The following is a 112,104-nucleotide window of genomic DNA, read 5'->3' on the forward strand; positions in this document are numbered from 1 at the left end:
CCATCCAGACCTCGACAGAATTTGCAGGAAACTACCCATAATCTGCCAGGTTCCTGCAAATGCATCAACAACTTTCCGCTTCAAACCCTTGCTGCAAAAGGCTCTCCGGATTGTTCAGGTTCGACTAGGTATTACATTAGCAGCTTATGACGTTATAAGGATCGCCGCCTCATCTGTCATGCACTACAATAGACTGGTAAAAAACGAGGATCGTATAAATGATGCCACCACCGGAAGTTTCGGCTGAGCTGGAGGAATTCTTGCGGGAGAAAATCGGAATTCCGCCAAAAATAGCAATAAAGCCATCCAGTTCTTTAGAAGACGATTTTGGCGTCACGGGCGACGATGCGAGCAAGCTCATTAACACGTTCGCAATAACATTTAACGTTCAACCCGGCGATTTCGAATTTCTTAGATATTTTAATATGGAAGGATTCAGCGTTTGGCCATTTTCGATTCTTACCCGGTATCTTCTAAAACTCAGAGGCGTGAAAGACTACAAAAATAAGGAGCCAATTACAGTCGGAATGCTGCAGCGTGCGATTGAGCTAGGCGTGTGGGACAGCCAACGCGTATCCGAAGCGCGAAGCGCGTCGCCCGGGGAGTGACCGCCAATGTGAGTCATTGCGGCCTGCGGTCGATAAGGTCTCACCTCGTGCCATGCAGTAAGAATGCCGTACAAAACTCGCCCGAAGGCAGTGCCTTGCCCTAGGGTTTGCACGGCTCGACGCACCCCGGGTTCGCGATTCTCACAACAGTACACACGGGGACATCTTGATTAGGAAATGATCATTTCCTATAATCGCGCCATGACCACACGCCACCATCCTGCCAGACAGCCTCGAGCTCCAGGTCGTCCTCGCGAATTCGATATGGACATCGCACTGGACGGCGCAATCCAGATTTTTCGCGAACGCGGCTATCAAGGGACGTCTCTTGGCGACCTCGGTGTCGCGATGGGCCTCACGGCCGGCAGTATCTACAAGGCGTTCACCGATAAGCGAGCGGTGTTCCTTGCCGCACTGGAGCGCTACATCCATCTACGGAATGGCCAGTTGCAAAGCCTGCTCGACGCGGAGCAAACCGGCCGCGACAAGGTACGGGCCGTTCTGCGGTTTTATGCCGAGTCTGCAATTGGCGACGAGGGCAAGCGGGGCTGTCTCGTAGTCGGAAGCGCAATCGATCTGCTCGCTTTTGATGATGAGGTCGCCGGTCATGTCGCCGCTTCTTTGCAGCGAACGGAGCGTCTGTTGTGCCGTCTGATCCGGCTGGGCCAGACAGACGGTTCGATCGCGTCCGCCGTGGATGCGGACGCTACCGGCCGCGCCCTGCTGAGTTTGACGCAAGGTTTGAGGGTCGTCGGCAAAGTTGGGCGGCCCCGGGCGCACATAGTGGCGGCTGCGGAGCAGGCCATGCGTCTGCTGGACTAAGCACAGCAAGATATAGCATCGCACCAGTTACCAGTGTTCCTCGCCAAATTAGGAAATGACTATTTCCTAACTTAAACCGCCGATGAGAAACAGCCGTTCAACGATGTAATCACTCAACCCAAAGGAGTCTCGTTCGTGAAAGCACTTCACTCGCCCATGCTATCTGGGCGTTCCGAAATCGTAAGCACGCTGCCAGCATCAAGGCCCGTTCCGGGGTTGGAAGGATTCGAGCACAAGTTCGCGACCGTAGACGGCTTGAGACTTCACTACGTCACCGGTGGAAACCCACAGGGCGATGTGGTCGTGTTGCTCGCGGGCTTTCCGCAGAGCTGGTTCGCGTGGCGCAACGTGATGGCGCTGCTTGCAAAGACCTATCGAATCGTCGCACCGGATCTTCCCGGACAAGGTGATTCGGATCGTCCGATGGACGGCTACGACACACAGACCCTTGCGAGCCATGTCCACGGTTTGCTCCGGCAACTCGGAGTGACCCAGTACTTTCTCGCCGGACACGACATTGGAGCGTGGGTGGCTTTTCCGTACGCCGTGATGTTCGCCGACGAGGTCCGTCGCCTCGCGCTGCTGGATGCGGGGATCCCCGGCGTGACGTTGCCCGATGCGTTGCCGACCGCACCCGAGCGTGCATGGCGTACCTGGCATTTTGCGTTTCACGTCCTACCTGACCTGCCGGAACTGCTGCTGGCCGGCAAGGAACGCGAATACCTCGACTGGTTTTTGCGGCGAAAGACGGCCAATCCCGATACTTTCACTGAAGCCGATATCGATGAATATCTGCGCATTCTGAAGAAAGACGGCGGCTTACGCGCCGGCCTTGCGTATTACCGCGCCGCGCACGTGTCCGCCCGACAGAACGCGGAATTGAAGCAGCGAGGCATGCTCGATTTGCCACTGCTGACGCTCGGCTCCGATCAAGGGTCCATCGCCGATATGGCGACCCCTCTGCGAGCGTTTTTCACCGACGTCCAAGGCCGCACCATTAGTCACTGCGGGCACTTCATTCCAGAAGAACAACCGCGCGCGGTCGCCGACGAACTCACGGCATTCTTTGGCAGCGCATAGGGATAACGGGGCAGGTGGACGCGGGCCGCCGGGCACGGCTCAGGCGATGCGGGCGTGCTGTACGACGATCCACGCGGACCACGCAAGCAACGCAACACCGAGCGGCTTGCCGATGGACCTGCCCCAGCGGAAGTTCTTCTCGGCCGACATGATCCCGCCCAGCGCCAGCATCCAGCCGACGCTGCCGGTGCCGACCGCGAACATCAGCAACATCAGCGCCCAACAGCAGCCGACGCAGAACGCGCCGTGACTGATGCCGAGCACGAAGCTCTCGCGGCGCGCGCTTTTGCCCCGCCAATGCCCGGTGATGAACATCAGCGGCGAGCGGCATTTGTCGAGACATCGATGTTTGAGGCTGCTGAACTGATAGAGGCCCGCGAGCGCGACGATCGCGGCGCCGATCAGCCAGCTGTTGGCAAGCAAGCTCGGAATTTGCTCGGCGACCAGATGGAGCGCCGCGTCGAAGCCGTGCGCGACTACGCCGAACAGCGCCCACGTCGTCGCATAACCGACGATCAGAAGCGCTATCAGCGTGCGCCGGTTTTCGCGCGCGACGGTCATCCGCCGGAAGGTGTCGAACAGCGGGAAGGCGCTCGGCAGCATCATCGCCGCGATCATCAGCAGCCATGCGGCGCTGTGCAGCAGCGCCGCGATGGTGACGCTAGCACCGGGCACGTCGCGGCATATCGGGCCGACGAGCGGCAGGTCGGCCCAGCTCGCGTGACGCAGGTAGCGCGCATAGGGCCCCGCGTCCCACACCCATAACGCGATCCACGCGCTGCTCGTCAATGCGACGAAGAGCGGCGCGAACAGCCGCGAGCGTGCTTGCATCTTCACGACGCGAAGTTGAACGATCCCTGAATGGCGTTATGTCCGCTCAAGGCCAGGTCGAGATCGAGCTTTTCGTGCCGCAGGCGGAAAGAGTTCGCCTTGCCGACGAAAGCAGGGGAGCCCGGTATCGTCGAAAAGATGCTTTCGACCAGCTTGGTCGGCTCGCCGGTCGGGCCGCGATAGGGCTCCAACTCGGCATCGATTGCTTCGCCGACTTTCATCCGGCCCTTGCCGTCGACGACCGTGTATTCGATCGGCACGCGTTCCACGCACACGACTTCGCCGATCAACTGCACGAGATCCGCGAGGGGGCCGCCGCGCTCGCCACGGTGCACGCTCACCAGAGCGTCGAATTGCGCGTCGCTCGCGCGCTCGTCGACGAACATTGCGACGCGCCAGCCACCTTTGAGCACATTGCCGGGAATGAATGCCGCGAACGCGATAGTCAGGCCCGACACATCGACGCCGTCGATCGTGCCTCGCTCGTAGTGGTATGCAAGCGCGCTGCGGCAAACGCCGTTGTCGGGATCTTCTCCGATCCAGCACGGACACAGCACCTTGCATTCGCACACTTCGAGGATGCTGCCCATCAGTTGATAGCTCATTTGCACCTCCGCTGCCGGTTGAATCCGGCCGGGAAGAACATCGCCGGACATCCTCTGTTGTAGGCGTTAAGCGCGCAGTAATCAAAGCATTCGAGCGACGGCGAATGATTGAAACGGCTTACACAGTCGGTGCTTTTGCGGTAGCGGGCAGGCGCGCGCACAGCACCAGAAGCGCATCGCGCATCGCCGGTTTCGCCACGGCAACTCTTATATAAGACATAAGACATTTGACCGTGAGGGGTATTGCAATTAAAATCGCGATCGAAGCAGTGCCCGGCACAGCTTGGAGTGCCTAAAAAGCCTTTCCCTGAAACGCAAATACCAGCAGGTCCCCCATGCTTGAAAACTTTCGTGCTCACGTGGCCGCACGCGCCGCGCTCGGCATTCCTCCCCTGCCGCTGACGGCTCAGCAGACCGCCGAGCTGGTCGAACTCCTGACCAACCCGCCCGCTGGCGAAGAGCAGACGCTGCTCGACCTGATCACCAATCGCGTGCCCGCCGGCGTGGACGAGGCCGCCCGCGTGAAGGCAGGCTTCCTCGCCGCCGTGGCCAAAGGCGAGACCGCCTGCGCGCTGATCCCGCGCGAGCGCGCCACCGAACTGCTCGGCACGATGCTGGGCGGCTACAACATCCAGCCGCTGATCGAACTGCTGTCCGACGCCGAAGTGGGCACCGTGGCCGCCGACGCGCTGAAGAAGACCCTGCTGATGTTCGACCAGTTCCACGACGTCAAGGAACTGGCCGACAAGGGCAACGCCAACGCGAAGGCCGTGATGCAAAGCTGGGCCGACGCCGAATGGTTCACGAGCCGTCCCGAAGTGCCGCAAAGCCTGACCATCACCGTGTTCAAGGTGACGGGCGAAACCAATACCGACGACCTGTCCCCGGCCCCGGACGCGACCACCCGCCCGGACATCCCGCTGCACGCGCTGGCGATGCTGAAGAACGCGCGCCCCGGCATCACGCCGGAAGAAGACGGCAAGCGCGGCCCGGTCAAGTTCATCGAGTCGCTGAAGGAAAAGGGCCACCTGGTCGCGTACGTGGGCGACGTGGTCGGCACCGGCTCCTCGCGCAAGTCGGCCACCAACTCGGTGCTGTGGTTCACGGGCGAAGACATCCCCTTCATCCCGAACAAGCGCTTCGGTGGCGTGTGCCTCGGCGGCAAGATCGCCCCGATCTTCTACAACACGATGGAAGACGCCGGCGCGCTGCCGATCGAACTCGACGTGTCGAAGATGGAAATGGGCGACGTGGTCGAACTGCGCCCGTACGAAGGCCGTGCGCTGAAGAACGGTGAAGTGATCGCCGAATTCCAGGTCAAGTCCGACGTGCTGTTCGACGAAGTGCGCGCCGGCGGCCGCATTCCGCTGATCGTCGGCCGCGGCCTGACCGCCAAGGCGCGTGAAGCGCTGGGTCTCGCTCCGTCGACGCTGTTCCGCCTGCCGCAGCAGCCGGCCAACAGCGGCAAGGGCTTCTCGCTGGCGCAGAAGATGGTCGGCCGTGCTTGCGGTCTGCCGGAAGGCCAAGGCGTCCGCCCGGGCACGTACTGCGAACCGAAGATGACCTCGGTCGGCTCGCAGGACACCACGGGCCCGATGACCCGCGACGAACTGAAGGACCTGGCGTGCCTCGGCTTCTCGGCCGATCTCGTGATGCAGTCGTTCTGCCACACCGCCGCTTATCCGAAGCCGGTGGACGTGAAGACCCACCAGACGCTGCCGAACTTCATCAGCAACCGTGGCGGCATCGCGCTGCGCCCGGGCGACGGCGTGATCCACTCGTGGCTGAATCGCATGCTGCTGCCCGACACCGTCGGCACCGGCGGCGACTCGCACACACGCTTCCCGATCGGTATCAGCTTCCCGGCAGGTTCGGGTCTGGTCGCCTTCGCGGCCGCCACCGGCACGATGCCGCTGGACATGCCTGAATCGGTGCTGGTCCGCTTCAAGGGCAAGATGCAGCCGGGCGTGACGCTGCGTGATCTCGTCAACGCGATTCCGCTGTACGCGATCAAGCAAGGCACGCTGACGGTTGCCAAGCAAGGCAAGAAGAACATCTTCTCCGGCCGCATTCTCGAAATCGAAGGCCTGCCCGATCTTAAGGTCGAGCAAGCGTTCGAACTGTCGGATGCTTCCGCCGAGCGTTCGGCCGCCGGTTGCACGGTGCACCTGAACAAGGAACCGATCATCGAATACCTGAACAGCAACGTCACGCTGCTGAAGTGGATGATCGCCCAGGGCTACCAGGACCCGCGCAGCCTGCAGCGCCGCATCAAGGCGATGGAGCAGTGGCTGGCCGACCCTCAACTGCTGTCGCCGGATGCCGACGCCGAGTACGCAGCCGTCATCGAGATCGATCTCGCCGACATCCACGAGCCGATCGTGGCTTGCCCGAACGATCCGGACGACGTGAAGACGCTGTCGGACGTGGCGGGTGCCAAGATCGACGAAGTGTTCATCGGCTCGTGCATGACCAACATCGGTCACTTCCGCGCCGCGTCGAAGCTGCTCGAAGGCAAGCGCGACATTCCGGTCAAGCTGTGGGTGGCTCCGCCGACCAAGATGGATCAGAAGCAGCTGACCGAGGAAGGCCACTACGGCGTGTTCGGCACGGCAGGTGCGCGTACCGAAATGCCGGGCTGCTCGCTGTGCATGGGTAACCAGGCCCAGGTGCGCGAAGGTGCGACGGTCATGTCGACCTCGACCCGCAACTTCCCGAACCGCCTCGGCAAGAATACGAACGTGTACCTCGGCTCGGCGGAACTGGCGGCGATCTGCTCGCGTCTGGGCAAGATCCCGACCAGGGAAGAGTACATGGCCGACATGGGCGTGCTCAATGCCAACGGCGACAAGATCTATCAATACATGAACTTCGACCAGATCGAGGACTTCAAGGAAGTCGCAGACGGCGTGACGATGTAAGTGTGCTGTCGGGCTACGGCGTGTTGTTCGCGTCGTAGCGCCACGAAATGGCGCCGCGGGCTGAATGCCCGCGGCGCCATTTTTTTGTGCGTCGCTATGGGAATCAATAGAACTCGCGCATGGGTTGAGACTCTCTCAAAATTCTCCAAACCATCTCCTCGCAGATTTTCCTTCGGTCTGCTTGACATAGCCTTTCGTGGTGTTTACGATTCGTCCGTTTTCAACGATTGGGGCTAATGCCTTGGAACCCTGTAGTAGTCGATCTTCGAGCAGTTTGACCGCCTGACCGGCAGGACGTCCGCCCCATCAAGCCGCCGTCCCGCCATCAGGCGGGACGGTGCGCGTCGCAGTATTCGTCGCAGTACCCCCCTCGCACCTTCAAATAGCTACGCACAAACCGGCGCGATTGCGCTCGTTCGTGCTTCCCGCGTTGTGCACTTCGATTCGCGCAGCGTTGTCCGTTCACGTCCGTACGGTCCTTGTAATCAGTACGGGACTTGATTGAATAAACGCGCTCGTGCATCTGGCACGAGGAAGGAGCCCCTATGCCCGACGGTGACTCTTGTCCCTTACCGCCATCCAGTTTTTCTTCCGCCTGAGCGGAGGCTGCACCGTTTCCCGTCACTCGAGCATTGAGCATTGACGTCATGGTTCAGGCCTTCGGGCAGGCAAACCAGAACGACGCTCCGGGCCATAGCCCGGACGGAGAAACATCATGCACTTCGCTCTTCTTGTATCGAACCTGCCTCATATTCAAGAGGCACGCCCGTACTATGACTCGCTGCTCACTCTGCGTACCGGCGAGCATCAAAACATCACATTGATCGGAAAGTGTTGGGCCGCAGTCCGCGCCCGGTTCCGCTGACTTTCTGCATTAAATATCAACTTCTTGAGGCCGCGACAGGGGTCGGCTAGCGCTCGCCCCTGCCCGGGATAATCCATGCAAAAACAACCCTCGCATCATCACGAATCTCGTCTCAGACAGAAGGGATTTCTAACTGCATCCTCGTCCCGGGATCGCAACAGGATTTCCGCGCAGATTGCCAGCGAAGCCGGAAACAGCATCGAAGCCACCTTGCTGCATACGCAAAGCTCCGTTGACGGCCTGGTCGACGCCGACGCCGAACAGCGCCTGCGCAGCACGGGTCCGAACGAGGTCGCGCACGACAAGCCGCCACACGCGCTGATCCAGGTGCTGCATGCTTTCTACAACCCGTTTGTGATCGTGCTGCTCGTGCTCGCCGGCATCAGCTATTGCACAGACGTCTACCTTGCCGCGGCAGGAGATCGCGACTGGACCGGCGTGAGCATCCTGCTCACGATGGTCACGGTGAGCAGCCTGCTGCGCTTCTTCCAGGAATACCGGTCGAACAAGGCAGCGGAACGGCTCAAGTCGATGGTGCGGACCACGGCTACCGTCGTGCGCCGTGCGTCGAAGGCCGGGAAGTCGGTGAAGCGCGAGATTCCGATGTCCAATCTCGTGGTCGGCGATATCGTTACGCTGCAAGCGGGCGACATGATTCCCGCCGATATTCGCCTCATCAAGTCGCGCGATCTGTTCATCAGCCAGGCCGCGCTTACGGGCGAAGCACTGCCGGTCGAGAAGTACGACACGCTCGGCGCCGTGATGCAGAAGTCGGCCGATGTCGCCGATGCGGGCCCGGCCGATCCGCTCGAACTGGCGAACGTCTGTTTCATGGGCACCAATGTGGTCAGCGGCACGGCAACGGCAGTTGTCGTCGCGACCGGTGCCGATACTTACTTCGGCGCACTCGCGAAGAACGTGACTAGCCGGAAGCGGATCGAAACGAGCTTCGATCGCGGCGTGAACAGCGTTTCGTGGCTACTGATCCGCTTCATGCTCGTCATGGTGCCCGTCGTATTCCTGATCAACGGGCTGCTCAAAGGTGACTGGCTTTCCGCTCTGACGTTCGCGCTTGCCGTCGCGGTTGGCCTTACGCCGGAAATGCTGCCGATGATCGTTTCGGCGAATCTTGCGAAAGGCGCTGTGGCTATGGCACGACGCAAGGTGGTGGTGAAGCGCCTGAACTCTGTCCAGAACTTCGGCGCGATGGACGTGTTGTGCACGGACAAGACCGGCACTCTCACGCAGGACCGGATCATCCTCGAACATCATCTGGACATCGAGGGCCGCCGCGACGACCATATCCTCGAGTTGGCATGGCTAAACAGCTTCCATCAGAGCGGGCAGAAGAATCTGATTGACATTGCGATCGTGAGCCATGCGGAGGCGGCCGGCGTGCCACCCACGCAGGCCCACTTCGCGAAGGTCGACGAACTGCCGTTCGACTTCGTGCGCCGACGTCTGTCCGTGGTCGTCGAGCGCGCCGACGGCAGCCAACTGATGGTATCCAAAGGCGCAGTGGAGGAGATGCTTGCGGCCTGCACGCAGGTGCAGCAGGGCGATGTCGTTTGCGAGCTCGACGAGGTCGCGCGCACTGCGATGATTGCCAGATCGCAGGAATACAACGCGGAAGGCTACCGCGTACTGGTCGTCGCCACGCGCGAAATCTCGCGAGCCGAAGCGAAACCGCAGTACCGGAACGCCGACGAAGAGCGCCTCGTGGTTCGCGGTTTCCTGACCTTTTTCGATCCACCGAAGGACTCGGCCGCACAAGCGATCCGCGCGCTGAACGAACATGGCGTGACGATCAAGGTGCTCACGGGCGACAACCCGATCGTGACGGCGAAGGTCTGCCGGGACGTCGGCCTTGATCCGGGCATCCCGGTGCTGGGGCGCGACGTCGAGCAGATGAACGACGACGAACTCTGTGCGGCGGTCGAGTGCACGACAGTCTTCGCGAAGCTCACGCCGTTGCAGAAGGCCCGCGTGGTCAAGTCTTTGCAGACCAACGACCATACGGTGGGCTTCCTCGGCGACGGCATCAACGACGCGCCCGCGCTACGCGACGCGGACGTGGGCATTTCGGTCGACACGGGCACCGACATCGCCAAGGAAACCGCCGACATCATCCTGCTCGAAAAGAGCCTGATGGTGCTCGAAGAAGGGGTCATCAAGGGCCGGGAAACGTTCGGCAATATCCTCAAGTACCTGAACATGACTGCCAGCTCGAACTTCGGCAATGTGTTCTCGTTGCTGGTGGCGAGTGCGTTCCTGCCATGGGAGCCGATGCTCGCGATGCAGTTGCTGGTCCAGAACCTGATCTACGACCTGTCGCAAATGTTCCTGCCTTGGGACAGGATGGACCCTGAATTCCTCAGGAAGCCCCGCAAGTGGGATGCCGGCAACATCAAACGTTTCATGATCTGGCTCGGGCCGACGTCGTCCGTATTCGACATCACGACCTTTTGGCTGATGTGGACGGTGTTCGGCGCCGGCGCCGCTTATCACGCCGATGGCGGCGGCCAGATCATCATGAATTCCGGCTGGTTCATCGAAGGTCTCGTGTCGCAGACGCTGGTCGTGCACATGCTGCGCACGCATCGGATTCCGTTCCTGCAGAGCATGGCAGCACTGCCGGTCACGCTGTCGACGACCATTGCGATTCTCGTTGGCTGCTGGCTGCCGTTCTCGCCATTCGCATCGGCGCTTGGCTTCCAGGCGCTGGATCACCGCTACTGGGGATGGCTCGTCGCGACCATCGCCAGCTACATGCTGCTTACCCAACTCGTCAAGACCGTCTATATCCGGCGCTATGGCCGGTGGTACTGACACGGCGATTCCGCTGACGTCCGGGCGCGTCAGCGGTTGACGCAGGGCGCGGCGGCACCCGCCTGCCGGCCCGTTCCATTCATAACTTTCTGGAAGATGGTTGCATGTCGACAACAACAAAAGCAGTCCTGGACGGTTTCACAGCTGGCGCAATGGCGCTTGCGGCTTTGACAACCAACGCACAAGCCCAGAGCAGCGTGACGATGTACGGTGAACTCGACACTGGCCTCGCATGGCTGAACAACGTGGGCGGTCATGCGCAGTACAAGGCAACGAGCGGTCTGATCGACGGCAGCTTCTGGGCACTCCAGGGCAGCGAAGATCTCGGCGGCGGCAACAAGGCCATTTTTATGCTCGAACGCGGCTTCTCGATCACAACAGGGGAGATATTCGATGATCACCCGTCCTACGTCGGGCTGAGCGGCGACGCGTGGGGGACGGTAACGCTCGGCCATCAGTACGATTCGGTCCACGACTTCTTCGCTCCGGTAACACTGACGGGCGGAGCGGGCGGCACCGCGTTCGCTCATCCGTTCGACAACGACAACGCCAACAACTCGTACTTAGCACGCAACTCGGTGAAGTACACGAGCCCGTCATTCGGCGGTTTGACCGTTGGCGGTATCTACGCACTATCGAATGCTGCCGGTCAGTTCGCAAACAACCGCGCGTATAGCCTGGGCATCAGCTACCAGAATGGTCCGTTCAACGCCGGGGCAGCGTGGCTGCATGCGAGCGGGCGTGGTGCCACCAGCACTGGTGCGTACGATGCGGTCATTGTGCCAGGCGGTGCTCGCCGCACGTTTGACGCGTTCGCGCAGACGCAGAATACATATGGTGCGGGGGCGAACTACGCGATCGGCGACCTTACGCTCGGAGCAGCGTGGTCGCGCTCCACATTCAGCGGTCTGGTCGATGCGGACACCGGCAACCCTGCTCCTTCGGCGCAGTTCAACAACTACGAGGTCAACGCACAATATCAGCTCATGCCGACGCTGTCGCTTGCCGGCATGTACAACTATACGAACGGTTCGAACCAGCACTGGCACCAGGCCGGCTTGCAGGCGGCTTACCTGCTATCGAGGCGTACCGATGCATACGTCGAGACGGTCTACCAGCGGGCCTCGACGGACGCGCCGGCAGTGATCAACAGCGCGGAGCCGTCATCCGGCCGTAACCAGCTGCTCATTGGCGCGGGAATCCGGCATCGGTTCTGATTGAACTGTCCACCCAGGATCGATACCCGGCCGAGGTCCGTCAACAGGGAGAACTGCGTGAATCAAACAGGCGAGACGAATCGGAGTGGCAATGTCATGCGACATGCGTTCATGATGCATGAGATACCGCGCTTGCATACGGTGCTTCACCTGATCCACGACATCGCAGACGGACCGGGCCGGCCTGATGCCCTGGCGGAGATCGCCCGGTTGGCGCGCTGCGCGCTGGTCGTTTCAGTGCCGCCTGATCCCCGGATTGTCGAACGCGACGATGCATGCAGGAGTACGCTCAATCCGTGATGATCGAACGGCAAGGGACAGCGGTTCCACATCGCTGCGCCGCAAGCGAATCCCGAGTCGACAACGCGCGTCGAGCGCCCGACCATGTTTCACGAAACACGGTCGAACGGGCTGCAATCCAGTCGTTTGTTCCCACCGCAGCGCGGCTGCTGGCGCCGACGCGCGAGTATTTGATGCACGTTGTCCATCAGCATGCGGCCTGCGCGTCATTGTGATGGCGGCCGATGCAATTCATCCGCCTCAACCCCATGACGGAGGCTCAAATGGAATACCTGTTGATGATCTACTCGGAAGAAAACAGCTGGAACAAGATGACCGACAGCGAGCGGCAGCAAGGCGTTGCCGCCTATCACGCGTACACCGAATCGTTGAAGAAATCGGGCGCTCTGGTGGGCGCCAACCGGCTGCAGCACTCGAACACGGCCACCACGGTGCGGCTCGTCGACGGCAAGCCGCAGGTGCTCGATGGCCCGTTTTCCGATTCGAAGGAGCAACTCGCCGGCTACTACCTGATCGACGTGCCTAACCTCGACGCGGCGATGACGTGGGCGTCGCGCTGCCCCGGCGCGGCGCACGGCGTGATGGAGGTGCGCCCGGTCTGGACCGCTCCGTACGAAGCGCCGTCTGCATGAGCTCGTCCCGCGACGCCCGAGGCGATGACGGCGTCGCGCGGTCGATCGCCGAGGCGGTCGCTCGCCGCAGCTACGGCAAGCTCGTCGCGCTGCTGGCAATGCGCACGCGCGACGTCGCCGCGGCCGAGGACGCGCTCGCCGACGCATTCGCGGCGGCGCTCGCGGACTGGCCGGCGCACGGCTGTCCCGCGAGTCCTGAAGGGTGGCTGATGACGGTTGCGCGCCGCCGGGCGATCGACGGCGCGCGTCATCGCCAGGTCGGCGACGACGTGGCGAACCAGCTGCTGATTCTCGCCGACGAAATCGACGAGTGCTCGACAGACGCGTTGCCCGACCGGCGGCTGGCGCTGCTGTTCGCGTGCACGCACCCTGCGCTCGAGGCCCCGATTCGCACGCCGCTGATGCTGCAAGTGGTGTTGGGGCTGGAAGCGAAGACGATTGCGTCGGCGTTCCTGATGTCGCCCGCCGCGATGAGCAAGCGCCTCGTGCGGGCGAAGACCAAGATCCGCGAAGCGGGCATTCCGTTCAGCGTGCCCGAGCGCGAGGAGCTGCCCGGCCGGCTCGACGCGGTGCTCGAAGCGGTCTATGCGGCGTACGCGGAAGGGTGGACGGATCCGATCGGCGGCGATACCGAGCGGCGCGAGCTCGCCGACGAGGCGCTGTATCTCGCGCAACTGCTCGTCGAGCTGCTTCCGGAAGAACCTGAGACGCTGGGCCTGCTCGCGCTGATGCTGTTTGCACAGGCCCGGCGTGATGCGCGACGCGATGCGGCTGGCGACTACGTGCCGCTGTCGGCACAAGACCCTGCAACCTGGAACGCGTCGATGATCGAAACGGCGAACGCACTGCTGCGGCGCGCGAACGCGTTCAACGCAATCGGCCGCTTTCAGCTCGAGGCCGCGCTGCAATCGGCGCATGTGGATCGCTGCCGGACGGGGCGCCCGAACTGGGACGAGATCGTGCAGCTCTACGATGGGCTGCTTTCGATTGCGGCGTCGCCGGTAGTCGCAGTGAACCGCGCCCTCGCGGTGGCGGAGCGTGACGGCCCGCAGGCGGCGCTCGATGCGCTGGCGCCGTATGCGGACGATCCGAGGCTCACCGACTACCAGCCCTACTGGGCTGCACGCGCCAATCTGCTCGCGCGTGCCGGCGCGACGGCACAAGCCCTCAGTGCGTACGATCTGGCGATCGGTCTCGAGCGTGACCCGGCCGTGCGCCGGTTCCTGCAGCGCAAGCGGATGGAGCTTGCATCAGCGGGGAGTTAGCGGAGCGCGGTGCGCCGGCAACGACCCGCCGCGCCCGCGCCTGAACCTCATCGCTCCGGCTGCAACAGCCCCCAGTTGACCAGAATCGCCTGAATGCTGCGCGCGTAGCTGTCGCGCTCGCGCGGCGATTCCGAGTGATACGCGCCGATCGCGCGCCATGTGTTGCCGTAGCGCACCATCTTCTGCTTGAGCAGCCAGGCGGCCACGAAGATATTCACGCATGGGTCGGTGAGCGCGCGGTGCGGAATGCCCTGGCTCGCCAGTTCCGGAAAGTGGATCGAATTGATCTGCAATTGGCCCACGTCGATCGACCCGTTGGCATTGCGGTTGATGGCGGTCGCGTCGCCTTTCGATTCGCGCCATGCCACGGCGCGCAGCACGTGCGGATTGACGCCCTGGTAGGCGCCAGCCTTGTCGAAGCAATCATCGGCGCTCGCGGCGGCGTGCGCGGACGAACTGCCGAGGACCACCAGCGCCGCCCAGGCGCAGATGGCCCACGATCGCAAAGGGCGGAAGGCGTTGGGCTTGGGCTGGTCCATGGGTCGGGGCTCCGGGTCCTGCTTTACTGCGCCAGCGCGGAATCGAGCTGCCGCTCGACGTCCTTCAGATAGGCGCGTGATTCATCGGAGACGACGAGGCGCGGCGTCGGCATCGCGCAGTGGCAATCGCGCTTTTGCGTCTTCTTCTTGTTGCGCGAGCTCGAGCGCGGCGCGGGGAGGTCGTCATCGTCGCCGGTGGAGGGCGGCAGCATCGCGAGCGTGGGCAGCGGCGGGTAGACCTTGTCCGCGGAGGCCAGGGTGGCAGGCGGGGCGGCGGTTGCGGGCGCGCTGGCGGCGGGCTGGCCTGCCCACGCGGCCGAACTCAAGCATAGCGATGCCGCGGCGAAAGCGATCAGGCGCATCGTGTCAGCTCCCATCACGTAGCGGCTGGATCGACACGCTGTACGTCTGGTTCGCGCCGGTCGTCAGGTTTTCGAGCGCGGGTTTGAGCCCCTGCTGTGGCACGCCCCGCCAGATCGCCTCGTTGATGTACTTGAAGTCCTGGCCCAGCGCCGTCACGCGGATCACCGTGGGCCGCTTCTGCGCGGCGGCGAGCGCGCCTGCCTTGGCGAGCACCGTAGCCAGTTGCGGATCGCGCGCGCCGAGTGCATCGGCGGGAATGTCGAACTTCATGATGACGTTCGACACCGCAGGTTTCTCGGCTTGAGCCGTAGTGGGCTGTTGCACTTGTGCGCAGCCTGTCATGAACATTACGGCAAGTAAGAGCACAACGCGCGTCACATCGGGTCTCCAAAGTTTCGAGGCGATGTACGCGTTTTCGGCTTCGGAAGCTGAGACTTGATACCTCAAAGCAAACGTTTGCGAAAAAGGAGGAGTTCACTCTCCCGGTGCTGCTTCGTGGAAGGTCGCTGCGCGCACCGCCGTCTTCCAGCAAAGAACTTCTTGCCTCGGCGGGGACGCCAAAGCAAACCCGACCCGGCAAACCGACTCACGCATAACGCGCGAGAAACATATCCGCCGCTGCCTCCGCGATCCGCTTCTGCTCGCCGGCATCGAGCGGCACTTGACCCATCGCCACTTGCGGCCAGAAGGCAAAGGCCTTCACGAGCCCCTGCAACTGCAGTGCGGCGAAGACGGGGTCGCCGGTCTTGATGCGGCCGTCCGCGGCAGCCGCCCGGACCCACGCGGTCAGATCCTCCTCGCGCTCCCCCATGCGTGCGACCATATCGCGCGCGCGCTCCGGCGAATGGATGCCAGCCGCGATCGCCACCCGTGCCAGCGACAAGAAAGACTCGTCGTTAAGCAGGCTCAGCTTGCGCTCCAGCAGATCGAGCAACTGCGCGCGCAACGGTCGATCGGCGCGGTAGCAGGGCGCATCGCCATCGTGGCTCGCGTCCCACAGTTGCTGGAGAATCGCCGCGAAAAGCGCTTCCTTGCCCGGGAAATGGTTATAGACCGTGCGCTTCGAGACGCTCGCGCGGGCGGCGATGCGGTCCATGCTGGTTGCGTCGTATCCGGCCGCGAGGAATTCCTCGATCGCGGCGGTGACGATCGCGACGCGCTTTCGGTCAGTCAGACGTTGGGGGCGGGCAGGCGATTCCATCCCCTAATTTTACACTGGTCAGTTTACTTTTCTTGAAAATAAACTACACTGCCGGGTGTACATTTTCTTCGGAAGGTCACCTTCATGACGTCGCTTCCCGCCTATGTCCGCCAAATGCTCGGCGTGAACGCCGCGCAACGCAGCCGCGCGAAGTTCGGCCTGTCGCCGCAGCATGACGGCGAGCGCTTTCGCAACGTCAAGCCGCGTCCGGCGCAAAGCCTGCGCAAAACGCTCGGGCTCGCGTGGACGGTGCTGTTCAACAAGCCGCGCGGCACCGTGCCGGCCGACGCGTTGCCCGTCGAAACGCTGACACGCGCGCAACTCGATGCGGCGCCCGATCGCAGCCTGTACCGGCTCGGTCACTCGACGATGCTGCTGAAGTTGCGCGGCAAGTTCTGGCTTACCGATCCCGTCTTCGCCGAGCGGGCGTCGCCGTTCCGCAATCTCGGTCCGAAGCGCTTTCATGCGCCGCCGATCTCGCTCGACGATTTGCCGCCGCTGCATGGCGTGATCCTGTCGCACGATCACTACGACCATCTGGACCGCGAGACCGTCCTGATCCTGGCGCAGCGTACCGAGGTGTTCCTGACGCCGCTCGGGGTCGGCGACCGGCTCATCGAATGGGGTATCGACGCGGCGAAGGTCCGGCAGTTCGACTGGTGGCAGGGCACGGTGATCGAGGGCATCGAGTTCACCGCGACGCCGGCGCAGCACTTCTCGGGGCGCAGCCTGTTCGATGGCAACCGCACGTTGTGGGCGTCCTGGGTGATCGTCGATAACGATCTGCGCGTATTCTTCAGCGGCGACACCGGCTACTTCGATGGTTTCAGCGCGATCGGCGAGCGCCTCGGACCATTCGACGTCACGTTGATCGAGACCGGCGCGTACGACGCGATGTGGCCATACGTCCATATGCAGCCCGAAGAAACCGTGCAGGCGCATATCGACCTGCGCGGCCGCTGGCTCGTGCCGATTCATAACGGCACCTTCGACCTCGCGATGCATCGCTGGCAGGAGCCATTCGAGAGGGTGACGGGGCTGGCGCTCGCGCGCGGCGTCGCGCTGTCGACACCGCGCATGGGCGAGCGGCTCGATCTGACTGCGGTGCATCGCGGTGAACGCTGGTGGCGCGGGGTTGCGGAAACCGTCGCTGCGCCGAAGGCTGCGTGGCGGATGTGTGCGTCGTGCCGAGCCGGCGCGGAGGAGCCTTCCTGACGTCTTCCGGGTCAATTCTTCAGGTCGGCGAGAATGTGCTCCGCGAGAAAATCGCACACAGGTCGCTTCGAAGCCGCGCTTCGCGCCAGCACGACTTCGAGCGTGCCGATTTCCGGCAGGCCATTCGCGGCCCCCAGCAGCGAGAAGTGAGCCGGTACCGCGCACTTGGCCAAAGGGGTCACCGCGAGTCCGGCCTCGGCCATCGTCAGCAGACCCAGCAGACTCGGACTCTCATACGACGTTCGATACGTGATGCGCGCACGCTCGAGGCTCCGGATTGCCTTCTCTCGCGCGACGCTGCCGGGCAAAAACACGGCGATGGGCAAGGGCCTTTCGCGCCAGATCTCGGTCGCGCCAGGGGCGGCGGCCCACACCATCGGTTCGTGACGCAGGAACTCGCCGTGCAATCCTTTCACGCGCGTCGCGCAGACGAGATCGACCGTGCCGTCCTTCAACATCGGCTCGAGCGCGACGCTTGGCAGCCCCACCACCTGAATCTCCACCTTCGGATAGGTCGCCGAGAATTTCTTGAGGATCGGCGGGAACAGTGACGTCGCATAGTCGTCCGGCACGCCGATCACCACGCGCCCGGTCACGTCGGGCCGAACCACCGCTGCCCACGCTTCATCGCGCAGCGCGATCATCCGTCGTGCGTAGGTCAACAGCATTTCGCCGTCCTGCGTCGGCACCACGCTGCGAGGCTTGCGCACGAACAGCGCCTTGCCGAGCGCCGTCTCGAGCGTCTTGATCTGCATGCTCACCGCCGATTGCGAGCGATGCACGACCTGCGCCGCGCGACTGATCGTGCCGGCGTCCGCCACCGCGATGATCATCGACAGCACGTCCAGATCGAGCGCTTTCATTTCCGTTGCCATGATGGTTCGTATCAGAAAAGTAGATCGATTCCATCAATATTATGCGATTTTCTTTTGCCAGCACACCATCGATAGTGTCGCCAAAGGAGCCCTTTGATGAATGCACGTACCAGCCCATCGATCCTGGCCTCAGCCTATGGCGCGTCCGCGCCGTCGTTCGTGACCACCGCATCGAGTGTTGCCATACCGTATGTCGAGTCCGGGAGCGGCGAGCCGATGGTGTTCGTGCACGGCTCGCTTTGCGACTATCGCTACTGGGACGCCCAGATGGCTTCGCTGTCTGGCCGGTTTCGCTGCTTCGCGCCGAGCTTGAGCCATTACTGGCCCGAGATCGATGCGTTTGGACACGGCGACTTCAGCTGGGAGGCGCACGTCGAGGAAATGGCCGGATTCATCACGGCGCTCGACCTGGCTCCGGTTCATCTGGTCGGTCACTCGCGGGGTGGGTGCGTGGCATTCCATCTCGCGCGTGCCTATCCGCGCCTCGTGAAAACGCTGACGCTAGCCGATCCCGGCGGCCCGCTGCAAACCGAACCGCGGGGTCAGCCCGCGTTCATGCCGCCGGCGACCAACGTGTTGCGCGCCCGGGTCGCGGAACTGATCGAGCGGGGCGAGTACGACGCCGGCTTGTCGATGTTCGTCGACTCCGTGAGCATGCCGGGCTACTGGAACAAAAGCCCGGAGAGCTTTCGTCGCATGGCGCTCGACAACGCGCTCACGCTGCCGAAGCAGTTGCTCGATCCGCTTCCGGCCTATACGCCGGAAGCCGCGCGCGATATCAAGTGCCGTACGTTGTTGATCGACGGCCAAAGAAGTCCCCGCATGTTCCGCAATACGGTCGACAAGCTCGAACAGTGGATCGAGTTTGCCGAACGCGAAACGATCGACGGTGCGTCGCATGGGATGAATGTCGCGAGACCGGATGCGTTCAATCGGGCGGTCACGACCTTCGTCGCGTAGCCCGGCCACGCATCGCGCGCCGCTCAGTGTTGAGACACGGCCAGCAAGGTATCGATCTTGTGATCCTGGGCCAGCAGCTCGGCCGCCGTGCTCGAATGAATCACCGAGCCGCGCTCCAGCACCACGGCGTTGTGCGTAATGCTCAGCGCCTTGCGCGCATTCTGCTCGACCAGAATCACCGACAGGCCTTCGTCGCGGATGATCTCCGACAGGATGCGCATCAAGTCCTGCACGATGATCGGCGCGAGGCCTTCGAGCGGTTCGTCGAGCAGCAGCACCCTGGGATTGAGCATCAGCGCGCGGCCGATGGCGAGCATCTGCTGCTCGCCGCCGGAAAGCTGATTGCCCATATTGGCGCGGCGCTCCTCCAGGCGCGGAAACATCTTGTAGATGCGCGCCAGGTCCCAGGGACCGGACACGGCGATCGCGCTCAGGTTCTCTTCGACCGTCAACGACTTGAAGATATTGCGTTCCTGCGGCACCCAGCCGATGCCGGCCAGCGCGCGCTGGTGCGGCTTGAATCCGGTGACGTCCTTGCCATCGAGCCAGATCCGCCCGCTAAAGCGACGCGTGTGACCGACGATGCTGTTGATCAGCGTGGTTTTACCCGTGCCGTTGCGGCCAAGCAGCGCGAGAGCCTGGCCGTGATCCAAGGCCAGATCGATACCCGTCAGGATTTTGGCTTCGCCGTAGCCCGCTACGACTCCTTCCAGCTTCAGCAATTCAGACATATTCACCTCCAACCAGCTCCTCGCCCAGATACACGGCCTTCACGCGAGGATCGCGGGCGATGTCCGCGCATGCGCCCTCGGTAAGCAGACCGCCGCTCACCAGCACAGAGATGCGGTTGGCAAAGCTGAACACGAGGTCCATGTCGTGCTCGATCAGCAGAATGGTCACGTCGTCGGGCAATGCGGCGACCGTATTGAGAATCTCGCGGCGTTCGCCGTCGGGAACGCCGGCCACGGGCTCGTCCAGCAGCAGCACGCGCGGCTTTGCCGCCAGCGCCAGCGCGATTTCGAGCAGGCGCTGCTTGCCGTAGGGCAGCACGCGCGTTTCGCGACTCATCACGTCGAGCAACTTGCACTGTTCGAGCAGCGAAGCGACCTCGTCCATGATTTCGCCACGCTGACCGAGCGCACGCCAGAAGCGTGCGCCCAGGCCGTCGCGCTCGGAGATCGCGACGGACAGCGATTCGGCCGGCGTCATGTGCCTGAAAAGCTGGTTGATCTGGAACGTGCGGACGAGCCCGGCGCGAGCCCGCTTGTGCACGGACAGCGACGTGATGTCGTGACCTTCGAGCTCGATACGGCCCGAACTCGGCGACAGCACGCCCGTCAGCTGATTGATCAGTGTCGTCTTGCCGGCGCCGTTGGGGCCGATCAGCGCCTGGCGGGCGCCTTTCTCGACCGCGATCGACACGTCATTGGTGGCGACGAGGCCGCCGAAGCGCTTGATCAGATTGAATGTTTGCAGTGCGATCGTCATGCTTTGCTCCCGCTGCGACGGAACCACGTCCACGGACGCACGAGCCGCTCGTGACCGACGATCACGATGATCACCAGCAGCAAGCCGATCCAGAACTGCCAGTATTGCGGCGTGATGTCCGCCAGCCGGTCCTGCATGAACCTGAATACGACCGCGCCGATGATGCCGCCATACAGATAACCGGCGCCGCCGATCATCAGCATCAGCAGCACGTCGGCCGAGCGGTGGAAGTCGAGCACGTCGAGCGACGCGAAGCCGGTGGTCTGCGCGAGCAGGGCGCCGGCCACGCCCGCGTAGGCCGCGCTCAGCGTGTAGACGGCAGTTCGGCGCAGGTTGACCGGCACGCCCATGGCCGCCGCGCGAAGCGGATTCTGGCGGATCACCTGCAGCGACATGCCGAACGGCGACTTGACCACCGCGCGCGCGATCACGAACAGCACGAACAGCGTGACGATCGAATAGGTGTAGGCCACCTTGCCGAACAGATCGAACTCGATGTGACCAAAGAGCGGCACCATCGGCACGCCGGTCATGCCGTCGGCCCCGCCGGTGAGCCAGCCGAGCTTGTTGGCCAGTTCGTGCAGGATGGAGGCCACACCTAGCGTCACCATCAGGCGCGTGAGGTCCGAACCGCGCATCACCAGCACGCTGGTGGCGAGGCCCGCCAGCGCCGCCACTCCGCACGAAAGCAGCATGCCCAGCAGCGGATCGACATTGAAGTACTTGGCCAGCAACGCAGCCGAATAAGCACCGAGACCGAAAAAGGCCGCATGGCCCAGCGACACGATGCCGGTATAGCCGAGGATCAGGTCCAGCGATACCGCGAACAACGCGAGAATCGCCATCTCGTTGAGCAGCAGGAAGTTATTGAGCGGCGTCACGCAGATGCCCAGCGCCACGATCCAGAAGATGATTTCCGCCGGGCGCCAGCGCGACCACTGCCTGCCCATGCTGCGGACTTCGGGCACGATCGTCGATGCACCCATTTCGCTAGAAGTTGCCGACTTCATTTGCCCCCCGCCCTGACGAATAGACCCTGTGGTCGCCACATCAGGGTGATGATCATGACGCCGTAGATGATGAATGCCCCCAGATCGGGGATGTAGTACTTGCCCGCCACGTCCGCGATGCCGAGCAGCAGCGAAGCCAGCAGCGGACCGGTCAGCGAGGTCGTGCCGCCCACCGCGACCACGACCAGGAAATAGATCATGAACTTGAGCGGAAAGATCGGATCGAGGCCGAGCATGTTTGCGCCGAGCGCGCCGCCGAGGCCGGCGAGGCCCGAGCCGAACGCGAAGGTGGTCAGAAACACGAAGTTGATGTTGATGCCGAGGCCGCTCGCCGCGCGCGGATCATCCACCGATGCGCGCAGGCGGCTGCCAAAGCGGGTTTTGGTCAGGATCAGCTGGAGCGCGACGACGAGTACCACGCAGACCAGGATCACGAACAACCGGTAGTAACCGATGCCGATGCCGGCGAACACCGTGCGGCCCTGCAGCCATTGCGGCAGGTTCAGGAACTGCTGGGTCGAGCCCATGAAGTAGTCGACCGTCGCGATGGCCATGAAGGTCAGGCCGATCGTAAACAGCACCTGATTGAGTTCGGACTGCCCGTACACGCGCTTATACAGCGTGCGTTCGAGAATGCCGCCAAGCACCGCGGACGCGACGAACGCAATCGGCAATGCGCACAGGAAAGGGATGCCCAGACGCGACATCGCGAGCACGGTGGCGTAGCCGCCCACCATGGCGAAGGCGCCGTGAGCGAGATTGACGAAGTTCATCAATCCCAGCGTGATGGCCAGACCGCTCGCCAGCACGAACAGAAGCATGCCGTAGGCAATACCGTCGAAGAGAATGGTTAGCATGAATTTTTACCGCCGAAACGCCGCGCCCCTGGCAGTGCGAGGGGCGCGGCGGGCAAATCGAATGATCCGGATACGGCGTGCCTCGCTTTCGCGAGCTTATTTGATCTTGGCCGGATCCTTGACGGCGTCGATCTTGTCGAACGACACGTTGAACAGCTGGCCATTCACGCGTTCCGTCCGGGTGATGTACACGTTCTGGACCATTTCACGCGTCTGCGGATCGAGTTCCACCGGGCCGCGGGGGCTGTTCCATTTCTGGCCCTTCATGGCTGCCAGCAGCTTGTCGCCGTTGGTGTCGCCCTTGGTGGCTTGGAGCGCCGCGTAGATCAGGTGCATGCCGTCATAGGCGCCGACGCTGTGGAAGTTCGGGCGCATGCCGGGGTTGGCTTTTTCGAAGGCGGCCACGTAGGCGCGGTTCTCGGGATTGTCGAGAGCGGCCGAGTAGTGCATCGATGTCACCGCGCCCAGCGCCACGTCACCCATGGCGTTCAGGATGTCGTCATCCACCACGTCGCCAGTACCGATCAGTTTGATGCCCTGCTTGCTCAGGCCGCGCTCGGCGAACTGCTTCATGAACGCGGCGCCGGCACCCGATGGCACGAAGATGAACAGCGCGTCAGGCTTCAGGTCGGCGACCTTCTGCAGGAACGGCGAAAAGTCCGGATTGGCGACCGGCACGCGCAGTTGCTCGACGACGCTGCCGCCTTCCGATTCGAAGACCTTCTTGAACGAGTTCTGCGCGTCGATGCCGGGACCGTAGTCGGCGACCAGCGTGACCACCTTCTTGATGCCGTTCTTCGGCGCCCAACGCGCGATGCCCAACGTGTTCTGCGGCAGCGTGAAGCCCGCGCGCACGATGTAAGGCGATTGCTCGGTGATCATCGCGGTGGCCGCGTTCATCACGATCATCGGCACCTTCGCCTGGGTCGCGAGCGGCGCGGCGGCGAGCGCCAGCGGCGTGAGCCCGAAGCCGGCCAGCACCGACACGTGATCTTTGACGATCAGTTCCTGCGCGAGGCGCTTGGTGGTATCCGGGACGTTGGTGTCGTCCTTCAGGATGACCTGGATTTTCTTGCCCGCGACCGTGTCGCCATGCTGGGCCATATACAGCTTGACCGCCGCGTCGACCTGACGACCCGTGGACGCGAACGGTCCGCTCATCGGAACGATGAGCCCGACCTTGACCACATCGTCCGCATGGGCGACCACGCTCGAACCTGCCAGCACGAGTGCGGCGGCGGCCTTAAGCAAAGTGCGCTTTTTGTTTTGCATTCGATTTCCTTGCTAACGAACCACGTAAACAACGTTGAAAATCGGACCCCTTGTTCATTGCTGGGCGAGCGCTGTGAGCGGGGTCCGGCGTAACGGTTTGCACACCCGAAGCCGAGGGATTGAATGATCGGTTGGGAGTAGCGCGGTCATGAAATCCGGCGGTGAGCCTGCCAGTGGCTAACGACCGTACTGTGTCTTGTCGTGGGGCGTGGGCACGGGATGGAAGTGGCAGTCATTGGATCGGCGCGCGTGCCGCTGGACCGGCGCTCGGGCGGGTCGGGCGGATAGTGCGTTGACGTCGATCAGCTTGCATCCGAACATCTTTTGTCCCCTCTACGGAGGCCTCCCGATTGTGGCCCGCTCGGCTGCGAACCCGTCCGGCCACGCCGGCGGTGCAGTATCTGTTCGCTTCTGCGTGCGCTTTTCGACTCGCCGATGTGGCGGTCGCCCCCGCGCCGCGGAAGACGTTATGCTCCGGCAGGCTGCTTGAAGTTGTTGGCCTGCCGTGCGCACCCAGCACGATAAGCACGCGCGCCAAGGGTTGAAAGAGCGGGTTAACCACATACGCATGGTTCCGCATGAATCGCGCATTGCCGGGTCCGTGCGCGGGCGGCGGCGATCTGCGTCGCGCGGAACCTCGCCCCGGTAGGGCTCGACGAAGGTCGCGGGTGAGGCATCCAGGTTTGGTTTGGCGTGGTCTCGCGTCGCGTGTGATAAACAGATTCGATACCCCCGGAAGGAAATCGCAACCCTTGAATGCGTGCCGCCGCAAGTATTCGTAAAGCTGTCAACGTCCGAACAGGTTTTCCCTGATTTGCCGGAGATGGTTCGTCAATAGCTCGCAAGCCATCTCGGCATCGCGATCGCGAAGCGCATCCACGATCGCGCGATGCTGCGCCTCATATTGACTGCGCCGCTCGGGCGTCAGCGACAGGCGCTTCAGACGTCCCCACTCGCCCTGTTCGCGCACCTCGTTGGTCAATTCGAGCACGCGCAGAAAGAAGGTGTTGTGCGTAGCGACCGCCAACGCGCGATGCAGCTCGCCGTCCCAGTGCTCGAACTCCTCGATGGTTTGCGCCGCCTCGGATCGCTCGATGCAGTCGCTCATCTGCGCGAAGTCGGCCGCCGTCGCATATCGGACGATGAGCCCGGGCATCAGCGGCTCGATCAAAAGCCGCGCTTCCATCAGTTCGGCTGGGCTCGTCTGCACGGCGTGCGGCTTCGCCTCGGGTAGCGGCGGCGCAGGCACGCTTGCGCCAGGCAGCACGAACGTGCCGCTGCCGACCGTCTGCCGGATCAGCCCACGCTCTTTCAAATCGGCGAGGACTCGCCGGACGGCGCCACGTGAAGCGCCGAACTCCTCGCTAAGTTCGCGTTCGGGCGGCAGGCGCACGCCTTCGGCGAAGCGTCCGCTGCGAATCGCTTCCTCCAGATAGCTGGCGAGCTCTCGTGCCCCCTTCGCCCTGACTGTCAGCCTTGTGTCGACGTCACTCATACCCCAGTCCTGCTGCGCATCAAACAAGAACCAATTGGTTCTGATTTTTGGTTAACCCTGGTTCTTTTCGTCCGGTTTTGGTCCTACAGTGGTTCCAGACTGACCCACCAGACCTAGATTAAAGGCCCATCATGAAATTAGCAACTTTGCGCCACGACGGGGCGACGGCGGTCGCCCTGGTCGACACCGACGCCGGCGTTTATTGGCCGGTATCCCAGCTCTGCGACGGCTTTGCCGGCGACATGGTCCAATTGGTACAACAATTCTCCGACCTGCGCGAGTCGCTGTGCCCGCGCGGCGAAGGGCGCCCGCTCGCGTCGGCGACGCTCCTCGCGCCGATCGACCAGCCGCGCCGCAACCTGTTCTGCGTCGGCAAGAACTATCACGACCACGCCGAAGAGTTCAGCAAGTCCGGTTTCGACAAGAGCGCGCAGGCAGGCGAGCACATACCCGAAGCACCGGTCGTTTTCACGAAGCCCGCATCGACGATCATCGCGACTGGCGAGCGCATTCCGCGCCATGCCGACGTGACGCAACAGATGGACTACGAAGTCGAGATCGGTGTCGTCATCGGCAAGGCAGGTCGCGCGATCTCGAAGGCGAAGGCGCTCGATTACGTGTTCGGCTACACGATCATCAACGACGTCACCGCGCGCGATCTGCAAAAGCTGCATCGTCAGTGGTTCATCGGCAAGTCGCTCGACGGCTTCTGCCCGATGGGCCCGTATCTCGTGACGGCCGACGAATTCGACGCGTCGAACATCGACGTGCGTTGCTGGGTCAACGGCGAGTTGCGTCAGGAATCGAACTCGAAGCTCTTGATCTTCGATATCCCGACGATCATCGCGACGCTGTCGGCCGGCATGGAACTGCAGCCCGGCGACGTCATTGCGACGGGCACGCCGGCCGGTGTCGGCATCGGCTTCAATCCCCCGAAATTTCTGCAAAGCGGCGATGTCGTGCGCATGGAGATTCCGCGCATCGGCGTCCTTGAGAACGAGGTGGCGTAAACATGGCAACAACTCAAGTGCAAGGCATCTTCATCGAGATCGAAGGCGACGGCGCGCCGGTCGTGTGCATCCACGGTCTCGGCGGTTCCTCGAACAACTGGACGCCGGTGCTGCCGGCGTTCGAAGGCAGGAAGGTCATCCGCATCGATCTGCCTGGCAGCGCGCGTTCGCCGTTGCCCGCGCAGAAGCTGTCGATCGATTCCTACGTGAACACGATCGCCTCCGTGCTGCGCGAACTGCAGGTGAGCGACGCGGACATCGTCGCGCATTCGATGGGCACCATCGTCGCGCAGCATCTGGCCGTCAGGCATCCCGAGCTGGTTAAAAGCCTCGCGCTGTTCGGGCCGCTCATTGCTCCGCCCGACGCCGCGCGCGACGGCATGCGCCAGCGCGCGCGCATCGCGCGCGACCAGGGCGTGCCGGGCCTGCAGGAAATCGCCGATGCGATCGTCAAAGGCGCCACCAGCGACGAAACCAGGTCGCAGCGGCCCGTGACGCTCGCGCTCGTGCGCGAAAGCGTGATGCGCCAATCGCCCGAAGGTTACGCGCAAAGCTGCGAGGCATTGGCTGGCGCGCAGGCGGCGGAGATCGAACGCATCCAGGTGCCGACGCTGCTGGTGACAGGCGACCAGGACGGCGTTGGCAAACCCGATGCGGTGAAGGCGATGGGCGAGCGTATTGCGGGGGCGAAAGTCGTCGTGCTGAGCGGCTGTGGTCACTGGACCACGTTCGAAAAACCCGTCGAAACGACGGTGGAGTTGAAGCGCTTCTATCAAGTGGCTCGGTGACGCATTGAACAGGTGGGCGCCGCGTCGATCAGAATAGCCGCGCAGAACGGCGATCGACGGGCCCCCGATCGGGAAACAGGCACAGTCAGGCAGTAACCAACCGGCGGCGGACGCCCATGCGCGTTCGGCCCCACGTGGAGGAGACAGACATGAGTTCGATCTTGTTTACCAACGTATCGGTTTTCGATGGTAGCGGTGCTCAGCCCTTCAGAGGCCAGGTGCTGGTGGACGGGCAGCGCATCGTCCGCGTCGCTCGCGACGAAGAGCCGATCAACGCGCCCCAGGCACAGCGTATCGACGGCCGTGGCGCATTCCTGATGCCGGGCATGACCGAAGCGCACACGCATTTCTCGTGGAACGACCAGCCGTCGCTGTCAGCGATCCAGTTCATGCCGCCCGAGGAGCACATGCTGTGGTGCGTGCGCGTCGCGAAGCGTTATCTGGAAATGGGCTGGACTTCGGCACTGGGCGCGGCCGCCGCCAAGCCGCGGCTCGATGTCGTGCTGCGCAACGCGGTCAACGCCGGCGAATTTCCGGGACCGCGCTATCTGGCGGGCAGCCAGGAGATCACCGTTCTCGGCGGCCTCGCGGACAACACGCTGCCGCACATGCCGTTCAAGGAACTGAACTTCGGCGCGGTCGTGAGCGGGCCGGAAGAAATGCGCGCGACCACGCGCATGTTCGTCAAGTACGGTGTCGATCATCTGAAGATCAATCTGTCGGGCGAGTACATCGCGGGCATTTCGGCGGAATCGTCGCCGTTTTCCGAGGAAGAGATCGCGATGCTCGCTGCCGAGGCGAAGCGCGCCGGCAAGCGCGTGGCCGCGCATGCGCGCTCGAGCGAATCGGTCAAGCAATGCGTGCGGCACGGGCTCGAACTGATCTTCCATGCGAGCTTCGCCGACGAGGAAGCCCTCGACATGCTCGAAGCAAACAAGGAAAAGCACTTCGTCGCGCCGGGCATCGGCTGGCTGATCAGCACGCTGTATCACGCGGAGAAGTGGGGCATCAGCGAGGAACTGGCGACGAAGATGGGCTACAAGCGCGAGCTCGAAACCGCCGCGGTGACGCTGCAGAAGATGCACAAGCGCGGCATCCGCATTCTGCCGGGCGGCGACTACGGCTTTGCGTGGATGCCGCACGGCACGAACGCGCGCGACCTTCAATACTTCGTCGACTACATCGGCATGACGCCGATGGAGGTGCTGATCTCGGCCACGCGCTACGGCGGCGAGCTGATGATGATGCCCGACGAGCTCGGCCAGATTCGCGAGGGCTATCTTGCCGACATCATTCTGGTGGACGGTGATCCGCTCGCGGACCTCACCGTGCTGCAGGACCCGAGCAGGATCACGCTGGTGATGAAGGATGGCGACATCTTCAAGAGCGCGCACGACGCGCTGCCGCCGCGCGGCGAACTTCATGTAGGCGCGGCGTTGCCGGCCGATCCCGGTGTCGGGACGGCGGCATCCGCGCCTGTGCACTGAAACTGCATCGCCCACCAGAAGTTGCGCGGAGCCGGCCGCACGCCGCGGCTGGCGCCTTCGCGCGCACACCAAACATCAGGAGACGACGACATGAAACCGCGCACTTTGCTTGCCACCGTGGCGACTAGCCTCGCGTGCGCATCGGCGTTCGCCGCCGCGCCCGATATCGGCCTGTCGAACGGCTATTTCGGCACCGAATGGCGCAACCAGATGATCGACGGCGCCAATCAGCAGTTCCAGACCTACAAAACCAGGGGCCTGGCCGACAAGCTGATCGTGCAGCAATCCGGTGCCAACACTGGTCAGCAGATTCAGGACATGCGCAACATGATTCGCCAGAAGGTGGGCGCGATCATGGTCGACGCGAACTCGGCCACCGCGCTCAACGGCGTGATCTCGGAGGCGCAGCGCAGCAAGATCCCGGTGGTGTCGTTCGACCAGGCGGTATCCAATCGCTACGCGACGAACGTGACCGTCGATCACTACAAGTGGGGTCAACGCTACGCCGAATGGATCGCGGAGCAACTGCACGGCAAGGGCAATGTCGTGGTGCTCGACGGCATCCCCGGACATCCGGCGGCGGAGGCGCGCAAGAAGGCCGCGCTCGAGACGTTCGCGAAGTATCCGGGCATCAAGGTCGTCTGGTCCGGCTATGGCGAATGGGACGAGGCCAAGGCGCAAGCAGTGATGGCGACGGTGATCGCGGCGCAACCGCAGATCGACGCGGTGTTCACCGAAGACGCGATGGCGCTCGGCGTTCTGCGCGCATTCGAGAACGCGAACCGGCGCGTGCCGATCATGACCGGCGAAGCGCAAAAGGGCTTTCTGACGGAATGGAAGAAGCAGCGCGACGCCGGCAATCCGATGAAGGTGTTCGTGCAGGTGAATCCGCCCGACATCAGTCGCACGGCGCTCGGCATCGCGGTGCGCCTCGCGCATGGACGCACGCTCAAACCGCTGCCCGACAACACCTACTACTTCCCGATCACGAAGACCGTGACGGCCGAGAATCTCGACGCTACGCTCGCTTCAATGAGCGACAAGCCCGACAGCTACTTTCTCGGTCAATGGCTGAGCGAAGCCCAACTCGATGCGCTGTTCACGCAATAACGCCGATCATGTCCGTGCTCATCGCGAAGGGATTGACGAAACGCTATGGCGGCGTGCTCGCGCTCGACGGCGCGAGCCTCACGCTGAACCCGGGCGAAGTGCTGGGGCTGCTCGGCGCCAACGGCTCGGGCAAATCGACGTTGTCGAGCATTCTCGCCGGCGACACGATACCGGACGACGGCACGATCGAAATGATCGGTGCGCCGCTGCGACCCGGCTCGCCGAAGTCGGCGCGCGCGGCGGGGATCGCGATTGCGCATCAGCATCCCGGTCTCGCGCCGGATCTGCCGGTGTGGGAGAACGTGTTTCTTGGCGCGGAGCTGTGCCATACGGGTCGCTTTGTCGATCAGCGGCGCACGCGCGATCGCGCCACGCGGCTGCTGGAGAGCCTGAGACCCGGCTGGGATATCGAAGCGAGCGCAGGCAGCCTCAGCGCCGCCGATCAGCAACTGGTCGAGATCGCGAGGGCGCTTGCGCTCGGGCCGCGCATCCTGATTCTCGACGAACCGACCGCCGCACTCGCCGCCGCTGAAGTCGACAACCTGATGCGCGTCGTGCGTAGCCTGACGGCGCGCGGCACGGCGGTGGTTTTCATTTCGCACCGGATGGCGGAGATCGAAGCGCTGTGCGATCGCGTGATGGTATTGTGCAACGGCCGCCCGGTCGGCGAGCTAACGGTGCGTGGGCAACTCGACGAAGCGCGTGTGCTCGAACTGATGGGCGGCGCGGTTGCCACGCATATTCATGACGGCAAGCGGAGACGTGGCGGTGATCCGGCGGACACGGAAAGAACCGTCGCGCTCGGCGTCACCGATCTGCGCGCCGGCGCGCGGCTGCGCGGCGTCAGCTTCGAACTGGAACGCGGAGAGATTCTTGGCATCGCGGGACTACAGGGCCATGGCCAGGAAGAACTGCTCGACGCGCTCGCGGGCTTTCGTGTGCCGGACGGCGGCGAGGTGAGGCTCGACGGACGAGGTGGAGCGAGGACGATCGTGCCGCGTTCGCCGCGTCAGATGATCGCCGCGGGCGTGTGCCTCGTGCCCAACGACCGGCATCGGCAGGGCCTGTGGCTCGATCACCCGGTCGAATTCAATCTGGCGCAGGTCAGCGTGAACTTCGCGGCGAGCCCGTGGCGGCTGCGTCGCGCGCCGATCCGCCGGTTCGTCGACGACGTGGTCGCGCGACTGCGCATCAAGACGTCCGACGTGCGCCAGCCGGTGCGGGATCTGTCGGGCGGCAATCAGCAGAAAGTGGTGATCGGGCGCTGGCTGAACCGCCAGGTCGACGTGCTGCTGCTCAGCGATCCGACCAAGGGCGTCGATGTGCTCGCCCGCAGGGAAATCTACGAGACGATCGGTGCATTCGCGCAAGCGGGGACGGCCGTGCTCGTCTATGCATCGGATACCGAAGAATTGCTCGCGGTGTGCGACCGCCTGATCGTCATGTACGAAGGTCGGATCATCGCGCAGCTGGAAGGTGATGAGATGAATGAATCCCGCGTGACGAGCGCGCTGTTCGGCCGGAGCGCGGCATGAAGGCGCAACTGGGAGACGGACTTGCCGACACTGGCGCCTGGTCGCCAGGCAAACGGATGGGCGCGGCGCTGAGAATATCGTGCGCGCGTGCCGCGAGTGCGCTGCCCGCGCTCGTCATGCTGCTCGCGGTCGTGATCGCGAATGCATGGCTGCAGCCGGACTTTCTCACCGCTGATTCGCTCGCGAGCAACATGCAGAACGCCGCGCCGGTGGTCCTGATCTGCATGGCGCAGGCGGTCGTCGTGCTGATGGGAGAGCTGGATCTGTCGATGGGCGCGGGAATCTCGTTGGTCAACTGCGTGCTCGCGGCCGCGCCCGGTCTGATGGGGTGGGGCCTCGGCGCGACCTGTGTCGCCGCGCTGGCCGCCGCGCTGCTTGCCGGTGCGTGCAACGGTCTGCTGGTCGGCTGTGCGAAGCAAAGCGCGCTGATCGCGACGTTCGCGACCGGCGCCGTCTGGTTTGGCTGTGCTCTGCTGCTGATCCCGCAGCCGGGCGGCGCGGTGCCGGACGCATTGGGCGAATGGTTCGCGGCGCGTATCTCGGTGATTCCGCTCGCGGCGCTGCCGGTGCTCGCCGCGATCGCGCTGTGGGCGGTCCTGCAGCGGCATCGCTTCGGACGGCGACTGATCGCGACCGGCAGCCACGCCGATGCGATGTTCAAAGCCGGCATCGATGTCCGGCTCGTCAAACTGCTCGGCTATCTGCTCGCGTGGCTCTTCGTGTTTGCGGCGGCGCTCTGCCTGACCGCGCAAACCGCGTCCGGCGATGCGCGTCTGGGATTGCCATACACGCTGAACTCGGTCGCGGCTGTGGTGATCGGCGGCATCTCGCTGGCGGGTGGGCGCGGCACGATGCTCGGCGCCGTCTGCGGCGCGCTCGTGCTCACGCTGATCGGCAACGTCGTCTACTTCGCGGGCATCCCGAGCAACTACCAGGAAGTGTTCAAGGGTGCCGTGATCGTGCTTGCGCTCGGCTTCACGTTCGTGGGCGCGAAAAGGAGAGTGTGACGATGAAACCGAATTCGCGCCGCGCCTTTTTGCTGGCGCTCGCCGTGATCGTGCTCATCAGTGGACAGTTCGCGGTGCCGGGCTTCGCGAGCCTGGGGCAGGTTGCCAATCAGTTGAAGATCGCGACGTTTCTGGGGCTATTCGGCCTCGCGCAGTCGCTCGTGATGATCGCGGGAGAGCAGGGGCTCGATCTGTCGGTAGGCGCGGCCGCGACGCTGGGCGGCATTCTTGGCGCCGCGCTGCTCGGAGCGGCATCGGCTGGATTGCCGGCCGCGTTCGCCGTCGCGACGTTGGCGGGCGCGCTGGTGGGCGCGCTCAATGGCGTCGGCATCACGCTGCTGGGCATCCCGCCGCTCGTGATGACACTGGCGATGGCAAGTCTCATCGACGGCGCGTTGATCGTCTGGTCGTCGGTCATGCACGTCAATACGGCCGCGAGTCCCGCACTCGCCGCGCTCGCCGGCAGGACGCTCGGCGGCGTGCCGAGCGTCGCGCTGATCTGGCTCGGCGCCGGCGCGTTGATGTGGCGTTTTCTCGATCATTCAGCCTGGGGGCGTCGCCTGATGGCGACCGGCGCGAATCCGGTCGCTGCCGCCATCGCCGGTACGCGCGTGCGCGCGATCCGCATCGCGGTGTATGTCGCGAGCGGCATCATCGCCGCTGTGACGGGCGTGCTGCTCGTCGGCTATGTCGGCCAGGCGTTTCTGGGGCTCGGAACGACCTATGTGCTGCCGAGCGTCGTCGTCGCGGTGATCGGCGGCGTGTCGCTCGCGGGCGGACGGGGCGACTACATCGCGGTCGCGAGCGCCGCCGTGCTGCTGACGGTTCTCACGAGTCTGTTGACCGCGCTGCAGATAGGCGAAGCAGGACGCCAATGCATTTTCGGTGCGACGCTGCTCCTCTTTCTCGCGCTCAACGGTTGGTCGTTCAAGGGGGCGATGCGACGTCGGCATGCATGAGGCGCTTTTCGCACTTGCGAAGGCGGCGGCATCGCCGCCCGCTGCGCGGTCATACCGGGCCGCGATGGTGACGAGGCGACGGTGACGCGAAACCGATGCTGGCGTATCAGTCGATGGCGAATACGGCTACCGGTTGCACCACCGTGCCCGATTGCTCCTGCAGCGAGCTCGCCGCGGCGGCCGCCTGCTCGACCAGCGCGGCATTCTGTTGCGTGACCTTGTCCATCTGATCGCCTGATTGACCTGCTCGATGCCCTGATGCTGTTCGCGCGATGCGGCGGTAATCTCGCCCCTCAGGTCGGTCAGGCGACGCACGGCGGACACGACTTCGTCGATGGTGCGGCCCGATTCGTCGACCTTAGCTTGACGGGTCTTGACGCGAGCGACCGACTCGTCGATCGGTTTCTTGATCTCCTTGGCCGCGGCTGCGGACCAGATGTCGGTGATGGCGGCGGTGGCCTTGGTCGTCGAGGAGACCTGAAACTGGTTGATGTCGTCGAGTGTCGCGGTGTAACCGATCGGGACGCGCGAGCGATTTCCACAACGTTGCGATCTGTGTCCGGATGGAAATATGTCGGCTTCTGCTTAAAGAACTGAAGTGCGATTTGAACCGGCAATATGTGCGCGGCAGCGTCGTTTTGTCGCTGTATGAAGCTGGCGAATCGCTCCTTGCGTTCGTGAATATCTGCTGACCGGTTTCATCGGTACATATTGCCTGATGAGCGGCAACAGGGATTGTGAGTCCGGCTCCAGTTGAAGCACTGGACAGACAGCGACAGCCGGACACGGTTTTTGCTCGCCTGCAGGCGGGGGGCGGGGGCCTCGACCACGAGGAGGACTTTCTATGAAAGACATCGATCTGAATCAGCGCATCGAAGAAATCGAACTGGCTCTTTCCACGCTATTCGAGTCGCCGAAAGCGCCCGCGATCAGCGGTTACGACGACGGCCGCAACTTCCTCATCCAGGCTTCCTGGGTGATCGAGTCACATGGCGACACGACGCTGGATGCGCGGTGCGTGCTGACACTGCACTTTTCGGCTTCGCAGATTGAGCGATACGCGCAGATGGATACCGCACAACGTATCCTCGTGCGCGAACGCCTGTGCCGGATGGTCCGCGATCACCTCCGAGCGGAAGGCAGGGAACTGAGCTTGCAGGGAGAGTGCGCCGAAGATCTGCATGTGGAGGATCGGCTGCTGGATGTCGACGATCAGCTCTGATCGACCGCGGACGACGTATGTCCGCGTCGACGAGTGACTAGCACGCCTCCTCGCTCGGAACCGGGGGATGCAGCGACTCGAGCAGCTTCACCAGCCTTGCCTGCTGCTGCGGAGTCAGTCCTTGAGTAGCGCTCACCTGCTTGACACGCGCGCGCCAGTAGGTCCGGCTGAACAACGAATCCACGCCATCGTGGGACAGGATCCGTTCCAGATGCGAAATCGCATCTCCAGCGGTCAGGGGTGTATAGGGACTCTCCCTGTCCGGGGGCCCTCTTTGGGTTGTTGTTTTCATCCACTTCTCTCAGGTGGTGACCGGCTGGGTCCGGCCGTGTACGTCGGACTTCAATTGGCCCGTTTGTGCCATACAACCCCTGCGAGGCGCGCGTGCCCGTCAGCTATCTGGCGAACCAGGTAGCGTGACGCGCGCCGGTCCTCGCAGCGATGCGACCCATCGCAAGCGGCACGGCCCTCGGTGTTCAGCAAAGCTCCGCGGCGGCTACCCACGGCATCGTCTCGAACTTCTTGAGAACGGTGTGCAGCGATCCGGAGAACCTGTCGGCAAACGCGATCGTCATGTCTTCGACATCATGTTTGCGGTTACTCGTAATCCGTACGTCCTCGATGGCATCGGCGACCGGCATCAATACCTGCCACACTGCGGCGACCCTCATGCCGCCGCGCCTCGTACGAACCGTGATCTGATGGCCTGTGGCCTTTTGTTGTCCGGTGATTTCCGGTGTCATTCTTCAGCCCTCTCGATGTATCTGATTTTTTATTGGCGCGGTCGACGCACTTACATTCGCCCGCGCGGTTGATGCCACCACTCATGATGATCCAGATGTCGTAGCAGTCTTGCCCTTTTGCGCTCACGGCGATAGTGATCGATCACCATGAGCATTGCGATGCTGAGGGCCGTGCCCCCAATGATCAGGCCCATCCAGGTCTCACTCATGACACGTTCCTCTCTCATGGAAGCACAGGGGTGTTGCGTGAATGGTTCACGCCGATTCGTCCGGTGTTGCGGCACGTACCGGCGCGGTATGTCGCGTCACTGCATGTGCTGGCCGCCGTTGATCGCGATATTGGAGCCGGTCACGAAGCCGGCATCTTCCGAGCACAGATAGAGCACGAGCGCCGCGACTTCGTCGGGCTTGCCGAGACGTCCCATCGGGATATGCGGCAGGACCTTGGTGTCGAGGATCTCCTGCGGAATCGCGGTGACCATCTTGGTGGCCAGGTAGCCCGGCGAAATCGTGTTTACCGTGACCCCTTTGCGCGCCACTTCCAGCGCCAGTGACTTGGTAAAGCCGTGCATGCCGGCCTTGGCCGCGGCGTAGTTGGTCTGGCCGACCGAGCCTTTCGAGCCGTTGACGGACGAGATATTGACGATGCGCCCCCAGCCTCGTACGACCATCTCTTCGCACAGCGGCTTCGTCATGTTGAAGACCGAGTCGAGGTTGGTGCGAATGACCGCATCCCAATTCACCTTGTCCATCTTCCTGAGGGTCATGTCCTGGGTGATGCCTGCGTTGTTGATCAGGATGTCGACCGGGCCGACTTCCGCCCGAATCTTGTCCGCGCAACGCTGGCATGAGTCGTAATCGGCCACGTCGACCGGGTAAGCGCGAAAGCTCCGACCCTGAGCTTCCATGTCAGCCAGCCATTTGTCCGCACCGGTGTTGCTCGGCGAGTGCGTGACTACCACCGCATACCCTGCGTCGTGCAGTTTCGTACTGATCGCTTCTCCGAGTCCGCCCATGCCGCCCGTTACCACTACGATTCGTTTCGTCATCCTTTCCATCCGTGATCGAAATGTCTGCGAGGATCGTGAATACCCAATGGCCGTCTCGCACAACCCGCCATTGCTTTGCCACAACGCGCGGCCGCCTCCAGCGTCACGGGAGGAACGGCTTCGGCATTGATTGAACTGCGCGGGTTTTTATACGCTTGTCGTATTGCGCGAATGGAGCTGGTGCATCAGCTGGCGGCGACATGCCGCGCCGGCGCACTGCTCAAAGATTCCAGGTGCCCCGAACGGTGCTCCCCGCCTGCCGGTCCGGGCCGGCGAGTTTCCGTGTTCCTTCGAACGCTTCGGTGGCGGGCGAAAAGAACGTCGACACATTCGTTCGGCAGAATTTCAGCAAATGTTCGGACGAAAGGTCTTTCATTGCTTCTCCTGGATTGAATTTCGAACCCGCCCGCCCCGGAGACCATATCCGCGATCAGTATGCGGAATATCGTCGGTGAGGATTCCGGAGCAAAAGTATTATTAGTAAGACTAAATGAACGCTGCAAAAAGCAGTGATGTCCGGATCGCATTTCTGATGTCGGTATTCGTCAGTCGAAATACAACATGGTGTTTCTTCCTCGAGTCACAGCCGATCAATTGGCCATGGCCCGCGTCAGTAGGTCGTGCGGCCAACCGGCGCTTCGATCTCTATTTCAATTGTCATCAGATGACATAACAATCGATTTTAGAGGGTTCATTCTAACTTCAAAATGTTAAATTTTCGGGAACAAAGGCTAGGTGAATACCCTGACACCAAAGCTCCGCATTGAGGCGTGGCTGTCGAGCCAACGCGATGTTTGATCGTCCGGACAACGGACTGCAACGGCGACCCCGATGAGTCGGCTCTTCGACTGCTTCGCAGAGCATCCCCGAAATGTCATGAAAAATGGCCCGAATGACAGGATCATGCATTGGGATGAATCATTGCATGTTATGCAAGAAATGACAATCCAACCGACGCTTCCTTGCACCGCTGCTGTCGCCCGGGCGAGTCGCTGCACGGGACGCCGGTCCGCCAGCGCACTTTACGCTGACCGTGTTCGGCTGGTTGTCCACGCAAGTGACAGTACGTGAGGGTGCGGCGCGGCACGGATGGTGAATGCGCGTCGGTGGTGGTGAGCGGCCAGGCGGTGCGAAGGGCAATGCAGGCGCACATAGAACATCTGTCGCGAGCGTAAGATGGAAGCGATTGATCGATGAATTATGAGGAGGCGCCATGAAGGCGGTGTGCCCGCTGCACGGGCCAACGACCATCGTCGGTACGAACGCGTACGGATTTCCGATCTATGCGTGTTGTCGCGACGACGTTCCCTATGTCACGCCGCCAGACGCCTGCACGCGTGAACCGGCGAGACGCGGACCGGAATCGAGGCCGCCACCGCGGCAGCCTCGAGCAAAGGAATCACGCTGAGATTCGCGCGCAGCGATGCGTTATCGGCTCCAGTTGCAATCGATCAACGCATCAACGAGGCGCCAGTCCTGCCAGTCGCAAAAGTCGAGCAGCATGGTGCCGCATGGTTGCGGACGAGCCGCGAGCCGCTCGGCAAGCTGCTCGTGAATACCGCGATGCTGTGTATCGCCGCAGGCCACGACTACCGGCTGCGCCGCCATTCCCGTGCCGCTGCAAAAGTTGATGACCCAACGCTCGTCGCACACACCGGGGGTGCGGTTCAACAGCAAATCGATGGCGCGCCACTTGTAAGCGATCGATGTCGGCACCGGCACGCGAAATTCGTCCTGGATGGTGAACGGCACCGGCACGTCGTCGATATCGAACGTTGCGTTGTCAGGCCAGGCCGTCAGATCGATGCCGAGCGGCTTTTCACTCGCGAAGCGCCGCAGTAGCACGATGCTCCCGCGTACCGCCTCCAGCAGCGGCAGTTCGGAGGCAAGGTGCCAGTGCACATCGGCGTGTCGTTCGACATACCATTCGAAGGTCGCAGAAACCGCGCGGGCGCAGTCACGCGCGGGCCATTCCTCCTTGATCGACATGACGATGCATTCGCCGGGGTGACGCGCGAGAAACTGAGCGCATGTCCGTACCACATCGTCGAAACTCAGACCCAGCGAGATGCCGCCGTGATGAATCGCAAAGCGATCGCGCTGATGACGGCAGCGGATGTCGAGAACCCGCACCCCATGGTGCAGCTGATCGTCGAGCGTGGCATGTTGCGTGCGCGCGAGCCGGTCATCGACCGGGTAGGCGCAGGTGTCATGGCTGCCTGGCAAGGTCAGTGCGGACAGCAAGCGGCTGCCATCGATGGCCGACATCCAGTCAGCGGGCGAAACATTGGGATGGGTCAGGGCAGGGCGCAAGAAAACCTCTGGATAAGCAAAGCGTCTGCTGCAACGTCGACGCAGAGTTGGAGCCCGTTACTTCAAGCCGCCCGAAAAGCCCTGCAGCAGATAGCGCTGCACATAGCCCGCGAGCAGAAGCGTCGGCACCGACGAAATCAGCCCTGCGCTCATCAGTTCGCCCCAGTCGATGCCGTTCTCGGTCACATAACTCGCCATCGTGAGCGGCAGGGTGAAATGACTCGGTGACGAGACGAACAACAGCGCCAGCAGAAACTCGTTCCACGCGATGATGAACACGAAGATCGCGGTGGCAACGAGACCCGGCGCGCACAGCGGCACGACGATGAAGACGATGCGCTGCGCGAGGTTCGCGCCGTCGAGCGCCGCGGCCTCCTCGAATTCGATCGGCACGTCGCGCACGAACGGCACCAACATCCAGATCGCCATCGGCAACGCGTACAGCTGATAGGCGAGTACCAGCCCAAACAGCGAATCGAGCAGATGGAGCCACTTGGCCAGCGAAAACAGCGGTACGGCCACCGTAATCGGCGGCATCAGCTTCAGTGCCAGCACGAGCATCAGGAACAGCAGATCGAGTCGCGCCGGAAACGCCAGTCGCGCGAGCGCATAGGCGGCCGGAAAAGCCAGCGCGAGTGCGAGCAACGTGGCGCCCACTGTGACCCACACGGAGTTCAGCACCGACTGGGCCATGCCGCTTTCCCACACCGCCGCGAAATGCTCGAACGTGGGCGCCGAAGGCCACAGCGCGAGCGGACGGGCGAGGCGTTCCAGCGTCGGCGTGAAGGCCGCGCCAGCCATCCATATGCACGGCAGCAGCAACACCGCCAGCGCTACGACCCGCAACAGACCTCGCACCGCGGCACCGGACGAGCGTCGCGCGAAACCCTGCAAGCGCGCGAGCGGCATCAACGGTCGCGCCTGACTGCCGATTTCCATATGTATCCCGAGACCAGCACCGCGCACGTGAGCAGCATCAATACCGAAGCCGCGCTGGCGGGTCCTACGTTGAAGAAGCGGAAACCCGTGTCGTAGATGTACGTCGACAGCGTCTGCGTCGCATTGCCCGGGCCGCCGCCCGTCAACGCGTACACCTTGTCGAACAGCTTGAAGGTATCGATCGAGCGCAGCAGCATCGCGAGTGCGACGTGCGGTGCAACGAGCGGAAGCGTGATGTAGCGCAGGCACTGCCATTCGTTCGCGCCGTCGGTGCGTGCCGCCTCGGCGATTTCAGGCGGAATCGACTGTAGCCCCGCGAGAATGATCAGGAATGCCATCGGCGTCCATTGCCAGACATCGACCAGCATCAGTGACCACAGCGCGAGGTGCGGATCGGATAGCCAGGGCACCGCTGGTAGATCTATCGCCTTGAGCAGCGCATTCAGAAAGCCTCGGTAGTTGAGCCAGTTGCGCCAGATGGCGGAGCACACCAGCGTCGAGAGCATCATCGGCAGCACCGCAAGCGGCAACGCGATGCGCCGGCCCGCAAACGCGCGGACGAACAGCAGCGCGAGCGCGAGTCCGAACAGGACTTCAGCGAGCGAGGCCACGATCATGAACTGGATCGTATTGACGAAGCTCGTGCCGAACTCGCCGTCCGCAATGACCGATCGATAGTTGGCGAGCCCGATGAACGAGCGATGCCCCGACGCGTAATCCACCGAGAAAAACGAATCGATTAGCACGCGCGCTACCGGGTAGAGCGCCAGCACACCGAGCACGAGCGCGGCTGGGCTCATCAGGACGAGCAGCGGCAAATAACGTCGCAAGCGGCTCATCGATCCGTTTCCAGGCTTGCCTGCGCTGCCACTGCCGCTATCACTGGACTGCGGCGTTGGCCTGGGCGATCTTCTGTGCAGCCTGATGCAACGCTGCGTCGGGCGTGGCCTGCCCCGTCAGCGCGAGTTGCAACGCGTCGCCGAGAATCGCCTCGATTTGCTGCCAATCTCTTACGCGAGGCCGCGCACGGCCCGCTTCGAGCGCCTTCAGCTGATCCGGGTACCAGCGATATTGCCTAACGAGTGTCGGATTGACGAAGACGCTCTTGCGCGTCGGCGGAATGCCGAGCACGGCAAGTTGTGTTTGCGTCGCCGACGAAGTCAGGTAGGCGAGGAAGTCCGCCGCCACTTTGGCATGTGCGGCATCTTTTGCAATGCCCATTTGCCAGATGCCCAGCATCGGCGCCGGCCCCTTGACCTGGCCAGGCGGCGGTTGCAGCGCGACCTGGCCGACGACGCGCGACTTCGCCGGATCGTCGAGCGCTGGCAGCCAGGCGGGCCACACTTCGATGGCCTGCGCGGCCGTGCCGCCCTGCAATGCGTCGCGCACTTCACCGGCGCCATACACGTCGACATCCTTCGGTGCCCACTTCTTCAGCGCGAGCAGCATCTTCAGCGCGGCCAGCGCTTCGGGCGAATCGATCGTGACCTTGCCGTTTGTGTCGACGACTTCTCCGCCATAGGCCCAAAGGATCGGCAGAAAACCGGTGACGACGGGGTTGCCCTTCACGCCACGAAACACGACAGCGGAAACGTCCTTGTCGGCAGTCCCGATGGTCTGTGCGATCTTCAGCACCTCGTCCCAGCTGCGCGGCGGCTGCAGGCCGCGACTCGCGAGCAGATCCTTGCGATAGGCGAACATCTCGACATTGCCGACGATCGGCATCGCATACAGGGTTCCGCTCGACGCGCGTCCGAGGGAGATCGTCGACGTCACCATATCGGCATCCGCGAGCGTGGCGGGCAGCGGCTGAAGCCATCCGTTGGCGATGAATTCGGGCGACCAGGTGTCGTCCATCATCACCAGGTCATAAGCGCGCGTATTTTCGCGTAACGACAGCTTCAGCTTCTGATACAGGTCGTTATTCGGCAGCTTCAGCAATTCGATATCGACGCCCGGGTGCTGTTTCTTGTAGCCGTCCACCGCCTGCGCGAGTCCGCGGCCGTAGATGTCGTCCCGGCCTGCGATCACGAGATCGGCGGCGTCCGCGCCAAGTGCGGCGATGGACAGGGAAGCCGCGACGCAAGCCGCGCGAAGACAGGCGAACAGGGTCGTTCGCTGGATCATTGAAGCCATGGCTCTTGAATTCCTGTTGGGGAAAGGCGTATGCGTACGATGAGTCCAGATCAACCCATCCCGCTTTTTTTTATCGGGCGCGTAGCGTTGCGAAAACAGATGCCAGGTTCGGCAGCGGGAATTGCAGCAACCTATCATGACGTACATATGTCAGCAAGCAGGGTTGCCGCGTAATGTTCGGACCCGCACGCAGGCGCGCGTACCACCCTCGAGCTGATCGTGGCGCGGCTTGATGCGCTGCGTCGCGGGCGGTTGCAAGGCGGCCCGGAAGTTGGTCCATTGAACCGCCGACACAATGCTTCGGATGACGAATAAGCGAGAGGAAGAAGGCCGCTAATCTCACAGTACACAGCGCTAGCTCACCAAGACAAAACCGCTTCCCGCGGCGCGAGCGGCAAGATTTTTCCGCTCCGCACCATGAAGTCCGTACGGACCCGGTCATCGTTTGTACCGATTGAGCGGCGCAAAACGGGTGAATATTGTTGTGTGCGCATTCTTAAGATGCTGCAATGTGGCGGGCAATTGTTGCTCAACGATCCATTCGAATCGGAGATGCATGATGTCCAGTAACAATGTGTGGCGAAACCTTCATTGCGTCGTCGCGACGGGGATGGTAGCGGCGGGGCTAGGTCTGGCGGCAGGCGCTCATGCGGCGGCCGAGCCGATCAAGATCGGCGTGATCAGCGAAGAATCCTCAGTGGCGGGCGCTTCGATCAGCAAGGCGGCGCAGCTCGCCGCGGACCAGGTCAACGCTAGCGGCGGCGTGGATGGCCGGCCCATCCAGATCGTCGCGTACGACGACCATTCATCGGCCTCGGACGGCGTGCGCGCCTTCCAGCGCGCGGCGACCCAGGACAAGGTGGTCGCTGTGATCGGCAGCTACATCAGCGAAGTGGCGCTCGCGATGGAACCGTGGTCCGGGCGCCTGAAGGTGCCCTTCATCACCCCCGGCGCGGCTAGCAACGACATCTCGAAGCACGTTCACGACGACTACGACCACTACAAATACACATTCCACGGCTGGATGACGTCGGCATTCATCGCGCAATCTATCTGCGACTTCTCGCACGACGTTCTGGTCGGCCAGTTCAAGATGAAAACGACCGTCGTCATGAGCGAAGACGCGGCGTGGACCAAGCCGCTCGACGAACGTTACCTCGAATGCCTGCCCAAAGCGGGACTTCAGGTGCTCGATCACATCCGCTTCAATCCCGATACCTCCGACTTCACGCCGATCTTCAACCAGATCGAGGCGAAGCACCCCGATACGATCACCACCGGCATCAGCCACGTAGGGGTGCAGCCGACCGTGCAATGGCACGACCAGCAAGTGCCGATTCCGATGTCGGGCCAAAGCTCGCAGGCCACGACCACCAGCTTCTGGAAGGACACGAACGGCGCGACCGAGGGCGTGATCACGGCCTCGGCCGCCGCGCCGGGCGTGGCGATCACGCCGAAAACGGTCCCCTTCACGGATGAGTACCAGAAGAAGTTCGGCGTTTCTCCGGCGTATTGCGGCTTCACCAGTTACGACCTCGTCTACATCATCGCGGACGCGATCAGGCGCAACAAGGGCTCGACCGATCCGGACCAGATGGTCGACGCGCTCGAGAAAACCGACTACGTGGGCACGATCGGACGCTGGCAGTTCTATGGCAAGAGCGATCAGTTCACGCACGCGCTGAAGTACGGGCCCGGCTATATCACGGGTATCAACCTGCAATGGCAGAACGGCAAGCAGGTCGCGATCTGGCCCAAGTCGATCGCCAACGGCGCGGTGAAATTCCCGACCTTCATCAAGGTGAAGCAGGCAAGCGCGAACTAGCCGTACGACGATCGCGACTGTCCGGGCGAAGGCCCGGACACCGCACGAATCGACACCCTAACCAACATGAAAGGCCGGGCATGTTGCTACTGCAGATTCTCGTCGACGGCTTTGCAATCAGTTCCCTCTATGCGCTGGGCGCGATCGGCTTCACGTTGATCTTCGGCGTCTCCGGCATCCTGAATCTCGCGCACGGCGGCGTGATGCTGGTCGCGGCGCTGATGGGCTGGATGCTCGCGGGCGAGGCGGGGCTTGGCACCTATCTCGGCACGCTGCTCGGCGTGATCGCGGGTCTCGTGACGGCCTTCGTCACCTACTTGATGGTGGTGCGGCCCATTCAACGCTCGGCTGCGATTCCCGGCGAAGAGAAGGAAATCTTCGTGCTCACCGGCACGCTGCTGTGGGGCATCATGATCCAGCAGGGCATGGCGTGGCTCTTCACCGACAACCCAGTGACGATGCGCCCGCTGATCAGCGGGGTGGCGATGGTGGGCAGCGTGCGCGTGCCGTACAACGAAATCATGATCGCGGTGGTCTGCTGGGCCGTGATCGGCATGCTGTGGCTGTTCGTGAACCGCACGCGTGCAGGCAAAGCGCTGCTCGCGGCTTCGATGAATCCGCGCGGTCTCACGCTGCTCGGCTTCGAACTCTCCCGGATCTATCTTCTCGCGTGGAGCATCTACGGCGTGCTGGCTGGCATTGCGGGCGTGCTGCTCGCTTCGTTCCTTGGCGTGAGCACGAACAATGCGGGGCAGCTCACGGCCAGCGCGTTCTCGATTGTCGTGCTGGGCGGACTCGGCAGTGTGTCGGGCTCGTTGATGGCCGCGTATGTCGTGGGTTATCTGGAGACGGTCACGGCCTATCTGATCGCGCCGACGCTGCGCCCGCTGCCCGCGTTGTTGTTACTGGTACTGGTCGTGTATGTACGGCCCCAGGGATTCCTGGGACGCCGCTAACAGTGCGAATGGAGCGTACCCCTATGTCCGTTTTTCTCCGTTCGCGTGGCGCATGGGTCGCCGTTGCGCTCGCCGTGATCGCTGCGACATTGCCGTGGTGGCTTTCTGGCTACATCCTCGGCGTGCTCACGGTTGCGTTTTACTTCGGCGTGTTCGCGATGTCGTGGGACCTGTTGTTCGGCTTTGCCGGCGAGGTCAACTTCGGGCCGACGTTCCTGATCGGACTCGGCGCCTATTCGGCTGCGATCCTCAACGCCAGGTGGGGCCTGCCCATACCCGTTTGCGTGCTCTCGGGCGGCGGCGTCGCGCTAGTGGGCGGCTTGCTCCTCGCGGTGCCCGCGCTGCGGCTGCGCGGTCCTTACTTCGGTCTGGTTACGCTCGTGGCCGTGCTGCTGCTGCAAAACGCCATCGTGATTTTCGCGGGCATAACAGGCGGCGAGATCGGCATGATGGTGCCGGACGTGATGTCGGTCGATGCGAACCATAACTACTGGATCGCCCTCGCGTTCCTGATCGTTTGCGCGATCCTGCTGTTCGGCCTGTCGCGTTCGGCAGTCGGTCTGATCCTGCAGGCGAGCGGCCAGGACGCGACCGGCGCGCAAGCGTTGGGTTTCAATGTCACGCGGCACAAGCTCGTGGCCTTCTGCATCAGCGCCGTTTTCTCGGGCGTGGCCGGCGCGATGCTGGTGTTCTACCAGGGCACGGCTTCCGTGAGCACGGTGGTGGATCTCAGCGTGGGCGTGCAGATCATCATCGCGGCCGTGCTCGGCGGACGCCGGACGATACTCGGAGCGGTGCTCGGCTCGATCTTCCTGATCGTCGCCGGCGAGTTCCTGCGACCGCTCGGGCAGCTCAACACGTTCGTCGTCGCGGCGGTCGCGCTGGCTGCGCTGCTGTTCTTTCCAGACGGTCTGCTCGGCAATCTGCTACGTGCGAGGGAGCGCCAATGAACGACACGCCGCTGCTCTCCGTACGCGGGCTGACCAAGCGCTTCGGCGGCCTCGTCGCAGTCAAGGATATCGGCTTCGAGATCCGGCCCGGCGAGATCCTCGGTCTGATTGGACCGAACGGCTCGGGCAAGTCCACGGTCATGAAGCTGATCATGGGCATCGAGCGGCCCAATGCGGGGTCGGTCAAGGTGAACGGCGTGGAGATGGCCGGCTGGGCGCCGCACCGCATCGCGCGCGCGGGCGTGGGCATCGTGTTTCAGCATTCGCGGCCGCTGCATCGGCAAACGGTGCTGGAACATATCAAGCTCGCGCTGCTGCCTGATTCGCTCGTCAAGCTCGCTGCCGAACCCCACGTGCACCAGCGCGCGCAGGAAATCGCCGAGCGCGTGGGCCTTGCCGGCGTCATGCATCGGCATCCCGCGACGTTGCCGTTTGCGGATCTGCGCCGCATGGAGATGGCCAAGGCGATTGCGCGCGACCCGCAGGTCGTGCTGGTGGACGAGCCGTTTGCGGGACTGACGGTGGCGGAATCGCACGCGTTTTCCGAGCTGATTCGAGGCTTTCGCGCCGAAGGGCGCGCGGTGCTGCTGGTCGATCACAACGTGAAGAGTCTGTCCGCGCTCGCCGACCGTGTGCTGGCGATGTACCTTGGCGAGCGTGTCGCCGAGGGCACCGCCGAACAGGTGATGCAGAACGAGACGGTGCGCCGCGTCTATCTGGGCGGCAAGCTGGAGCTGCGCCAGCGTACCGGAGCCGCGGGCAATGCGAAGCCCACGATCCTCGAGGTGAGCGGTGTGCGCGTGCTCTACGACAAGGCGTGCGCACTCGACGACGTCAGTCTGCAAGTGCGCGAGGGCGAATTCGTCTCGGTTGTCGGCCTGAACGGCGCGGGCAAGACGACGCTGTTCAACGCGCTCTCGGGCCTCGTGCCGTACAAGGGGACGATCCGCTTCGACGGCCGCGATCTGCGCGGTATCAGCGGTGCCGCGATCTCGCGCGCCGGCCTCGTGCAATGCCCAGAAACGCGCGAGCTATTCGGCGACATGACGGTACGCGAGAATCTCGAACTCGGCGGATATCATCTTGCTGATTCGGCGCGCGCTAAGCAGCTGTCGTGGCTGTTCGATCTGTTTCCGATCCTGAAGTCGCGCCAGGGCCAAACCGCGCGTACGCTGTCCGGCGGCGAGCAGCAAATGCTCGCGATCGCGCGCGCGCTAATGACCCAACCGAAGCTGCTGATTCTCGACGAGCCGACACTCGGCCTCGCGCCCGTGATTCTCGAGCAATTGTCGAAAGCGCTGGATTCGCTGCAGCAGTCCACGCCCATCACCGTCTTGCTGGGCGAGCAGAACGTCAGGTTTGCGCTGCCGCATGCCGATCGCGTTTACGTTCTCGAACACGCGCGCATCATCTGGGAGGGCAGCGCTGCGCGCTTCGAGGCGGAGATGGGGCGCGGTTTTCTCGAGGCGGTGCCTGCCAATGACGCCGACACCACGACCTCCGGCGGCTCGCGAACCTAAGGCGTGCCGCGGCACGCGAGCCTATAGCGTGGCATCAGGACAGGGACGCAAAGCGGAATCGGCCAGCCGCCCGGGTCAATAGGCCAGTCTGCTCGGTGAGCGACGCGGCCGCGGCGGCTGCCTGTTCGACCAGCGCGGCATTTTGCTGCGACATCTGATCCATCTGCGTAATCGCGCGATTGACTTCCTCGATGCCATCGCTCTGTTCGGCCGAAGCCGTCGCAATGTCGCTCATGATCGACGTGACGCGACCGACGGCCGTCTGTACTTCGCCCATGGTCTCACCGGCCCGGCCGACGAGGCGCGAACCGTCGGCGACGCGCGCGGTCGACGCGTCGATCAGCTCCTTGATTTCCTTCGCCGCGGTCGCCGAGCGCTGAGCGAGATTGCGCACCTCGCCGGCGACGACGGCAAAGCCGCGTCCTTCCTCTCCGGCGCGCGCGGCCTCGACAGCCGCATTCAACGCGAGGATGTTGGTCTGAAAGGCGATGCCTTCGATCACCCCGATGATCTCGCCCATTCTTTTCGCGCCGTCGTGAATGTCGCGCATCGCGTCGATGACCTGACGGACGACGTCCGCGCCCGCGCCGGCCGTCGCCTTCGTCGCGTCGGCCAGCTCGCGCGCTTCACGCGCGTGCGCCGCGTTCTCCGTGACGGCGTTGGTCAGTTGTTCCATACTCGCCGCCGTTTCCTCGATGGACGCCGCCTGCGCCTCGGTGCGCGCCGACAAGTCCGCGTTGCCGGCCGAAATTTGCTGGGTCGCGGACGCGATCGACTCGCTGCCGCGAGCGATCTGTTCGATCATCGTGCCGATGTCCTTCTGCATCTGGCCAACGCTTCTGACGAGGCGACCCATTTCGTCATTACTGTCGAACCGCAGTTGCTGCGACATGTCGCCCTGAGCGAGTCGCTCGACATGGCGCACCGTCATGTCGATCGGGCGCGCGATTGCGCGAAGCAGCGTGAAGCCGCAGGTGACGCAGGTCAGAAGACCGACGGCGATCGCGACTGCGGTAACGGTCACGAGGGTGTCGTAGCGGTCCTGCGCTGTCGTGTAGCGGTTATTGCCCTGCGCGTTGCGAAACTTGTCCAGCTCCGCGGATTTCTGCGTTAGAGCCGCGGCAAACGGCGGCATAACGACCATCGCGATCTGGTCGGCACCCTCGTGGTCGCCACGGCTCATCGCGTCCATCATCGGCTCGAGTGCGCCATGCAGCATCGCTTCGCGGGCGTCGGCGACGGCCTTGGACAAGGCCGCTTCCGCATCGGAGACGGGCAGTGCGCGGTACTCTTTCCAGGCTTTGTCGGAGACCGCCAGATAGTTGCGCGCCTTATCGATGAGGGCGGCTCTATCCGCCGCCTCCGGGTGCAGCAGCACGCGATCGAGCGTAGTGCGCACTACGGTCAGGTTCAGGTTGGACTTGCCGAGCGCGGTCGCGGCGGCCACGTCGTTGGTATACGCCTGCGCAACCGCATGGTTCGAACCGCGCATGCCGGCGATACCCAGTACGCCAGTCACCGTCAGCAGGAACCCGAGCAGGGTGAGGGTGGCGAGAAGACGGAACTTGATGGTCAGTTTCATGCTGAATTCGGAAGAGTGAGATACCGCTGAGTTAACGGCACACGTTCCGAAAAGTTCAGTTCTATTGATGGTTCGCTGAGCCATCCAGAACCGCCTCCGCTTCAGTCGGCAATGTCGGCGAGACTGCGGGTTGCGTGGCAGGACCAGGTGTTTGGAAGTGAGCCGTGTTGTCGCGATTCAGCACCGCGCGCGCCAGCTTCCTATCGAGTTGGCCCTCCCAGCGAGCGACGACGACGGTCGCAACGCCATTGCCGATCAGGTTCGTGACCGCACGCGCCTCGTTCAGAAAGCGGTCCACGCCGAGCAGCAGCACGAGGCCTTCGACGGGAATCTTGTGCATCGAGGCAAGCGTCGCGGCCAGCGCGACGAATCCCGCCCCGGCCACGCCCGCGGAGCCTTTGGACGTGAGCAGCAGCACGCCGAGCACGAGCAACTGGTCCCAGATACTGAGGTGGACGTTCATCGCCTGGGCGATGAACAACGCCGCCATCGTCAGATAAATCGCCGTTCCGTCGGCGTTGAACGTATAGCCGGTGGGCAAGACCATGCCAACCACCGGGCGAGCGCAGCCCATCGCCTCCATCTTGATCAGCATCTGCGGCAACACCGCTTCTGTCGACGCCGTGCCGAGCGTAATCAGAATCTCGTCCCTGATGTAGCGGAGAAACTTCCATAGCGAAAGCCCGCACATCTTCATGACAAGACCAAGTACGACGAACACGAAGAAGAACGAGGTCAGATACAGACAAAGCATCAACTCGCCGAACGATGCCAACGTGCCGATGCCGTATTTGCCGATCGTGAAGGCCATGCCGCCGAATGCGCCGATCGGAGCAACGTACATGACGATCCGCACCACGCCGAACATGCCTTGAAGGAACATGTCGAGCATGTCGACGAATGGTGCGGTACGAGGTCCGAGCTTCGCCAGCGAGATAGCGAGCAGAACTGAAAAGAAAATGATCGGAAGCATCTCGCCCTTGGCGAATGCCCCGACGATGCTATTCGGAACGATGCTCATGAAGAAGTCGAGCATCCCGTGTTGCTGTGCCGCGTGCGTATAGGTCGAAATCGCGGCCGCATCGATCTGCGAGGGATCGATGTTCATGCCGCTGCCGGGTTCGATGACATTGACGACCACCATCCCCGCAATCAGCGCGACCGTCGATGCCAGTTCGAAATAGAGAAGGGCTTTCACGCCTACCCGGCCCGCCTGATGGAGGTCGTTCATGCGCGCGATCCCGACCACGACCGACGCGAAGATGATCGGCGCAAGCAGCATCCGGATCAGCTTGATGAACAGGTCGCCCAGCGGCTTCATCTGCGACGCGAGTTCGGGGTAGAAGTGACCCAGCAGGACACCGGCCACGATCCCGATGAGGACCTGAACGTACAGCTTGGAAAGTGCTCTTCTTACTTTCGATACTGGCATGTCTGTCTCCTGTGCGTGGCGTCTTCAAAGGGAAAATGCGGCCTTCCCACGCGAGCAGCGTGGGAAGGCCGCATTGAGCCGGCTTCGTTCCGTCTTTTTATGAACCATTCAAGCGGGAATGTTTGTCGGTATTGTTGCGAGCGCGCGTTATTCAGCCAGCTTGCGCATCTCGGCGATCAGGTCGGATTTGCCTTCGAAGCCGATGCCGGGCAGCTCCGGCATCGTGATATATCCGTTCTCGACGCGAACGCCGTCCGGGAAACCGCCGTATGGCTGGAACAGGTCGGGGTACGATTCGTTGCCGCCGAGTCCGAGGCCCGCCGCGATGTTCAGCGACATCTGGTGCCCGCCGTGGGGAATGCAACGGCTTCTCGACCAGCCATGCTGATGCAGCATATCGAGCGTTCGCAGATATTCGACGAGACCGTAGCTCAATGCGCAATCGAATTGCAGCCAATCGCGATCGGGGCGCATACCTCCGTAGCGGATCAGGTTGCGGGCATCCTGCATCGAGAACAGGTTTTCGCCGGTCGCCATCGGCTTGTCATAGTAGTTGCGCAGCGTCGCCTGCAACTCGAAGTCGAGCGGGTCGCCCGCCTCCTCATACCAGAACAGGTCGTACTGCGACAGCGCCTTCGCATAGCTGATCGCCGTATCGAGATCGAAGCGGCCGTTGGCATCGACCGCGAGCTTCTGGCCGTCCTGCAGCACGCTGAGGATCGAGTCGATGCGCCGCAGGTCTTCGTCGAGCGACGCACCGCCGATTTTCTTCTTAACGACCGTGTAGCCCCGGTCGATGTAGCTGCGCATCTCATCCTTGAGCTTTTCGTGGTCCTGGCCTGGATAGTAGTAGCCGCCCGCCGCGTAGACGAAGATCTTGCGGTTGGCCTCGCCATTGCCGTACCGCTCGGCGAGCAACTGGAACAGCGGTTTGCCGGCGATTTTCGCCACCGCGTCCCAGACGGCCATATCGATCGTGCCGATCGCGACGGAGCGCTCACCGTGGCCGCCGGGCTTCTCGTTGATGAACATCGTCGCCCAGATCTTGTGGGGATCGAGGTTGTCGCCCGAGTCGTCGACGAGCGCGGCCGGGTCGGCCTCGAGCAGGCGCGGGATGAAGCGCTCGCGCATCAGTTTGCCCTGACCGTAGCGGCCGTTCGAGTTGAAGCCATAGCCGATCACCGGCTTGCCGTCGCGGATCACGTCCGTGACGACCGCGACGAGACTCAAGGTCATTTTGCTGAAGTCGATGTAGGCGTTCCGGATCGGGGAACTGATCGGAACGGTCTTTTCGCGGATTTCAACGATTCTCACGCCACTGTCTCCAGAGATTTGAACGGTTATTGAGCCATCCTGGCTGCAATGTGGTGCATAGCTTAGCCGCGAAAGAGCTTGCTAAAATTCACTTGTGTTCACTACATATTTCACCAAAAGTGAGTACTGCACCCGTATCCGACTTCGAGTTCTTCATTCTTCTTGCGAAACTCAGGAGCATGTCCGGCGCCGCCCGGGCGCTCGATCTCAGTCCGCCAGCGGCGACCAAGCGGCTGGGCATCATCGAGCAGCGGCTCGGCGCCCGTCTGGTGAACCGGACCACGCGCAGCGTCAGCCTGACGCCCGAGGGAGAGACCTATCTGCGCTACGCGTCCCAGATCGTCGGGCAGGTCCGCGAGATGGAGGAGGCCATTTCCGGCGCCCGGCGCGATCCGCATGGGCCGTTGCGCATCAACGCGACGCTGGGTTTCGGCAGGACGACCATCGCGCCGCTCGTCTCCGACTTCGCCAGGCGTTTTCCGAACGTCGAAGTGCAGTTCGAGGTGACGGACCGGCCGGTCGATCTCGTCGAAGGCGCCTTCGACATGGCGATACGGTTCGGCGAGCTGCCGGACAGTCGGCTGAGCGCGAGGCGCATCATGAGCAATCGCCGTTTTCTTTGCGCGTCGCCGAAATATCTGGAGCGTTTTGGAGCGCCCGAGCGCGTGGAGGACCTGCATCAGCATCGCTGCATCATTCATCGGCAGAACGATGATGCTTATGGCGTGTGGCGCTACATCGTGAACGACCACATCGAAGCGATCAAGGTCAAAGGCGTGCTATCGAGCAACGATGGCGACATTGCGCTTCGGTGGGCGCTCGACGGTCACGGGATTCTGATTCGCTCCGAATGGGATCTGGCCAAGTACGTACAGAGCGGGCGCCTCAAGCTGGTGCTGCCGAATACCGTGCTGCCGTCGGCGGACCTGTTCGTCTATTACCCGAGGCAGCGCAATCAGACGGCGCGAGCGCGGGCCTTCATCGATTTCCTCGTCGATCATTTTCAGGCGCCGTTCACGCCGGTCGACCCCACCGTCGAAGCTCCGGAAAGGAAGAAGAGGGGCTCGCGGAAGTGACGTTGATGCCGCCTGGCGTCGCCGCGACAGGTCCATAGCGCTTGTTGGGGCGAAGCTTTCGATTACCCGACTAAGCTAGTCAGATAACCCTCAATATTTTGAGGGTATTGCCGTTAGAACGTCCATTGACCGACATTCCGGCGCCTTGAGCAGAGCGCGGTGCCTCGCTAACGACCTTCATGCGCAATAACCAGCCTGTAACACAACGCGAATTCGATTTCCCCGCCTCGGAGATGCTTGTCTCGGCAACCGACCTGAAAGGAAGGATTCAGTACTGCAACCCCGCATTCATTGCGATCTCAGGCTTCACGCGAGAAGAGTTGCTCGGCGCGCCACATAACATCGTCCGGCATCCCGACATGCCGCGCGACGCGTACGCCGACATGTGGGAGACGATCCGCGCGGGTCAGCCCTGGACGGCGCTCGTGAAAAACCGCCGCAAGAATGGCGACCACTACTGGGTATGCGCGAACGTCACGCCGGTGATCGAAAGCGGTCAGACCGTCGGCTATCTGAGCGTTCGCAGCAAGCCTTCTCGCAACGAAGTGAGGCTTGCCGAGTCAACCTATGCGCGGATGCGCGAAGGCACGTTGCGCTCGCACAAGTTGCGCCGCGGGAAGCTGGTGCGTACCGGGATAGCCGGCAAGCTGCAGGCACTGACGCACTTGTCCGTCGTGGCGCGCATCGGTATCGGCTATGCGATCGCGCCGCTGGTCTTCCCGCTCGTCGGTGCGGCGCTGTACGGCGGGATGCCGCCGCTGCCGTACTGGAGCGCGACTGGCGTCACCGCGATGCTGGCCGGCCTGGCCTGGCTGGCGTTGCGAAAGCAATTGGGTGCGCCGCTCGCGGGGCTCTCCAGTTTCGCCACCCGTATGGCTGCCGGTGACCTGACCGCCGAAATGAGCATCTCGAGGAACGGCGATATCGGCGACGTACTGAGCGCGCTGAACCAACTGAAGGCGAACCTCGGCGCGATCGTGCTGGACGTGCGTGGCCAGATCGGCGGGGTGGTGGACTCCGCTCGTGAAATGTCGAGCGGCAATGAAGATCTGGCGCGCCGCACTGAATCGCAGGCGGCGTCGCTCGAGGAAACCGCTGCGACCATGGAGCAATTCACCACCAGCGTGAAGGCCAATGCAGACGCCGCCGCGTCCGCGCTCGGACTTGCGCGGGAAGCACAGGATGCCGCGGCGCTTGGCGGCGAGATCGTCGGTCAGGTTGAGCGGACCATGTCCGGCATTACGTCGGCGTCGCAGCGTATCGCCGATATCACGGGCGTGATCGATGGCATCGCCTTTCAGACCAACATCATTGCTTTGAACGCGGCTGTCGAAGCCGCCCGTGCCGGCGACGCCGGCCGATCGTTCGCGGTCGTCGCCACCGAAGTTCGCATGCTCGCGCAACGTTGCGCGGAGTCCGCCCGGCAAATCAAGTCCGTGGTGGATCTGACCGTCGCGGAAGTCTCGCAAGGAACGGAACTGATCGACCGCACCGCGTCGCAGATGAAAGTGATCGATGAAACGGTCAGACGCGTACTGACCATCATCGACGATGTGTCAAACGCCAGCGACGAGCAGGCCAAAGGCATCATGCAGGTGAATCAGGCAATCACGCACCTCGACAGCGCGACCCAGCAAAACGCCGCGCTGGTGGAGCAAGCAACAGCCACCGCGCAACGGCTGATCGACTCCGCTCAGGTGCTGGATGAGACCGTGCGCCTTTTCACCATTTCCGGTCAGCGTGAGTCGTCGCTCTTGGCCGCTCGATGATCGGTCTGTTGCTTTGCAGTCAACCTAGTTCGAACGTACTCACCCCGAACACGCGTTGCACGGGAATGGCCGGCGCGGCGCGCGTGTACATGCGCGCCGTTTCGAATGCGCTCACCATGCCGTAGCGTTCAGCGAGCGCGACCGCAGCCGCGTTGACTTCCGGGACATCGAGCGCGATGACTTCGCCTGCGGCGCTCGCGACCAGCCCGTCGAATAGATCGCTGGCAATCCGGGCGTCGTCGGCAAAGAGCGGACCGATCTTGTAGCCGCTCCTGCAGCGGCGCAGCACACCGTACCCTCTAATCTGATCGTTGCGCACATCCGCCAGAGCCAGCGCCTGTGATTGGGCGATCCAGTCCGCGAGGAAACGGGAACGGTTGGTCGAAAAACATGCGCTGTCGTAGGCAAGCAGTTGCGCGAAGGGTACCTCCCGCGCGTTCGTCAGCCTGGGCGTCGACGCGGCTCGGACGACGCCCTGGAAGCGGATGTTGCGATACGCGAGCTGGAAGCCGGATTTCTTATAGTTCTGCTGCTGGGCAACGACACCATCGAGGCCGATTGTCCGATCTCCCAGATAGCGCATCGCGTGCTGCCACGTGCGCAGACCGAAACCCCTGGCGCGAAATGACGGCTTGACGATGTAGAGGCCAATGAAACCGAAGCGCTCGTCGTAGGCGACTGCCGAGATGCATGCCACCGGCTCGCCGCGCCAGATACCGACGAAAAAGCCATTGGGGTCTGCATTCCAGAAGCATCGCGCGTCGTCGAGGCCCGGATTCCATCCCTCTGCCGCAGCCCATTCGATCGCCAGATCGACCTCGCGGGACGACATGTTGCGCACAACGAAATCGCTATGATCATCCATGCTCAAACGCAGCAACGTGATTGGCTACAACGTCTATGCGGGCGTGAAGACGACGGCGCCATGCCCGGCAACTTGCGCGAAGGTCCGGGCGAAGCGGTAGGCCTGTCCTTCGATGACCAACTGGTTGAATCCCGACCGGGTGGTCTCCAGAAGCGCGTGGACCATCGTGTTCGGAATGGCCGCGCAGCTTGTCCAATCCGCGTCTGGCTCGCCGGGGTCGCCAAGATAGACTTCGCTATTTTCGCCGTGAGAGAGCACGAAAATCAGGCTCTGTCCTTTGTCTAGCGAAAGCTCCAGGTACTCCGAAAGCGTGGATGCCGCCTCGGTCGCTAGATCGAGCGGGGCGCGAGAGGAAGAATTCATAAGTGGCCTTTGTGGTCGGGCGTGGCATCCACGGGTTACAAAACATCGCATACCAGCAAGACGATCAATCCGGCAACTGCCCGGGCGCACCATCCAGAATGCGAAGCTTGTCGTCGATATCGGGAAGCTGATGGCCGGCCGCGCGAAGCTCGTTGACGAGCCGATGCGCGGTTGCACGACACTGCGCCAGCGTCTCGTGCAGTCGCGGTTCGCCTCGCAGACCCGCCACCACCTTTTCCAGCTCGGAGGGGGGCTCGCTCAGCAGCGCGGGCACCACCTCTTCTGGCGGAATCAGCGACCCGTGGCTCAAAAGCTGAGCCGTCCAGTCGCATCCATACAGCAGCGTGCGCCGCTCGGTCCGTTTCGCTTCGTCCTGCTCCAGGGTCGCGAGACTGTGCCGATTCTTGTGAATCGAAGCGCGCCAGGTTGCAAGTATGTCGGCGCGCAACTCCGCAATTGCATTGCCGAGAGACGTGCTCTGCCCGCCAACCACGAGCCGGCGTTCATCGAGCCTGTCGACGTGGTCCCGGTATCGTTCGAGGAAGGGCTGCCAGTTCAACGGCAATTCGGTCGTCTCGGAGAACGAGCGGCTGATCTCATTGAGCTCGCTCCTGACCTCCTCGATGGCTCGCGCATCGGCAAGTCGCGCCTCATAGACCTCGTGGGCGGTCACCATCTGGCGATGAAGCGCGAACAGCGGATTCTTGTGGCGGCGTTGCAGGTGTCGCTCGGCAGCGCCGGGATGAGCGCTCCATCGCCAGTTGGGCAGCGATTTCGCGTCGAACTCGACCGCGTCTACCATCGGCCGGAATACCGCCAGCCCCTCTTCGGTTGCATGGCGGAAACAGTCGGCCAGCTTGAAGTCATTGCCTTGCACGTGAGTGCCTTCCGTCCCCGCATATGGAGAATCCGGCGCAAGCCGCAGGAAGGCGGTAGCGAGGAAAAACTCCATCGGCAGCTCGACGGACAGTCCCTCCAGGCGGAAGGTGCGCTGTTGAGCGGAAAGGTCTTCGACAGAATGCGCGAGGCGGTTTTCGAGCTCGAGGAGCGAGTCGATCTTGTCGCCGGACGACGCCTGCGTCGCGTCGGCGAGCAGGCAAAAAGATTCGCGCACCATTTTTGCCGCGATGGTGCCGTGCTTCTCGGCGAAAAGCCACAGCCAGAGAGCAAGCTGATAGCCCCGCACTCCGTTTCGGGCGAGCGTTTCGATTTCGGGCGTGAAGGTGATCCCGGGCGCGGCCCAGTTCGCAAACGGTGGCGAGTCGCTGACCAGGTACATGTCGAGAAGCTGCTTCAACGACTCATGCGTCCCGCTCGGCCAGCTTCGCGTCTCGTCGTTCTGCTTCTCGGTCTTCCAAAGTTTCCAGGCCATCGTGGACCTCGCAAGAGTGTGCGGGATGCGGCTTGGTGAAGATACTTGCACACTCGGTCGGGGGCGTAAACCGGCGCTTGACCTTGTTGACTCGGACAGGCTGTTGCGGCGCGATGGGCGTTTAAAGCGGGTCAAAACGCTATGACGGAGACGCGGCTTGTGGTCGATCGATGCCGCCCTATAGCCCTCCGTAGCACGATGCGGCGATCACTTCGTTATAGACGCGAACGTCGTTTCAGGGTAGGCCCGCAACGTCGTTCGCCGGAGGCCCGGTTTTCGTACTAGGCTAGAAGCCGGATCGACGAAGACCGGCTGACGCGCGAACCATCCGCAGTCGGGCTGGCCGGTGTTCGACGTGTTTTCATCGGCGTGTTGCCGCAATGGAGCGAGGTCCACCATGCAATTGTCCGCCGTCAAGGTCGTCAAGCCCGAAGCGACCAACTTCATCCTCGGGCAAAGCCACTTCATCAAATCCGTCGAGGATATTCACGAAGCGATGGTCGGCACGGTGCCAGGCATCAAGTTCGGGCTCGCGTTTTGCGAGGCCTCCGGCAAGCGCCTCGTGCGGCGCTCCGGCACGGACGACAGCCTCGTCGAAATCGCATGCCAGAACGCGACCAACGTCGGCGCGGGCCATAGCTTCTTCGTATTTCTCGGCGACGGCTTTTTCCCCGTCAACGTGCTGAACACGATCAAGGCCGTGCCCGAGGTCTGCCGCATCTTCTGCGCAACGGCGAATCCCGTCGAAGTGCTGATCGCTGAAACGGATCAGGGGCGCGGGATCGTCGGCGTGATCGATGGCTTTCCACCCGTCGGCACCGAAAGCGCGGAAGACGTTCAATGGCGCAAGGATCTTTTGCGCACGATAGGCTACAAGCTGTAGCCGCTGCGCTTTCACTCGCTTTACACGCGCCGCCCTACCTGCCGACATGCTATGGAACGACAACGACGCCTGATTCCGGGCACGCTGTGGCCCGCCATTCTGCGACAGACCGACCATGCGCTCGGTTGCGGCGCGCTGCGGCCGATCGACACGCAACAGTGCATGATCGACAGCGGCGGCATCCGCTTTCTCGTGCGTCAGGTGTCGAGCCTGACGCACAAGGAACAACAGCGCGAGCAGGCGCACAAGCTGCAGACCGCAAAGCGCTCCCAAGCGAACCCATTTCTTCCTCCAGACCCGGATCTGTTCGTCGCCGACATTTCCGACACGCATCTCGCATTGCTCAACAAGTTCAACGTGATCGATCATCATCTGCTGATCGTCACGCGCGAATTCGAACCGCAGGAAGCGCTGCTCGATCTTGCCGATTTCGAAGCGCTGCTCGCGTGCATGGCCGAATTCGACGGCATCGGCTTCTACAACGCCGGCACGGAGGCGGGTTCGAGCCAGCCGCACAAGCATCTGCAGATCGTGCCGCTGCCGCTCGGGGACGCCGATCCGCCCGTGCCTATCGAGCCCTTGTTGGGTGCGCAGGACCGCGTGCCGGAGCTGCCGTTTTGGCATGCGTTCGCGCGCTTCGACGCGGATGATCTGACGCGCGCGGATGCGCCGAAGCTGGCGCTGTCCCGCTATCGCACGCTGCTCGAAGCGGCGGGTGTCGGCGCGCTCGAAATCGATCGTGTGTGGTGTCATGCGGCGCCTTACAACCTGCTGGTCACACGGCGCTGGATGTTGCTCGTGCCGAGATCGCAAGAGCGTGTGGAAGGCGTGTCGGTCAACGCGCTCGGCTTTGCGGGTTCGCTGTTCGTGCGTGACGCGGCTCAACTGGACGTGATCGAAAGGCTAGGCCCGATGACGGTATTGGAACGCGCCGCGCTGCCTGCGAACACATAGCGACCGAGCAACGAAGTCACGCACCGTCCGACTGCAAATACCTGTGCGCGAAAGCAATCGCCATGCTGCCTTCGCCGACGGCCGAAGCGACGCGCTTCACAGGGCTCAGCCTCACGTCCCCGCACGCAAACACGCCAGGCACACTCGATTCGAGCAGATAAGGATCGCGGTGATGATGCGGCCAGCGTGCGGCCTTGACGACGTCGTCGCCGGTCAGAACATAGCCGCGTACGTCGCGCGCGATTTCGGACGGCAGCCATTCCGTCTGCGCATCGGCTCCGATGAAGACGAACAGGCCGCCGCAGTCGTGCCGGCTTACTGCGTCCGTCGTCGAATCGCGAATGTCGATGGCCGTCAGATGCGTATCGCCATGCGCGCCGACGACTTCCGAGCGCAAGCGCACCGCGACATTCGATTTGCCCGCAAGCTGTTCGACCAGATAGCGCGACATGCCCTTTTCGAGCGAATCGCCGCGCACGACGAGCGTCACGCTGCGCGCATGATTGGCGAAGAACAACGCCGCCTGGCCGGCCGAATTGCCGCCGCCGATCAGATGGACATCGAGGCCGTGGGTTGCGCTCGCCTCGCTGCGCGCCGCGCCGTAGTAGATCCCCTTGCCGATAAAGCGGTCGAAGCCGTCGATGGCAAGCCGCCGCCACGTGACGCCCGTCGCGAGAATGATGGTTCGAGCGTGTACGGCGTCGCCGCCGTCGAGATGAATCCGCCGCGTCTTTACATCGATGCGCTCGACCGAGCGCGTCACGAGGATTTCCGCGCCGAGCCGCCGTGCCTGTTGCAGCGCGCGGCTTGCCAGTTCGTCGCCGGAAACGCCATTGGGAAAGCCGAGATAGTTCTCGATGCGCGACGACGTGCCCGCCTGTCCACCCGGCGCCTCGCGCTCCAGCACCAGCGTGCGCAGACCTTCCGACGCGCCGTACACCGCGGCAGCCAGCCCCGCGGGGCCGCCGCCGATGATCGCCGTGTCGTATCCGGCCAGACGCGGCTGCGTTTGAAGGCCGAGCAGTCCCGCCAGTTCGCGGGTCGCGGGCCGGCTCAGCACCGTGCCGTCGACGAGGCGCAACGCGGGGCACTCGCGTTCCGTTGGACAGGTGCCAGGCCAGCGCGCGGCCAGTTCGGGCGCATCCGGCGCCAGCCAGTCGGCGCTGATCTGATTTCGCGCGAGAAACTGGCGCAGCAGCGTGCACGCATCGTCCCAACGGTTGCCGACGATCGTCACACGCGCTTTCGGCGGCTCGGCGGAAAGGCTTTGCAGCCCGCCGATGCGTTCGCGCGCGAGCGCCCCCATCTTGAACGCCACCTCGGGCGACGCCGCCGCGAGCGCATAGTATTGCGGCGCGTCGACGCGCATCACGCGCGAAGGCTCGGCTGCTCGATAGGCGCCCGGAAACGGCGAACTCAGCGCAAGCGGCACTTCGCCGAAGATCGTGCCGGGCAGACGCCAGCCCAAAGTCCGCTCGATGCCGTCGAACGTCTTGATGACTTCCATCCTGCCCGACAGCACCGCGTATAACGCGCGCTCGCCACCTTCATGAACCGCGAACTCGCCCGCGCACAGATGCAGGTCCGCGGCCGTGTGCGCGAGGGTTTCCAGTTCGCTGTCGGGGAGGCTGGAGAACAGCGGCACGGCGCGAATGTCGTCGATCGTCAGCATGGCTTTGTTTTCCGTTTGTCGAACTCGCGCCAAGGCATACGCGGACAACGCGCATAGCCACCAACCGCATCGACCCAGTATAGGATTTTCGGATCGCGGTGCAGACGATCGAAAGTCCTAAGATGGGTGAAGAGCCAAGATGTGAGCGGCGTATTTCGTCGTTGTCATGCAACCAGTACCAGGCGATCAGCGCGGAGGTGCGCAATGATGTTTCGATGGATGCGAATGGTCGGTCTGGCGACGTATGTGTGTGCCAGCGCGGACGGATGTCTGGCGGCGGATGCGTCGGCAGCGCTCGCGGCTGCTGTCGCGCCGCCGGTTGTCTATGTCGCCGATTTCGATCTCGACGCCGCGAATATCGCCCCTGACAGCGGGCCGGGCCACCGCGCGCGGGGCATCGTGGGCAATCTGGTGCCGGCGGGTCCGCTGCGCCAGCAACAGGACCCGCAGGCGCGGGCGCGGGAGATCGTCGCGCTGATGGCGCAATCCTTGACGGACGATCTGAAGAAGGCCGGAGTAGACGCGCGCCGCGTAGCGCCGGGTGAGCCGCTGCCTCACGACGGCTGGCAGGTGCGCGGTGTTTTTCTCAGCGTCGACGAGGGTAACCGGCTGCGTCGCGCGATGGTGGGCATGGGCGCGGGCCAAAGCCAGTTTCAGGTCGCGGTTTCCTGCGATAACCTGGTCGCGCCGGAGTTGCCGCCGCTTTATGAAGGTGTTGAAGAGGGCAAGAGCAGGGATATGCCGGGCGCGGTGATCAAGCTCAATCCGTACGTGATCGCCGCGAAGGTCGTTCTGTCCGGTCGCGATGAAAAGACGGCGGTCAGAAACAGCGCGCAGCAGATAGCCGACGAGCTCGCGCGACGGCTTCAGACTGGCGCCCAGTAGAAGACTCGACTTCGTTGCGACGACTTTCGACCGGAACTGCGCGGGCGGGGCGGCAGCGCAGCCCCCGCCCGATAGGCGGCCGAAGCCGCCCGATCAGCAGCCCGTCTGCTTGACGCGCTCGACCGGGAGGCCGAACAGCGGACGCAGCCTGGTGCCGACCACGTTGCCGAAAAATGCCGCGACGAGCCACAGCCAGCCGTGCAGGCTGCCGGACACGATGCCGCTGAAGTACGCGCCGATATTGCAGCCGTACGCGAGACGCGCGCCGTAGCCGAGAATCAGACCGCCGACGATCGCCGCGATCAGCGAGCGCAGCGGCAGACGCCACACCGGCGCATAGCGGCCGGCCAGCGAAGCGGCGAGCATCGCGCCGATCACGATGCCGATGTCCATCACCGACTTCATGTCGTGGCTGATCGGTGCGGCGAGGGCGGCCGCGTTCGGGCCGGTGCTCCACACCGGCCAGCTCGCGACGTCGACGCCCATTGCGGAAAACGCCTTGGCGCCCCACAGCGCGAACGCCGACGTGATGCCCCACGGACGACCCGACAGCGCGAGCGTCACGAAGTTGAGGATGGCGAGCACGACGCCGCCGGCGAGGAGCGGCCACGGGCCATGCAGCCACTGCGATGCGTTCGGTGCGCGCTCCACCTCGCTGACCAGACGGCCGTGACGGCGCTTCTCGATCAGCACGGTCAGCGCGGCGATCGCCGCGAACACCACGAGGTTCAGCGCGATCCCCGAAACCACGCCGAGCGTTTGCACGAGCGAGATCGGCGGCAGATGCGGCATCGCGGACCAGAACGGCATGTGCGCCGTGCCGATCACCGAACCGATGATGAACGCGATCAGCGTGACCACCATCCGCGTGCTGCCGCCGCCGACCGTGTACAGCGTGCCGGACGCGCAGCCGCCGCCGAGCTGCATGCCGATGCCGAACATGAACGCGCCGACCACGACCGAGGTGCCGACGGGCGACACCTCGCCGACCACCGGATGCCCGAACAGCGTGCCGGCGGACAGCGCCGGGAAGAACAGCAGCACGCCGACCGCGAGCATCAGCATCTGCGCGCGCAGGCCGGCGCCGCGGCCGTCGGCGATGAACACGCGCCATGCGGACGTGAAGCCGAACGCGGCGTGATAGAGCGTGATGCCGAGCAGCGCGCCGAGCACGTACAGCGCGGCCTGCTTTACGCTGACGGTCTGCGCGAGATAGATCGCGCCGAGCACGACCAGCGCGAGCGCGACGGCGAGCGGCTTCGGATTGATGTTGACGACACGGCGAGGCGCGCCGAATGGCGTGGAGAGATCGGACATGATGAGTGGAGCGGACGCGCTTGTCGCGCGAAGGCGGCGCGCCGGTCAAGCGGCGGTCGCTGCGCGGGAGGGGCCGCGAATAATTGTTTCGGGAAAGCCCGGAAGTATACCGAAATGTCAGGTCGCGGCCGCTGCCTGCCAAGGTTCGCGCTACTCGACGGCAAGTCGGGGCGCGTGCGGTGTCGCGAGCCTGCAATGCCCGCCGGACGGGGTTTTTGCGGAGATCGACGGTGGTTGGAGGTCCGTCGTTTAATAACCTATCGTAATAACGGTATTTCAAACTTGCATTGAAATCGTCGTCAACGTGGAAGGCGGTGGTAATAAAAGCCTTACACGAAGGCGCAAATCGTTGAGATTGCCCGCAACTGGCGAGGAGGCGAACTGCTAGTCTTCATACGGGGCGGAACCGTTTCGCGCGAACGTGGAAGGGGGATGTATGAGAACTCGAAGGCCACCTCTGCTGCGGCGAGGTGCATCGCAACGTCGTCATTCAAGCGGGCGAATTTCATTCGCCATCGTTGTTTCGCTGACCGGACTGTTCACGACGCACGTCGCGTGCGCGGCGGGGGCGCTGCCACAGGGCGGCCATTTCGTCGCCGGCTCCGGAAGCATTGCTCAGAACGACGCCGGCATCAGCATCACGCAAGCGGGCTCGCGCGGCATCATCGAATGGAACAGTTTTTCGATCGGATCGCGCCGCACGGTGTCGATCGACAACGGCACCGGCGCGACGCTCAATCGCGTGACGGGTAACGATGTGTCGGCGATCTACGGCACGCTGAAGGGCACCGGCAGCATCTACCTGATCAACCCGCATGGCGTGCTCATCGGGCCTGGCGGCGTGGTGTCGACGGGCGGGCGCTTCGTCGCTTCGACCCTCGACGTCCCCAACGATGTCTTTCTCAACCCGCCCGTGATCGGTGGGTCAGCCTATACAGGCAGTTCTACGGCGGATGTCGTCAATCTCGGCAAGATTAGTTCGTCGGGTGGGGACGTGTTCCTGATATCGGCCAACAAGGTCACGAACGCAGGGAAGATCGACGCGCCGAACGGCAATGCCGAACTCGCCACGGGCCGTCAGGCGCATCTCTACGACGGCAACTATCAACAAGTCTTCGTGGACGTGGGCAGCGGCGGCACGGTGACGAACTCGGGCACGGTGCGGGCGGCGATCGTCAACGTGCAGGCGGCCGACGGCAACATCTTCGCGCTCGCGGGTCATTCTGGTGCGCTGCGCGCCACCGGCACCGCGACGCGCGACGGCCACGTATGGCTCGTCGCGAACACGACCGTCAACGGGGTCCTCGTCAACTCCGGCAACGTCGATGCGCGCGGCGCGCAAATCAGCGCGCGCAATGCGGACGGCAGCGGTGGCACGGTCGATATGTCAGGCAAAGACGTCAAGCTCGGCGGGGCCAACGTGCAAGCCAAAGCATGGAACATCACAACTGGGGACTTCATCGCGGACGTCCCGACCGCCAACACGCTCGGCGCAAGCCTGAACAAGGGCACGACCATCTCCGTGATTGCGAATGGCGGGGACGGCAAGCTCGGTGCGACCGGTGAAGGGGACATCGCGATCGAAGCGAGCGTGCGCTGGCACGGGGCCTCCTCGCTGACGCTCGATGCGGCTCACTCGCTGACGATCGCACCGCGGGCGACCATCGCCAATACGGGCGCAGGGTCGCTCACGCTGTCCGCCGATACCTATGGATTCGACAAAGGCGGCAGCCTGACCAATCTGGGTACGATCAACTGGTCACGCAGCCTGGGCGTCGTCAGCGGCCTGTACGACATGAACGGCAGCTACACGCCCGGCACCGTGCGCACCAACGCATCCTGGCACCCTGCGCCGTTCAGTGGGCTCGTCACGCAGTTCACGGCCTATCGGCTCGTCAACTCGATGGCGGACCTGAGCGCCGTGAACAACGACCTGTCCGGCAACTATGCGCTGGGCAGCAGGGGGCTGGAATTCGCGGGTGCGCCGGACTTCGGCGGCATCGGCACCGCCGCAAATCCGTTCACCGGTCAGTTCGACGGCATGGGGCATCTGCCCGCGGACCTGCATCTCTCGACCGCGGCCGATACCGGACTCTTCGGCGTGATCGGCAAGAGCGGCGTCGTGCGCAATTTCACGCTGGCGGACGGCGTCGCGACCTCATCGGGAGGAACGGTCGGCTTGCTGGCCGGCGTCAACTACGGGCACATGGTGAACGTCGGCGCAACCGGCACCATCGATGTGACGGGCAACACGAGTACGGTGGCCGGCGGCCTGGTGGGTGAGAACTTTGGACGTATCGAGCGCTCCTGGGCGGGCGTGGCCATCACCGGCGCGGATCAGGTCGGTGGGCTCGTCGGACTGAACGATGGCCGCATCGGTCAGTCTTTCGCGATCGGCCGGGCAATAGCCGGTGCGCAAGGCACAGTCGGCGGACTCGTCGGCACCAACCATGGCGCGATCGCCCGATCGTATGCAGACGAATTCCTGAGCGGCGGCGCGACTGTCGGAGGGCTTGTCGGCACCAATACGGGCTTCATCCGCGAGTCGTATGCCGTGTCCAGGCTCACGCCGGGCGCGAACGCGACGACAGGCGGTATCGCGGGCACGAACAGCGGCCGCATCGCCGCGAACGTGTTCTGGAACCGCGAATCCTCAGGGGCGGCGGCGGGCGTCGGCGCGGGCACGGCGGTGGCCGACTCGAGCGGACTCACCGATCAACAGTTGCTCGAGCCGGCGAGCTTCGGTCCGACCTGGGATTTCAGCGCGAACGGCACGTGGGTCGCGGGCTTCCCGGGACCGCAGTTGCGCTGGCTGGCGGGGCCCTGACATCGAGCGCATCGGCTACCATATAACCATGGTCGCAACCTAGAAAGGAGGCTGCCATGACTCAGTCAATGATCGGCCTGGTAGTGGTGGTGGCGGCCCTGCTGGTCATCGCGTTCGTGTTCGCGCGGCGATACAGGCACGCGCATCCGCAAGAGACCATGACCCAGTGGCTCGACGCCCATCACATGGGTTGGCTACATCACAGGCACTGACTCCGGAGTTTGGCGGTAGAGTCCCCAATGACATCCCGGCGATCGAATTCATCGCGATCGGCATTCGGTCGTGCCCGTCACACACGCGTCGCGCTGCTTGGCGCAGCGGTATTCGCGCTTGGGGCCTGCGCGCAGCCGTGGGAGGCGTTCCATGCGGGCGAACCGGAATCGGCCGTGGTCGCCAGAATGGGGCAGCCGCGCGAGGTCTACGAGGTGCCCGACGGTTCCCGGCGGCTGATGTGGCCGACGCAGCCCATGGGGGAAGTCACCGTCGCCGCGGACATCGACCCGACCGGCAAGGTGATCCGCGTCCGGCAAGTGCTGCAGCCGAACGAGTTTTACCGCGCGGAGCCTGACAAGTGGACGAAGAATGACGTTCTGATCAACTTCGGCCGCCCGGAGGAAACGACATACTTCCCAATGTTGAAACGCGAGGTATGGAGCTATCGCTATCTGGAAGACAACGTGTGGTACCTGCTGTTTAATTTCTATTTCGACGACACCGGCGTGCTGCGCTCAACCCAGAAGAGCCCGGACCCGCTCCACTTGCAGGGTGGCGACAACAAGCCGATGTGATGTCGATTTCAGCTTCGCTAGCGCTCCGACGACTGCTCGCGCAGGAAGGCCTGCGCTTCCGCCTCCGTTTCATAGACATAAGGTGACAGCCCGCGCCGCGTCAGTGCGCCACCCAGCTTGGCGCGCATGAAAGCGCTGGTAGTAAAGCGCGTCACGCCGAGGTAGTAGCGCTGCACCATATCCTCGACCATTTCGACGTACGCGTCTTCCAGCGCGGGGTCCAACACGAAACCCTCGTAGTTCACCACCGCATAAACCTTGTGGTCCAGTGGTTCGCAGACGCTGCATACCTGAGTTCGGATCGCGGCGATGTCGTCGGGACGCTTCACCTCGAGACGCGAGAAGTTGAGAAACATGATGTTCTTGTCGTCGTCGTAGATGAAGCGCGCTTCCAGCGGCAGCCGCAAAATATTCGAGCGCAGGCCCATCGGTTCCGGCAGGAAAATCCGCTCGTCCATCTGCTTCGGCGAACGCAGGATCGGTGCGAAGTCCATCCTGGCCAGAATATCGCGCTCCAGATCGACGCCAGGTGCGATCTCGATGAGTTCCATGCCCTCGGCGCCCAGTTCGAACACGCAACGCTCGGTGATGTAGAGGACCGGTTGTCCCGCTGCCGCCGCATACGGGCCAGAAAACGTGCGATGCTCGACTTCCTCGATGAACTTCCTGGCCGTGCCGTCACGGTGGATGCGCAGCTTGCCGTCGACGACTGAAATCTGGCTCTGGCCCGCCATGAACGTGCCGACAAACACGACCTTCCTGGCATTCTGGCTGATGTTGATGAAGCCTCCGGCACCAGCCAGGCGCGGCCCGAATCTCGACACATTGAGGTTACCCATCCGATCGGCCTGCGCGAGGCCGAGGAACGCGACGTCGAGCCCGCCGCCGTCATAGAAATCGAACTGGGCGGGCTGATCGATGATCGCCTGCGGATTGGTCGCCGCGCCGAAGTTCAAGCCTCCCGCCGGAATGCCGCCGATCACGCCGGGCTCGGTGGTCAGCGTCAGCAGGTCGAGGATTCTTTCCTCGTTGGCGACGCTGGCGATGCCCTCGGGCATGCCGATTCCGAGATTCACCACGCTGTTTGGCTGGAGTTCCATTGCCGCGCGCCGCGCGACCACCTTGCGCTCACTCATCGGCATCGGCGCCACACTGCTCGCGGGCACCCGGATTTCGCCGGCGAACGCCGCGCTGTACGGTGTGGCAAATGTCTGCTGGTGGTTCTCGGGCGGCGCCAGCACGACGCAATCGACCAGCACGCCGGGGATCTTGACCTGTCGCGGATTGAGCGAGCCGCTTTCGGCGATTCGCTCCACCTGGACGATCACCAGACCGTGGCAGTTGTGCGCGGCCATGGCGATCGCCAGAGCCTCCAGGGTGAGCGCCTCGCGCTCCATCGTCACATTGCCGTCGGGATCGGCGGTAGTGCCGCGCACGATCGCGACGTTGATCGGGAAGGACTTGTAGAACAGATATTCCTCGTTGCCGATCTGCATCAACTCGACCAGGTTCTCGGTGGTGCGTTCGTTCAGTTTGCCGCCACCGAAGCGCGGATCGACGAAGGTACCGAGGCCGACTCGTGAAAGATGGCCGGGTTTTCCGGCTGCAATGTCGCGAAACAGGTGACTTATCACGCCCTGCGGCAGGTTATAGGCTTCGATCTGGTTATCCACCGCAAGCCGCTGTAGCTTCGGCACCAGACCCCAGTGTCCGCCGATGACGCGTTTGACGAGGCCCGGCGTCGCCAGGTGGTTCAGTCCCCGATCCTTGCCGTCTCCCTGACCGGCCGCATAGACCAGCGTCAGGTCGCGGGGCTTTGGGAGGGTGACTAACGCATCCTCGTCACGGGTCGCACAGAGTTCCTCGATGGCGATAGCGATGTCTTCGGCGAAGCCGATACCGACGAAGCCGCCTGTCGCGACCGTATCGCCGGCGCGGATCAGGCGCACGGCATCGCGCGCGGACGCCACTTTGCCGGACGAGCGGGAAAGGATCGCCGGTGAAGGCTTCCCCGCGGTTGATTGCGTGCTCACGTTTCACCTCGTCTGATTCGAGCGCGACTGTCTAGTAGGCGCCGCCGGTATCGATGGTCAGATGGAGCATGTCGTCCTCGAGAACCCGGATGAAATGCTCGTCCTCCTGCAGGAGTTCCTCCAGCACGTCACTATTGGAAAGCACGCCGATGACGCGCCCCGATTCGATAACAGGCAGGTGCCGGATCCGCTTCGTGTGCATCGACGCGAGGCATTGATCGCAGGTATGCTCGGGCGTCACATAAAACACCTGAGTGGTCATGATGTCGCCAACCTTGGTGTTGGCGGCGTTGCGGCCGAGCACATCGACTTTGCGCGCGTAGTCGCGCTGGGACAGCACGCCAACCAGATTGCTGTCTTGCAGCACCAGCACTGTCGTCACATCCTTGTCGGCCATTAGCTGCAGCGCGCTGAGCACCGTGTCGTCGGGTCCGACCGAAACCAGCTCCCGCGGGTTCGCGGACAGAATTTGACGTGCTGTCTTCCTCTCCTTTTTCATGAGCGCCTCCACACAGAAGGGGAGCAGGTGCGGACTCCGCCTGATCAAAGCGAAATCGGAATCCGATCGTTCAGGTCCAGTCAGGTCTGGCGATATTTTTTTGGCTTCGTCGAATTGCAGTGTAGGTCGCTTGATCTGCGCCGAACGAACATTTTCCGCTCCGGCTTATGTGGAAGAGTGCGGTTGACGGGGAACGAGCGGTGCGGCGATTTGCACATTCGCCCGCTCAGGTGAATGTCGATGGGACCTCTATTGCCTTTCGGTTTTTGCGAATGATTGGCCGCAAATTGACTCGCGGACTGTCGCTCGATATTGCGATTGACTGGAGTTCACTCGCGACAGCAATAGCGACGTCGTAGCGATTAGAAAAGTTGTCGATCCGTCCGCCGCTTGCTACCGCGAACGGTCGGCCGTGAGCGCACCTCGTGGTCCGCGCGCGGTTCGTCGTACGCAGTGGCGACGGCCCGCAGCCCCTGCCGGACGCGGTCGATAACGTTGCCTTCCTGTCGTCTCGCGTACACCACGTAGGCCGACCATGAGAATTCCGGCGCACCCGTGACGAGGCGCAGACGGCCGTCCAGCAAAAACGGCTCGGCGGTGCCGATGCGAAAGTAGCCAGATCCGCCAACTGACAACAGATAAGTCAGCGCCAACGGTCCGAGCGAAATGGAGACGGGTGGACTACCGAGTTCAGGGAAGGCCGCCTGATGGTTTGCCTGAAAGCTCGGGCCCCAGTCCACATAGACATACTGGGCGGGATCCATCGCGCCATCTGGCGCGCTCGTCACCATCACCAGCTTTTCTTCGACGAGCAGTTCCGAAACCAGGTCAGGACGTTGCGGAGGGTTGTAAAGAACAGCGATGTCGAGCGATCCTTCATGCACACGGTCAAGCAAACGCATCGGACTGTCGACCTCCGCGCGCAGGGCGATCTGCGGGCATTCGCGATGCATCCAGATGAGCCAGTCGGCGAGGAGCGGATGCCACAGGCTGAGTTCGCCGCCCAGACTGACACCCTCTTCGCGTCCGGGCGGGAGCGCCACATGCTGACGAGCTTGTTCCCACACCTGCACGAGGGTCGTTGCGTGCTGGACGAAGCGTTCCCCAGCCGTCGTCAGACGGGCGCCAGCCTTGTTGCGCACGAACAGCCGGCGTCCCAGCTGTTCCTCCAGCGTGCGGATGCGCGCGCTCACCGCCGTCTGCGTCAGGTGCAAACGCTCCGCGGCCGATATGAAGCTGCCACTTGCCGAGACTTCGAGAAAGGTGCGAGCTAGCGTGATATCCATCGTTTCATATCAAAATTTTTGCTTTCAATTGCAATGATAATCCATTTGCCTGCGGATAACCGGTGCCGGAAAATGGCTGTTGGTTCATCACCAAGCTGACCTGTCGAGGCCCGCGCGACACGCTCATGCGGACACCCCGGGGCAGCGTACGTCTGGAGTCGATAGAGAGATGGCTGTTGCGGAATTTCGGGACCCGGAGCTGACCGAGGCCCAGTGGGAACACATCAAGGCCCTCACGACCTCGCTCGACTCCCGGCAACTCGTCTGGGTCAGCGGATATCTGGCGGGGTTCGATCAAGCCAGCACACTGCGAGCCGAAGCGCGCGCACCGGCTGCTGAAGCCGATCTCGGCGGCACTTCGGCACGCCGGCTCACCGTGCTCTACGGCAGCGAAACCGGCAACAGCGCGGCGCTCGCCCGCACGCTCGCCGAGCAGGCGGCGCAACGCGGTCTCGCCGCATCGCTGCATGACATGGCGAGCTACAAGGTTCGCCAGTTGAAGGACGAGCAGGATGTCCTCGTCGTCGTAAGCACCTATGGCGAGGGCGATCCGCCGCAGTCGGCCACCGACTTCTTCGAGTTCATCGAAGGACGCAAGGCGCCGAAGCTCGGCGGCATGCGTTTTGCAGTGCTGGCGTTGGGAGACTCGACCTATGAACACTATTGCGAGGCGGGCAAGCGGCTCGACCGCCGTTTCGAGGAGCTCGGCGCCGAGCGCCTCGCGCAGAGAGTCGATTGCGACGTCGATTACGAACAACCGGCGAACGCCTGGATCGAGCAGATCCTGGCGTTGCTGGGCAGCAATTTATCCGCAGGCGGTCATCCGCCCGGCGCCGAGCCGCGCGCGTCCGCAGGCGCGTTGCCGCAACGGCGGGCCGCCATCGACAGGCAACATCCATTTCACGCCCGCGTCATTGAAAACATTGCGCTGACGGGGCGTGGATCATCGAAGGAAACCCGGCATATCGAGCTATCGCTCGAAGGCTCGGGCCTTAGCTTCGAACCGGGCGACGCGTTGGGCGTGGTGCCGACGAATGACCCATCAGTGGTTCGCGCGGTACTGCAGGAACTCGATCTCGATGACTCGCAAGCCGTCGACGTGAAGGGCAACGACACCACACTCGGCGATGCGCTCGGCGCGGGCTTCGAAGTCACTGCGCTCACGCCACGCTTTCTCGAGCATTGGGCACGGCTTTCCGGTGCGGCAGAGCTCGAACGTCTCGTCGACAATGCGCATGCCGGCGAGCGAACCGCCTACATGCGCGGTCACCACATCATCGACGTGCTCCGGCGGTTTCCCGTCAAGGGCATCGACGCGCAGCATTTCCTCGCCGCGCTAAGACCTTTGCAGCCGCGCCTCTATTCGATTGCATCGAGCCTCGCCGCGGCACCCGATGAAGTGCATCTGACCGTTTCGGCGCTGCGCTACGAACTGCACGGCGAACCGCGCGCAGGCGTAGCGTCGGGCCAATTGTCCGAGCGCACCGAGCTCGATGCTCAGCTGCCTGTGTACATACACCGAAATTCGAACTTCCGGCTGCCCGGAGGCGACGTGCCGATCATCATGATCGGCGCCGGCACCGGCATTGCGCCGTTTCGCGCCTTCATGCAGGAACGCGAAGCACGCGGGGCCCACGGACGGTCGTGGCTTTTCTTCGGTGAACGCAACTTCCGCACCGACTTTCTCTATCAGACGGAGTGGCAACGGCTGCTGAAAGACAACGTACTGACCCGGATGGACGTTGCCTTCTCGCGCGACCGGCGCATCAACGGCGAAGGGAAGACCTACGTGCAGCACCGGATGCAGGCGCAGGGCCATGACCTCTTCGCGTGGCTGGAAGAAGGCGCGCACCTGTACGTCTGCGGCGATGCAAGCCGCCTCGCGCCCGATGTCCATCACACGCTTCTCGAGATCATCGGCAGCGAGGGCGCGCTCGATACCGAATGTGCGCAAGCCTACCTTCAACAGCTTCAACGCGACGGGCGCTACCAGCGCGACGTCTACTGAGCGACATGATGAGCAACCCACCTACCGAACCGGATCGCAGCCGCGACCTGTCACAGCCCGTCGAACGCCTGAGTGCGGACGAACGTCTGAAGGCCGCGAGCGACCAGTTGCGCGGCACGATAGGCGCAAGCCTGGCCGATCCGCTGACGGGCGCCGTAGCCGATCCCGACACCAAGCTGATGAAATTCCACGGCATCTATCAGCAGGACGACCGCGATCTGCGCGACGAGCGCCGGCGGCAAAAGCTGGAACCGGCGTTTCAGTTCATGATTCGCGTGCGGATGCCTGGCGGCGTCTGCACGCCAGCGCAATGGCTCAAACTCGACGAGCTCGCGCGTGCGAACGGCGGCGAAACATTGCGGCTGACGACGCGGCAAACGGTCCAATTCCATTGGGTGCTCAAAGACGACCTGCGACCCCTGATTCAGGGCCTGCGCGAAGTGCAGCTCGATACGATCTCTGCCTGCGGCGACGACGCCCGCGGCGTGATGTGCTCGATCAATCCGCATCTGTCGTCACTCCATGCCGCTGTCTATGACCTCGCACGCCGCGCCAGCGACCAGGCGATTCCACGCATGCACGCTTATCGCGAGACCTGGTATGGCGAGACACGCATCGAGGGCCCGGAACCCGAGGAGCCGTTCTACGGCAAGACGTACATGCCGCGCAAGTTCAAGATCGGCTTCGCGGTTCCACCGGTCAACGACATCGATGTCTACACACAGGACCTCGGTTTTATCGCCATTGCCGAGCACGGCGAATTGAAGGGATTCAACGTCGCGATCGGCGGCGGAATGGGCCGCAGCGATCAATCGGCGGCGACCTATCCGCGGCTCGCCGACGTGATCGGCTTCGTCACGCCGGATCAGGTGCTTGCCACCTGCGAAGCGGTGATGAGCGTTCAGCGCGATTACGGCGACCGCAAGGAACGCGCGCACGCGCGCTTCAAGTACACGATCGACGATCTCGGTCTCGACTGGGTCAAAGCCGAGATCGAGCGGCGGCTGGGCTTCGCACTCGGAAACGCGCACCAGTTTGCCTTTACGACGAACGGCGACGCACTGGGCTGGCAGACGGGCGACGACGGCGCGCATCACCTGACGCTGTTCATCGAGAACGGCCGCCTGAGCAACGGGCCGGACCATGCGCTGCTCGACGGTCTGCGTGCGATCGCGCGCGTGCACGTCGGCACGTTTCGCCTGACGCCTAATCAGAACATCGTGATTGCTCAGGTGCCCGACGCGAACCGCGAGCAAATCGAGCGGCTCGCCGAAGAACACGGCCTGCTCGCTCACGTTCGTGACAGCGCGTTGCGCCTGAACTCGATGGCCTGCGTCGCGATGCCGACCTGTGGTCTGGCGATGGCCGAAAGCGAGCGCTACCTGCCGTCTCTCGTGACGAAGATCGAAGCCTTGCTCGAAAAGCACGGGCTGACGGATGTGCCGATCACGATGCGCATGAGCGGGTGCCCGAACGGTTGCTCGCGGCCCTATATCGCAGAGATCGGACTGTCGGGACGCGCGCCGGGCAAGTACAACCTTTATCTCGGTGGCGGCTTTCACGGGGAAAGACTCAATCGCCTGTATCGCGAGAACGTCGGGGAACAGACGATCCTCGAGTCGCTCGACACGACGCTCGGCCATTTCGCCAGCGAACGCGTCGAGCACGAGCACTTCGGTGACTTCGTCATTCGCGCAGGTTATGTCGATGCCGTGACCTCGGGCCGCGATTTCAACCGTTGATCAAGTGTATTGCACGGTCGTTACGTGGAACACTGCGCAAGGCGTGACGACAGGCACGGTCGTGCGCAGGATCATCAGGGATACGGAACTGGAGGGTCAGGTCGTCAGCGCGTCGAAGGACGACCCCCATTACGAGGTCGAAAGCGAGAAAAGCGGTCAGCATGCGGTGCATCGCGCGGACAGTCTGGAGAAGGTGCATAAGCACTGATCCGCGCCGGATCGAGAAACGACGCCATTGCACCGGGCTGCGTCGTTGCAAGGTAGACCATCGAGACTCGCACGGCATGATCGGGCCGGCAGGGTACCGGCCCGCCATGCCTGCTAGGCGATCTTCTTCGCTTCGTCGCGCCAGTAGTGTTGCTGTTTCCACCCAAGAAGGCGCTTGAGTTTCTCATTGCTGAGCAGAGTCTCGAATTCGCCGAGTTGCTTTCTGAGCGGCACGCCCGGGTAATAGCGCTGAAGCAGTTCCGCTGTGGGGACGTCGGACGATACGTCGTCGGCCGCGACGTTCATGACCTGAAAGCCGAGGCCATCCTTTTCGATGGCGAGCCGGCACGCGCTCGCGAGATCGCGGCCGTCGATATAGCTCCACGCAATCCTCTTGCGCAGTGCCGGGTCTTTGAGCCACTCCGGAAACTTCGCGTAGTCGCTGGGTTCGAGCACATTGCCGATACGCAAGCAGTAAATGTCGGAGCCGGTGCGCGCGTGAAACGCCTTCGCCGTCACTTCGTTGATCACCTTGGACGTCGCGTAGCTGTCCATCGGGTCCACCGGATATTCCTCGTCGAGCGGGAAGTATTCCGGATTGCGGTCGCGGTGCGCGAACACGATGCCGTAGGTGGTCTCGCTCGATGCCACGATCACCTTGCGGATGCCAAGCTTCGACGCCGCGTCGAGGATGTTGTACGTGCCCATCACGTTGATTCGGTAAACCTCGTTGTCGGGCGTGATCATGATGCGAGGGATCGCCGCGAAATGCACGATCGCGTCGATCGGCTTGGGTTCGAGGTCGTTGGCGAATTCCCCCGGCGCCGTGCTCGATGCCAGCGCATTGAATACCTGGCCCGCATCGGTGATGTCCGTAATCAACGTGCGCGCGGTGCGCGCTGCCATCGGCACGCGATCGACGTTCATCACCTCGTAGCCGTGCTCGATCAGGTCCTGGACGACCCATTTCCCGGCCAGGCCGCTGCCGCCGGTCACAATCACTCGCTTCGTCATGTGCTCCTCTTCTCCTGTTGTCCTTCTCGTTCCGGTGGCGCTGCGTGTCCCTAATGCGGCAGTGCTGGTCTCTGCTCAATGCGTTCGGCTGAGACGACGTTCAGGCGTTGATCCAGGCGCGCGCCTGTTCCAGCTCGTTGACGCGAAACGCCTTCATTTCGGCCTTCGTAAAGAACCGCGCCAAATGCATCGACGCGTGAATCCAGCCCGCGTCGGCCACCACGGCGGCGCGCGTGACTTTGCGGGCGACGGCGACGCCGAGCGTCAGGTCGGTCCACAGCGCCTTCGGTTCGATGCCGCTGAAATGCTCGATGCGTTCGAGCACGCGGGTCTTACCGTTCAGTTCAAGATCACCACGCATGCGCTCGATGGCTTCGCGCAGTTCGTGGTCGGTGATTTTGCCTTCGACGGTTATTTCGATGACCGGTGAATCGGGTACGGTGTGATACACGATCATGGCAGGACCCCCTGGCGAGAGAGACGTTACACGCTCAGGCACAGATGAACCTGGCGTCCGACGGTGTGCTCATGGTACCTCTTTCCATACGCCCGGTTGGGCTGCGAGCGTATTGCCATCGCGATCGACGACGAGCGGCCGGCCGCGGTCCGGCGTGATCGGCGCGTGGTTCACGACTGCGGCACGATCACGAACAGCTGGTAGGGACGCGCGGGCAACTCCCGTCCCCATGCGGTCTTGCCCACCTCGAGCGCAACCGGCGCTGCATGGCTTAGCGACGATGCAGTCGCGATGCAGTCCGAGTCGTCGCCACGGCACACGATCAGCGTACCTTGGCGCGCGAAATCGGCGGGTGTGATCCAGGGCGTTGCCGCCGGCCAGTGGAGATCCCAGAAGCGGGCGCGGCCGCCGTCATAGAACACCATCGAAGCGGCCTCATGCGTCGAGCCCGCCACGATCGACAGCGGCCGGCTGGTGCGTTCGTGCCACACCGCCTGCGCGGCCGCCGCGAGTTCCGCGCGCGGCTCGGCCGCGTCGTCGGTATTGCGCCGCGCCCCCGTGTAGCCGACCACTGCCGACACCGCGAGCACCAGCGCCCAGTAAACCGCCATCGCGCGTATCGCGCGCCGCGGCGCGAACTCGACGCGGGTTTGCGCGAGCACGGCAAGCCAGAGCGGCACGATCGCGAACCACTGCGCCATGCCCCAGACCGAGGCCATCTGCGTCTTGCCGGTCACGGACAGCACGCCCACGGCGAACAGCGGCCCCAGCGCGAGCCACCAGAGATCCGGGTGCGACGCGGGCCGAACGACGCTCAGCGCCATCAGCCGCGCAGCCCCGCGGGAGCGCACCATCAACAGCACGAAAACGAAACTGAGCGCGAGATAGCCGATCTGCGCGAGGGTGTAGATGCCAAAGCGCCCGACCGCGGCGAGCAGGGTGCCGCCGGTGCGTTGCGCGGCATACTCGAGCGTCGGGAAATGATTGACCATCATCCAGTGGACGTGCGGGGCCAGCACGGCGACGCCGGCCGCCACCGCGAGCAGCGAATCGACGCTGACGAGGCGCGCACGCCATGCGGGGCGCGCGAGCAATGCCAGCAACAGCCCGAGCAGCAGCACGATCGTGAAGTACTTGCCCAGCACCGCAAGCGCCGCGCACGCTCCGAGACCGAGCGCCGCGCCGCTGCGCGCGAGGCGGCTGCCCGGTTGCGCGTAGCGGACGAAAAAGTAGGCGGTCCACGGCCAGACCGACAACAGGATCGAGTTCGGATTGAATTTGATGGCGAGATTCGAGTAAAGCGGCGATACCGCCATCGCAAGCCCGGCGAAGATCGCGATCTGGCGCGGCACGAAGCGGCCGGCGAGCGCGACGATCCCGGCGAGGCCGACCAGCACGTTCACCGCTGACAGCGCGAAATACGCGAGATCCGTATGCGGGAACACGCTGAACCAGGCCGCTGCGACCCACGACGAAAGCGGCGGGTGCTTTGCGTAACCGGCCTGCCATTCGATGCCCCAGACGTAGGTCTCGACCATGTCGCCCTGGATGTCCAGATTGCCGCGCGCGAGCCAGGCGGCGAGAGTCCAGACGACTGCGTGGAAGGGTAGCAGCCAGCCGAGTGATGCGATGCCTGCAGCGGCAGGTTGGTCGGAGGCCGAGGCGAGCGACGGAGGATTCGAAAGCTGGGTCGACATTGAGCGTGATGGTCTGTGTGCCGCCGTACCGGGCGGCGTTTTTAGCCCGGCATTGTAATATGAGCTTATGGAACAAGTGGGCGAAACCGACAGACCACCCGGCAACCCATGGCGCCGATCGAGTTAAAAAGGCTTGATGGAGGAAGGACGCTCGCGGCGAAAATTGGCCCGTGAAGGGCGCGCGTCCATCGACTAACAGAGCTGCATGCCGCTAATGGGCCTGGCAGTCACAGCCGGCCGCCAGGCGAATGAAGCGGAACGCCGTCACGACCATCAGCTGCCGCGCATCTTCGGCAGCCGGGTGACCGTCGTACCAGCCGGAGCTCAGGGCGCGGTTCTGGCTATCGCACATACATCATGTCAGAAGACGTCCCCATTCATAATCGACACGATCGGGTAGCATGGGACTTACGCCGGCCCCCGGCGTAAAGGTGAGTTCGCCGAAGAACACCCGGTCAGATGGTGAGTACAGGTCGACGCGTACATAATCGAAACCCTCGGACAAAAGCGCCGCCGTATCAAGCAACAACTCCAGATTGTTCGGCCGCGGTGCCGGTCTCGTGCTGCGAACGTAGGGAGCAAACTCGAGGTCGATACGGTTCCATTGTGCGTCGTATGTGTCGCCGCGCGTATTACTTCCGAAACGGTCTGAGATCACGAAGATAAACATCACAGGTCGCCCCGATCCGTTCGCAAAGCAGTGAACCTTGTAGTCGGCTGGAATCATGCCGTGCTCGTCGAGCAGCAGACTCTCGAAGTAAATGCGTGGCTGAATTCCTCGGTAGTGCCGTTCCCGCGCATTTCTGTAGAAATTGGTGGATAGCCATTGGCTGGCGAGAAGCTGGAGATGTTCGAAACTCTGCTGCGACTTGTCCCGGACGATTTCTACAAAATTGTTTCCATGATTTGCCTTCATGACAAAGGAATTCGGCAACATGTCGAAAACATTCTGCGTAAAGTCCGAGGGTGCGGAGATGATGGGGATAAGGTATTTCTCACCGATCTTTTCTCTGACGTAATCGCGCACGGTCAGTTTGTCCGTCAACGCGCTGTATCGCGAGTCCGGCCGCAAGCAACGTAGCAGGATTTTCTCGTTGTAGGTTGTGGGGTGAAATAGCTTAGGGAAGCGCCCGATACGCTTCCGATGTAGCAAGCTGAGGAAAACCGCATCGGGAAGAAGCTGTTTCGCGTTGTCTTTCGTCCATTGAACAATGGATTGGGACGGGTAGGTCATTACACGTCTCCCAACAATGACTACGCACGGTATCAACGTTCCTGAAGGTGCGACTGACAGAAGTTCGATGCAGGCAGCAGAGGCTATGATCATTCGACAAGAAGCCAACGTCAAGAGCGGTGCCGCGGCATGTAGTAGCTATTGATATGCAGCAAATCCGCTCAGTGCCAATAATCAGAAGTAATGGGCCGCTGACCTTGTTTCCTGACCGGCGCGTCGAGCATGCGCGCAACTCGTCTTCGCAACGACGCAGTCGGCGATAGAACGTCATTGGCTCGCACCGTTGCTCCGACATTCAGACATCGGCTTCACAGCAAGCGGTATTCTTATTCGCTACGAAGAACGTTTACATCTTCGTGCAGGCGGTTGCGGGCGTGGGCATCGTTTATTTGGCGAGTTGGCTGACAAGCGATTGTCTCTGTGACGACCCGAAGAGTTACGCGGGTTCGCTTGCCCTGAGAAGTTCTATCGCCCATTCGACGAATACGCGCACCTTGGAGGCGAGGTGCCGATTGGCCGGATAGGCAACGTGCACAGCGACGTCATCGCCGCGCCAATCGGGAAAGAGGCGCACGAGTGCGCCAGAGCGAAGGTGCGGGGTGACGAGGAACGCATAGGTGGTGAGTACGCCGAGCCCTGCAAGTCCAGCCGCTAGCGCGGCGCTCGAGTCGTTGACACTTAACCGATGACTGCCGTGGATTTCGAAGAACTGTTCGTCCCGATGGAGCTGGAAGACGAAGTCTCGCCCCGAGCGCGGCGAATTCATGCGGACGATCGTATGGCCTTGCATGAGGTCCGCGGGCTCGCGCGGTAGGCCGTGGCGCTGAATGTAGGCGGGCGACGCGCACGTCACGAGCGGCAGCGTACCGGCCGAGCGCGCGATCAGGGAGTCGCTGAGTAATGGCCCGAGACGCAGAACACAGTCAAGGTTCTCGGCGATGAGATCAACCGACCGGTTACCGACGCTCAGTTCGACCTGCACATCGGGATAGCGCGCAAAGAAGTCCGGCATGGCCGGGACGACCAATTGGTACGCCAACGAGCCGGGCAGTTCCACCCTGATTTTTCCCTTCGGCGAACGGGTTGCGCTCAGGACGCTGCCATCCAGCGAGCCAACCTCGTCAAGCACGCGAATCGAGCCCTCGTAATAGATCTGGCCTTCTTGCGTCAGCGTGAGTTGACGACTTGTACGTTGCAGCAGCCGCACCCCCAGTTCTTTTTCGAGTTCCTGTATGAGGCGCGTGACGGACGATTTGGGCACATTCATGAGGTCTGCAGCACGCGTAAAGGTGCCTGAATCGACGACACGAACGAAGGTCTGCATCGCGGCCAGCTTATCCATGCACTAGTCCTGTCAGATTGGGATGCATGCGGGTCGCGGGTCGATATGGATATTTGCGTCGTGCGAGGATGCATGCGATGTGCTGAGGCATTCTCGCACGACGCAGGCGCCGAAAGCGTGTCGTAAGCGTCGGTCGCCGGTACGCTTGCGCCGCCATCAAGCCTCGCTCAGGAAGCTGACCAATGCCTGATATGCGTGCCCCCGGTTCTTCTCGAGCATGAGCATGTGGGTTGCTTCGCCCAGTTCGAGCCAACGCTTGTCCGGCGACCCGCTCAGATGCGCGAAGTAATCCTGCGCAAGCGCGAGCGGCACGTCGACATCCCATTCTCCATGAATCAGCAGGACCGGCACTTCGATGTGGCCCGGGTCATAAAACGCCTTACCTGCTCCCCAGTACTCGCGAATGTCCTGAATCGGCCCGTTCGCGACACGGATCGACTGGTTCTCGCGCAACGCCTCGTCGGGCTCCGTGCGAACCGTATTGTCGAGCCATGCTTCGAAGCCACCATCCGGTATCAGTGTGCTGCGCTTCCACTCGGGGGCGGCATTGACCCAGCGCTCGCGCGCATCGGCCGCGCGCACCACCCGGTAACCACCCAGCGGGCCACCTGGGTCCAGTGGGACGGGCTTGTCGCTGACCCACTGTGGCGCGACGAGCCCGAGCCTGCGAACCTTGTGACCGTTGCGGGCGGTGAACGCGCCACTCACGCTGCCGCCCCAGGACATTCCGACTACATTGATACGCGCGATGCCTGAAGTGCGCAGCACGAAGTTCACGGCGCTCGTGAAGTCGCGCAAGCCGGATTCGGTACGCCCCAGCGGCTCGCTCTGCGCAGCGGCGACACGCATTTGCGGTGGTCGTGTCGACTCACCATAGCCGCGCGCATCCACGGCGTAAACATCGAAGCCAGCGCGAGCGAGGTAGTCCATAAACGAATAACCGCCGATCGGCGTGTCGTAGAGGCTGCCGGATCCGTAGGTGGCGCCGTGCATCAACATCACGGTGCGTGCTTCACCAAAGTCGGTGCGGCCTGCCGGCCGTTTGTTGCGGATGTGAAGCTCGATCTCGGGCGTATCGCTCGGGATCATGAAGTCGCGGGATTCAATCTGTGCTTGGGTTGCCATGATGTTTGCTCTCTGGTGCAGAGGTTCAGCGGGGCAGCCAGACGAAACCGCCGGCCTGCCTTTCGACCACGCCCACGGACGTTCCGGGGAAATGACTGCTGAAGAACAGCGAGTGCCGGTCCGCAGCGTGGTTCAGCGCCCAGAGCCGCGAGCGCTCGGCATCGTCGGGAAACTCGCAGAAAGTCGAGTTCCACTCGGGCTTGGCTATCTGAATCGGGTGATGCATGACGTCGCCTGAAAACAGCGCGTGCTGCCCTTCGGAAGTGAAGCCGATCGACAGATGGTCGAAGCTGTGGCCTTTGGTTCGATAGAACGTGAATCCTCCCAGGCCTTCGAGCGTGGGCTGGCTTTGTGCGTCGATCAACAGGGCCTGGCCCGCATCGATAATCGGCTGCACGCTGTCCTCGAATACGCCAGCGCTCGGTGTCTGCACGTGCGCTTCGTCGGCATAGAAACGGTACTCGGCATCCGAGAACACGTAGGTCGCATTGGCGAAGGTCGGGCGCCACGCGTCACCTTTGCGCACCGTGTTCCAGCCGACGTGATCGACGTGCAGGTGCGTGATCAGCACGAAGTCGACGTCGGCCGGCTGGACGCCGGCTGCCGCAAGGCGCTGCAGGTAAGCCGTATCGAGTTGATCGAACACGGGGTTCAGCGGTCGATGCTTGCCGTTGCCGGCACCCGTGTCGATCAGGACGGTTTTGCCCTCTGTCTGCACGACCCAGCTATGCACGCTCAACGCGAGCGTCTCACCGTCTTGCGAGGCGTTCTCGCGGCCGATCCATGGCGGCGGATCGTTGGCAAGGATCGAGCGATCCCGATCGGGAAACAGGTAGGCCGAAGGAATCTCAGGAAGAACGAGGTCGGCGACCCGTGTCACGGTCGCACTGCCGATCCGATATCGATGAATGGTGTCCACTTTGATTGCACATCCTTTTGGAAGAGGCCGCGGCGATGTGTCGAGGCGTGGACGTATAGTCCTGCTTCCCGCCGTCTGGAAGAAGCGGGGCTGGGCGAAAGCATGGTTGCGGAAAAACGAACGTTGTGACGCCTGGACTGGATCGCCGCTGAGGGTGCAACGGCGCTGGCTGACGGACTGCGGCGACAGCTTTTTCCGGCTTTCCGGGTGCGGCGGTCCGGGTTGTCATGAATGACGCGCACCGTACTCAGGAAGGCGGCATAACCGCCGGGCTGTTTCGGCCTAGAATTCTCCGAGGAGGTGCCAGTCATGTCAGCTACCAGGTGCAACGATCCAGGCCGTCGCGCCTATCAAGCCGCACTGGACAGAACGACCCGCTACCCTTCGGAGCACGTCACGATGACAGCCAGTTCCAGGAAAAGGCTGCGCCCCAGTGCGCCGCATCGCAAGGTCGGGCGCGGCAAGGTCGGCGTCGGCGGCAAGAGCAGCGAAAGGTAGGAAGGCTCGTGGTGACGTCAACGAGACATCACCCCGGACGATTCATTATTGGCGACCCGCGCGCTTCGTCGCAGAGGTGTCGTTGCATGCCGCGGTTTCCGCACACGCTCGACAGACGATTGAGACAGCGTTTGCGCAGATCGAAAGCAAGCTCACCGACGGGTGTTCGTACGCGTTGCCGTGCGGCTATACGATCGTCGATCCGTTTCTGCTTGTTCTTTATCGGCGGGCCATGCGCAGCGGCCTACCGATGGGTGACACGTATCAGGCTTTGACCGCATCGACGCGGCGCGTCCTCGCGCGGCCGGCGGTACAACGTGCACTCCATAGTGAATGCATTTCGCTCGAGTCTTGACGGCCGCCCCCAGTCTTATCGACAGAACTGCAAGATGGCATCGGCGACGTCCCGCGGCGCTCCGGGTTTTGCCGTTACCATCATCGCCGATAGTCAGCGAGTCGAAGGTTTGCGCCTGCTGGGTCGCGAAGAAGGCTTGCCCGCGTTGCCGGTTGCACGTTTCTACGCGTTTCCCCGCTCCGGCTCGCCCGCCTGCGCGGATTTGATCGGTGCCGCACGCCGGGCAGGCCAGCAAGGTCGCTTCAGTCCACGCCCACTTCGCGCGTGAGCGGTCTGTCGCCCCATGAGAAAATTTCACCCGCGCGCGCCGTGCCTTGAACACCTAGGTCCTTTGCCGTTACGCTATTTGCTGCTGCTCTGGCCCGAGACAGGTGCTCCATGCGCGCCAACCATGCTTTGCCTACGCAAACCGGCATGCCCGTGCTGCAGACGACGGGCCATCTCTCCTCATTCGGCAATGACGCGATTGCATTGCGCTGGACGCACGAGAACGAACGTCTCGCCGGTTTCTCGCTGATGGATTGCGAGCGCAAACGCACGCTGCTCCTTATCGCGCCGTTCACGCTCACGCTCGCTGACGGAACCACCACGGGCCTGGCCGAGATGAAGGTCGTTGCGCCGGTGAGCAACGCGGCGGTCGATCCCAACCCGCGTGCGTCCCGCCTGGGCGAACGAATCGCAGGGCGGCGCGCGAGCATCTCCCTGGTCGATACTCATGGACGCCTAAAGGTGCAATGGAGCGTCGAGCAACGCGACGGGTCACGATATCTGCGCGTCCAACTTGCGATTACGGCGCTTCTTCGGGACGAAGCGATCACCGCCGTGTCATTGCTGCAGACGCGCGCTGCTGGCGCGAAGGCCAGTCCTGAGCGCAAGGGCACGCCGGTCGTTGCGGGCAACTTTTATCTGGGCTTCGAGCATCCGCTGGCGACAAGTCAGGTGGAGGGCGACACCTTTGGCTTTACGCTGCATCGCGCGTTGCCTCTACAGAAAAACAGAACGCTGGTCTACTCGGCTGTGGCAGGTGTAGCCAGTGACGGCCAGATTCGGCGCGACTTCGGCATCTATCTGGAGCGGGAACGCGCCCGCCCATATCGGCCGTTTCTGCACTACAACAGCTGGGGCGACATCGGCTACCTGACGCCATATACGCAGGAACAGGCGCTCGAACGCATCGAAACGATCGGCCACGAGTTGCATGCAGTGCGCGGGGTGCAAATCGATTCGTTTCTGTTCGACGATGGCTGGGACGACCTTGGCGGCGGCTGGCAATTCAGCAACGCATTTCCAGATGGCTTCGTTCCGCTGCGCGACGCTGCCGCGCGATTTGGCGCCGCTCCCGGCATATGGCTTTCGCCGTGGGGCGGCTACGGTACGCCGAAACAGGAACGCGTAGCGCGAGGACGTGCCGCTGGTTATGAGGTCATCGACAACGGTCTCGCGTTGTCGGGTCCGACGTATTACCGGCGCTTTCATGAGGTCGTGATGGACATGCTCGACAAGGGCGGCGTCAATCAATTCAAGTTCGACGGCACGGGCAATGCCGACAGGGTGTTTCCTGGCAGCCTGTTCGACAGCGATTGGGACGCGGCGATTCAACTGATCGAGGACATCCGCGCGGCCAAGCCCCAAACCTTCATCAATCTCACGACAGGTACGCATCCGTCGCCGTTCTGGCTGCGCCATGTCGACTCCATCTGGCGCGGCGGCAGCGACGATGGCCTGGCGGGAAGCGGCACGAACCGCGAGCGCTGGATCACCTACCGCGACACGCAGACGTATCACAACGTCGTGGAGCGCAGTCCGCTCTTTCCGCTCAATTCGCTGATGCTGCACGGCATGCTCTATGCGCAGTGCAATCCACGCCTCAATACGTCGACGGCACACGCATTCTCCAACGAAGTGTGGTCGTACTTCGGGACCGGCACGCAATTGCAGGAGCTATACATCACGCCGGCGCTGCTGGGCGAGCACGACTGGGATGAGCTTGCGCGCGCCGCCAGATGGGCGCGCGAAAACGGCGACATCCTGCGCGACAGCCATTGGATTGGTGGCGCGCCGGACGAACAGGCGGCTTACGGTTGGGCAGCGTGGGCGCCGCGCAAGTCGATCGTGACGCTGCGCAACCCTCACAGTCGCACACAACGCTTCATGCTCGACCTGCGGTGCCAACTGGAGTTGCCGGATGGGGCGGCGGGCCGATTCGAAGCGCGCGGCGTTGGGCGTGCAAGGGCTTCCGGCATTCCCGCTCAACTGGACGCTGATGTACCGCATGCAGTGCAACTCGCGCCGTGCGAAGTGCTCACGCTCGAACTGCTGCCGGTCGCCGCCGCGAAACGGTGAAGGGGAGAAGGCGTGCGCGCTAGTACAGGCGATCGGCCAGTGGAATCGGCCTCGCGTCGATCTGATGGAGGTCGAAGACCAGTACCTCGTTGTGACCTTGCACGAGCCACGGCGCGGGGCAATACAGGCGCTTTTGCGGGCCGATGTTCCAGTAGCGTCCCAGGTTGTGACCATTGATCCAGACGATACCCTTGGTCCAGTTGCTCATGTCGAGCCAGGTGTCGCCGACTTCGGTCAGCAGCACACTCGCCTTGAAAAAGAGACCGGGTCTACTCGGGTTCGTGCAGCCTTCGTTGAGGTTGGCGATAAACGTTTCATCCATCGGCAACAGGTGGACGTCCCATTGCTCGAGCAACGAGACTGAGCCGTCTACGTGTTGCATCGTGACCGGTTCGAGCAGACCTTTGCGGTCGACGAGCGCGGGTCCGAAGTTGACGCGTCCCATGGCCTCGACGAATATCTCCAGCGGTACGAGACTGTCCGTGCTCGACCCTTGATTCTGCCGCGCCGAAGGCAGGGCAAGCGGCGCGCGATGCATCATGTGGAGCGACTGCGCGTACCTGCGCGGCAGTTGCGCTCTCGATACGCCGCCCGCGTACTGTTCACCAAGGAAAACGGTCGCGTAGTCGTGAACGCCGCTGATATCCAGCACACCGCGCGCGTGCTCTGGCAAAAACTTGCGATACAGCACGAAGCCAAACGCCTGACCGTAGTGTTCGAACGACTGCGGTTCGACGCCTTGCTCGTGCGGCAGTGCCGCTGGCAGGTTGTCCCAGATCGACGCGTAGAGCGTTGGCATCAAGGCCCCAACGCCTGCGCAGTCAAGCGTGGCGATGGCATCCGGTATGGCTGGCAACGGTTCGGGCAGATAGCTGGCGATCAGGTCTCGATACTTGAGGTACTTCGGCGTCGCCATGCCTTGTTCGTTGATCGGCGCGGAGTAGTCGTAGCTCGTGATGTCGGGCTGATAGTTGCCCGAATCGTCCACGTTCGCGCCGGCAAAAAAGCTGAAGCTCGTGCCGCCGTGAATCACATACAGGTTGAACGACAGTCGCGCCTGCATGAACGTGGCCAAGCTGCTGGAGAGGTCGTAGTCCACGCCCGCGAAGCCCGCTTCGCCCCAATGCGTGAGCCACCCCGGATACACCTCGCCTGCCATCGCGGGCACCGAGGGGAAATTGCGGCGCACCGTTGCGATTTGCGCTGCGTTGCCGTTGCTCAGCGCGATCGCGCCGCCCGTCACCGTGGTGTGATTGCGTTCGAGTTGCGCGAGACCGTCTTCGGTGTAGAACGGCCCGCTTATGCCTCCTTTGAGCCAAAGCTGCCTGAGCTCTTCGAGGTAAGCCGGATTGCTCGCATACGAACCGAATTCGTTTTCGATCTGGATCATCAGGATCGGACCGCCGTGCTCGCTCATCAATGGCTTGATGCGCGGGACCAGTTCGTCGATATAGCGAGCCACCGCCGCCATGTAGCGAGGATCGGTGGCCGAGTCGGTTCGCAACTGGATGTCCGGCTCGCGCAACAGCCAGGCCGGCAGACCGCCCAGATCCCACTCTGCGCAAACGTAAGGCCCGGGGCGCAACAGCACCCACATCTGCTCGGATCGACATAGGCGAATGAAGGCCTCGATATCGCGATTACCGCTGTGGAAGTCGAACACGCCTCTGTGCGTCTCATGGTAATTCCACATGATGTACAACGCGACGCAGTTCATCCCCATCGCCCTTGCCATGCGGATCCGCTGTTGCCAGTATTCGCACGGGATGCGGGCTGGATGCATCTCGCCGCTGCGAACCTGGAACGGTAGGCCGTCGAGCAGGAAGTGTTCGCCGTCGGGGCTAAAGGAGAAGGTGTGGCCGCGTTCGAGGTTCACGATGGGCGTCGTCAAGTGGGCGAATGTAGGCTAACTGTATTCGATAGAATGAATGCACGCGACGGCATTGCGGCATTCCGGGCGAAGCGATGCGCCGCGCAACGCTGTAGCGGTAATTCTGTAGGCCTGACTGGAAATGAGTACGGGCAAGATTTTGTCCGGCATCGCGATGGCCGCGCTGTCCACCGCATGCGCCGCTGCGGGGGCGTCCGGTGCGTGTGTGCCGTCGTTCTCCGAGGTCGCCGTCAAGGATGGACTCGAAGTGCGGACCGGCTGCGCTGTCTCCGCGCCCGCGCTCCCACGCGTCACCGAACGGCTGAACCGCGCGGTGAAGCACGACGGGCTCTCCGCCGAGCAACGTGCCGCGCTGGCGACAGCGGCCAACACGATGCTGCACGCGATCTTCTCGCAGACAGATCACGACGAAGCCACCAACGAAGCCGCGCTCAACAACTTCGAACCGATCCTCGAAAGCCTCGCATCGCAGATCAGGACGCGCTCCGATATCGACCTCAGAGCCGAGGCTTCGGAATGGAACGCACGCTATGAAGAGCTGCTGCGCAGGTTGTCGATCACGCACAGCACGGCCCCCACCGAACTGCAGGCCGCCGCCGCCGTGAGGCGTCTCGATCTGGATCGCGCCTCTGCGTTGCTGATGCGGCTCATGGCCGCGGCAACCGGTACCTCCCAGCTAAGCGCCGCGCGCAACTACGAAGCGGCGAGCGTCGAACTGCTTCGCTTCATGCCATGGAACGCGCTGCCGTACCTGGAGCATGCCCATGCGCTGCAACCCGACGATAAGGACATCGCCACCGCATTCGCCGACACGCTGCTCGTGCAGCACGAGCCCGAGCGTGCCGAGCCGGTGTATCGAGCGCTACAGGTCCAGTATCGGACGCTTGCGCAACAGCGTCCCGCCGCATGGCAGCCGTCCATCGCGCGGACGCTCGGCAAGCTTGGCAGTCTTTATGTGATGCGGCAGCAGCAGAAGGAAGCCGAAGCCGCATGGCTGCACGCGCTCGAAATCTACTGGGCGCTCGCGCGCGCGGACCCTTCGGTCTACGGTCCCGCAGTGGCTAACTCCTTCGATAGCCTCGCAACGTTGTACCGCGACACGCAGCGTCTGCAGGATGCGGCAGACGCGTGGCGCGAAGCCCTCGCCCTCGACCGTGCGCTGGCCCGACAGGACCCGGCAAAGTACCGGCCCGCGGTCGCGATGACGCTCAACGACCTCGGCATCCTCTACAGTGCGACCCAGCGCACCCATGACGCGGAACTCGCCTATCTCGAAGCGCTCGGCATTCAGCGCGCACTCGAACATGACAATCCCGCCGCCTGGCGTCCGGCGCTTGCGCGCACGCTGAATAACCTCGGGAACTTCTATAGCGCAAGCGGGCGGCTGCCGGAAGCGGAGCACGCTTACCGGCAAGCTCTGAAGATCCGTCAACAGCTCGCCCGCGAAAATCCCGCGATCTACGAGCCCGACGTGGCGCATACGCTAGGCAATCTGGGCGTGCTGTACCGCCTCGAACGGCAGCCGGCCAAGGCGCTGCAGACCTACCAGGACGCGCTGCGGATCGTCCACGCGCTGTCGCGCGATACGCCGGTTGCGTACCAGCCTGACGAGGCACGGATACTGAACAATCTGGGCGTACTCTACAGCCGCACCGGCAGGCCGCGCGAAGCGGAAGACGCATGGCGACGAGCGCTGGATCTGTACCGCAAACTCGCCCACGACGATCCGTTGACCTGGCGGCAGGATCAAGCACGCACGTTGCGGAATCTGGGCACGCTGCTCAGCCACACGCAACGTTCGGCGGAAGGCGACGCATTGGAACGCGAGGCCGACGAGCTCATCGATTCAACGCGGGCGCAATAGCTCCCGAGGCAAGCCGCCGGGCCGCAACCGAGACGCACCAGTGGGGAAATCGTCGGCTGTCGGCGCTCATCCAAATACGCCCCGGATCACGTCTTTCTCAAATTCGACGGTCCACGCGGTGCCGTGCCCGGTCTGGTACTCCCGTTCCCGCAGTGATGACGTGCGAACGACGGTGACACTGCCCCTCAGCGGGTAGACCTCGTCGACGATATCGGTCGCTCCGGTCTCCTGAAGGACAAAGTCGGACTCGGCGAGATGGTGCCGACGCAGGACGGCGAGAAAATCAGCCCTTTCGTCGGGTGCGATCACTGACATTGGGCGCCTCCTTTGGGCTGAGTCTCGCCGAAAAACCCGTGATCGATCGAGACGTAGCCGGCCCCTTATAAGGTACAAACCGTGCTTTCATTCTAGGCGTTTGCGCCACTTGGCGTGCGGATTGCCGGTGCGTGAACTATTCTGAAAAGATCGCAAGTGTTCATTCCTTTTCAGATATTCGACAGGAGGTGTGCCATGGCGATGTCGCCAACCTTGCAGGAGTGCCTGCGCAGCAAGGGTTCCCGCTACGAAGTCGTGCGTCATCCGTACAGCCACTCGAGTGTCGAAACGGCTGCCGCGGCGCACATTCCGGGTGACCGCCTTGCCAAGACCGTGCTGCTCGAAGACGAACACGGCTATGTGGCCGCCGTGCTGCCATCGACTTACGCCGTGCAGCTCTCCGAGTTCTGGAGCAAGACCGGGCGCCGGCTTGCTCTCGCCACGGAAGTCGAACTGCGCGAATTGTTCAAGGACTGCGATGCGGGAGCGGTGCCGCCGATTTGTATGGCGTATGGCATGAAAACCTACCTGGAGTCGAGTCTGGCAGGCCAGCCCGACGTCTACTTCGAGGCGGGCGATCATGAAGAACTCGTTCATATGGAAGCGGATCAGTTCCTCGCGCTGATGGACGATGCGGAGCGTGCGCATTTCGCACGGCGGATGCGAGGGTTGGGCGGTCGGGCCTGAGGCGGGGCCCGAGTGGTGCCGCCCTCAGTCGCAAAGCAGCCCTACCATCGGAATCGCCGGGGTTCGTCCCGCGATCAGGTCGGCCGTGATTCGAGCCGATCCGTGTGACATCGTCCAGCCGATATGACCGTGGCCGGTGTTTAGATAAAGATTGCGGTACTTCTTGCGTCCAAAAAACGGCAGGTTCGTTGGTGTCATCGGCCTCAGCCCGGCCCACATTTCGGCGCGATCGTAGTTGGCGCCGGCCGGGTAGAGTTCCTGCGTCACGCTCTTCATGAAGGCAAAATCAGAAGGCTTGTGGCTCGTGTCGTAGCCAGCAAACTCCGCTGTTGCCGTGACCCGGAGCCGATCGCCGAAGCGCGAGATTGCGACCAGGTTGTGCTCGTCCACCGCTGCAACGGCGGGTGGCATGGGCCGCCCATCGATCGGAATCGTCAGCGAGTATCCCTTGATCGGATAGATCGCAAGATCGATGCCGATCTGTCGGGCGAGAACCGGACTATAGGGGCCGAGGGCGAGCACATACGCGTCGCCTTTGACAAGGCCTCGGCTCGTTCTCGTGCCTGCTATGTCCTGCCCGGCGGTTTCGAAGCCGTCGATCGTCGCATCCGTCAGAAGCGTACCGCCACGCGCGACGACCTTTTCCGCAAGGGCGCGGGTGAACTTCGCAGGGTCTCCGGTCTCATCGGTCGGGCAGTGAATGGCGCCCGCTATCCGGTCTTTTGCCGAAGCCAGCGACGGGTCGAGCGCGAGCACCTCATCGGGGCTGAGGACCCTGATGACTTGCCCGTCGGATTCCAGCAGTTTCATATGTTCGATTCCGCGGTCCTGCGCCTCCTGAGTCCGATGGAGATAGAGAATTCCGCGCTCGTTTCGATCGTATTCGATGGCCTCCCCAGCGACTACATCCTGTAGCACTCGCTGAGAATACGCGGCAAGCCGATGCTTGAGCAGGGTATTGCGGCGTGCCTTCTCCGATGTGCATTCCATCAGGAAACGCCACGACCAGCTGTAAAGCCTCGGGTCCGCCGAGAACTTGAAGCGCAACGCCTGATCTTTCAGCACCAGCGATTTGAGCAGAATCATTGGCGCTCTGGGCGAGGACCAGACAAAGGAATGCCCGGGCGCGATCATGCCCGCGTTACCCCAACTGGTTTCCGCGGCGACTAAAGGCTGCCGCTCGACGATCACGACCTCATGGCCATCTTTCTGCAACTGGTACGCGGTCGTCACACCGACCACCCCGCCGCCGAGCACGATAATTTTCATAATGTCCTGAGATACAAGGGGGCTGCGGCAGTCTCACTTCCATTGCGGCTGATTCAGCACCATTCCGTGCTGTCCCTTGTAGGCAGCCACAGCCGGCGGCGTCCACCCGTCCAGCATCTGCGGCGCGAGTTGCCAGACCTCGATGCCGAGCGGCCGGCACACTTCCAGAGGATCGCGCGCGTCGGGCCCCCACATCGGCACTGACAGATCGCCGCCCGGACAGGTCGACAGTGCGCACAGCAAGTCGATCTCCGCGAAGAATTCGAGGTAGTCGCCTTTCTTCGCCGGACACGCCTTCATGAAGTATTTGTCGTCGAGATTCAGGCCGGTGCACTGGAACACGTTGAGCACGTCATGGACGTCGTACTCGGTCAACCCATACGGCGCGATGGCGCGCGTCAGATTGGAGTGGCAGTGGAAATGAAAATCCTCGCCGGTCAGCATGCGGTTCACGTAGGGGTCACAGCGCGTGCCGAGCAGATCGTGGACACGGCCGCCGTGCTCGTCGACGCCGTAGCCGGCGAGACTGTCGTCGGTGATGGTCACCATCGGACGCAGGAATGGCAGCGTCGACCACAGACGGTCGAACGTGCTCACGTGCGCCTGCTGCAACTGGCGCGTGCGCGACGCCCACATGCGCTCGCGCGGGTTGTGCCGGTTCCATATGTTCAGGTCGGCAACCTGCGGGCCTTCGATCGTGACGATGCGAAACACGTGCCCGGCCGGCACGGTCCACGCTCGCCCCGAACGGATCGGCACGACGATCGATTCGACCAGCGTGCGGGTGTCGTGCTGTGAGGCGATGCGCTGATAGAAGGTCTTGTCGACGTCGAGCGCCGAGCCTTTGGTGGACTGATAGGCAGCAGGGTAATTCAGCATCATGCGTTCTCCCTCGAACTCAGGCCTGAGCCTGTATTAGGATTTGCTCGCGCGGCTCGGTTGGCGGGTTACTCTGCCGACATGGCACTGCCCCCCAGATAGGCAGCGCGGACGCGGCTGTCCTGAGCCAGCTCGCGGGCGGACCCCGCGAGCGCAATGCGCCCACTTTCCAGCACGTAAGCCCGATGCGCGATTCGCAGCGCCTGGCGGGCGTTCTGCTCGACCAGAAGTATCGACGTGCCTTCGCGGCAGATGTCGGCGACCATCCCAAAGATCGCGCGGACCAGCTTCGGCGCGAGTCCCATCGACGGTTCGTCCAGCACCACGATACGCGGGCGCAGCATCAGGGCTCGGGCAATCGCCAGCATCTGCTGTTCGCCGCCACTGAGCGTGCCTGCCAGCTGGCTGCGGCGCTCGCCGAGCCGGGGGAAAGTCGCATACAGCTGATCCCTTCGCTGTTGCAATGCCGTACTGTCGCGCCGGATCAGATAGCCGCCGAGATGCAGGTTTTCCTCCACCGTCAGCGCCCCGAAAATGCGCCGCCCCTCGGGCACATGACCCAGGCCCAGCGCCACGATCTGATGTGCGCGCAATCCCATCAGGCGCTGGCCATCCATCGCAATGTTGCCCGCGCGCGGCCGGATCAATCCGGAAATCGCCCGCAGTGTCGTCGTTTTTCCGGCGCCGTTGCTGCCAAGCAACGCGACGACCTCGCCCTGTGCGACGTCCAGCGAGATGCCGTGCAGCACTTCGACAGTCCCATAGCTGACGCGCAGATCGCGGATTTCTAGGAGTCCCACAGCGATTTCTCCCCGGCGGTATCGTCGCTCGCCTCGTCCTTTTCGGCTGTGCCGAGATAGGCATCGATCACACGAGGGTCCGCCTGGATCGCGGCGGGCGGGCCCTCGGCGATGATGACGCCGTGATCCATCACGATGATCCGGTCCGACACGCCCATTACCAGCATCATGTCGTGCTCGATCAACAGCACCGTCACGCCATGATCCCGGATTCGCCGGATCAGTTCCATCAGCGCGCGTTTCTCTGTGGGGTTCATGCCCGCTGCGGGCTCGTCGAGCAGCAGCAGGCGAGGGCTGCTGGCGAGCGCACGGGCGATCTCCAGTCTGCGTTGGTCGCCGTAGGGCAGATCGGCGGCGCGCTCGCCCGACCTGCCGGCAAGACCGACGAAGGCGAGCCAGCGCAGGCCCTCCGTGGAATGGTCCGCGGCCTCGGCGCGCGCGGACGGCAACGCCAGAAGCTCGGCGGCGAGCGGTGTCCGAAGCCGATGATCCATGCCGGTCAGCACGTTTTCGAAGGCCGTCATGTGGCCGAACAGGCGGATGCCCTGGAAGGTGCGCGCCATGCCTTGATGGACGATGCGATGGGGCGCGCCGCCGGCAAGCCGTTCTCCGCACCAGACGATCTGGCCGCCAGTCGGGCGGATCACGCCGGTCAGGCAGTTGAACACGGTCGTCTTGCCGGCGCCGTTCGGACCGATCAGGCTCACGATCTCGCCGCTCTGCACCACGAAGCTGACACCGCCGAGCGCCAGCACGCCGCCGAAGCGGCGCTGCATGTCGCGTACCTCCAGCAGGGTCTCATCGGTGACGGCGTGGCTAGGCACGGGAGCCCGATCGGCGTCAGCGCCCTTGCGCGCCGGCGCGACGCGGCGCAACGGCGCTGGCCACAAGCCCTGCGGCCTTAGCAGCATCAGGACCACGAGCCCGATCGCGAAAGCGAAGATGCGCCAGAGGTTGAGAAACCGCAGTATTTCCGGCAAGCCGGCGACGATGATGGCGCCGAGGATCACGCCCGGAATGCTGCCGCGGCCGCCGAGCACGACGACGATCAGGATCGTGACCGATTGCAGATACGTGAAGCCGGTCGGATCGATGGTGCCGAAGCGGGCGGCGAACAGGCTGCCGCCCAGCCCGCCGATCAACGCGCCCATCACATAGGCGAGCAGCTTGACGCGCAGCGTCGGCACGCCGACGGCCTCGGCAGCCGCCTCGTCCTCGCGGATGCTGGTCCAGGCGCGGCCCAGCCGCGAGCGGCCGAGCCGGATCGCGAACACGAGCACCACCACGAGGAACGCCATGCCCAGTTCGTAGAGCGCTTGCGGCGAACTGATCTCGAAGCCGAACAGGCTCGGGCTCGCGATGCCGAAGATGCCGTTCGGGCCACCCGTGATGTCGAGATTGGTGGCGACGATACGCGTAATTTCGCCGAACCCCAGCGTGACGATCGCCAGATAGTCGCTGCGCAGGCGCAGGGTGGGGTAGCCGATCACGATGCCCGATACCGCGGTGAACGCCAGACTGAACGGCAGCGTTTCCCAGAACGAGAAGTGCAGCAGGGTTTCCAGCAACGCCGTCGTGTACGCGCCGATCGCGAAGAAGGCCGCGTAGCCCAGATCGAGCAATCCGGCATAACCGACCACGATGTTCAGCCCAAGACCCAGGATCGAATAGGTGACGATGGTCAGGCCGACATCGACGACATAGTTGCTGGCGACAGCGGGCAGCGCCACGGCGGCGGCCAGCAGCGCAGCGCCGACAGGCCTGGCCCAGCGCGCGGAAGCCTGACGGGCGCTCATGGACTACATTCTCTCGACGACGCGTTCGCCGAACAGCCCGGTCGGCTTGACCACGAGCACGGCGATCAGCACGCCGAAGACGAACACGTCGGTCCATTGCGAAGAGACATAGCCCGCGCCGAAGGCTTCGAGCAGGCCGATCAGGATGCCGCCCGCCATCGCGCCCGGGATGTTGCCGATGCCGCCGAGGACCGCGGCGGTGAACGCGCGCAGGCCCAGCACGAAACCCATGAAGAAATTGATCTGCGTGTAGTAAAGCCCTTCCATGACGCCCGCCACGGCGGCCAGCACCGACCCCAGCAGAAAGGTGAGCTGGATCAGGCGTTCGACGTCGATGCCCATCAGACGCGCGGCGTCCTGATCGATGGCCAGCGCCCGCATCGCGGTCCCGAGGAACGTGTGATGAACGAAGAAATACAGTGCCAGCATCAGGGCCAGGCTCGCGACGATGATGCCGATCTGCGCGAAGGTGATCTGCACCCCGTGGAGCTCGAACCCCGCCTGGCTCAACACATGCGGATAGGTGCGAAAGCCCGCACCGTAGATCAGCAGCACCCCATTTTGCAGCGCCAGCGAGACGCCCAGCGCGGTGATCAGAATCGACAGCCGCGGCGCGCGCAGCAACGGCTGATACGCAAGCCGCTCGATCAGCAGGCCGAGCGCGCCCGTGACCGTCATGGCGGCCGCCAGAGCGATCAGCAGTGCGAGGGCGAGCGGCAGATGCGCGGACGCCAGCATCATCAGGCCGGTCCAGCCGATGAACGCGCCGACCATGAACAGGTCGCCATGAGCGAAGTTGATCAGCCGGATGATCCCGTAGACCATCGTGTAGCCGAGGGCGACGAGCGCGTAGAACGAGCCGGTCGTCAGCCCTTCGATGACGAACTGGAAGAAGTCGCTCATGACGGCGTGGGGTGCGCAAGCGCGCCTACTTCATCGCCACCCAATGTCCGCTCGCATCCTGCCTCTGGTAGGGCTCGAACTTGTCGTCGTGCACGACGATGGTGATGTACACGGCTTTGCTGCGGTCTCCCTTCGGATTGAAGTCAATCGTTCCGGTCGCGCCCGGGTAGTTCTGGATCTTGTGCAGAGCAGCGGTGATCGCGGCAGGCTGTGCCGACTTCGCGTCCGCGATGGCTTTCGCCGTGACCCCGACCGCATCGTATTCATAGACCGAGTACGGTCCCGGCCCTTGCCCGTACGCCTTCGTATAGTCATCGACGTAGGCGTGCGCGCCGCTCAGGAACTGTGCGAGCGGGGCGGTCGTGATGATCATGCCGTCGGCGGCGGGACCGGCCGTCTTCATCAGGGTCGGGTCATTGGTGGCGTCGCCGCCCATGAAGGTCATTTTCAGACCCAGTTGCCGCGCCTCCTTGACGATCAGGCCGGCTTCGGAGAAATAGCCCGTGTAGTAGATCACGTCAGGCTTGAGTGAGGAGACCCGTGTGAGCGTCGGTGAGTAGTCCATCTGACCGGGCGTGATCGAATTGGCGTACACCACATCGACGCCGTCCTTCTTCAGCGCTTGCACGGTGTTCTGGGCGAGTCCTTTGGAATAGGTCGTGTTGTCGTCGATCACCGCCACGTGCTTCGCGTGCAGCACGTCTTTCATGAAGCTTGCCGCGAACGGGCCCTGCTGGTCGTCACGGCCGATCGTGCGGAACACGTTGTCGTACCCCATCTCGGTCAGCTGCGGATTGGTCGACGCATCCAGCACGTAGGGAATCCCGGCGCGATGAAAGGTCGTCGATTCCGGCAGCGCCGCGCTGGAGCAATAGCCGCCCGCTACCGCGACAACGCCCGCATCGACGAGTTTCTGTGCCGCCTGCACCGCGGTCTGCGCATCGCAGGCGTCGTCCTCGGGCACCAGCTCGATCTGCTTGCCGAGCACGCCGCCGGCCGCGTTGATCTTGGCGGCGGCGAGCTTCGCGCCATTGACGATATCCGTGCCGGCATTGGCACTGCTACCCGACAGCGGAACCGGCACGCCGATCTTGATGGTGGCGCCCTGGCTCAGCGCCGAACCGGGAACCATGCCCGCAAGCAGGGCCACGGCGGCCGCGATGCCCGCGACAGTCGTTCGCCGCGAGCCGCGCTCTGCACCGGACCAGCCAATCGTCTGAGCAAACATGTTAGCGACTCCTTTTGTGAGAGGGATCGGACGATCCGCCACACGGGCATCCCGGTGACATCGGAAAGCGGACGGAAATGGGGTGATTGCGAGTGATTCAGTGATTCATACCCACCAGGTCAACAGCGTGACGGCTGGCTTGCACCGGAGCGCGGACTCAAAATGCGCTGCTTTTATGATAGGAGCCGGGGTGCGTTGAGACGGTATAGGGTATTTGCGTATAAACCGTTACACAAAGGCGCCTTCGATCCTCTACCTTTAAGAGGCAGTGACGGCAGAGACTCGCGAAGCCGAACGCGACAAGACAGGACGACTCCGAAATGAGTGCGATTGCACAGCATGACGACGTGTACACGAGGCTCGATTTCACGCTGGACGACGGGATCTGCCGTCGCGCCGCGATTGGGCTCGTGGTGCTCGCGACCGATCATACGATTGAGCATGAGTGGCGGGGCTTGATGACGCAGGAGGGCGTGGCGTTCTACGAAAGCCGTGTGTATAACTCGGCGGACATCACGCCTGAACGGCTAGCGGAAACGGAGGACCGTATCGCACCTGCGGTCGCGCTGATCCGTCCGGCCGAGCGTATCGACGTGGTGGCGTTTGGCTGCACGTCCGCGTCGATGGTGATCGGGGAAGACAAGGTGTTCGCGCGGATTCGCGAAGCGCGTGCGGACGCCGCGTGCACCACGCCGATCACCGCGGCGCTGGCGGCGCTTCGTGCGCTAGGCGTCCAGCGTACGGCCTTGCTTACGCCCTATGTGCGTTCGATCAACGAATACATGCGCGACTATATCGAGTCGCGTGGTCATCGCATTACGCGCATGGCGTCGTTCGAGCATGCGAACGATAACGAAGTGGCGCGGATCGATGCATTGTCGTTGCGAACTGGCGTCGAGCGACTTGCGCGCAATCGTGACGTGGACGCAATTTTCGTATCGTGCACGAGCTTGCGCATTGCCGGGTTGATTCCGGAGCTGGAAGCCGCGATCGGCAAGCCGGTGATCTCGAGCAACTACGCGATGGCGTGGCACGCATTGCGGCTCGCCGGCGTAGAGGACTCCGAGCCTCATCTTGGGCGGCTGTTTGCGCTGTGACGTTGTAACTTGAACCGCGACGCAGCGGCACGCCGCGTTGCACGAGCACAGCTCCTTTTGATAGTTCCACAGGACAGGAGGATTTCCATGCCCGCTCATTCGCCCGATTTGCACGATCGTGTCGCCCTCGTGACCGGCGGATCGCGAGGAATCGGCCGCGCCGTTTCCCTCTCGCTTGCATCGGCTGGCGCAGCGGTGGCGGTCAACTATCGGCAACGCGTGAACGAGGCTGCTCAGATCGTCGGGCAAATCGAAAGTGCGGGAGGCCGTGCAATCGCGGTGCAAGCCGACGTATCGGTCGCGTCCGACGTCAAGGCAATGATCGATGAGGTGGAAAACCGCCTTGGCGTCGTCGGTGTTCTCGTCAACAACGCGGGCACCGGAACGATCGTCGATATCGATAGGCTCACGGAAGCCGAATTCGATCGAACGCTTGCGGTCAATCTGAAATCGGCGTTTCTGTGCACGCAGGCGGTGCTGCCCGGAATGCGCGCACAGCGCTGGGGCCGCATCGTCAACCTGTCGTCGGCCGCTGCCCGCGGCGCTGGGCTGGTGGGCGTGCACTACAACGCCTCGAAAGCCGGCCTCGAAGGGTTGACACGCGGTTATGCGGCGCGGCTGGCCCGCGAAGGCATCACCGTGAACGCCGTGGCCCCGGGACCGATCGACACGGAAATGGCCGCGCCGCTGAAGGCCGCCAACGTCGCGGAACGGCTTCCCGTTGGACGCCTCGGTGAAGTCGACGAGGTCGCCCAGGTCGTACTAATGATCGTCGGCAACGGCTTCGTTACCGGTCAGACGATCCCCGTCAATGGCGGCGTGAGCTTCATATGAGCCTCGGGCGGCATCCAGTGCGAACGTTTCGCCGATGCCATTCGACTCACGCTTCATCTGACGGTGCTCTGATGTTCACCGCCCCGTCATTTTCCGGAGGATTTTCTGCACGATGCGCTCATGCTGCTCCAGCGCCTCATTGAGCGTACGTGCTCCGTAGCTCCTGTTGTCTTGCATCTGCATTCCGGCGACGCGCGTTACGAACAGCAAAACCTCCGCGGTTTTCGGATTGGACACACCACGGAAGCGGGTCGTGACCGTCACACCGTAGTCGTCCAGCAGTGTGCGGCGAAAGATCAGTTCGTTTTCCGTCATCCAGCGCGACCACGCGTCGTGGTCGAACACCTCGACTGGCCGGTTCTTCGCATCGAGAACATAGATGCGTTCCGAGCTGGACGGGACCGGTGGCGTCTTCATCTTTCAATGCGAAGGCGTGAGCAGGAAGTCCGTCGCCTCCCGCCACCAGGTTTGGTCGACGTGGCCAATCCAGTCGTTATGGTCAGCCGCCTTCACCATCATCAGTTTTCTCGGTGCGGACAGCGAGTTGTAAAGCGCCTCGCCGAAGCGCGCAGGGACGATGCTGTCGCGTTCGGCAACCATGACGAGAATCGGGCGATCGAACGACGCCAGGTGGGTCACGCTGTCGTATCGGTCGCGCAGCAGCCACCTCACGGGCAGCCACGGAAAGTGATGAGCGGCGACGTGCTCGAGCCGATCCCAAGGCGTGATCAGCATCATGCCCGCGATCCTGTCGCGTTCGCGCGAGCCGGCCGCAGCCGCCACGCCGGCCCCAAGCGATTCGCCGATCAGCACGAGGGGCGCTCCATAGAGGCGATATGCGAGCGCGATGGTTTGTTGCGCATCGTCGACCAGACTCGCTTCGCCTAACGCACCGGTGCGCGGCCCGTAGCCTGGATATTCGGCGAGAATCACGCGCAGCCCGAACCGGGTGAGCGCTGCGGCATAGAACGAGCGGTGGCCGGCATGCCCGGCATTGCCATGAAAGACGATGACCGTGGCGCGCGCGGAACCGTCCGGCTCCGCCACGAGGCCCCGGTACGCCTCAGGTGTCGGCCAGGCGCGCAGTCCGCCAGAGGTGATCTCCTCGATCGTGGCCTTCTGAGGGAAGTAGAGCAAACGATCCTGCAAGATGGCGACTCCGGCTAACACGATAAGGTACGTGACGGCGAGGCCGATCATCATTCGGGTGAATTTCATCGTCTTGCGCTCGACCCACCGAACTTTTCGATAGCACGCACCCAGTTTAGCGCGCAGTCGCCCCGGCAACGGATCAGGGTTGGCGTTTGCCCCGGCCACCAGCGGGCTTGCCAGCCGGCTTGCGTGAACCCGCAGCGGGCTTGCTGGCGGGTTGGCTGCGTGGCTTTTGCACGCTCGATGAATTACCGCTGGACGAGCGTGCGCCTTTGCCCACGGCCGCAGCGCGCTGCGCCGCAGGCTTGCGTTGGCTTTCGCCACTTTGCCGGCGCGGTTTTTTGCCGAGCGGCTGCATGGGGCCCGGTGCGGCTTGCGGTACCTTGGGCGTCTTGGGCTTTTTGGGCTTCTTGATGATCTGGCCCGTCGCGCTGGTTTGCGGCACGCGGTGTTCGGCTTCGAAACCCGGTTCTTCTTTACGGGGCAGCGTTTGCCGGATCAGCGCTTCAATCGCGGCCAGTTGCGGCGCTTCATCGGCACACACGAGAGACACCGCCACGCCGCTGGCGCCCGCGCGGCCAGTCCGGCCAATACGGTGCACGTAGTCTTGCGCCACGATCGGCAGATCAACGTTGATCACCAGCGGCAGGTCGTCGATATCCAGCCCGCGAGCGGCCACATCGGTGGCTACCAGCATTTGTACTTCGCCCGCCTTGAAGCGCTCCAGCGCACGCAGGCGCGCGGGCTGCGGTTTGTCGCCGTGGATGGTGTCGACCGCATAGCCCGCTTCATCCAGCATCGCCGCCAGGTAATCGACGCCATTGCGGGTTTTGACGAACACCAGCGCGTGCTGCCATCGGTTCTCAGCCACAAGGTGCAAGAAGAGGTCAGGCTTGTTCTTTTTATCCACTGGCACCACCCACTGCTTGATCCTGCTGGCGGTGGCATTGGGCGGGCTGACGCTGATATTGACCGGGGCGCGCAGAATGTTCGCCGCCATCGCGCGGATATCATCGGTAAACGTGGCGGAGAACAGCAGAGTCTGGCGCTGAGCGGGCAAGGCGGCAAACACGGCGTTGAGTTCGCGCGCAAAGCCCAGATCCAGCATGCGATCGGCTTCATCCAGCACCAGCGTTTGTACCTGATCGAACTGCACTGCGTTCTGGCGATTGAGATCTAGCAGACGGCCCGGCGTGGCAACGAGCACATCCACGCCTTTGCGCAATTTCATCATCTGCGGGTTGATGCTCACACCGCCGTAGGCGGCCAGAAATCGTAAGTCGAGGCCTTTGCCGTAAGCGATGAAGCTTTGCAGCACCTGTTCAGCCAGTTCACGCGTGGGCACCAGCACCAGAACACGGGCGCGATTGCTGGACACCGCCGGGCCGCATTGCACCAGCCGTTGCAATAGCGGCAGCGCAAAGCCCGCGGTTTTGCCCGTGCCGGTCTGTGCCCCAGCCATCACGTCCTTGCCACCGAGCACGGCGGGAATCGCCTTGGCCTGCACCGGCGTAGGAGTCTGGTAATTGAGGCCCTGCACGTTAAGCAGCAAGGGATCGATCAGGCCAAGCGAGGCAAAGGACATTGACGTATTCCGGGCTAAAACCGCAATTCTAGCGGCTGCCCGACGGCCTCAAAGGTATGCCGTCAAAGGTGCGGCAAATCGTCGATGCATTTTTCGACATGATCGCCCGGGACATCCGTGTCGATCCCGGCGGGTCCGTCGGTGTGAGAGACAGATACGATTTTTGGCCCGAGATACCGTGTGCCGCCAAGTGTAAAAAGGGACCAAACGACATCTCCCCGGCGGATCGCGGCGACGACTTCGACCACCTCCACGATCGCAGGGGGGGACAGCCATTCACGCGTCGACGGATCGACGGGAGCCCAACGCACGTGGGTGAACCTGTCGTTCGCCGGGTTGATGCGAACGGCGTCGATAGCAAAGGTTGTCACATTCACCTCCATCGTCCTGACAAAGGGATGTATGCATTATGCGCCGCTTATTTTGCTAGGGATCAGCGGGACCGGAACAGCGTAGACCTGGATAGTGAATGAAGCCTAAGCGGAGTGCTCGTCGCACCACTGCATCGCCCAACGCTGCGCCGCCTCCATCGCATCCACGTCGGAGGGGTAATCGCCGAGATCGCCCGAATACTTTACCTCGACGGCCTCGCCACTCGCCGACGCGCGCCGGTAGATCTTTGCGCGAGCGTAGTAGCGGCCGCCTTCATCGAGAGGTGACGCGTCGATGTGGAACTGCTGGTAGTCGAAATGCATGGCTGTCTCCAAACGATTGCCCTGATCGTCGTCGCGTAGGGCGAGCTGGACCGCGTTGTCGCCGCCAAGGTCGCTCCATCATTCTGCGAAGACGACATGTACATCGTAGGCAGCAAAAGCAAAGCTCGCTGAACGGCGAGAGCAGGGCCTTTTTGACGACGATGCGCTTAGCGGAGGCTGCACCGCACGGGTAAAATCTGCGCGAAAACCTTTGCCACCGACGCGCCTTCGCACCGACCCCGCGCACCGGCCAACTACAACCAACCATGAATCCCGGCATCGTCTACGCCTTTTCCGCCTTCGTCATCTGGGGGCTCTTTCCCGTCTACTTCAAGACGCTCCACCAGATTCCCGCGCTCGAGATGCTCGCCCACCGGATGGCGTGGTCGCTCGTGTTCATCCTTGCGGTGCTCGTCGCGCGACACCACTGGGCGTGGCTGCGGCCCGCGCTGCGCGACAGGCGCCTGATCGGCCGCTTCTCCGCGAGTGCCGCGCTGCTTTCGGCCAACTGGGGCATCTACATCTGGGCCGTCAACGCGGGCCATATCGTCGAGGCGAGCCTCGGCTACTTCATCAATCCGCTGATCAACGTGTTGTTCGGCTTCGTCTTCCTGCATGAGCGGATGCGCTCGCTCCAATGGTGCGCGGTGGCGCTTGCGGCGCTCGGCGTGGCCTGGCTCACCTGGCAGAACGGCGCGCCGCCGTGGATCAGCCTCGCGCTCGCGCTGACGTTCGGCGGCTATGGCCTGTTGCGCAAGACTGCAAAGCTCGGCGCGCTCGAAGGCCTCGCACTCGAAACGGTGCTGCTCTTTCCCGTGGCGATCGTCTATCTGATGGTAATCGGCATGGCCGGCGCGAGCCATTTCACGCATGCGTCGCTCGGGCTGCAACTGCTGCTGGCCGCCGCCGGACCTATCACGGCGGTGCCGCTGCTGCTCTTCGCGGCTGCGGCGCGACGCATCCCGCTCTCGATGCTCGGCCTGATCCAGTACGTGACGCCCACGCTTCAACTCCTCACTGGCGTGCTGATCTACGGCGAGCCGTTCGGGTCCGTGCGCGCGATCGGCTACGGCGCAATCTGGGCAGCCCTCGCTCTCTACTCGTTCGAAGGGTTGCGTGGCACGCTGGCCGCTGCGCGCGAGGCGCGCAGGGCGGCGTGAAAAGGTGAGGGCAGGCGGATAGCGGCCGAGCTACGTCGAAACGCGGGCGATTCTCTTCAACCTTCGGCACTCGCACCGGTCAACGCGCGAACCCGGCTTTCATCGGCGGCCAGGTCGCGTGAACGGCCGGCATAGACGATACCGCCGTCGTCGAGCACGTAAGCATGATCGGCAATCGTGAGCCCCATGTGCGCGTTCTGCTCGACGAGCAGGACCGAAATCCCTTCGTCGCGCATCTGCGACACGACGCGAAACACCTCGCGCACGATCAGAGGCGCCAGGCCCTGAGAGGGTTCATCGAGAATCAGCAGCCGGGGATTGAGCAGCAGCGCGCGGGAAATCGACAGCATCTCCTGTTCGCCACCGGAAAGCTGACGTCCGCGGCTTTCCTTGCGTTCTGCAAGCCGTGGAAACAGCTCGTATATGCGCGCAATCGTCCAGGGACCGCTGCGCGCAAGCGGTACACGGAGATTTTCTTCGACACTGAGATTGGCGAAGATTCTTCGTCCTTCGGGGACATAGCCCACGCCGTTCGCGGCGATCCGGAACGTCGGCCAGCGTGTCGTGTCCGCGCCGAAGATCGTCACGCGCCCCCGGCGTGCGGGTGTCAGACCCATCAGGGTCCGCAGCGTCGTGGTCTTCCCTGCGCCGTTGCGGCCAAGCAATGCCGTGATCCGACCTTCCTCGACCGCGAGGCTCACGCCGTGCAGGATGTGGCTCTTGCCGTAGTAGGTATGAAGTTCCTCGGCGGTGAGCGCGATGTTCATGCCACGTCACCCAGATACGCCACCTGCACGACTTCGTTCGCCGCGATTTCCGCCGGCGCGCCCTCGGCGAGCAGCGAGCCCCGGTCGAGCACCGTGATCCGGTCGGCAAGATGGAACACCACGCGCATGTCGTGCTCGATCAGCACGATCGTGAATTTGCCGCCGCTGCGCAGACGGCGAATCAGCTGGGTAATTTCGTAGGTCTCTTCGCCGCCCATGCCTGCGGTGGGTTCGTCGAGCAGCAGCAGGCGAGGGCGCAGCGCCAGCGCCATGGCGATTTCAGCAACGCGCTGGTCGCCGTGCGCGAGCTCGCCGGTCAGCCGGCCGCTTTTTGCCGCTAGCCCGGTGAGTTCCAGTGCTTCTTCGACACACTCGCGCACTCGGGTTCTTTCGGCGCGGCCGACCCACGGCCGCAAGCGGAATCCAGCCGCAACCTCCGCGCTGATGAGCACGTTTTCGAACACCGTGAGTGCGGGAAAGATCTCGGTAATCTGGAACGTGCGGGCGATGCCGCACGCGACGCGTCGATACGCCGGGACGGCCGTGATGTCCTGTCCGTCGAACACGATCGTTCCCGTGGTCGGCCGGAAGAAACCGCTGATGAGATTGAAGAAAGTAGTCTTGCCGGCGCCGTTCGGTCCGATGATGGCACGCAGCTCGCCTGCTTCGACCGCGAGCGAGACGTCGCGTACCGCAGCGAGGCTGCCGAAGCTCTTGCTCACGTGCGTGACTTCCAGAACGCTCATGATTCGCTCCTGCGGCGCAGAACGCCGAGCAGACCCCGAGGGAAGAACAGCACGATCGCGATGAACAGCATGCCGACGAACGACATCCAGTTGACGGTGATACTCGACAGGTAGTCCTGCAGCACGACGAATACCGCGGCGCCGAGAAGCGGTCCCCACAGGCTGCGCATGCCGCCCATCACCGCCATCATGACGAAGTCGCCGGACTGGCTGAAATGCAGCCCGCGCGGGTCGGCGAAGTTGTTCAGAAGTGCATAGAGCGCACCGGCGAACCCCATGAAAAAGCAGGAGAGAGTGAAAGCGATCCAGATATGGCGATCGGCGGGAATGCCGAGAAAGCGCGCGCGCCGTTCGTTTTCGCGGATTGCGATCATCGTGCGCCCGAATGGGGAACGCAGGATGAAGCCCATCAGACCGACCGCCAGCGCGAGGCAGAACAGCACGAAGTAATAGAACGCATCGGCATTCGAGAGGATGTCGATGGTCGTGATGCCAAGGTGAAGCGGCATGCGCGAAAATCCGCGCAGACCGTCGTCGCCGCCTGTCAACGAACTCCATTGGAACGCGATGTAGTAGAAGACCTGTCCGAAGGCGATGGTGACCATCGCGAAATAGACACCGCGCCGCCTCGCGCAGAGCGCACCGAGCAGCGCGCCGGCGACCCCGCCGAGCAGCGTTCCGCACAGAAGAGCGAACGGCGTGCTCGGTGCAATGAATTTCAGCGCGAGGCCTGCGCCATACGCACCCAACCCGAAATACGCAGCGTGACCAAACGACAGCACGCCGGTGAAGCCGAGCAGAAAATTCACCGACATCGCGGCGAGACCCAGCACGAGCACCCGTGTGCCAAGCGCGGTGTAGCCTCCGAGCGGCGGCATCCAGTACGGGGCGAGCAGCAACACGGCCCAGATCGCCGCAAGCGTGATCAGTCTGCGGTGCCTCGCCTGTCGCGCTGCGCTCATGTCAGCATGCCCTCCTCGCCGAGCAGGCCGCGGGGGCGCAGCAGCAGCACGACGGCCATCAGCACGTAGATGATCGCTTCGCTTGCCGCGGGCACAAACACCGCCGTGATGCCGGAGGCGACGCCGATCAGCAGGCCGCCGAGCAGCGTGCCCGTGAGGCTGCCAACGCCGCCGACGATGATTGCAATGAAGCTCGGCATCAGGAGCCCGGTTCCCATCGTCGGCTCCAGGCCAAGCTGGCCGGCGGCGAGCACTCCGCTCAGACCGGCGAGAAAGGCGCCGACGGCGAAATTGAACGAACGCAGCCTGCCCACGTTGATGCCGAGCGCTGCCACGGTTTCGAGGTCGAGGGTACCGGCGCGGATACGGATGCCGAGTCGGCTATAGCGTAGCAGGACGAAAAGCAGCGCTACCGTCGCCGCCACCGTGACGACCATGAAGAGGCGATAGCCGGTGATGAAGAACAACGTGTTGCTCAAAGGCTGGGACAGCACCGACGGAATGGTCACCGGTTTGCCTTGCGCGCCCCAGATGAAGCGGGTGCCGTCCTCGAAGATGAAGGCAAGGCCGAACGTCAGGAGCAGGCTGTAGAGCGGGTCGCGCCCATAGACTCGCCGGATCAGCACCCGTTCGATGGCGAGGCCGATCAGCGCGATGCACGGCGGCGCGATCAGCAGCGCGCCCCAGAAGCCGACGTAGGGCGTGATCGTATAGGCAACGTAGCCGCCAGCAACGAGGAAGCCGCCGTGAGCGAAGTTGATGACGTTGCTCAGGTTGAGAATGAGCGATAACCCGAGCGCCATCAGCACGTAAAACGCGCCGATGATCAGACCGTTGGTGACGTTGAAGAGCAGCAGTTCAGTCATCGCCCACCATTCTTGTTATGGCGCCCGTGGCGCCCGTGCTTCGCTTCCGCTTGCGCAATGAGAACCGCGCCCGGCGATCCCGCCGCGCGGTTGCGCCATCAGGAGGGCCACTGCAGCTTGCAGCCCGTTTCACTCTCGGGAGGTGCGGTCTTGTCACCCGCGATCACGCGTTCCACGCGGAACAGGTCTTCCGGGTCGCCGGCCGGCTGGGATAGCGCTTCGCCCACGAACGACGACGTCATCAGCTGGTGATCTCCCTTGCGGTAGTAGCACTTGTTCGGCTGCAACTTGACGTCGTCCGCCAATTCGAAGCCGCCGAGCACTTCGGCGAGCTTTCTGGCGTCGAGCGTCTTTTCCTTGTTGGCGATGGCGGCCAGGGTATGCACCGATGTATAGCCGAACCAGTGACGCGCGGTGGGAACCTTACCGCCGTTCACCTTGCGGATGTCGGCCACGAACTTCTCGACTCCCGGCACCCCCGGCTGTTTCCAGTACCACTCGAACATCCAGATGCCGACACGCGCGTCCGGCGGCATCGCCTCGAGCGATTCGAGCTCCTGCTGCAGCCCGGCAACGTGGATATTCTTGCTGATGCCGAACTGAGCGATCTGCTTCAGGCAGTTGACCATGTCGGAGCCTTGCGGGAGCACGAGCAGCACGTCGGGATTCGCCGCGCGCGCCTTGATCAGATAGGCGGAGAAGTCGGTCGTGCCGAGCGGGGTGAGCTCGTTGCCGGTCATCGTGCCACCGAGCTTCTGCAGATCGGCGGCCGCGGCCTTCTGCAGCGTGTGGCCGAACGCGTAGTCCGGTGTGATGAAATGCCACTTCTTGCCGTACTTGGTGAACAGCAGGTTCGCGACGGCGTTCGCCTCCATGCTGGTCGTGTTGCAAACGCGATAAACGTTCCATTTGCAGTCGACGCCCGTGATCGTATCGGTGTGGCCGCCCGAAACGATATGCAGCACCTTCTTCTCATTGCTGACCTGAGAAATGGCCTGGGCGATACCGGAGTTCACGTCGCCGATGAGGAACGTGACCTGATCGCGTTCGATCAGCTTGCGCGCCTTCTGCACGCCGGTGCCGACGTCGTTTGCCGAATCTTCGACCATGAGCTCCAAGGGTCGTCCCAGAATGCCGCCTTGGGCATTGATCTGCTGAACGGCAAGCCGTGCGCCCGTCACTTCATTCTGTGCTACTGCAGCATAAACGCCCGTCAGCGGATCGACCATGCCGATTCGCAACGGAGCTTCGCCGCGCGCCTTGATGATGAAGGGCGGCGCCAATTGCAGTGCGGCTGTTGCGGCAGTTGCTTTGAGTATGGTGCGCCGACTGAAAGCGGGGACACGACCTGGTGTTTTCATAGGGTTCTCCCTCACCGTGATGTCGAATCTTTAGAACCGCCGAATGGTGTGTCCGCGCGTGCGAAACGCGCGCCATTCGATCTTGAACGCGTTCAACGGAATCCACAAGACTCCGTTTTCCCGCTGTCGGATGCGCGAGCGCGCCTGTGTATGGGTAGCCGTATAACTTCTGTCTGGAAGCCAATCTTCTGCAATTCGCAGACGCGATGCGAGCGATAAAGTTGGCGGGCGTGTGCCGCGCAGTCGACAGACAAGGCGCAGCAAACTAACTTCTCGAGAAGTCGTAGTCTCGTTCAACAAGGCAAATACGGGTTTTGTAGGATTCGTACCATTTTTCCCGGCCGGCCTGTTGTGCTACCAGATGCATTGAATCACGTTTCCAGGCGGCGATGGATTCGAGGCTATCCCAATAGGAAACCGTAATTCCAAGTTCCTCCCGCGCAGACTCGACGCCCAGGAATCCGGGCTGTTTTGGGGCCGCTTCGACCATTGCATCGGCCATGTCTCCGTATCCGTTGTCCCCGGGGGTTCGGATGGACGTGAAGATCACCGCGTAATAGGGAGTGGCTCTGGTGTTCGCTATAGACATTGTTACCTTCCTTCGGTCTTTTGCTATTGATGGTTTTGAAGTGCACATTGTCGGCGATCCGTGTCACGTCGTCGAGCCGCGTGTCTGGAACCGGGTCAGCGAGCTATCTTCCGTGCAATATACTTTCGTATAGCCAGGAGACTCACCCTCGAAGCCAGGGCGGATAGTCGTCTCCCGGTAACGAAGTTGCTAATAGGGGCACTTAAATGCCAAACTGGCTCCTGATTCCGACAAAAGAACAATGGAATAAATGGTCTTTGCCCAGCAAGCTCACTTTTGCGGGGACTTTCGTCGGAGTTCTGAGTCTTCTTTTGACAGTTCTGTTCTTTGTTTTGCCGCTGATCTTTGCGTCCGATCCGACAGAAAAACGGTTGGACGGTGCGTTGCTTGCCGCAATCGAAGATGCCAAATCCATCAGGAGTCAGATTTCGTCACTCAAACAAATGGCGGAATTGAAATCGAAGGGTAACGATATTGCCGTTCCTTCATCCAAAGACGGCCCAGCGATAGTCGAGTCTTCCGCAATGAAGCAACTGATGGATGACGGCGATTTTTATCAACGATTGTCACCGCTTCTTCGCGAAAGACTGCCGAAGTTCATCCAAATAAGAAATGCTCTGCTGAATGGGCTTGGCCGGGCGCAACCAGATATTACGCAGCCCGGGACGCTCCGTCTTTTGGATATCGAGCTCGAAACCGAAACTGATTGTCTCATTCTCGAACGTCAGCTTCGTTCAGGCGAGATGACGAAGGATCTGCACGACGAATTATTTAATGCGGCGCTTGAACTTCAGGTGTTAAGAATGCGTCCTCCAGCACCAGGCGACCGCGGTAACCTCCCTGGCCACACGCCTGGCCCATCGGCAGAGGGCCAGGTAAAAGATCCGCCGGGGCAGTGAATCATGCTGCTTTAACCGCCGACTTAATAGTTATTGCAAGACGCGTCGCTCACGACCGCTGAGGTGCGAACGGCCAAGGAGTGCCGACCGACCAGGGCAACGTCTGAACGTCAGCAATGACCTGACTGTGCCTGGCCGGCCGCAGCACTACGACGACTACCCGTCATTTCCCAGCATGGTTCGACGACATGCCGGTGCACCGCAATGACACGCGTACTGGGCGCGAACCTCGTCGGTGACCGCACCGTCCACTGACAGACCGTAGTTGATGAAAAGCTCCTCTCCGGGGGCGATCGTGGCGAGCGCATGAATGAACACCCGGTCGCCCGTTTCGATGGCCTCGCAGTTGGGGGCGCACGCATGGTTCAGATACCGCGCGCTGTTGCCGCCTCGGCTGCCGTCGATCACGCGTCCATCGGACAGACCGAATACGAACGTGTGGCCCGCATCGGCTCGCTGACGGGCAGCGGCGCGCCGCCAGCTCGTCACTTCCCCCTTGTACTCGATGACCCGTTCGCCCGCGGCGATCGGCTGCAGCGCGAACAGTCCCATGCCATGCACGGGTGAGCGTCGTGCGGTGATGCGTCGCAATCGCATGTTGTCGTTTCCTTCCCGACCTTTGGTCGTTGCATGTGGTTTAGCGGCGATGCGAAGCATATCGTCACGCACTCACGCGCTCAATGTTTTTCTTAATAAAACTGCAACTAACTGTCAAGGACCGCCGCGCCAGGCATTCCGGCTTCGCCGCACAGAGGCTAGCAACGCCCGACGGTCGGAGCGACGCCATAAAGCCGCATGTCCACGCCATCACACTGGCGCAACAGTCGCCTCAGGCAAACGAGCGGCTGGCCGCCGCCGCGCGCTTGCGCAGCCAGTTCATGCAGGCGAAGAGGGCGATCGCGAACGCCATCAGCAGGGTGGCCACGGCGAGGATCGACGGGTCGATCTGGTCACGGATGCCGCTCCACATCTGCCGCGGCACGGTGCGCTGCTCCGGGCCGCCGATGAACAGAATGACGATCACTTCGTCGAACGATGTCGCGAATGCAAACACACTGCCGGTTGCGACGGCGGGCGCGATCAGCGGCAGCGTGACGCGACGAAACGCGACCCACGGCTGCGCACCCAGACCCGACGCCGCGCGAAGCAGGCTTTGATCGAACGACAGCAGCGAAGCGGTCACGGTAATCACCACGAAGGGCGTACCGAGCGCGGCATGCGCAAGCACGACGCCGGTATACGAATTCACCAGCCCGAGCGGCGAAAAGACCAGATAAAACCCCGCCGCGACGACGACGATCGGCACGATCATCGGCGACACGATGATTGGCATGATGATCGAGCGGTAAGGGAACTGCGCGCGGCTCAGGCCGAGCGCGGCCAGCGTGCCGAGCACCGTCGCGATCAGCGTCGACGCCGCGCCGATGCCGATGCTGTTCGCAAACGCGCGTTGCCAGTCCGGCGAACTCAGCGCCTGCGCGTACCAGCGCAGCGAGAAGCCCTGCATCGGGTACGAGAAGAACGAGCCGGAGTTGAACGACAGCGGCACGATCGCGAGGATCGGCGCGACGAGGAAAAAGAAAATCAGCGCGCAATGCACGCGCAGTCCCGCGCCCGAGATGCGTTCCGAGAGTAGCCGGGTTCGTCCGTCTTTCATCTGAGTCTGCCTGTTGATCAACTATCCGAATGAGCGACAACCAGCTAGCGGCGTTTGCGCGGCGCGTTAGCCGAAGCGCAAGCGGTCGATACCGACCAGCCGGTTGAAGATGAAATAGAACACCGCCGTGAATGCGATCAGATAACACGACAGCGCACCCGCGAGTCCCCAGTTGAGCTGATCGTTGGTCTGCGACGCGATCAGTTGGCTGATCATTTCGTCGCCGGCGCCGCCTAGCAGGGCGGGGGTGATGTAATAGCCGAGCGCGAGCACGAACACGAGAAAACATCCCGCGCCGACACCCGGCAGCGTCTGCGGAATATATACGCGCACGAAGGCCACGGCCGGATGCGCGCCGAGCGATTTCGCCGCGCGCATGTACACGGGCGGCACGCCTTTCATGACCGAAAAGATCGCGAGGATCATGTAGGGCAGCAGGATGTGCGTCATGCCGATCAACACACCCGTGCGATTGAAAATCAGCGGCAGCGGATGGTTGATGATCCCGAAGCGGAGCAACGCGCTATTGATCACGCCACCGGGTTGCAGCAGCACATACCACGCGGTGGTGCGCACCAGCAGCGAGGTCCAGAACGGCACGATCACGAACAGAATCAGCCGGTTGCTCTGGTTCTCAGGCAGTGTCGCGAGCAGATAAGCCACCGGGTAGCCCAGCACCAGGCACAGCAGCGTGACCGTCGCACTGATCGTGACCGTGCGCCCAAAGGCCGCGCGGAAGATGGCGCTGTCCGCCGCGACGGACGTCACCGAACCATCGGGCGCGACTTGCGCGTCGACGGCGTTCAGCAAATAGTCGGGTGTGGGCGAGATCGACGCACGCTTGAGCAGACGCCAGGTTTCCGGCGCGTTCCAGCGTTCATCCAGATCGATCAGGGCGGGTTTCCATTGCGCCGGCGTCTCCGAACGTGTGGCACGCGCCGTCTTGAACAGCAGGCTGCGGAACTCCGGTTGATAGAAATTCATGCGCCGCGCGATATTGCCGAGCTGGCCGGATTCGCTGGCGTCCTTCAGATCGTGCGCGAGTGCGGCGAAGGCCGGTTCGCCGGGCAAGCCCGCGCCGTCCCATCCGGCCAGCGTTGCGCTCAACTGCGGCATGCCGGTGCGCACTTCAGGGTTTCGCACGCTGCGCGCGAGCAGGCTCGCGATCGGGGCAACGAACGTCACCAGCAGAAAGACGAGCAACGGCAAAGCCAGCAGCAATGCGCGCATCGCGGCCTTGCGGCGCGCAGCCCGGAACGACTCGCGGTTCGCGGCCTGCGGGCCGCGGCCGAAAGGGGCGGTGGATGGCAGCGGCGTGTTCATCGTGCTCGATCTCTGGGGTGACGTTCGTTCGATCCGGCGTTACTGCGTCAGCCAGTTCTGGAACCGCTTGTTGATCGCATCCGCGTTGTCGGCCCAGAACGTCGCGTTGATTTGCAGCGGAC

105 protein-coding genes and 2 pseudogenes (1 of these 107 only partly in view) are annotated in these 112,104 nt (G+C 62.9%); 43 read left to right on the forward strand and 64 right to left on the reverse strand.

Annotated elements, in window-relative coordinates:
- The 4 genes and pseudogenes from AB4Y34_RS23270 to AB4Y34_RS23285 form a co-directional block, all read left to right on the forward strand.
- Positions 1-247 (forward strand): annotated as a pseudogene (locus AB4Y34_RS23270) (hypothetical protein); the annotation flags it as partial.
- A complete protein-coding gene (locus AB4Y34_RS23275; RefSeq protein WP_176378306.1) occupies positions 219-608 on the forward strand; it encodes a DUF1493 family protein in 390 nt (129 codons plus the stop codon). The pseudogene AB4Y34_RS23270 and the gene AB4Y34_RS23275, both read left to right, overlap by 29 nt.
- A 264-nt stretch (positions 609-872) precedes the next feature.
- Complete coding sequence (locus tag AB4Y34_RS23280; protein WP_176378305.1) at positions 873-1,430, forward strand: TetR/AcrR family transcriptional regulator; 558 nt, start codon at positions 873-875, stop codon at positions 1,428-1,430.
- 135 nt (positions 1,431-1,565) lie between these two features.
- Positions 1,566-2,510: an alpha/beta fold hydrolase gene (locus AB4Y34_RS23285; protein ID WP_368717339.1), complete on the forward strand. Its 945-nt coding sequence runs from the start codon at positions 1,566-1,568 to the stop codon at positions 2,508-2,510.
- 39 nt (positions 2,511-2,549) lie between these two features.
- Here the strand turns inward: AB4Y34_RS23285 and AB4Y34_RS23290 are convergent, their stop codons facing one another.
- Together AB4Y34_RS23290 and AB4Y34_RS23295 are read right to left on the reverse strand one after the other, a co-directional pair.
- Complete coding sequence (locus AB4Y34_RS23290; protein WP_368717340.1) at positions 2,550-3,341, reverse strand: DUF2182 domain-containing protein; 792 nt, start codon at positions 3,339-3,341, stop codon at positions 2,550-2,552.
- Positions 3,342-3,343: 2 nt separating this feature from the next.
- Positions 3,344-3,946: a DUF1326 domain-containing protein gene (locus AB4Y34_RS23295; RefSeq protein WP_176378302.1), complete on the reverse strand. Its 603-nt coding sequence runs from the start codon at positions 3,944-3,946 to the stop codon at positions 3,344-3,346.
- Positions 3,947-4,281: 335 nt separating this feature from the next.
- Here AB4Y34_RS23295 and acnB point away from each other — a divergent pair, with 335 nt between their 5' ends.
- The 6 genes from acnB to AB4Y34_RS23325 all read left to right on the forward strand — a co-directional run bounded on the left by acnB (position 4,282) and on the right by AB4Y34_RS23325 (position 13,975).
- Positions 4,282-6,867 carry a bifunctional aconitate hydratase 2/2-methylisocitrate dehydratase gene (acnB, locus tag AB4Y34_RS23300; protein WP_176378301.1) on the forward strand — a complete coding sequence of 862 codons (2,586 nt, stop codon included), beginning with the start codon at positions 4,282-4,284 and terminating at the stop codon, positions 6,865-6,867.
- Between the two features lie 940 nt (positions 6,868-7,807).
- Positions 7,808-10,561: a magnesium-translocating P-type ATPase gene (mgtA, locus tag AB4Y34_RS23305; protein ID WP_368717341.1), complete on the forward strand. Its 2,754-nt coding sequence runs from the start codon at positions 7,808-7,810 to the stop codon at positions 10,559-10,561.
- 152 nt (positions 10,562-10,713) lie between these two features.
- On the forward strand, positions 10,714-11,778 hold the full coding sequence (locus tag AB4Y34_RS23310) for a porin (protein WP_368717414.1): 1,065 nt from the start codon (positions 10,714-10,716) through the stop codon (positions 11,776-11,778).
- 57 nt (positions 11,779-11,835) lie between these two features.
- On the forward strand, positions 11,836-12,078 hold the full coding sequence (locus tag AB4Y34_RS23315) for a hypothetical protein (RefSeq protein ID WP_176378299.1): 243 nt from the start codon (positions 11,836-11,838) through the stop codon (positions 12,076-12,078).
- A gap of 263 nt (positions 12,079-12,341) precedes the next feature.
- Complete coding sequence (locus tag AB4Y34_RS23320) at positions 12,342-12,710, forward strand: YciI family protein (protein WP_176111289.1); 369 nt, start codon at positions 12,342-12,344, stop codon at positions 12,708-12,710.
- Positions 12,707-13,975, forward strand: coding sequence for an RNA polymerase sigma factor (locus tag AB4Y34_RS23325; RefSeq protein WP_368717342.1), 1,269 nt, complete (start codon positions 12,707-12,709; stop codon positions 13,973-13,975). The genes AB4Y34_RS23320 and AB4Y34_RS23325 overlap by 4 nt, the downstream gene beginning before the upstream one ends.
- 47 nt (positions 13,976-14,022) lie before the next feature.
- Here the strand turns inward: AB4Y34_RS23325 and AB4Y34_RS23330 are convergent, their stop codons facing one another.
- The 4 genes from AB4Y34_RS23330 to AB4Y34_RS23345 all read right to left on the reverse strand — a co-directional run bounded on the left by AB4Y34_RS23330 (position 14,023) and on the right by AB4Y34_RS23345 (position 16,078).
- Positions 14,023-14,514: a lytic transglycosylase domain-containing protein gene (locus tag AB4Y34_RS23330; protein ID WP_368717343.1), complete on the reverse strand. Its 492-nt coding sequence runs from the start codon at positions 14,512-14,514 to the stop codon at positions 14,023-14,025.
- Between the two features lie 23 nt (positions 14,515-14,537).
- Complete coding sequence (locus AB4Y34_RS23335; RefSeq protein WP_176378295.1) at positions 14,538-14,876, reverse strand: hypothetical protein; 339 nt, start codon at positions 14,874-14,876, stop codon at positions 14,538-14,540.
- Positions 14,877-14,880: 4 nt separating this feature from the next.
- Positions 14,881-15,255, reverse strand: a complete 375-nt coding sequence (locus AB4Y34_RS23340; protein ID WP_176122630.1) for a hypothetical protein — start codon at positions 15,253-15,255, stop codon at positions 14,881-14,883.
- A gap of 208 nt (positions 15,256-15,463) precedes the next feature.
- Positions 15,464-16,078, reverse strand: a complete 615-nt coding sequence (locus AB4Y34_RS23345; protein WP_176378294.1) for a TetR/AcrR family transcriptional regulator — start codon at positions 16,076-16,078, stop codon at positions 15,464-15,466.
- A gap of 84 nt (positions 16,079-16,162) precedes the next feature.
- Here AB4Y34_RS23345 and AB4Y34_RS23350 point away from each other — a divergent pair, with 84 nt between their 5' ends.
- Entirely contained in the window at positions 16,163-17,293 is a 1,131-nt protein-coding gene (locus tag AB4Y34_RS23350) for an MBL fold metallo-hydrolase (RefSeq protein WP_176378293.1), read from the forward strand.
- 11 nt (positions 17,294-17,304) lie between these two features.
- Here the strand turns inward: AB4Y34_RS23350 and AB4Y34_RS23355 are convergent, their stop codons facing one another.
- Positions 17,305-18,156, reverse strand: coding sequence for a LysR substrate-binding domain-containing protein (locus tag AB4Y34_RS23355; protein WP_176111970.1), 852 nt, complete (start codon positions 18,154-18,156; stop codon positions 17,305-17,307).
- Between the two features lie 108 nt (positions 18,157-18,264).
- Here AB4Y34_RS23355 and AB4Y34_RS23360 point away from each other — a divergent pair, with 108 nt between their 5' ends.
- Entirely contained in the window at positions 18,265-19,128 is an 864-nt protein-coding gene (locus tag AB4Y34_RS23360) for an alpha/beta fold hydrolase (protein ID WP_176111283.1), read from the forward strand.
- A 23-nt stretch (positions 19,129-19,151) separates the two neighbouring features.
- On the opposite strand, the gene AB4Y34_RS23365 is transcribed toward AB4Y34_RS23360, so the two are convergent.
- The 6 genes from AB4Y34_RS23365 to AB4Y34_RS23390 all read right to left on the reverse strand — a co-directional run bounded on the left by AB4Y34_RS23365 (position 19,152) and on the right by AB4Y34_RS23390 (position 25,250).
- Entirely contained in the window at positions 19,152-19,859 is a 708-nt protein-coding gene (locus AB4Y34_RS23365; RefSeq protein WP_176378292.1) for an ABC transporter ATP-binding protein, read from the reverse strand.
- The gene (locus AB4Y34_RS23370) at positions 19,852-20,616 is read right to left on the reverse strand and encodes an ABC transporter ATP-binding protein (protein WP_368717344.1); all 765 of its coding nucleotides are present in this window, start codon (positions 20,614-20,616) and stop codon (positions 19,852-19,854) included. Before AB4Y34_RS23370 ends, AB4Y34_RS23365 begins: the two co-directional genes overlap by 8 nt.
- Positions 20,613-21,602 (reverse strand): branched-chain amino acid ABC transporter permease, encoded by a 990-nt coding sequence (locus AB4Y34_RS23375; protein ID WP_368717415.1) that lies wholly within the window; start codon positions 21,600-21,602, stop codon positions 20,613-20,615. Before AB4Y34_RS23375 ends, AB4Y34_RS23370 begins: the two co-directional genes overlap by 4 nt.
- Before the next feature lie 20 nt (positions 21,603-21,622).
- Positions 21,623-22,483: a branched-chain amino acid ABC transporter permease gene (locus AB4Y34_RS23380; protein WP_176111280.1), complete on the reverse strand. Its 861-nt coding sequence runs from the start codon at positions 22,481-22,483 to the stop codon at positions 21,623-21,625.
- Positions 22,484-22,579: 96 nt separating this feature from the next.
- Positions 22,580-23,755, reverse strand: coding sequence for an ABC transporter substrate-binding protein (locus tag AB4Y34_RS23385; protein ID WP_176378290.1), 1,176 nt, complete (start codon positions 23,753-23,755; stop codon positions 22,580-22,582).
- A gap of 787 nt (positions 23,756-24,542) precedes the next feature.
- Positions 24,543-25,250 carry a FadR/GntR family transcriptional regulator gene (locus tag AB4Y34_RS23390; RefSeq protein ID WP_368621267.1) on the reverse strand — a complete coding sequence of 236 codons (708 nt, stop codon included), beginning with the start codon at positions 25,248-25,250 and terminating at the stop codon, positions 24,543-24,545.
- Positions 25,251-25,381: 131 nt separating this feature from the next.
- On the opposite strand from AB4Y34_RS23390, the gene AB4Y34_RS23395 reads away from it, so the two are divergent.
- From AB4Y34_RS23395 to AB4Y34_RS23425, 7 genes are all read left to right on the forward strand, one after another.
- Positions 25,382-26,260, forward strand: a complete 879-nt coding sequence (locus AB4Y34_RS23395) for a fumarylacetoacetate hydrolase family protein (RefSeq protein WP_368717345.1) — start codon at positions 25,382-25,384, stop codon at positions 26,258-26,260.
- A 2-nt stretch (positions 26,261-26,262) separates the two neighbouring features.
- Positions 26,263-27,048 carry an alpha/beta fold hydrolase gene (locus AB4Y34_RS23400; protein ID WP_368717346.1) on the forward strand — a complete coding sequence of 262 codons (786 nt, stop codon included), beginning with the start codon at positions 26,263-26,265 and terminating at the stop codon, positions 27,046-27,048.
- Between the two features lie 149 nt (positions 27,049-27,197).
- Positions 27,198-28,535: an amidohydrolase family protein gene (locus AB4Y34_RS23405; protein WP_368717347.1), complete on the forward strand. Its 1,338-nt coding sequence runs from the start codon at positions 27,198-27,200 to the stop codon at positions 28,533-28,535.
- A 90-nt stretch (positions 28,536-28,625) separates the two neighbouring features.
- The gene (locus AB4Y34_RS23410; protein ID WP_176378285.1) at positions 28,626-29,645 is read left to right on the forward strand and encodes an ABC transporter substrate-binding protein; all 1,020 of its coding nucleotides are present in this window, start codon (positions 28,626-28,628) and stop codon (positions 29,643-29,645) included.
- Positions 29,646-29,653: 8 nt separating this feature from the next.
- On the forward strand, positions 29,654-31,180 hold the full coding sequence (locus tag AB4Y34_RS23415) for a sugar ABC transporter ATP-binding protein (protein ID WP_368717348.1): 1,527 nt from the start codon (positions 29,654-29,656) through the stop codon (positions 31,178-31,180).
- Positions 31,177-32,187 (forward strand): ABC transporter permease, encoded by a 1,011-nt coding sequence (locus AB4Y34_RS23420; protein WP_368717349.1) that lies wholly within the window; start codon positions 31,177-31,179, stop codon positions 32,185-32,187. Before AB4Y34_RS23415 ends, AB4Y34_RS23420 begins: the two co-directional genes overlap by 4 nt.
- A 2-nt stretch (positions 32,188-32,189) precedes the next feature.
- Entirely contained in the window at positions 32,190-33,146 is a 957-nt protein-coding gene (locus tag AB4Y34_RS23425) for an ABC transporter permease (protein ID WP_368717350.1), read from the forward strand.
- Between the two features lie 106 nt (positions 33,147-33,252).
- On the opposite strand, the pseudogene AB4Y34_RS23430 reads toward AB4Y34_RS23425, so the two are convergent.
- Positions 33,253-33,578, reverse strand: a pseudogene (locus AB4Y34_RS23430) (methyl-accepting chemotaxis protein); the annotation flags it as partial.
- 412 nt (positions 33,579-33,990) lie between these two features.
- Here AB4Y34_RS23430 and AB4Y34_RS23435 point away from each other — a divergent pair.
- Positions 33,991-34,368, forward strand: coding sequence for a DUF3022 domain-containing protein (locus AB4Y34_RS23435; protein ID WP_176378281.1), 378 nt, complete (start codon positions 33,991-33,993; stop codon positions 34,366-34,368).
- 37 nt (positions 34,369-34,405) lie between these two features.
- Here AB4Y34_RS23435 and AB4Y34_RS23440 read toward each other — a convergent pair whose 3' ends face one another.
- The 9 genes from AB4Y34_RS23440 to AB4Y34_RS23480 form a co-directional block, all read right to left on the reverse strand.
- The gene (locus tag AB4Y34_RS23440; RefSeq protein ID WP_368717351.1) at positions 34,406-34,660 is read right to left on the reverse strand and encodes a hypothetical protein; all 255 of its coding nucleotides are present in this window, start codon (positions 34,658-34,660) and stop codon (positions 34,406-34,408) included.
- Positions 34,661-34,844: 184 nt separating this feature from the next.
- Complete coding sequence (locus tag AB4Y34_RS23445; protein WP_176111277.1) at positions 34,845-35,111, reverse strand: hypothetical protein; 267 nt, start codon at positions 35,109-35,111, stop codon at positions 34,845-34,847.
- A 50-nt stretch (positions 35,112-35,161) separates the two neighbouring features.
- Positions 35,162-35,320: a hypothetical protein gene (locus AB4Y34_RS23450; protein ID WP_176378280.1), complete on the reverse strand. Its 159-nt coding sequence runs from the start codon at positions 35,318-35,320 to the stop codon at positions 35,162-35,164.
- A 96-nt stretch (positions 35,321-35,416) separates the two neighbouring features.
- Complete coding sequence (phbB, locus tag AB4Y34_RS23455; RefSeq protein WP_368717352.1) at positions 35,417-36,160, reverse strand: acetoacetyl-CoA reductase; 744 nt, start codon at positions 36,158-36,160, stop codon at positions 35,417-35,419.
- Between the two features lie 220 nt (positions 36,161-36,380).
- Positions 36,381-36,536: a hypothetical protein gene (locus tag AB4Y34_RS23460; protein WP_368717353.1), complete on the reverse strand. Its 156-nt coding sequence runs from the start codon at positions 36,534-36,536 to the stop codon at positions 36,381-36,383.
- A 1,052-nt stretch (positions 36,537-37,588) separates the two neighbouring features.
- Positions 37,589-38,428: a phosphatidylinositol-specific phospholipase C gene (locus AB4Y34_RS23465; RefSeq protein ID WP_368717354.1), complete on the reverse strand. Its 840-nt coding sequence runs from the start codon at positions 38,426-38,428 to the stop codon at positions 37,589-37,591.
- A 102-nt stretch (positions 38,429-38,530) separates the two neighbouring features.
- Positions 38,531-39,382 (reverse strand): carbohydrate ABC transporter permease, encoded by an 852-nt coding sequence (locus AB4Y34_RS23470; RefSeq protein WP_368717416.1) that lies wholly within the window; start codon positions 39,380-39,382, stop codon positions 38,531-38,533.
- On the reverse strand, positions 39,382-40,251 hold the full coding sequence (locus AB4Y34_RS23475) for a carbohydrate ABC transporter permease (RefSeq protein ID WP_176111273.1): 870 nt from the start codon (positions 40,249-40,251) through the stop codon (positions 39,382-39,384). The genes AB4Y34_RS23470 and AB4Y34_RS23475 overlap by 1 nt, the downstream gene beginning before the upstream one ends.
- 40 nt (positions 40,252-40,291) lie before the next feature.
- The gene (locus tag AB4Y34_RS23480) at positions 40,292-41,548 is read right to left on the reverse strand and encodes an ABC transporter substrate-binding protein (protein ID WP_368717355.1); all 1,257 of its coding nucleotides are present in this window, start codon (positions 41,546-41,548) and stop codon (positions 40,292-40,294) included.
- A 559-nt stretch (positions 41,549-42,107) separates the two neighbouring features.
- Between AB4Y34_RS23480 and AB4Y34_RS23485 the strand changes: the two genes are divergently transcribed.
- The 4 genes from AB4Y34_RS23485 (at position 42,108) to AB4Y34_RS23500 (ending at position 46,799) form a co-directional block, all read left to right on the forward strand.
- A complete protein-coding gene (locus AB4Y34_RS23485) occupies positions 42,108-43,373 on the forward strand; it encodes an ABC transporter substrate-binding protein (RefSeq protein ID WP_368717356.1) in 1,266 nt (421 codons plus the stop codon).
- Positions 43,374-43,453: 80 nt separating this feature from the next.
- Positions 43,454-44,329 (forward strand): branched-chain amino acid ABC transporter permease, encoded by an 876-nt coding sequence (locus AB4Y34_RS23490; protein ID WP_176111270.1) that lies wholly within the window; start codon positions 43,454-43,456, stop codon positions 44,327-44,329.
- A gap of 23 nt (positions 44,330-44,352) precedes the next feature.
- On the forward strand, positions 44,353-45,279 hold the full coding sequence (locus AB4Y34_RS23495) for a branched-chain amino acid ABC transporter permease (RefSeq protein ID WP_176378271.1): 927 nt from the start codon (positions 44,353-44,355) through the stop codon (positions 45,277-45,279).
- A complete protein-coding gene (locus AB4Y34_RS23500; RefSeq protein WP_176378270.1) occupies positions 45,276-46,799 on the forward strand; it encodes an ATP-binding cassette domain-containing protein in 1,524 nt (507 codons plus the stop codon). The genes AB4Y34_RS23495 and AB4Y34_RS23500 overlap by 4 nt, the downstream gene beginning before the upstream one ends.
- 34 nt (positions 46,800-46,833) lie before the next feature.
- On the opposite strand, the gene AB4Y34_RS23505 is transcribed toward AB4Y34_RS23500, so the two are convergent.
- From AB4Y34_RS23505 to AB4Y34_RS23515, 3 genes are all read right to left on the reverse strand, one after another.
- On the reverse strand, positions 46,834-48,381 hold the full coding sequence (locus AB4Y34_RS23505; RefSeq protein ID WP_368717357.1) for a methyl-accepting chemotaxis protein: 1,548 nt from the start codon (positions 48,379-48,381) through the stop codon (positions 46,834-46,836).
- 61 nt (positions 48,382-48,442) lie between these two features.
- Positions 48,443-49,813: a C4-dicarboxylate transporter DctA gene (gene dctA, locus AB4Y34_RS23510; protein WP_368717358.1), complete on the reverse strand. Its 1,371-nt coding sequence runs from the start codon at positions 49,811-49,813 to the stop codon at positions 48,443-48,445.
- Positions 49,814-49,960: 147 nt separating this feature from the next.
- Positions 49,961-51,127 (reverse strand): mandelate racemase/muconate lactonizing enzyme family protein, encoded by a 1,167-nt coding sequence (locus AB4Y34_RS23515; RefSeq protein ID WP_176121951.1) that lies wholly within the window; start codon positions 51,125-51,127, stop codon positions 49,961-49,963.
- Positions 51,128-51,246: 119 nt separating this feature from the next.
- On the opposite strand from AB4Y34_RS23515, the gene AB4Y34_RS23520 reads away from it, so the two are divergent.
- Positions 51,247-52,203, forward strand: a complete 957-nt coding sequence (locus AB4Y34_RS23520; RefSeq protein ID WP_176378589.1) for a LysR family transcriptional regulator — start codon at positions 51,247-51,249, stop codon at positions 52,201-52,203.
- Positions 52,204-52,382: 179 nt separating this feature from the next.
- A complete protein-coding gene (locus AB4Y34_RS23525; protein ID WP_368717359.1) occupies positions 52,383-53,972 on the forward strand; it encodes a methyl-accepting chemotaxis protein in 1,590 nt (529 codons plus the stop codon).
- Positions 53,973-53,991: 19 nt separating this feature from the next.
- Here AB4Y34_RS23525 and AB4Y34_RS23530 read toward each other — a convergent pair whose 3' ends face one another.
- The 3 genes from AB4Y34_RS23530 to AB4Y34_RS23540 form a co-directional block, all read right to left on the reverse strand.
- Complete coding sequence (locus AB4Y34_RS23530; protein ID WP_368717360.1) at positions 53,992-54,837, reverse strand: GNAT family N-acetyltransferase; 846 nt, start codon at positions 54,835-54,837, stop codon at positions 53,992-53,994.
- Positions 54,838-54,870: 33 nt separating this feature from the next.
- Entirely contained in the window at positions 54,871-55,200 is a 330-nt protein-coding gene (locus AB4Y34_RS23535) for a hypothetical protein (protein WP_176378264.1), read from the reverse strand.
- 64 nt (positions 55,201-55,264) lie between these two features.
- Complete coding sequence (locus AB4Y34_RS23540; protein ID WP_368717361.1) at positions 55,265-56,497, reverse strand: tryptophan leader peptide; 1,233 nt, start codon at positions 56,495-56,497, stop codon at positions 55,265-55,267.
- A 472-nt stretch (positions 56,498-56,969) separates the two neighbouring features.
- Between AB4Y34_RS23540 and AB4Y34_RS23545 the strand changes: the two genes are divergently transcribed.
- Both AB4Y34_RS23545 and AB4Y34_RS23550 read left to right on the forward strand, forming a co-directional pair.
- Positions 56,970-57,455, forward strand: a complete 486-nt coding sequence (locus AB4Y34_RS23545) for an adenosine-specific kinase (RefSeq protein ID WP_176111261.1) — start codon at positions 56,970-56,972, stop codon at positions 57,453-57,455.
- 51 nt (positions 57,456-57,506) lie between these two features.
- Complete coding sequence (locus tag AB4Y34_RS23550; protein ID WP_368717362.1) at positions 57,507-58,409, forward strand: DUF4922 domain-containing protein; 903 nt, start codon at positions 57,507-57,509, stop codon at positions 58,407-58,409.
- A gap of 16 nt (positions 58,410-58,425) precedes the next feature.
- On the opposite strand, the gene AB4Y34_RS23555 is transcribed toward AB4Y34_RS23550, so the two are convergent.
- Positions 58,426-60,081 (reverse strand): FAD-dependent oxidoreductase, encoded by a 1,656-nt coding sequence (locus AB4Y34_RS23555; protein WP_368717363.1) that lies wholly within the window; start codon positions 60,079-60,081, stop codon positions 58,426-58,428.
- 204 nt (positions 60,082-60,285) lie between these two features.
- Between AB4Y34_RS23555 and AB4Y34_RS23560 the strand changes: the two genes are divergently transcribed.
- Complete coding sequence (locus AB4Y34_RS23560) at positions 60,286-60,966, forward strand: DUF4410 domain-containing protein (protein WP_368717364.1); 681 nt, start codon at positions 60,286-60,288, stop codon at positions 60,964-60,966.
- Between the two features lie 93 nt (positions 60,967-61,059).
- On the opposite strand, the gene AB4Y34_RS23565 is transcribed toward AB4Y34_RS23560, so the two are convergent.
- Positions 61,060-62,283 (reverse strand): YeeE/YedE family protein, encoded by a 1,224-nt coding sequence (locus AB4Y34_RS23565; RefSeq protein WP_368717365.1) that lies wholly within the window; start codon positions 62,281-62,283, stop codon positions 61,060-61,062.
- Positions 62,284-62,719: 436 nt separating this feature from the next.
- Between AB4Y34_RS23565 and AB4Y34_RS23570 the strand changes: the two genes are divergently transcribed.
- From AB4Y34_RS23570 to AB4Y34_RS23580, 3 genes are read left to right on the forward strand one after another with little or no spacing between them, the layout of a single operon-like run.
- The gene (locus AB4Y34_RS23570; RefSeq protein WP_368717366.1) at positions 62,720-65,110 is read left to right on the forward strand and encodes a filamentous hemagglutinin N-terminal domain-containing protein; all 2,391 of its coding nucleotides are present in this window, start codon (positions 62,720-62,722) and stop codon (positions 65,108-65,110) included.
- A 56-nt stretch (positions 65,111-65,166) separates the two neighbouring features.
- Positions 65,167-65,322: a hypothetical protein gene (locus tag AB4Y34_RS23575; RefSeq protein WP_368717367.1), complete on the forward strand. Its 156-nt coding sequence runs from the start codon at positions 65,167-65,169 to the stop codon at positions 65,320-65,322.
- A 27-nt stretch (positions 65,323-65,349) separates the two neighbouring features.
- On the forward strand, positions 65,350-65,898 hold the full coding sequence (locus tag AB4Y34_RS23580) for a hypothetical protein (protein WP_368717417.1): 549 nt from the start codon (positions 65,350-65,352) through the stop codon (positions 65,896-65,898).
- A gap of 17 nt (positions 65,899-65,915) precedes the next feature.
- On the opposite strand, the gene AB4Y34_RS23585 is transcribed toward AB4Y34_RS23580, so the two are convergent.
- The 3 genes from AB4Y34_RS23585 to AB4Y34_RS23595 all read right to left on the reverse strand — a co-directional run bounded on the left by AB4Y34_RS23585 (position 65,916) and on the right by AB4Y34_RS23595 (position 69,716).
- Positions 65,916-67,931 carry an acyl CoA:acetate/3-ketoacid CoA transferase gene (locus tag AB4Y34_RS23585; RefSeq protein WP_368717368.1) on the reverse strand — a complete coding sequence of 672 codons (2,016 nt, stop codon included), beginning with the start codon at positions 67,929-67,931 and terminating at the stop codon, positions 65,916-65,918.
- A gap of 31 nt (positions 67,932-67,962) precedes the next feature.
- Positions 67,963-68,430, reverse strand: coding sequence for a CBS domain-containing protein (locus AB4Y34_RS23590; RefSeq protein ID WP_176378254.1), 468 nt, complete (start codon positions 68,428-68,430; stop codon positions 67,963-67,965).
- 362 nt (positions 68,431-68,792) lie between these two features.
- A complete protein-coding gene (locus AB4Y34_RS23595; RefSeq protein ID WP_368717369.1) occupies positions 68,793-69,716 on the reverse strand; it encodes a LysR family transcriptional regulator in 924 nt (307 codons plus the stop codon).
- Positions 69,717-69,885: 169 nt separating this feature from the next.
- On the opposite strand from AB4Y34_RS23595, the gene AB4Y34_RS23600 reads away from it, so the two are divergent.
- Genes AB4Y34_RS23600 through AB4Y34_RS23610 form a run of 3 tightly spaced genes read left to right on the forward strand, consistent with a single transcriptional unit; the run spans position 69,886 to position 73,674 of the window.
- Positions 69,886-71,724, forward strand: a complete 1,839-nt coding sequence (locus AB4Y34_RS23600; protein ID WP_368717370.1) for an assimilatory sulfite reductase (NADPH) flavoprotein subunit — start codon at positions 69,886-69,888, stop codon at positions 71,722-71,724.
- 8 nt (positions 71,725-71,732) lie between these two features.
- Positions 71,733-73,466: an NADPH-dependent assimilatory sulfite reductase hemoprotein subunit gene (locus tag AB4Y34_RS23605; RefSeq protein ID WP_368717371.1), complete on the forward strand. Its 1,734-nt coding sequence runs from the start codon at positions 71,733-71,735 to the stop codon at positions 73,464-73,466.
- A 4-nt stretch (positions 73,467-73,470) separates the two neighbouring features.
- Positions 73,471-73,674 carry a DUF2945 domain-containing protein gene (locus tag AB4Y34_RS23610; protein ID WP_368717372.1) on the forward strand — a complete coding sequence of 68 codons (204 nt, stop codon included), beginning with the start codon at positions 73,471-73,473 and terminating at the stop codon, positions 73,672-73,674.
- 113 nt (positions 73,675-73,787) lie between these two features.
- Here the strand turns inward: AB4Y34_RS23610 and AB4Y34_RS23615 are convergent, their stop codons facing one another.
- The 7 genes from AB4Y34_RS23615 to AB4Y34_RS23645 form a co-directional block, all read right to left on the reverse strand.
- Positions 73,788-74,687 (reverse strand): NAD-dependent epimerase/dehydratase family protein, encoded by a 900-nt coding sequence (locus AB4Y34_RS23615; protein WP_368717373.1) that lies wholly within the window; start codon positions 74,685-74,687, stop codon positions 73,788-73,790.
- Between the two features lie 100 nt (positions 74,688-74,787).
- Positions 74,788-75,144: an STAS/SEC14 domain-containing protein gene (locus tag AB4Y34_RS23620; RefSeq protein WP_176121970.1), complete on the reverse strand. Its 357-nt coding sequence runs from the start codon at positions 75,142-75,144 to the stop codon at positions 74,788-74,790.
- Positions 75,145-75,314: 170 nt separating this feature from the next.
- The gene (locus AB4Y34_RS23625) at positions 75,315-76,841 is read right to left on the reverse strand and encodes a glycosyltransferase family 39 protein (protein WP_368717374.1); all 1,527 of its coding nucleotides are present in this window, start codon (positions 76,839-76,841) and stop codon (positions 75,315-75,317) included.
- 355 nt (positions 76,842-77,196) lie between these two features.
- Positions 77,197-78,075: an ATP-grasp fold amidoligase family protein gene (locus AB4Y34_RS23630; RefSeq protein ID WP_368717375.1), complete on the reverse strand. Its 879-nt coding sequence runs from the start codon at positions 78,073-78,075 to the stop codon at positions 77,197-77,199.
- 436 nt (positions 78,076-78,511) lie between these two features.
- Positions 78,512-79,417 (reverse strand): LysR family transcriptional regulator, encoded by a 906-nt coding sequence (locus tag AB4Y34_RS23635; protein ID WP_368717376.1) that lies wholly within the window; start codon positions 79,415-79,417, stop codon positions 78,512-78,514.
- Between the two features lie 156 nt (positions 79,418-79,573).
- Complete coding sequence (locus tag AB4Y34_RS23640; RefSeq protein ID WP_176378245.1) at positions 79,574-80,542, reverse strand: alpha/beta hydrolase; 969 nt, start codon at positions 80,540-80,542, stop codon at positions 79,574-79,576.
- A gap of 25 nt (positions 80,543-80,567) precedes the next feature.
- Positions 80,568-81,461 carry an MBL fold metallo-hydrolase gene (locus AB4Y34_RS23645; protein ID WP_368717377.1) on the reverse strand — a complete coding sequence of 298 codons (894 nt, stop codon included), beginning with the start codon at positions 81,459-81,461 and terminating at the stop codon, positions 80,568-80,570.
- Positions 81,462-81,770: 309 nt separating this feature from the next.
- Between AB4Y34_RS23645 and AB4Y34_RS23650 the strand changes: the two genes are divergently transcribed.
- Together AB4Y34_RS23650 and AB4Y34_RS23655 are read left to right on the forward strand one after the other, a co-directional pair.
- Entirely contained in the window at positions 81,771-81,959 is a 189-nt protein-coding gene (locus tag AB4Y34_RS23650) for a hypothetical protein (RefSeq protein WP_368717378.1), read from the forward strand.
- Positions 81,960-82,692: 733 nt separating this feature from the next.
- Positions 82,693-84,657, forward strand: a complete 1,965-nt coding sequence (locus tag AB4Y34_RS23655; protein WP_368717379.1) for an enterotoxin — start codon at positions 82,693-82,695, stop codon at positions 84,655-84,657.
- Between the two features lie 19 nt (positions 84,658-84,676).
- Here AB4Y34_RS23655 and AB4Y34_RS23660 read toward each other — a convergent pair whose 3' ends face one another.
- Complete coding sequence (locus tag AB4Y34_RS23660) at positions 84,677-86,548, reverse strand: beta-galactosidase (protein WP_368717380.1); 1,872 nt, start codon at positions 86,546-86,548, stop codon at positions 84,677-84,679.
- 121 nt (positions 86,549-86,669) lie between these two features.
- Between AB4Y34_RS23660 and AB4Y34_RS23665 the strand changes: the two genes are divergently transcribed.
- Positions 86,670-88,412 carry a tetratricopeptide repeat protein gene (locus AB4Y34_RS23665; RefSeq protein ID WP_368717381.1) on the forward strand — a complete coding sequence of 581 codons (1,743 nt, stop codon included), beginning with the start codon at positions 86,670-86,672 and terminating at the stop codon, positions 88,410-88,412.
- A 66-nt stretch (positions 88,413-88,478) separates the two neighbouring features.
- On the opposite strand, the gene AB4Y34_RS23670 is transcribed toward AB4Y34_RS23665, so the two are convergent.
- Positions 88,479-88,727: a hypothetical protein gene (locus AB4Y34_RS23670; RefSeq protein WP_018436237.1), complete on the reverse strand. Its 249-nt coding sequence runs from the start codon at positions 88,725-88,727 to the stop codon at positions 88,479-88,481.
- Between the two features lie 195 nt (positions 88,728-88,922).
- On the opposite strand from AB4Y34_RS23670, the gene AB4Y34_RS23675 reads away from it, so the two are divergent.
- Complete coding sequence (locus AB4Y34_RS23675; RefSeq protein ID WP_176121979.1) at positions 88,923-89,414, forward strand: aminoacyl-tRNA deacylase; 492 nt, start codon at positions 88,923-88,925, stop codon at positions 89,412-89,414.
- 24 nt (positions 89,415-89,438) lie between these two features.
- Here the strand turns inward: AB4Y34_RS23675 and AB4Y34_RS23680 are convergent, their stop codons facing one another.
- The 6 genes from AB4Y34_RS23680 to AB4Y34_RS23705 form a co-directional block, all read right to left on the reverse strand.
- Positions 89,439-90,683 carry a D-amino acid dehydrogenase gene (locus AB4Y34_RS23680; RefSeq protein WP_368717382.1) on the reverse strand — a complete coding sequence of 415 codons (1,245 nt, stop codon included), beginning with the start codon at positions 90,681-90,683 and terminating at the stop codon, positions 89,439-89,441.
- A gap of 33 nt (positions 90,684-90,716) precedes the next feature.
- Entirely contained in the window at positions 90,717-91,562 is an 846-nt protein-coding gene (locus AB4Y34_RS23685) for a DUF1989 domain-containing protein (RefSeq protein ID WP_176366625.1), read from the reverse strand.
- Between the two features lie 68 nt (positions 91,563-91,630).
- Positions 91,631-92,362, reverse strand: coding sequence for an ABC transporter ATP-binding protein (locus AB4Y34_RS23690; RefSeq protein WP_176111231.1), 732 nt, complete (start codon positions 92,360-92,362; stop codon positions 91,631-91,633).
- Positions 92,350-94,158, reverse strand: coding sequence for an ATP-binding cassette domain-containing protein (locus tag AB4Y34_RS23695; RefSeq protein WP_368717383.1), 1,809 nt, complete (start codon positions 94,156-94,158; stop codon positions 92,350-92,352). The genes AB4Y34_RS23690 and AB4Y34_RS23695 overlap by 13 nt, the downstream gene beginning before the upstream one ends.
- 3 nt (positions 94,159-94,161) lie before the next feature.
- Positions 94,162-95,061, reverse strand: a complete 900-nt coding sequence (locus AB4Y34_RS23700) for a branched-chain amino acid ABC transporter permease (RefSeq protein WP_176378239.1) — start codon at positions 95,059-95,061, stop codon at positions 94,162-94,164.
- Between the two features lie 25 nt (positions 95,062-95,086).
- Positions 95,087-96,289 (reverse strand): branched-chain amino acid ABC transporter substrate-binding protein, encoded by a 1,203-nt coding sequence (locus AB4Y34_RS23705; protein WP_176121983.1) that lies wholly within the window; start codon positions 96,287-96,289, stop codon positions 95,087-95,089.
- 320 nt (positions 96,290-96,609) lie between these two features.
- Between AB4Y34_RS23705 and AB4Y34_RS23710 the strand changes: the two genes are divergently transcribed.
- Together AB4Y34_RS23710 and AB4Y34_RS23715 are read left to right on the forward strand one after the other, a co-directional pair.
- Positions 96,610-97,386 (forward strand): aspartate/glutamate racemase family protein, encoded by a 777-nt coding sequence (locus AB4Y34_RS23710; protein WP_368717384.1) that lies wholly within the window; start codon positions 96,610-96,612, stop codon positions 97,384-97,386.
- An 87-nt stretch (positions 97,387-97,473) separates the two neighbouring features.
- On the forward strand, positions 97,474-98,220 hold the full coding sequence (locus tag AB4Y34_RS23715; RefSeq protein ID WP_368717385.1) for an SDR family NAD(P)-dependent oxidoreductase: 747 nt from the start codon (positions 97,474-97,476) through the stop codon (positions 98,218-98,220).
- 75 nt (positions 98,221-98,295) lie between these two features.
- Here AB4Y34_RS23715 and AB4Y34_RS23720 read toward each other — a convergent pair whose 3' ends face one another.
- The 5 genes from AB4Y34_RS23720 to AB4Y34_RS23740 form a co-directional block, all read right to left on the reverse strand.
- Complete coding sequence (locus tag AB4Y34_RS23720; RefSeq protein WP_176378237.1) at positions 98,296-98,637, reverse strand: hypothetical protein; 342 nt, start codon at positions 98,635-98,637, stop codon at positions 98,296-98,298.
- A 3-nt stretch (positions 98,638-98,640) separates the two neighbouring features.
- Complete coding sequence (locus AB4Y34_RS23725; RefSeq protein WP_176378588.1) at positions 98,641-99,438, reverse strand: alpha/beta hydrolase; 798 nt, start codon at positions 99,436-99,438, stop codon at positions 98,641-98,643.
- A gap of 73 nt (positions 99,439-99,511) precedes the next feature.
- Positions 99,512-100,957: a DEAD/DEAH box helicase gene (locus AB4Y34_RS23730; protein WP_368717386.1), complete on the reverse strand. Its 1,446-nt coding sequence runs from the start codon at positions 100,955-100,957 to the stop codon at positions 99,512-99,514.
- 62 nt (positions 100,958-101,019) lie between these two features.
- A complete protein-coding gene (locus AB4Y34_RS23735; protein WP_176378587.1) occupies positions 101,020-101,328 on the reverse strand; it encodes a hypothetical protein in 309 nt (102 codons plus the stop codon).
- 105 nt (positions 101,329-101,433) lie between these two features.
- Positions 101,434-101,652, reverse strand: coding sequence for a hypothetical protein (locus AB4Y34_RS23740; protein WP_176378235.1), 219 nt, complete (start codon positions 101,650-101,652; stop codon positions 101,434-101,436).
- A 266-nt stretch (positions 101,653-101,918) separates the two neighbouring features.
- Between AB4Y34_RS23740 and rarD the strand changes: the two genes are divergently transcribed.
- Positions 101,919-102,812 carry an EamA family transporter RarD gene (gene rarD, locus AB4Y34_RS23745; RefSeq protein ID WP_176378234.1) on the forward strand — a complete coding sequence of 298 codons (894 nt, stop codon included), beginning with the start codon at positions 101,919-101,921 and terminating at the stop codon, positions 102,810-102,812.
- 56 nt (positions 102,813-102,868) lie between these two features.
- Here the strand turns inward: rarD and AB4Y34_RS23750 are convergent, their stop codons facing one another.
- The 6 genes from AB4Y34_RS23750 to AB4Y34_RS23775 all read right to left on the reverse strand — a co-directional run bounded on the left by AB4Y34_RS23750 (position 102,869) and on the right by AB4Y34_RS23775 (position 108,103).
- Entirely contained in the window at positions 102,869-103,579 is a 711-nt protein-coding gene (locus tag AB4Y34_RS23750) for an ABC transporter ATP-binding protein (RefSeq protein ID WP_368717387.1), read from the reverse strand.
- Entirely contained in the window at positions 103,576-104,325 is a 750-nt protein-coding gene (locus tag AB4Y34_RS23755) for an ABC transporter ATP-binding protein (RefSeq protein WP_368592027.1), read from the reverse strand. The genes AB4Y34_RS23750 and AB4Y34_RS23755 overlap by 4 nt, the downstream gene beginning before the upstream one ends.
- Positions 104,322-105,287 (reverse strand): branched-chain amino acid ABC transporter permease, encoded by a 966-nt coding sequence (locus AB4Y34_RS23760; protein WP_368717388.1) that lies wholly within the window; start codon positions 105,285-105,287, stop codon positions 104,322-104,324. The genes AB4Y34_RS23755 and AB4Y34_RS23760 overlap by 4 nt, the downstream gene beginning before the upstream one ends.
- Positions 105,284-106,153, reverse strand: coding sequence for a branched-chain amino acid ABC transporter permease (locus AB4Y34_RS23765; protein WP_176378230.1), 870 nt, complete (start codon positions 106,151-106,153; stop codon positions 105,284-105,286). The genes AB4Y34_RS23760 and AB4Y34_RS23765 overlap by 4 nt, the downstream gene beginning before the upstream one ends.
- A 98-nt stretch (positions 106,154-106,251) precedes the next feature.
- Positions 106,252-107,514 (reverse strand): ABC transporter substrate-binding protein, encoded by a 1,263-nt coding sequence (locus AB4Y34_RS23770; protein ID WP_368717389.1) that lies wholly within the window; start codon positions 107,512-107,514, stop codon positions 106,252-106,254.
- A gap of 265 nt (positions 107,515-107,779) precedes the next feature.
- Positions 107,780-108,103, reverse strand: a complete 324-nt coding sequence (locus tag AB4Y34_RS23775) for an antibiotic biosynthesis monooxygenase (RefSeq protein WP_368717390.1) — start codon at positions 108,101-108,103, stop codon at positions 107,780-107,782.
- A gap of 206 nt (positions 108,104-108,309) precedes the next feature.
- Between AB4Y34_RS23775 and AB4Y34_RS23780 the strand changes: the two genes are divergently transcribed.
- A complete protein-coding gene (locus tag AB4Y34_RS23780; RefSeq protein WP_368717391.1) occupies positions 108,310-109,002 on the forward strand; it encodes a hypothetical protein in 693 nt (230 codons plus the stop codon).
- A gap of 156 nt (positions 109,003-109,158) precedes the next feature.
- On the opposite strand, the gene AB4Y34_RS23785 is transcribed toward AB4Y34_RS23780, so the two are convergent.
- From AB4Y34_RS23785 to AB4Y34_RS23800, 4 genes are all read right to left on the reverse strand, one after another.
- Complete coding sequence (locus AB4Y34_RS23785; RefSeq protein WP_176366574.1) at positions 109,159-109,599, reverse strand: SET domain-containing protein; 441 nt, start codon at positions 109,597-109,599, stop codon at positions 109,159-109,161.
- Positions 109,600-109,831: 232 nt separating this feature from the next.
- Positions 109,832-110,659 (reverse strand): ABC transporter permease, encoded by an 828-nt coding sequence (locus AB4Y34_RS23790; protein WP_176378225.1) that lies wholly within the window; start codon positions 110,657-110,659, stop codon positions 109,832-109,834.
- A gap of 66 nt (positions 110,660-110,725) precedes the next feature.
- A complete protein-coding gene (locus tag AB4Y34_RS23795) occupies positions 110,726-111,982 on the reverse strand; it encodes an ABC transporter permease (RefSeq protein ID WP_176111210.1) in 1,257 nt (418 codons plus the stop codon).
- 39 nt (positions 111,983-112,021) lie between these two features.
- Positions 112,022-112,104: the final stretch of an ABC transporter substrate-binding protein gene (locus AB4Y34_RS23800; RefSeq protein WP_176378223.1), read on the reverse strand. The gene runs 973 nt beyond the window's last position; 83 of the gene's 1,056 nt are visible here — the last part of the coding sequence; its start codon lies beyond the right edge, outside the window — the gene reads right to left on this strand; it ends in the stop codon at positions 112,022-112,024.

Origin of the sequence: Paraburkholderia sp. BR10954, from assembly GCF_040965775.1 — a bacterium.
Classification (GTDB): Bacteria; Pseudomonadota; Gammaproteobacteria; order Burkholderiales; family Burkholderiaceae; genus Paraburkholderia; species Paraburkholderia youngii.

What these genes read in the sequence shown, in the direction of transcription:
- AB4Y34_RS23320 (WP_176111289.1), top strand. Translation starts at nt 12,342, where the DNA reads ATGGAATACCTGTTGATGATCTACTCGGAAGAAAACAGCTGGAACAAG.
- AB4Y34_RS23635 (WP_368717376.1), bottom strand. Translation starts at nt 79,417, where the DNA reads ATGGATAAGCTGGCCGCGATGCAGACCTTCGTTCGTGTCGTCGATTCA.
- AB4Y34_RS23655 (WP_368717379.1), top strand. Translation starts at nt 82,693, where the DNA reads ATGCGCGCCAACCATGCTTTGCCTACGCAAACCGGCATGCCCGTGCTG.
- AB4Y34_RS23335 (WP_176378295.1), bottom strand. Translation starts at nt 14,876, where the DNA reads ATGCGCCTGATCGCTTTCGCCGCGGCATCGCTATGCTTGAGTTCGGCC.
- AB4Y34_RS23485 (WP_368717356.1), top strand. Translation starts at nt 42,108, where the DNA reads ATGTCCAGTAACAATGTGTGGCGAAACCTTCATTGCGTCGTCGCGACG.
- AB4Y34_RS23665 (WP_368717381.1), top strand. Translation starts at nt 86,670, where the DNA reads ATGAGTACGGGCAAGATTTTGTCCGGCATCGCGATGGCCGCGCTGTCC.
- AB4Y34_RS23620 (WP_176121970.1), bottom strand. Translation starts at nt 75,144, where the DNA reads ATGATCGTGTATCACACCGTACCCGATTCACCGGTCATCGAAATAACC.
- AB4Y34_RS23630 (WP_368717375.1), bottom strand. Translation starts at nt 78,075, where the DNA reads ATGACCTACCCGTCCCAATCCATTGTTCAATGGACGAAAGACAACGCG.
- AB4Y34_RS23420 (WP_368717349.1), top strand. Translation starts at nt 31,177, where the DNA reads ATGAAGGCGCAACTGGGAGACGGACTTGCCGACACTGGCGCCTGGTCG.
- AB4Y34_RS23375 (WP_368717415.1), bottom strand. Translation starts at nt 21,602, where the DNA reads ATGGGTGCATCGACGATCGTGCCCGAAGTCCGCAGCATGGGCAGGCAG.
- AB4Y34_RS23705 (WP_176121983.1), bottom strand. Translation starts at nt 96,289, where the DNA reads ATGTTTGCTCAGACGATTGGCTGGTCCGGTGCAGAGCGCGGCTCGCGG.
- AB4Y34_RS23595 (WP_368717369.1), bottom strand. Translation starts at nt 69,716, where the DNA reads ATGGATATCACGCTAGCTCGCACCTTTCTCGAAGTCTCGGCAAGTGGC.
- AB4Y34_RS23385 (WP_176378290.1), bottom strand. Translation starts at nt 23,755, where the DNA reads ATGCAAAACAAAAAGCGCACTTTGCTTAAGGCCGCCGCCGCACTCGTG.
- acnB (WP_176378301.1), top strand. Translation starts at nt 4,282, where the DNA reads ATGCTTGAAAACTTTCGTGCTCACGTGGCCGCACGCGCCGCGCTCGGC.
- AB4Y34_RS23545 (WP_176111261.1), top strand. Translation starts at nt 56,970, where the DNA reads ATGCAATTGTCCGCCGTCAAGGTCGTCAAGCCCGAAGCGACCAACTTC.
- AB4Y34_RS23360 (WP_176111283.1), top strand. Translation starts at nt 18,265, where the DNA reads ATGAATGCACGTACCAGCCCATCGATCCTGGCCTCAGCCTATGGCGCG.
- AB4Y34_RS23345 (WP_176378294.1), bottom strand. Translation starts at nt 16,078, where the DNA reads ATGGAATCGCCTGCCCGCCCCCAACGTCTGACTGACCGAAAGCGCGTC.
- AB4Y34_RS23555 (WP_368717363.1), bottom strand. Translation starts at nt 60,081, where the DNA reads ATGCTGACGATCGACGACATTCGCGCCGTGCCGCTGTTCTCCAGCCTC.
- AB4Y34_RS23500 (WP_176378270.1), top strand. Translation starts at nt 45,276, where the DNA reads ATGAACGACACGCCGCTGCTCTCCGTACGCGGGCTGACCAAGCGCTTC.
- mgtA (WP_368717341.1), top strand. Translation starts at nt 7,808, where the DNA reads ATGCAAAAACAACCCTCGCATCATCACGAATCTCGTCTCAGACAGAAG.
- AB4Y34_RS23575 (WP_368717367.1), top strand. Translation starts at nt 65,167, where the DNA reads ATGACTCAGTCAATGATCGGCCTGGTAGTGGTGGTGGCGGCCCTGCTG.
- AB4Y34_RS23390 (WP_368621267.1), bottom strand. Translation starts at nt 25,250, where the DNA reads ATGAGTGACGTCGACACAAGGCTGACAGTCAGGGCGAAGGGGGCACGA.
- AB4Y34_RS23370 (WP_368717344.1), bottom strand. Translation starts at nt 20,616, where the DNA reads ATGACGATCGCACTGCAAACATTCAATCTGATCAAGCGCTTCGGCGGC.
- AB4Y34_RS23765 (WP_176378230.1), bottom strand. Translation starts at nt 106,153, where the DNA reads ATGACTGAACTGCTGCTCTTCAACGTCACCAACGGTCTGATCATCGGC.
- AB4Y34_RS23280 (WP_176378305.1), top strand. Translation starts at nt 873, where the DNA reads ATGGACATCGCACTGGACGGCGCAATCCAGATTTTTCGCGAACGCGGC.
- AB4Y34_RS23700 (WP_176378239.1), bottom strand. Translation starts at nt 95,061, where the DNA reads ATGAGCGACTTCTTCCAGTTCGTCATCGAAGGGCTGACGACCGGCTCG.
- AB4Y34_RS23525 (WP_368717359.1), top strand. Translation starts at nt 52,383, where the DNA reads ATGCGCAATAACCAGCCTGTAACACAACGCGAATTCGATTTCCCCGCC.
- AB4Y34_RS23730 (WP_368717386.1), bottom strand. Translation starts at nt 100,957, where the DNA reads ATGTCCTTTGCCTCGCTTGGCCTGATCGATCCCTTGCTGCTTAACGTG.
- AB4Y34_RS23760 (WP_368717388.1), bottom strand. Translation starts at nt 105,287, where the DNA reads ATGAGCGCAGCGCGACAGGCGAGGCACCGCAGACTGATCACGCTTGCG.
- AB4Y34_RS23615 (WP_368717373.1), bottom strand. Translation starts at nt 74,687, where the DNA reads ATGACGAAGCGAGTGATTGTGACCGGCGGCAGCGGCCTGGCCGGGAAA.
- AB4Y34_RS23475 (WP_176111273.1), bottom strand. Translation starts at nt 40,251, where the DNA reads ATGAGCCGCTTGCGACGTTATTTGCCGCTGCTCGTCCTGATGAGCCCA.
- AB4Y34_RS23355 (WP_176111970.1), bottom strand. Translation starts at nt 18,156, where the DNA reads ATGAAAGCGCTCGATCTGGACGTGCTGTCGATGATCATCGCGGTGGCG.
- dctA (WP_368717358.1), bottom strand. Translation starts at nt 49,813, where the DNA reads ATGCCAGTATCGAAAGTAAGAAGAGCACTTTCCAAGCTGTACGTTCAG.
- AB4Y34_RS23640 (WP_176378245.1), bottom strand. Translation starts at nt 80,542, where the DNA reads ATGGCAACCCAAGCACAGATTGAATCCCGCGACTTCATGATCCCGAGC.
- AB4Y34_RS23565 (WP_368717365.1), bottom strand. Translation starts at nt 62,283, where the DNA reads ATGTCCGATCTCTCCACGCCATTCGGCGCGCCTCGCCGTGTCGTCAAC.
- AB4Y34_RS23795 (WP_176111210.1), bottom strand. Translation starts at nt 111,982, where the DNA reads ATGAACACGCCGCTGCCATCCACCGCCCCTTTCGGCCGCGGCCCGCAG.
- AB4Y34_RS23400 (WP_368717346.1), top strand. Translation starts at nt 26,263, where the DNA reads ATGGCAACAACTCAAGTGCAAGGCATCTTCATCGAGATCGAAGGCGAC.
- AB4Y34_RS23570 (WP_368717366.1), top strand. Translation starts at nt 62,720, where the DNA reads ATGAGAACTCGAAGGCCACCTCTGCTGCGGCGAGGTGCATCGCAACGT.
- AB4Y34_RS23600 (WP_368717370.1), top strand. Translation starts at nt 69,886, where the DNA reads ATGGCTGTTGCGGAATTTCGGGACCCGGAGCTGACCGAGGCCCAGTGG.
- AB4Y34_RS23675 (WP_176121979.1), top strand. Translation starts at nt 88,923, where the DNA reads ATGGCGATGTCGCCAACCTTGCAGGAGTGCCTGCGCAGCAAGGGTTCC.
- AB4Y34_RS23425 (WP_368717350.1), top strand. Translation starts at nt 32,190, where the DNA reads ATGAAACCGAATTCGCGCCGCGCCTTTTTGCTGGCGCTCGCCGTGATC.
- AB4Y34_RS23625 (WP_368717374.1), bottom strand. Translation starts at nt 76,841, where the DNA reads ATGTCGACCCAGCTTTCGAATCCTCCGTCGCTCGCCTCGGCCTCCGAC.
- AB4Y34_RS23275 (WP_176378306.1), top strand. Translation starts at nt 219, where the DNA reads ATGATGCCACCACCGGAAGTTTCGGCTGAGCTGGAGGAATTCTTGCGG.
- AB4Y34_RS23465 (WP_368717354.1), bottom strand. Translation starts at nt 38,428, where the DNA reads ATGTCGGCCATCGATGGCAGCCGCTTGCTGTCCGCACTGACCTTGCCA.
- AB4Y34_RS23560 (WP_368717364.1), top strand. Translation starts at nt 60,286, where the DNA reads ATGATGTTTCGATGGATGCGAATGGTCGGTCTGGCGACGTATGTGTGT.
- AB4Y34_RS23785 (WP_176366574.1), bottom strand. Translation starts at nt 109,599, where the DNA reads ATGCGATTGCGACGCATCACCGCACGACGCTCACCCGTGCATGGCATG.
- AB4Y34_RS23460 (WP_368717353.1), bottom strand. Translation starts at nt 36,536, where the DNA reads ATGAAAGACCTTTCGTCCGAACATTTGCTGAAATTCTGCCGAACGAAT.
- AB4Y34_RS23695 (WP_368717383.1), bottom strand. Translation starts at nt 94,158, where the DNA reads ATGAGCGCCCGTCAGGCTTCCGCGCGCTGGGCCAGGCCTGTCGGCGCT.
- AB4Y34_RS23295 (WP_176378302.1), bottom strand. Translation starts at nt 3,946, where the DNA reads ATGAGCTATCAACTGATGGGCAGCATCCTCGAAGTGTGCGAATGCAAG.
- AB4Y34_RS23750 (WP_368717387.1), bottom strand. Translation starts at nt 103,579, where the DNA reads ATGAACATCGCGCTCACCGCCGAGGAACTTCATACCTACTACGGCAAG.
- AB4Y34_RS23480 (WP_368717355.1), bottom strand. Translation starts at nt 41,548, where the DNA reads ATGGCTTCAATGATCCAGCGAACGACCCTGTTCGCCTGTCTTCGCGCG.
- AB4Y34_RS23365 (WP_176378292.1), bottom strand. Translation starts at nt 19,859, where the DNA reads ATGTCTGAATTGCTGAAGCTGGAAGGAGTCGTAGCGGGCTACGGCGAA.
- rarD (WP_176378234.1), top strand. Translation starts at nt 101,919, where the DNA reads ATGAATCCCGGCATCGTCTACGCCTTTTCCGCCTTCGTCATCTGGGGG.
- AB4Y34_RS23790 (WP_176378225.1), bottom strand. Translation starts at nt 110,659, where the DNA reads ATGAAAGACGGACGAACCCGGCTACTCTCGGAACGCATCTCGGGCGCG.
- AB4Y34_RS23450 (WP_176378280.1), bottom strand. Translation starts at nt 35,320, where the DNA reads ATGAGTGAGACCTGGATGGGCCTGATCATTGGGGGCACGGCCCTCAGC.
- AB4Y34_RS23445 (WP_176111277.1), bottom strand. Translation starts at nt 35,111, where the DNA reads ATGACACCGGAAATCACCGGACAACAAAAGGCCACAGGCCATCAGATC.
- AB4Y34_RS23490 (WP_176111270.1), top strand. Translation starts at nt 43,454, where the DNA reads ATGTTGCTACTGCAGATTCTCGTCGACGGCTTTGCAATCAGTTCCCTC.
- AB4Y34_RS23590 (WP_176378254.1), bottom strand. Translation starts at nt 68,430, where the DNA reads ATGAAAAAGGAGAGGAAGACAGCACGTCAAATTCTGTCCGCGAACCCG.
- AB4Y34_RS23290 (WP_368717340.1), bottom strand. Translation starts at nt 3,341, where the DNA reads ATGCAAGCACGCTCGCGGCTGTTCGCGCCGCTCTTCGTCGCATTGACG.
- AB4Y34_RS23650 (WP_368717378.1), top strand. Translation starts at nt 81,771, where the DNA reads ATGTCAGCTACCAGGTGCAACGATCCAGGCCGTCGCGCCTATCAAGCC.
- AB4Y34_RS23325 (WP_368717342.1), top strand. Translation starts at nt 12,707, where the DNA reads ATGAGCTCGTCCCGCGACGCCCGAGGCGATGACGGCGTCGCGCGGTCG.
- AB4Y34_RS23405 (WP_368717347.1), top strand. Translation starts at nt 27,198, where the DNA reads ATGAGTTCGATCTTGTTTACCAACGTATCGGTTTTCGATGGTAGCGGT.
- AB4Y34_RS23710 (WP_368717384.1), top strand. Translation starts at nt 96,610, where the DNA reads ATGAGTGCGATTGCACAGCATGACGACGTGTACACGAGGCTCGATTTC.
- phbB (WP_368717352.1), bottom strand. Translation starts at nt 36,160, where the DNA reads ATGACGAAACGAATCGTAGTGGTAACGGGCGGCATGGGCGGACTCGGA.
- AB4Y34_RS23720 (WP_176378237.1), bottom strand. Translation starts at nt 98,637, where the DNA reads ATGAAGACGCCACCGGTCCCGTCCAGCTCGGAACGCATCTATGTTCTC.
- AB4Y34_RS23680 (WP_368717382.1), bottom strand. Translation starts at nt 90,683, where the DNA reads ATGAAAATTATCGTGCTCGGCGGCGGGGTGGTCGGTGTGACGACCGCG.
- AB4Y34_RS23755 (WP_368592027.1), bottom strand. Translation starts at nt 104,325, where the DNA reads ATGAGCGTTCTGGAAGTCACGCACGTGAGCAAGAGCTTCGGCAGCCTC.
- AB4Y34_RS23495 (WP_176378271.1), top strand. Translation starts at nt 44,353, where the DNA reads ATGTCCGTTTTTCTCCGTTCGCGTGGCGCATGGGTCGCCGTTGCGCTC.
- AB4Y34_RS23535 (WP_176378264.1), bottom strand. Translation starts at nt 55,200, where the DNA reads ATGAATTCTTCCTCTCGCGCCCCGCTCGATCTAGCGACCGAGGCGGCA.
- AB4Y34_RS23415 (WP_368717348.1), top strand. Translation starts at nt 29,654, where the DNA reads ATGTCCGTGCTCATCGCGAAGGGATTGACGAAACGCTATGGCGGCGTG.
- AB4Y34_RS23770 (WP_368717389.1), bottom strand. Translation starts at nt 107,514, where the DNA reads ATGAAAACACCAGGTCGTGTCCCCGCTTTCAGTCGGCGCACCATACTC.
- AB4Y34_RS23395 (WP_368717345.1), top strand. Translation starts at nt 25,382, where the DNA reads ATGAAATTAGCAACTTTGCGCCACGACGGGGCGACGGCGGTCGCCCTG.
- AB4Y34_RS23530 (WP_368717360.1), bottom strand. Translation starts at nt 54,837, where the DNA reads ATGGATGATCATAGCGATTTCGTTGTGCGCAACATGTCGTCCCGCGAG.
- AB4Y34_RS23380 (WP_176111280.1), bottom strand. Translation starts at nt 22,483, where the DNA reads ATGCTAACCATTCTCTTCGACGGTATTGCCTACGGCATGCTTCTGTTC.
- AB4Y34_RS23470 (WP_368717416.1), bottom strand. Translation starts at nt 39,382, where the DNA reads ATGCCGCTCGCGCGCTTGCAGGGTTTCGCGCGACGCTCGTCCGGTGCC.
- AB4Y34_RS23605 (WP_368717371.1), top strand. Translation starts at nt 71,733, where the DNA reads ATGAGCAACCCACCTACCGAACCGGATCGCAGCCGCGACCTGTCACAG.
- AB4Y34_RS23780 (WP_368717391.1), top strand. Translation starts at nt 108,310, where the DNA reads ATGCCAAACTGGCTCCTGATTCCGACAAAAGAACAATGGAATAAATGG.
- AB4Y34_RS23725 (WP_176378588.1), bottom strand. Translation starts at nt 99,438, where the DNA reads ATGAAATTCACCCGAATGATGATCGGCCTCGCCGTCACGTACCTTATC.
- AB4Y34_RS23715 (WP_368717385.1), top strand. Translation starts at nt 97,474, where the DNA reads ATGCCCGCTCATTCGCCCGATTTGCACGATCGTGTCGCCCTCGTGACC.
- AB4Y34_RS23310 (WP_368717414.1), top strand. Translation starts at nt 10,714, where the DNA reads ATGGCGCTTGCGGCTTTGACAACCAACGCACAAGCCCAGAGCAGCGTG.
- AB4Y34_RS23740 (WP_176378235.1), bottom strand. Translation starts at nt 101,652, where the DNA reads ATGCATTTCGACTACCAGCAGTTCCACATCGACGCGTCACCTCTCGAT.
- AB4Y34_RS23330 (WP_368717343.1), bottom strand. Translation starts at nt 14,514, where the DNA reads ATGGACCAGCCCAAGCCCAACGCCTTCCGCCCTTTGCGATCGTGGGCC.
- AB4Y34_RS23670 (WP_018436237.1), bottom strand. Translation starts at nt 88,727, where the DNA reads ATGTCAGTGATCGCACCCGACGAAAGGGCTGATTTTCTCGCCGTCCTG.
- AB4Y34_RS23550 (WP_368717362.1), top strand. Translation starts at nt 57,507, where the DNA reads ATGGAACGACAACGACGCCTGATTCCGGGCACGCTGTGGCCCGCCATT.
- AB4Y34_RS23435 (WP_176378281.1), top strand. Translation starts at nt 33,991, where the DNA reads ATGAAAGACATCGATCTGAATCAGCGCATCGAAGAAATCGAACTGGCT.
- AB4Y34_RS23580 (WP_368717417.1), top strand. Translation starts at nt 65,350, where the DNA reads ATGACATCCCGGCGATCGAATTCATCGCGATCGGCATTCGGTCGTGCC.
- AB4Y34_RS23775 (WP_368717390.1), bottom strand. Translation starts at nt 108,103, where the DNA reads ATGTCTATAGCGAACACCAGAGCCACTCCCTATTACGCGGTGATCTTC.
- AB4Y34_RS23505 (WP_368717357.1), bottom strand. Translation starts at nt 48,381, where the DNA reads ATGAAACTGACCATCAAGTTCCGTCTTCTCGCCACCCTCACCCTGCTC.
- AB4Y34_RS23440 (WP_368717351.1), bottom strand. Translation starts at nt 34,660, where the DNA reads ATGAAAACAACAACCCAAAGAGGGCCCCCGGACAGGGAGAGTCCCTAT.
- AB4Y34_RS23350 (WP_176378293.1), top strand. Translation starts at nt 16,163, where the DNA reads ATGACGTCGCTTCCCGCCTATGTCCGCCAAATGCTCGGCGTGAACGCC.
- AB4Y34_RS23685 (WP_176366625.1), bottom strand. Translation starts at nt 91,562, where the DNA reads ATGCTGAATTACCCTGCTGCCTATCAGTCCACCAAAGGCTCGGCGCTC.
- AB4Y34_RS23410 (WP_176378285.1), top strand. Translation starts at nt 28,626, where the DNA reads ATGAAACCGCGCACTTTGCTTGCCACCGTGGCGACTAGCCTCGCGTGC.